This is a genomic window from Streptomyces sp. NPDC005811 (assembly GCF_040630405.1).
Taxonomy (GTDB): domain Bacteria; phylum Actinomycetota; class Actinomycetes; order Streptomycetales; family Streptomycetaceae; genus Streptomyces.
The window spans coordinates 1-113312 of the sequence record NZ_JBEXXK010000014.1; the positions used below are offsets into that span (position 1 = coordinate 1).

112 protein-coding genes and 1 pseudogene (1 of these 113 running past the window's edge) are annotated in these 113312 nt (G+C 72.6%); 71 read left to right on the forward strand and 42 right to left on the reverse strand.

Annotated elements, in window-relative coordinates; all coding sequences use genetic code 11:
- Positions 1-300: 300 nt before the first annotated feature.
- From glnT to ABZ490_RS16670, 9 genes and pseudogenes are all read left to right on the forward strand, one after another.
- The gene (gene glnT, locus ABZ490_RS16630) at positions 301-1662 is read left to right on the forward strand and encodes a type III glutamate--ammonia ligase (protein WP_358989929.1); all 1362 of its coding nucleotides are present in this window, start codon (positions 301-303) and stop codon (positions 1660-1662) included.
- 11 nt (positions 1663-1673) lie between these two features.
- Positions 1674-2531 carry a glutamine amidotransferase gene (locus ABZ490_RS16635; protein WP_358989932.1) on the forward strand — a complete coding sequence of 286 codons (858 nt, stop codon included), beginning with the start codon at positions 1674-1676 and terminating at the stop codon, positions 2529-2531.
- Complete coding sequence (locus ABZ490_RS16640; RefSeq protein ID WP_358989935.1) at positions 2519-3193, forward strand: glutamate synthase; 675 nt, start codon at positions 2519-2521, stop codon at positions 3191-3193. Before ABZ490_RS16635 ends, ABZ490_RS16640 begins: the two co-directional genes overlap by 13 nt.
- 16 nt (positions 3194-3209) lie before the next feature.
- Positions 3210-4529, forward strand: a complete 1320-nt coding sequence (locus ABZ490_RS16645) for an FMN-binding glutamate synthase family protein (protein ID WP_358989938.1) — start codon at positions 3210-3212, stop codon at positions 4527-4529.
- Entirely contained in the window at positions 4526-5617 is a 1092-nt protein-coding gene (locus tag ABZ490_RS16650; RefSeq protein WP_358989941.1) for an FAD-dependent oxidoreductase, read from the forward strand. The genes ABZ490_RS16645 and ABZ490_RS16650 overlap by 4 nt, the downstream gene beginning before the upstream one ends.
- A gap of 9 nt (positions 5618-5626) precedes the next feature.
- Positions 5627-6250, forward strand: coding sequence for an XRE family transcriptional regulator (locus ABZ490_RS16655; protein ID WP_358989944.1), 624 nt, complete (start codon positions 5627-5629; stop codon positions 6248-6250).
- Positions 6251-6366: 116 nt separating this feature from the next.
- Complete coding sequence (locus tag ABZ490_RS16660; protein WP_358989947.1) at positions 6367-6924, forward strand: TetR family transcriptional regulator; 558 nt, start codon at positions 6367-6369, stop codon at positions 6922-6924.
- Positions 6925-7087: 163 nt separating this feature from the next.
- Positions 7088-7189, forward strand: a pseudogene (locus ABZ490_RS16665) (aldo/keto reductase); the annotation flags it as partial.
- Positions 7190-7277: 88 nt separating this feature from the next.
- Complete coding sequence (locus ABZ490_RS16670; protein ID WP_358989950.1) at positions 7278-8294, forward strand: NADPH:quinone reductase; 1017 nt, start codon at positions 7278-7280, stop codon at positions 8292-8294.
- A gap of 39 nt (positions 8295-8333) precedes the next feature.
- On the opposite strand, the gene ABZ490_RS16675 is transcribed toward ABZ490_RS16670, so the two are convergent.
- Together ABZ490_RS16675 and ABZ490_RS16680 are read right to left on the reverse strand one after the other, a co-directional pair.
- Complete coding sequence (locus tag ABZ490_RS16675) at positions 8334-9797, reverse strand: VWA domain-containing protein (RefSeq protein WP_358989952.1); 1464 nt, start codon at positions 9795-9797, stop codon at positions 8334-8336.
- 20 nt (positions 9798-9817) lie between these two features.
- Entirely contained in the window at positions 9818-11014 is a 1197-nt protein-coding gene (locus tag ABZ490_RS16680) for an AAA family ATPase (RefSeq protein ID WP_358990443.1), read from the reverse strand.
- A 292-nt stretch (positions 11015-11306) separates the two neighbouring features.
- Here ABZ490_RS16680 and ABZ490_RS16685 point away from each other — a divergent pair, with 292 nt between their 5' ends.
- The 16 genes from ABZ490_RS16685 to ABZ490_RS16760 all read left to right on the forward strand — a co-directional run bounded on the left by ABZ490_RS16685 (position 11307) and on the right by ABZ490_RS16760 (position 28403).
- A complete protein-coding gene (locus tag ABZ490_RS16685; protein WP_358989955.1) occupies positions 11307-11804 on the forward strand; it encodes a hypothetical protein in 498 nt (165 codons plus the stop codon).
- Between the two features lie 57 nt (positions 11805-11861).
- A complete protein-coding gene (locus ABZ490_RS16690) occupies positions 11862-12995 on the forward strand; it encodes a hypothetical protein (RefSeq protein WP_358989958.1) in 1134 nt (377 codons plus the stop codon).
- A gap of 2 nt (positions 12996-12997) precedes the next feature.
- Positions 12998-13399, forward strand: a complete 402-nt coding sequence (locus ABZ490_RS16695; protein ID WP_358989961.1) for a hypothetical protein — start codon at positions 12998-13000, stop codon at positions 13397-13399.
- 5 nt (positions 13400-13404) lie between these two features.
- Entirely contained in the window at positions 13405-13962 is a 558-nt protein-coding gene (locus ABZ490_RS16700) for a hypothetical protein (RefSeq protein ID WP_358989964.1), read from the forward strand.
- A gap of 34 nt (positions 13963-13996) precedes the next feature.
- Positions 13997-15865: a fatty acyl-AMP ligase gene (locus tag ABZ490_RS16705; protein WP_358989967.1), complete on the forward strand. Its 1869-nt coding sequence runs from the start codon at positions 13997-13999 to the stop codon at positions 15863-15865.
- Positions 15855-16751, forward strand: coding sequence for an acyl-CoA desaturase (locus ABZ490_RS16710; protein WP_358989970.1), 897 nt, complete (start codon positions 15855-15857; stop codon positions 16749-16751). The genes ABZ490_RS16705 and ABZ490_RS16710 overlap by 11 nt, the downstream gene beginning before the upstream one ends.
- Positions 16752-16768: 17 nt before the next feature.
- Positions 16769-17713, forward strand: a complete 945-nt coding sequence (locus ABZ490_RS16715; protein WP_358989973.1) for a fatty acid desaturase — start codon at positions 16769-16771, stop codon at positions 17711-17713.
- A complete protein-coding gene (locus ABZ490_RS16720; RefSeq protein ID WP_358989976.1) occupies positions 17700-17996 on the forward strand; it encodes an acyl carrier protein in 297 nt (98 codons plus the stop codon). The genes ABZ490_RS16715 and ABZ490_RS16720 overlap by 14 nt, the downstream gene beginning before the upstream one ends.
- A gap of 25 nt (positions 17997-18021) precedes the next feature.
- A complete protein-coding gene (locus ABZ490_RS16725; RefSeq protein ID WP_358989979.1) occupies positions 18022-19101 on the forward strand; it encodes a fatty acid desaturase in 1080 nt (359 codons plus the stop codon).
- Positions 19102-19120: 19 nt separating this feature from the next.
- Complete coding sequence (locus ABZ490_RS16730; protein ID WP_358989982.1) at positions 19121-20419, forward strand: cytochrome P450; 1299 nt, start codon at positions 19121-19123, stop codon at positions 20417-20419.
- A 57-nt stretch (positions 20420-20476) separates the two neighbouring features.
- Positions 20477-21250, forward strand: coding sequence for a DUF5995 family protein (locus ABZ490_RS16735; RefSeq protein ID WP_358989984.1), 774 nt, complete (start codon positions 20477-20479; stop codon positions 21248-21250).
- A gap of 144 nt (positions 21251-21394) precedes the next feature.
- Positions 21395-22336: an ABC transporter ATP-binding protein gene (locus ABZ490_RS16740; RefSeq protein ID WP_358989987.1), complete on the forward strand. Its 942-nt coding sequence runs from the start codon at positions 21395-21397 to the stop codon at positions 22334-22336.
- Positions 22333-23748, forward strand: coding sequence for an ABC transporter permease (locus ABZ490_RS16745; protein ID WP_358989990.1), 1416 nt, complete (start codon positions 22333-22335; stop codon positions 23746-23748). Before ABZ490_RS16740 ends, ABZ490_RS16745 begins: the two co-directional genes overlap by 4 nt.
- Positions 23720-26473, forward strand: a complete 2754-nt coding sequence (locus ABZ490_RS16750; RefSeq protein WP_358989993.1) for an alkaline phosphatase family protein — start codon at positions 23720-23722, stop codon at positions 26471-26473. The genes ABZ490_RS16745 and ABZ490_RS16750 overlap by 29 nt, the downstream gene beginning before the upstream one ends.
- A gap of 116 nt (positions 26474-26589) precedes the next feature.
- Entirely contained in the window at positions 26590-27594 is a 1005-nt protein-coding gene (locus ABZ490_RS16755) for a helix-turn-helix domain-containing protein (RefSeq protein WP_358989996.1), read from the forward strand.
- A gap of 395 nt (positions 27595-27989) precedes the next feature.
- The gene (locus tag ABZ490_RS16760; protein WP_358990001.1) at positions 27990-28403 is read left to right on the forward strand and encodes a TIGR03618 family F420-dependent PPOX class oxidoreductase; all 414 of its coding nucleotides are present in this window, start codon (positions 27990-27992) and stop codon (positions 28401-28403) included.
- A gap of 83 nt (positions 28404-28486) precedes the next feature.
- On the opposite strand, the gene secD is transcribed toward ABZ490_RS16760, so the two are convergent.
- The 4 genes from secD to ABZ490_RS16780 form a co-directional block, all read right to left on the reverse strand.
- On the reverse strand, positions 28487-30769 hold the full coding sequence (gene secD / locus ABZ490_RS16765; RefSeq protein WP_358990004.1) for a protein translocase subunit SecD: 2283 nt from the start codon (positions 30767-30769) through the stop codon (positions 28487-28489).
- Positions 30770-30843: 74 nt separating this feature from the next.
- On the reverse strand, positions 30844-31263 hold the full coding sequence (locus ABZ490_RS16770; protein ID WP_358990007.1) for a hypothetical protein: 420 nt from the start codon (positions 31261-31263) through the stop codon (positions 30844-30846).
- A gap of 81 nt (positions 31264-31344) precedes the next feature.
- On the reverse strand, positions 31345-32040 hold the full coding sequence (locus ABZ490_RS16775; protein WP_358990010.1) for a response regulator transcription factor: 696 nt from the start codon (positions 32038-32040) through the stop codon (positions 31345-31347).
- 2 nt (positions 32041-32042) lie between these two features.
- Complete coding sequence (locus tag ABZ490_RS16780; protein ID WP_358990013.1) at positions 32043-33086, reverse strand: HAMP domain-containing sensor histidine kinase; 1044 nt, start codon at positions 33084-33086, stop codon at positions 32043-32045.
- 374 nt (positions 33087-33460) lie between these two features.
- On the opposite strand from ABZ490_RS16780, the gene ABZ490_RS16785 reads away from it, so the two are divergent.
- The 10 genes from ABZ490_RS16785 to ABZ490_RS16830 all read left to right on the forward strand — a co-directional run bounded on the left by ABZ490_RS16785 (position 33461) and on the right by ABZ490_RS16830 (position 42461).
- Complete coding sequence (locus tag ABZ490_RS16785; protein WP_358990016.1) at positions 33461-33790, forward strand: TraR/DksA C4-type zinc finger protein; 330 nt, start codon at positions 33461-33463, stop codon at positions 33788-33790.
- Positions 33791-33902: 112 nt separating this feature from the next.
- The gene (locus ABZ490_RS16790) at positions 33903-34247 is read left to right on the forward strand and encodes a TraR/DksA C4-type zinc finger protein (protein WP_358990019.1); all 345 of its coding nucleotides are present in this window, start codon (positions 33903-33905) and stop codon (positions 34245-34247) included.
- Positions 34244-35089: a rod shape-determining protein gene (locus ABZ490_RS16795; protein WP_358990022.1), complete on the forward strand. Its 846-nt coding sequence runs from the start codon at positions 34244-34246 to the stop codon at positions 35087-35089. Before ABZ490_RS16790 ends, ABZ490_RS16795 begins: the two co-directional genes overlap by 4 nt.
- A 124-nt stretch (positions 35090-35213) precedes the next feature.
- On the forward strand, positions 35214-35888 hold the full coding sequence (locus ABZ490_RS16800; RefSeq protein ID WP_358990025.1) for a hypothetical protein: 675 nt from the start codon (positions 35214-35216) through the stop codon (positions 35886-35888).
- Positions 35889-35940: 52 nt separating this feature from the next.
- Positions 35941-36183, forward strand: a complete 243-nt coding sequence (locus ABZ490_RS16805; RefSeq protein WP_358990028.1) for a PadR family transcriptional regulator — start codon at positions 35941-35943, stop codon at positions 36181-36183.
- Positions 36184-36244: 61 nt separating this feature from the next.
- Positions 36245-36916, forward strand: coding sequence for an SUMF1/EgtB/PvdO family nonheme iron enzyme (locus ABZ490_RS16810; protein WP_358990032.1), 672 nt, complete (start codon positions 36245-36247; stop codon positions 36914-36916).
- A gap of 987 nt (positions 36917-37903) precedes the next feature.
- Positions 37904-38866: a PDR/VanB family oxidoreductase gene (locus tag ABZ490_RS16815; RefSeq protein WP_358990035.1), complete on the forward strand. Its 963-nt coding sequence runs from the start codon at positions 37904-37906 to the stop codon at positions 38864-38866.
- Positions 38867-38903: 37 nt separating this feature from the next.
- Positions 38904-39680 (forward strand): dienelactone hydrolase family protein, encoded by a 777-nt coding sequence (locus tag ABZ490_RS16820; protein WP_358990038.1) that lies wholly within the window; start codon positions 38904-38906, stop codon positions 39678-39680.
- Entirely contained in the window at positions 39680-40630 is a 951-nt protein-coding gene (locus tag ABZ490_RS16825; protein WP_358990041.1) for an MBL fold metallo-hydrolase, read from the forward strand. Before ABZ490_RS16820 ends, ABZ490_RS16825 begins: the two co-directional genes overlap by 1 nt.
- Before the next feature lie 88 nt (positions 40631-40718).
- Positions 40719-42461 (forward strand): DHA2 family efflux MFS transporter permease subunit, encoded by a 1743-nt coding sequence (locus tag ABZ490_RS16830; protein WP_358990044.1) that lies wholly within the window; start codon positions 40719-40721, stop codon positions 42459-42461.
- A 311-nt stretch (positions 42462-42772) separates the two neighbouring features.
- Here ABZ490_RS16830 and ABZ490_RS16835 read toward each other — a convergent pair whose 3' ends face one another.
- Positions 42773-43375: a helix-turn-helix domain-containing protein gene (locus ABZ490_RS16835; protein ID WP_358990047.1), complete on the reverse strand. Its 603-nt coding sequence runs from the start codon at positions 43373-43375 to the stop codon at positions 42773-42775.
- 177 nt (positions 43376-43552) lie between these two features.
- On the opposite strand from ABZ490_RS16835, the gene ABZ490_RS16840 reads away from it, so the two are divergent.
- A complete protein-coding gene (locus ABZ490_RS16840) occupies positions 43553-47233 on the forward strand; it encodes a family 78 glycoside hydrolase catalytic domain (RefSeq protein WP_358990049.1) in 3681 nt (1226 codons plus the stop codon).
- Between the two features lie 67 nt (positions 47234-47300).
- Here ABZ490_RS16840 and ABZ490_RS16845 read toward each other — a convergent pair whose 3' ends face one another.
- Positions 47301-47876 carry an RICIN domain-containing protein gene (locus tag ABZ490_RS16845; protein ID WP_358990052.1) on the reverse strand — a complete coding sequence of 192 codons (576 nt, stop codon included), beginning with the start codon at positions 47874-47876 and terminating at the stop codon, positions 47301-47303.
- A gap of 111 nt (positions 47877-47987) precedes the next feature.
- Positions 47988-50630 carry a LuxR C-terminal-related transcriptional regulator gene (locus tag ABZ490_RS16850; RefSeq protein WP_358990054.1) on the reverse strand — a complete coding sequence of 881 codons (2643 nt, stop codon included), beginning with the start codon at positions 50628-50630 and terminating at the stop codon, positions 47988-47990.
- 169 nt (positions 50631-50799) lie between these two features.
- On the opposite strand from ABZ490_RS16850, the gene ABZ490_RS16855 reads away from it, so the two are divergent.
- The 3 genes from ABZ490_RS16855 (at position 50800) to ABZ490_RS16865 (ending at position 52399) form a co-directional block, all read left to right on the forward strand.
- Positions 50800-51231, forward strand: a complete 432-nt coding sequence (locus ABZ490_RS16855; protein WP_358990057.1) for a glutaredoxin domain-containing protein — start codon at positions 50800-50802, stop codon at positions 51229-51231.
- Between the two features lie 86 nt (positions 51232-51317).
- A complete protein-coding gene (locus tag ABZ490_RS16860) occupies positions 51318-51854 on the forward strand; it encodes a GNAT family N-acetyltransferase (RefSeq protein WP_358990060.1) in 537 nt (178 codons plus the stop codon).
- A complete protein-coding gene (locus tag ABZ490_RS16865) occupies positions 51851-52399 on the forward strand; it encodes a hypothetical protein (protein ID WP_358990063.1) in 549 nt (182 codons plus the stop codon). The genes ABZ490_RS16860 and ABZ490_RS16865 overlap by 4 nt, the downstream gene beginning before the upstream one ends.
- Positions 52400-52417: 18 nt before the next feature.
- Here the strand turns inward: ABZ490_RS16865 and ABZ490_RS16870 are convergent, their stop codons facing one another.
- The 6 genes from ABZ490_RS16870 to ABZ490_RS16895 form a co-directional block, all read right to left on the reverse strand.
- Entirely contained in the window at positions 52418-55696 is a 3279-nt protein-coding gene (locus ABZ490_RS16870; protein WP_358990066.1) for a CHAT domain-containing protein, read from the reverse strand.
- Positions 55693-57222, reverse strand: coding sequence for a CATRA conflict system CASPASE/TPR repeat-associated protein (locus tag ABZ490_RS16875; protein WP_358990069.1), 1530 nt, complete (start codon positions 57220-57222; stop codon positions 55693-55695). Before ABZ490_RS16875 ends, ABZ490_RS16870 begins: the two co-directional genes overlap by 4 nt.
- Positions 57203-57616 (reverse strand): hypothetical protein, encoded by a 414-nt coding sequence (locus ABZ490_RS16880; protein ID WP_358990072.1) that lies wholly within the window; start codon positions 57614-57616, stop codon positions 57203-57205. Before ABZ490_RS16880 ends, ABZ490_RS16875 begins: the two co-directional genes overlap by 20 nt.
- Positions 57617-57788: 172 nt before the next feature.
- Complete coding sequence (locus tag ABZ490_RS16885) at positions 57789-59168, reverse strand: cytochrome P450 (protein ID WP_358990075.1); 1380 nt, start codon at positions 59166-59168, stop codon at positions 57789-57791.
- Between the two features lie 53 nt (positions 59169-59221).
- On the reverse strand, positions 59222-59389 hold the full coding sequence (locus tag ABZ490_RS16890; protein WP_358990445.1) for a helix-turn-helix domain-containing protein: 168 nt from the start codon (positions 59387-59389) through the stop codon (positions 59222-59224).
- A gap of 36 nt (positions 59390-59425) precedes the next feature.
- A complete protein-coding gene (locus ABZ490_RS16895; RefSeq protein ID WP_358990078.1) occupies positions 59426-60472 on the reverse strand; it encodes a cyclase family protein in 1047 nt (348 codons plus the stop codon).
- 176 nt (positions 60473-60648) lie between these two features.
- Here ABZ490_RS16895 and ABZ490_RS16900 point away from each other — a divergent pair, with 176 nt between their 5' ends.
- From ABZ490_RS16900 to ABZ490_RS16925, 6 genes are all read left to right on the forward strand, one after another.
- Complete coding sequence (locus ABZ490_RS16900; protein ID WP_358990081.1) at positions 60649-61047, forward strand: nuclear transport factor 2 family protein; 399 nt, start codon at positions 60649-60651, stop codon at positions 61045-61047.
- Between the two features lie 78 nt (positions 61048-61125).
- Positions 61126-61533, forward strand: a complete 408-nt coding sequence (locus ABZ490_RS16905; RefSeq protein WP_358990084.1) for a nuclear transport factor 2 family protein — start codon at positions 61126-61128, stop codon at positions 61531-61533.
- Between the two features lie 104 nt (positions 61534-61637).
- Positions 61638-62030, forward strand: coding sequence for a carboxymuconolactone decarboxylase family protein (locus ABZ490_RS16910; RefSeq protein WP_358990087.1), 393 nt, complete (start codon positions 61638-61640; stop codon positions 62028-62030).
- Positions 62031-62103: 73 nt separating this feature from the next.
- Positions 62104-62844, forward strand: a complete 741-nt coding sequence (locus tag ABZ490_RS16915) for an SDR family NAD(P)-dependent oxidoreductase (RefSeq protein WP_358990090.1) — start codon at positions 62104-62106, stop codon at positions 62842-62844.
- Between the two features lie 109 nt (positions 62845-62953).
- Positions 62954-63751: a polyprenyl diphosphate synthase gene (uppS, locus tag ABZ490_RS16920; protein ID WP_358990093.1), complete on the forward strand. Its 798-nt coding sequence runs from the start codon at positions 62954-62956 to the stop codon at positions 63749-63751.
- Complete coding sequence (locus tag ABZ490_RS16925) at positions 63748-65178, forward strand: oxygenase MpaB family protein (RefSeq protein WP_358990096.1); 1431 nt, start codon at positions 63748-63750, stop codon at positions 65176-65178. Before uppS ends, ABZ490_RS16925 begins: the two co-directional genes overlap by 4 nt.
- 704 nt (positions 65179-65882) lie before the next feature.
- Here the strand turns inward: ABZ490_RS16925 and ABZ490_RS16930 are convergent.
- A complete protein-coding gene (locus ABZ490_RS16930; protein ID WP_358990099.1) occupies positions 65883-66692 on the reverse strand; it encodes a hypothetical protein in 810 nt (269 codons plus the stop codon).
- Between the two features lie 233 nt (positions 66693-66925).
- Between ABZ490_RS16930 and ABZ490_RS16935 the strand changes: the two genes are divergently transcribed.
- From ABZ490_RS16935 to ABZ490_RS16950, 4 genes are read left to right on the forward strand one after another with little or no spacing between them, the layout of a single operon-like run.
- The gene (locus tag ABZ490_RS16935) at positions 66926-67873 is read left to right on the forward strand and encodes an ATP-binding cassette domain-containing protein (RefSeq protein ID WP_358990101.1); all 948 of its coding nucleotides are present in this window, start codon (positions 66926-66928) and stop codon (positions 67871-67873) included.
- Entirely contained in the window at positions 67870-68709 is an 840-nt protein-coding gene (locus ABZ490_RS16940; RefSeq protein ID WP_358990103.1) for an ABC transporter permease, read from the forward strand. The genes ABZ490_RS16935 and ABZ490_RS16940 overlap by 4 nt, the downstream gene beginning before the upstream one ends.
- A 28-nt stretch (positions 68710-68737) precedes the next feature.
- Entirely contained in the window at positions 68738-70069 is a 1332-nt protein-coding gene (locus ABZ490_RS16945; protein WP_358990448.1) for a sensor histidine kinase, read from the forward strand.
- The gene (locus tag ABZ490_RS16950; RefSeq protein ID WP_358990106.1) at positions 70066-70749 is read left to right on the forward strand and encodes a response regulator transcription factor; all 684 of its coding nucleotides are present in this window, start codon (positions 70066-70068) and stop codon (positions 70747-70749) included. The genes ABZ490_RS16945 and ABZ490_RS16950 overlap by 4 nt, the downstream gene beginning before the upstream one ends.
- Here the strand turns inward: ABZ490_RS16950 and ABZ490_RS16955 are convergent.
- Both ABZ490_RS16955 and ABZ490_RS16960 read right to left on the reverse strand, forming a co-directional pair.
- The gene (locus tag ABZ490_RS16955) at positions 70698-71108 is read right to left on the reverse strand and encodes a hypothetical protein (protein ID WP_358990109.1); all 411 of its coding nucleotides are present in this window, start codon (positions 71106-71108) and stop codon (positions 70698-70700) included. The genes ABZ490_RS16950 and ABZ490_RS16955 overlap by 52 nt on opposite strands.
- Positions 71105-71236 carry a hypothetical protein gene (locus ABZ490_RS16960; protein WP_358990112.1) on the reverse strand — a complete coding sequence of 44 codons (132 nt, stop codon included), beginning with the start codon at positions 71234-71236 and terminating at the stop codon, positions 71105-71107. The genes ABZ490_RS16955 and ABZ490_RS16960 overlap by 4 nt, the downstream gene beginning before the upstream one ends.
- A 68-nt stretch (positions 71237-71304) precedes the next feature.
- Between ABZ490_RS16960 and ABZ490_RS16965 the strand changes: the two genes are divergently transcribed.
- Positions 71305-72423: a substrate-binding domain-containing protein gene (locus ABZ490_RS16965; protein ID WP_358990115.1), complete on the forward strand. Its 1119-nt coding sequence runs from the start codon at positions 71305-71307 to the stop codon at positions 72421-72423.
- Here the strand turns inward: ABZ490_RS16965 and ABZ490_RS16970 are convergent.
- On the reverse strand, positions 72380-72862 hold the full coding sequence (locus ABZ490_RS16970) for a MarR family transcriptional regulator (protein ID WP_358990117.1): 483 nt from the start codon (positions 72860-72862) through the stop codon (positions 72380-72382). The genes ABZ490_RS16965 and ABZ490_RS16970 overlap by 44 nt on opposite strands.
- 252 nt (positions 72863-73114) lie before the next feature.
- Between ABZ490_RS16970 and urtA the strand changes: the two genes are divergently transcribed.
- The 6 genes from urtA to ABZ490_RS17000 all read left to right on the forward strand — a co-directional run bounded on the left by urtA (position 73115) and on the right by ABZ490_RS17000 (position 78631).
- A complete protein-coding gene (gene urtA, locus ABZ490_RS16975) occupies positions 73115-74368 on the forward strand; it encodes an urea ABC transporter substrate-binding protein (RefSeq protein ID WP_358990120.1) in 1254 nt (417 codons plus the stop codon).
- An 86-nt stretch (positions 74369-74454) separates the two neighbouring features.
- Entirely contained in the window at positions 74455-75342 is an 888-nt protein-coding gene (urtB, locus tag ABZ490_RS16980; protein ID WP_358990123.1) for an urea ABC transporter permease subunit UrtB, read from the forward strand.
- Positions 75339-76451 carry an urea ABC transporter permease subunit UrtC gene (gene urtC, locus ABZ490_RS16985; protein WP_358990125.1) on the forward strand — a complete coding sequence of 371 codons (1113 nt, stop codon included), beginning with the start codon at positions 75339-75341 and terminating at the stop codon, positions 76449-76451. Before urtB ends, urtC begins: the two co-directional genes overlap by 4 nt.
- Complete coding sequence (gene urtD, locus ABZ490_RS16990) at positions 76448-77242, forward strand: urea ABC transporter ATP-binding protein UrtD (RefSeq protein ID WP_358990128.1); 795 nt, start codon at positions 76448-76450, stop codon at positions 77240-77242. Before urtC ends, urtD begins: the two co-directional genes overlap by 4 nt.
- A 7-nt stretch (positions 77243-77249) precedes the next feature.
- A complete protein-coding gene (gene urtE, locus ABZ490_RS16995) occupies positions 77250-77942 on the forward strand; it encodes an urea ABC transporter ATP-binding subunit UrtE (RefSeq protein WP_358990131.1) in 693 nt (230 codons plus the stop codon).
- A gap of 62 nt (positions 77943-78004) precedes the next feature.
- Positions 78005-78631: a DJ-1/PfpI family protein gene (locus ABZ490_RS17000; RefSeq protein WP_358990134.1), complete on the forward strand. Its 627-nt coding sequence runs from the start codon at positions 78005-78007 to the stop codon at positions 78629-78631.
- 69 nt (positions 78632-78700) lie between these two features.
- Here the strand turns inward: ABZ490_RS17000 and ABZ490_RS17005 are convergent, their stop codons facing one another.
- The 4 genes from ABZ490_RS17005 to ABZ490_RS17020 form a co-directional block, all read right to left on the reverse strand.
- Entirely contained in the window at positions 78701-80419 is a 1719-nt protein-coding gene (locus ABZ490_RS17005; protein WP_358990136.1) for a putative PEP-binding protein, read from the reverse strand.
- Positions 80419-80688, reverse strand: coding sequence for an HPr family phosphocarrier protein (locus ABZ490_RS17010; protein WP_358990139.1), 270 nt, complete (start codon positions 80686-80688; stop codon positions 80419-80421). Before ABZ490_RS17010 ends, ABZ490_RS17005 begins: the two co-directional genes overlap by 1 nt.
- 79 nt (positions 80689-80767) lie before the next feature.
- Positions 80768-81367, reverse strand: coding sequence for a histidine phosphatase family protein (locus tag ABZ490_RS17015; protein ID WP_358990142.1), 600 nt, complete (start codon positions 81365-81367; stop codon positions 80768-80770).
- Positions 81364-82380: a Gfo/Idh/MocA family oxidoreductase gene (locus tag ABZ490_RS17020; protein WP_358990145.1), complete on the reverse strand. Its 1017-nt coding sequence runs from the start codon at positions 82378-82380 to the stop codon at positions 81364-81366. Before ABZ490_RS17020 ends, ABZ490_RS17015 begins: the two co-directional genes overlap by 4 nt.
- A 395-nt stretch (positions 82381-82775) precedes the next feature.
- Here ABZ490_RS17020 and ABZ490_RS17025 point away from each other — a divergent pair, with 395 nt between their 5' ends.
- The 5 genes from ABZ490_RS17025 (at position 82776) to ABZ490_RS17045 (ending at position 88467) form a co-directional block, all read left to right on the forward strand.
- Positions 82776-84665, forward strand: a complete 1890-nt coding sequence (locus ABZ490_RS17025; protein WP_358990147.1) for a beta-glucoside-specific PTS transporter subunit IIABC — start codon at positions 82776-82778, stop codon at positions 84663-84665.
- Between the two features lie 8 nt (positions 84666-84673).
- Positions 84674-86119 (forward strand): glycoside hydrolase family 1 protein, encoded by a 1446-nt coding sequence (locus ABZ490_RS17030; protein ID WP_358990149.1) that lies wholly within the window; start codon positions 84674-84676, stop codon positions 86117-86119.
- Positions 86120-86197: 78 nt separating this feature from the next.
- Positions 86198-87061, forward strand: a complete 864-nt coding sequence (locus ABZ490_RS17035; protein ID WP_358990152.1) for a PRD domain-containing protein — start codon at positions 86198-86200, stop codon at positions 87059-87061.
- Positions 87048-87335: a PTS transporter subunit EIIB gene (locus ABZ490_RS17040; RefSeq protein ID WP_358990155.1), complete on the forward strand. Its 288-nt coding sequence runs from the start codon at positions 87048-87050 to the stop codon at positions 87333-87335. Before ABZ490_RS17035 ends, ABZ490_RS17040 begins: the two co-directional genes overlap by 14 nt.
- 139 nt (positions 87336-87474) lie before the next feature.
- Complete coding sequence (locus ABZ490_RS17045; protein WP_358990158.1) at positions 87475-88467, forward strand: alpha/beta hydrolase-fold protein; 993 nt, start codon at positions 87475-87477, stop codon at positions 88465-88467.
- Here ABZ490_RS17045 and ABZ490_RS17050 read toward each other — a convergent pair.
- The 5 genes from ABZ490_RS17050 to ABZ490_RS17070 form a co-directional block, all read right to left on the reverse strand.
- Positions 88439-89215 carry a VOC family protein gene (locus ABZ490_RS17050; protein WP_358990161.1) on the reverse strand — a complete coding sequence of 259 codons (777 nt, stop codon included), beginning with the start codon at positions 89213-89215 and terminating at the stop codon, positions 88439-88441. The genes ABZ490_RS17045 and ABZ490_RS17050 overlap by 29 nt on opposite strands.
- Positions 89212-90219, reverse strand: coding sequence for a 3-hydroxyacyl-CoA dehydrogenase NAD-binding domain-containing protein (locus tag ABZ490_RS17055; RefSeq protein ID WP_358990164.1), 1008 nt, complete (start codon positions 90217-90219; stop codon positions 89212-89214). Before ABZ490_RS17055 ends, ABZ490_RS17050 begins: the two co-directional genes overlap by 4 nt.
- A complete protein-coding gene (locus ABZ490_RS17060) occupies positions 90206-91135 on the reverse strand; it encodes a 3-keto-5-aminohexanoate cleavage protein (RefSeq protein WP_358990167.1) in 930 nt (309 codons plus the stop codon). Before ABZ490_RS17060 ends, ABZ490_RS17055 begins: the two co-directional genes overlap by 14 nt.
- An 8-nt stretch (positions 91136-91143) precedes the next feature.
- Positions 91144-92292, reverse strand: coding sequence for a ring-hydroxylating oxygenase subunit alpha (locus ABZ490_RS17065; protein ID WP_358990169.1), 1149 nt, complete (start codon positions 92290-92292; stop codon positions 91144-91146).
- A gap of 128 nt (positions 92293-92420) precedes the next feature.
- Positions 92421-93002, reverse strand: coding sequence for a TetR/AcrR family transcriptional regulator (locus tag ABZ490_RS17070; RefSeq protein WP_358990171.1), 582 nt, complete (start codon positions 93000-93002; stop codon positions 92421-92423).
- A gap of 310 nt (positions 93003-93312) precedes the next feature.
- Here ABZ490_RS17070 and ABZ490_RS17075 point away from each other — a divergent pair, with 310 nt between their 5' ends.
- Positions 93313-93456, forward strand: coding sequence for a hypothetical protein (locus ABZ490_RS17075; protein ID WP_358990174.1), 144 nt, complete (start codon positions 93313-93315; stop codon positions 93454-93456).
- On the opposite strand, the gene ABZ490_RS17080 is transcribed toward ABZ490_RS17075, so the two are convergent.
- From ABZ490_RS17080 to ABZ490_RS17110, 7 genes are all read right to left on the reverse strand, one after another.
- A complete protein-coding gene (locus ABZ490_RS17080; protein ID WP_358990177.1) occupies positions 93451-94587 on the reverse strand; it encodes a serine hydrolase domain-containing protein in 1137 nt (378 codons plus the stop codon). The genes ABZ490_RS17075 and ABZ490_RS17080 overlap by 6 nt on opposite strands.
- The gene (locus ABZ490_RS17085) at positions 94584-95384 is read right to left on the reverse strand and encodes an ATP-binding cassette domain-containing protein (RefSeq protein ID WP_358990180.1); all 801 of its coding nucleotides are present in this window, start codon (positions 95382-95384) and stop codon (positions 94584-94586) included. Before ABZ490_RS17085 ends, ABZ490_RS17080 begins: the two co-directional genes overlap by 4 nt.
- 5 nt (positions 95385-95389) lie before the next feature.
- Entirely contained in the window at positions 95390-96289 is a 900-nt protein-coding gene (locus tag ABZ490_RS17090; protein ID WP_358990183.1) for an ABC transporter permease, read from the reverse strand.
- A 178-nt stretch (positions 96290-96467) separates the two neighbouring features.
- Positions 96468-97508: a sugar ABC transporter substrate-binding protein gene (locus ABZ490_RS17095; protein WP_358990185.1), complete on the reverse strand. Its 1041-nt coding sequence runs from the start codon at positions 97506-97508 to the stop codon at positions 96468-96470.
- A 131-nt stretch (positions 97509-97639) separates the two neighbouring features.
- Entirely contained in the window at positions 97640-98626 is a 987-nt protein-coding gene (locus ABZ490_RS17100; protein WP_358990187.1) for a nitronate monooxygenase, read from the reverse strand.
- Positions 98627-98792: 166 nt separating this feature from the next.
- Positions 98793-99704 carry a LysR substrate-binding domain-containing protein gene (locus ABZ490_RS17105; protein WP_358990190.1) on the reverse strand — a complete coding sequence of 304 codons (912 nt, stop codon included), beginning with the start codon at positions 99702-99704 and terminating at the stop codon, positions 98793-98795.
- A 92-nt stretch (positions 99705-99796) separates the two neighbouring features.
- The gene (locus ABZ490_RS17110) at positions 99797-100051 is read right to left on the reverse strand and encodes a hexameric tyrosine-coordinated heme protein (protein WP_358990192.1); all 255 of its coding nucleotides are present in this window, start codon (positions 100049-100051) and stop codon (positions 99797-99799) included.
- Positions 100052-100102: 51 nt separating this feature from the next.
- On the opposite strand from ABZ490_RS17110, the gene ABZ490_RS17115 reads away from it, so the two are divergent.
- Both ABZ490_RS17115 and ABZ490_RS17120 read left to right on the forward strand, forming a co-directional pair.
- On the forward strand, positions 100103-100585 hold the full coding sequence (locus ABZ490_RS17115; protein WP_358990194.1) for a DUF1622 domain-containing protein: 483 nt from the start codon (positions 100103-100105) through the stop codon (positions 100583-100585).
- Positions 100582-100848: a DUF1622 domain-containing protein gene (locus tag ABZ490_RS17120; protein ID WP_358990197.1), complete on the forward strand. Its 267-nt coding sequence runs from the start codon at positions 100582-100584 to the stop codon at positions 100846-100848. Before ABZ490_RS17115 ends, ABZ490_RS17120 begins: the two co-directional genes overlap by 4 nt.
- A 67-nt stretch (positions 100849-100915) precedes the next feature.
- On the opposite strand, the gene ABZ490_RS17125 is transcribed toward ABZ490_RS17120, so the two are convergent.
- The 4 genes from ABZ490_RS17125 to ABZ490_RS17140 all read right to left on the reverse strand — a co-directional run bounded on the left by ABZ490_RS17125 (position 100916) and on the right by ABZ490_RS17140 (position 104745).
- A complete protein-coding gene (locus ABZ490_RS17125) occupies positions 100916-102298 on the reverse strand; it encodes an MFS transporter (protein WP_358990199.1) in 1383 nt (460 codons plus the stop codon).
- Between the two features lie 166 nt (positions 102299-102464).
- A complete protein-coding gene (locus ABZ490_RS17130) occupies positions 102465-102869 on the reverse strand; it encodes a tautomerase family protein (RefSeq protein WP_358990202.1) in 405 nt (134 codons plus the stop codon).
- Positions 102870-102934: 65 nt separating this feature from the next.
- The gene (locus tag ABZ490_RS17135; protein ID WP_358990204.1) at positions 102935-103738 is read right to left on the reverse strand and encodes an MBL fold metallo-hydrolase; all 804 of its coding nucleotides are present in this window, start codon (positions 103736-103738) and stop codon (positions 102935-102937) included.
- A 155-nt stretch (positions 103739-103893) separates the two neighbouring features.
- Positions 103894-104745, reverse strand: coding sequence for a LysR family transcriptional regulator (locus ABZ490_RS17140; RefSeq protein WP_358990207.1), 852 nt, complete (start codon positions 104743-104745; stop codon positions 103894-103896).
- A 131-nt stretch (positions 104746-104876) separates the two neighbouring features.
- Here ABZ490_RS17140 and ABZ490_RS17145 point away from each other — a divergent pair, with 131 nt between their 5' ends.
- From ABZ490_RS17145 to ABZ490_RS17170, 6 genes are all read left to right on the forward strand, one after another.
- Positions 104877-106064: a YbfB/YjiJ family MFS transporter gene (locus tag ABZ490_RS17145; RefSeq protein WP_358990210.1), complete on the forward strand. Its 1188-nt coding sequence runs from the start codon at positions 104877-104879 to the stop codon at positions 106062-106064.
- A gap of 27 nt (positions 106065-106091) precedes the next feature.
- Positions 106092-107120 carry a nitronate monooxygenase gene (locus ABZ490_RS17150; RefSeq protein ID WP_358990213.1) on the forward strand — a complete coding sequence of 343 codons (1029 nt, stop codon included), beginning with the start codon at positions 106092-106094 and terminating at the stop codon, positions 107118-107120.
- Between the two features lie 92 nt (positions 107121-107212).
- Entirely contained in the window at positions 107213-107854 is a 642-nt protein-coding gene (locus ABZ490_RS17155; RefSeq protein ID WP_358990216.1) for a DsbA family oxidoreductase, read from the forward strand.
- A complete protein-coding gene (locus ABZ490_RS17160) occupies positions 107847-108023 on the forward strand; it encodes a hypothetical protein (RefSeq protein WP_358990218.1) in 177 nt (58 codons plus the stop codon). The genes ABZ490_RS17155 and ABZ490_RS17160 overlap by 8 nt, the downstream gene beginning before the upstream one ends.
- Positions 108020-108883: an SDR family oxidoreductase gene (locus ABZ490_RS17165; RefSeq protein ID WP_358990221.1), complete on the forward strand. Its 864-nt coding sequence runs from the start codon at positions 108020-108022 to the stop codon at positions 108881-108883. The genes ABZ490_RS17160 and ABZ490_RS17165 overlap by 4 nt, the downstream gene beginning before the upstream one ends.
- A 64-nt stretch (positions 108884-108947) precedes the next feature.
- Positions 108948-109604: an NAD(P)H-dependent oxidoreductase gene (locus ABZ490_RS17170; RefSeq protein ID WP_358990224.1), complete on the forward strand. Its 657-nt coding sequence runs from the start codon at positions 108948-108950 to the stop codon at positions 109602-109604.
- 43 nt (positions 109605-109647) lie between these two features.
- Here ABZ490_RS17170 and ABZ490_RS17175 read toward each other — a convergent pair whose 3' ends face one another.
- Positions 109648-110295 (reverse strand): helix-turn-helix domain-containing protein, encoded by a 648-nt coding sequence (locus ABZ490_RS17175; RefSeq protein WP_358990227.1) that lies wholly within the window; start codon positions 110293-110295, stop codon positions 109648-109650.
- A gap of 168 nt (positions 110296-110463) precedes the next feature.
- On the opposite strand from ABZ490_RS17175, the gene ABZ490_RS17180 reads away from it, so the two are divergent.
- Positions 110464-111369, forward strand: coding sequence for a PaaX family transcriptional regulator C-terminal domain-containing protein (locus tag ABZ490_RS17180; RefSeq protein ID WP_358990229.1), 906 nt, complete (start codon positions 110464-110466; stop codon positions 111367-111369).
- A gap of 51 nt (positions 111370-111420) precedes the next feature.
- Here the strand turns inward: ABZ490_RS17180 and ABZ490_RS17185 are convergent, their stop codons facing one another.
- Together ABZ490_RS17185 and boxB are read right to left on the reverse strand one after the other, a co-directional pair.
- Positions 111421-112998 carry a benzoate-CoA ligase family protein gene (locus ABZ490_RS17185; RefSeq protein ID WP_358990232.1) on the reverse strand — a complete coding sequence of 526 codons (1578 nt, stop codon included), beginning with the start codon at positions 112996-112998 and terminating at the stop codon, positions 111421-111423.
- 10 nt (positions 112999-113008) lie between these two features.
- Positions 113009-113312: the 3' end of a benzoyl-CoA 2,3-epoxidase subunit BoxB gene (boxB, locus tag ABZ490_RS17190; RefSeq protein ID WP_358990235.1), read on the reverse strand. It continues 1118 nt past the right edge of the window; only the last 304 of its 1422 coding nucleotides appear in the window; the start codon falls outside the window, past its right edge — the gene reads right to left on this strand; its stop codon occupies positions 113009-113011.

Sequence of the window (113312 nt, forward strand, 5' to 3'; positions counted from 1 at the left end):
GGCGCCGGCGACCTGAGCATGTTCGTCGCCGCCGCCGCAGGCACCCTCCTCTACCTCCTCACCCACCGCCTCAAGCCCCTCTGGACCCGCGAGGCACCGACACCGGTGAGCCCGGTGAACAAGGCGCCCGCCGACCTCTCCTGACGGCACGTCAAGGCCGGCCATCACGTCCCTCGGGGTGTGGTGACCGGCCCTTCGGCTTACCGGGAGCTTCCCGTGCGGACATCACGCCGTAACGAAGCGCCTGTCTACTGGTGTGCAACGATGATTCCTGTCAGTGGACATCTCTCGGGAGGCCCCATGACGACCGGCCGGACAGACCAGCCAGACCGAACAGACCAGGTAGACCAGGTAGACCGGGCAGACCTCGCCGAACTCGTCCGGCGCGACGGCATCGCCTTCGTGCTCGCCGTCTTCGTCGACCTGACCGGCAAGCCGTGCGCCAAGCTCGTCCCCGCCCAGGCCGTCGAGGAACTGCGCGACGAGGGTGTCGGCTTCGCCGGATACGCCGCCGGAGCGCTCGGCCAGCGGCCCAGCGACCCCGACGTCGTCGCCCGGCCCGACGTCACCTCCTACACCCCCCTCCCGTTCGTCAAGCCCGGCCTCGCCCTGGTCCACTGCGACCCGTACGTACGGGGCGAGCCCTGGCCGTACGCCCCGCGCGTGATCCTGCGTTCGCTGCTGGAGCGGGCCGCCGCGCACGGACTCTCGCTCGCCGTCGGCGCGGAGGTCGAGTACTTCCTGGTCAACCGGGACGAACACGGCACGCTCAGCGTCGCCGACCCCCGGGACACCGCCGCCCAGCCCTGCTACGACGCCCACGGGCTGACCCGGATGTACGACCACCTCACCGCCGTCTCCGGCGCGATGAACAGCCTCGGCTGGGGCAACTACGCCAACGACCACGAGGACGGCAACGGACAGTTCGAGCAGAACTTCCGGCACGCCGACGCCCTCACCACCGCCGACCGGGTCATCACACTGCGCTATCTGGTGTCGGTGCTCGCCGAACAGCGCGGCATGACCGCCACGTTCATGCCGAAGCCGTTCACCGACCGCACCGGCACCGGGATGCATCTGCACCTGTCGCTGTGGCGGGGCGACGAGCCCGCCTTCCCGGACCCGGCCGACGCGCGGGGCCTCGGACTCTCCCCGCTCGCCTACTCCTTCGTCGCCGGGATCGTCGAACACGCGCGGGCCCTCCAGGCCGTCATCGCGCCCACCGTCAACTCCTACAAACGCACCGGTGCCGTCTCCACCCGCTCGGGCGCCACCTGGTCGCCGCGCGTGGCGGGCTACGGCGGCAACGACCGCACCCACTTCGTCCGCGTCCCCGACGGCAACCGCGTCGAACTGCGCGGCGGGGACGGCGCCGCCAACCCCTACCTCGCCGCCGCGGCCACCCTGGCCGCGGGACTCGACGGCATCGAGCGCGGCCTCGACCCGGGGGAACCCGGCGCCCCCGGCAAGGGCCCCGAACTCCCGCCCACACTGCTGCACGCCGTGGAGGCCCTGCGGGCCGACGACGTCATCAGCGGCACCCTGGACGCGGCCGGGCCGGGGGTGAGCCAGTACTTCGCCGACCTCAAGCGCGAGGAGTTCTTCGACTGGCACTCCACCGTCGGCGCCTGGGAGCTGGACCGTTACCTGACCGCCTTCTGAAGGGACCGGAGATGTGCGGAATCGTCGGGCTCCATCTACGGGAGCCCTCCCTGGAACCCCGGCTGGGCGAACTGCTCACCGCGATGCTGGGACAGGTCGTCGAGCGGGGCCCGGACTCGGCCGGCGTCGCCGTCTACGGCGACCCACGGCTGACCCCGCCGGGCACGAACGTCGTCTCGCTGCTCGGCACCTCGAAGGCCGAGGTCGAGGCGGCGCTGCCGGGCACGGTGGCCCACGACGCCGACGCCACGACCGTCGTGCACGCGCCGGCCGCGCGGCTCGCCGCCGCGCTGCCGCACGCCAGGGTGATCGGATCCGGCGAGGGGTGCGCCGTGCTCAAGGGCACCGGCGACCCCGTCGAGCTGGCCGACTCCTTCGCCCTGGCCGGCCTGAGCGGCTGGCAGGGCGTCGGGCACACCCGGATGGCCACCGAGTCGGCGGTCACGCCCGAGGGCGCCCACCCCTTCTCGGTCGGACCCGGCCAGTGCCTGGTGCACAACGGCTCGTTCGCCAACCACGCCACCATCCGCCGCGAACTGCGCGCCCAGGGCGTGCGGTTCGACAGCGAGAACGACTCCGAGGTCGGCGCCCGCTTCATCGCCCACCACCTGGAGCAGGGCGCCGGCCTGGAGAAGGCGCTGAAGCTGCTCTGCGAGCGCTTCGACGGCTTCTACACGCTGCTGGTGGCCACCGGTGACTCCTTCGCGGTCGTCCGGGACGCCATCGCGTGCAAGCCGGCCCTGGTCGCGGAGACCGACGCCTGGGTGGCGATGGCCTCCGAGTACCGGGCGCTGGACGTCCTGCCGGGCATCGAGCACGCCCGCATCTTCGAACCCGAGCCGGAAGAGGTGTACGTGTGGCGACGCTGATCGACCTGGCCGAGAGCCCCGTGCGGGAGCTCAACCGGGCCCTGCACACACCGCAGGCGACCGCCTACCGCGTCCTGAACCCCCGCGGCGCGCACGCCGTGGCCTGCGGCATCCGCGAGGACGTCACCGTCGACGTGGAGGGGCATGTCGGCTACTACTGCGCCGGGATGAACCAGCACGCCACGGTCACCGTCCACGGCAACGCGGGCACCGGGGTCGCCGAGAACATGATGTCCGGCACCGTCCGGGTCCGGGGCAACGCCTCCCAGTCGGCCGGCGCCACCGCCCACGGCGGTCTGCTCGTGATCGACGGCGACGCCTCGGCGCGCTGCGGCATCTCGATGAAGGGCGTGGACATCGTCGTCGGCGGAAACGTCGGCCACATGAGTGCGTTCATGGGCCAGGCCGGGCGGCTCGTCGTCTGCGGCGACGCGGGAGACGCGCTGGGGGACTCCCTGTACGAGGCCCGGATCTACGTGCGCGGCACGGTCAAGTCCCTCGGCGCGGACTGCGTGGAGAAGGAGATGCGCGTCGAACACCTCACCGAACTCGCCGAGTTGCTCAAGGCGGCCGAACGGGACGAGGACCCGGCCGGGTTCCGGCGCTACGGATCGGCACGGGAGCTGTACCACTTCAAGGTCGACAACACGGCCGCGTACTGAGGGAGTGAGAACGACCATGGACCCCGCATCCCACGGCCTGCGCGAGTCGGCGACCTTCGACCGCGCCACCATCCACGCCATCCAGCGTGCCGCCGACACCGGCATCTACGACATCCGCGGCTGGGGCGCCAAGCGCCGGCTCCCGCACTTCGACGACCTGCTGCTGCTCGGCGCCTCCATGTCCCGCTATCCGCTGGAGGGCTACCGTGAGCGCTGCGACACCGACGTCGTGCTCGGCACCCGGCACGCCACGAAACCGCTGCGGCTCGCCACCCCCGTCACCATCGCCGGGATGAGCTTCGGCGCGCTGTCCGCCCAGGCCAAGGAGGCGCTCGGCCGGGGCGCCAGCGAGGTGGGCACCTCCACCACCACCGGCGACGGCGGGATGACCCCCGAGGAGCGCGGCCACTCCAAGCACCTCGTCCACCAGTACCTGCCGTCCCGCTACGGCATGAACCCCGACGACCTGCGCGCCGCCGACGCCATCGAGGTCGTCCTCGGGCAGGGCGCCAAGCCCGGCGGCGGAGGCATGCTGCTCGGGCAGAAGGTCACCGAACGGGTCGCCGGCATGCGGACGCTTCCCGTCGGCATCGACCAGCGCAGTGCCTGCCGGCACCCCGACTGGACCGGCCCCGACGACCTCGCCATCAAGATCCTCGAACTGCGCGAGATCACCGACTGGGAGAAGCCGGTCTATGTGAAGGTCGGTGCGACGCGGACGTACTACGACGTGAAGCTGGCCGTCCACGCGGGCGCCGACGTCGTCGTGGTCGACGGCATGCAGGGCGGCACGGCCGCCACCCAGGACGTCTTCATCGAGCACGTCGGCATCCCCACCCTCGCGGCGCTGCCCCAGGCGGTGCGGGCGCTCCAGGAGCTGGGCGTCCACCGCCAGGTGCAGCTGATCGTCTCCGGCGGCATCCGCTCCGGCGCCGACCTCGCCAAGGCCCTCGCCCTCGGGGCGGACGCGGTGGCCATCGGCACGGCGGCGCTGATCGCCCTCGGTGACAACCATCCCCGCCATGACGCCGAGTACCGCGAACTGGGGTCCGCCGCGGGCTACTTCGACGACTACCAGGACGGCCGCGACCCCGCGGGCATCTCCACCCAGGACCCCGACCTGGCCGCCCGGCTCGATCCCGTCGAGGGCGGCCGACGCCTGGCCAACTTCCTTCGGGTGATGACCATGGAGGCCCAGACCCTGGCCCGCGCCTGCGGCAAGGCCCATCTGCTCCACCTCGAACCCGAGGACCTGGTCGCCCTCACCATCGAGTCCGCGGCGATGGCCCGCGTCCCGCTCGCCGGCACCGACTGGATCCCCGGAGCGGGCCGGTGATCGCCGTCGTCGGCGCCGGACTGATGGGCGCCGCCACCGCGTGGCAGCTCGCCCGGCGCGGCCACGAGGTCACCCTGATCGAGGCGTACGACATCGGGCACCGGCGGGGCAGTTCGCACGGCAGCTCCCGCATCTTCCGGTACGCCTACGCCGACCCCTTCTACGTGGGCCTGGCGGGGCGGGCGTACGAGGAGTGGCGCGAGCTGGAGCGGGACAGCTCGACGCCCTTGCTGCGGACGACCGGTGGGCTCGACCTGGGGGAGGGGCGCGATCCGGAGGGGCTGGCCGCCGTCCTCGCGGCGAGCGGAGTGCCGTACGAACTCCTCACCGCAGGCGCCGCCGCCGAACGCTGGCCGCAGATCCGTTTCGACGGCCCGGCGCTCCACCACCCCGGCGCGGGGGTCCTGGACGCCGACGGGACGGTCGCCGCGTGTGTGCGCACGGCGGCCGGGCACGGCGCGCACGTCGTGACCGGCACGCGGGTCGAGGACATCGGGCAGCGCGACGACGGCGGAGTGCTGCTGCGCACGGGGGACGGCCGGGAGTTCGCCGCCGACACGGTGGTGATCGCGGCCGGGGCCTGGCTGCCCGACCTCGGACTCCCCTGCGCGCTGCCCCCGTTGCGCGTGACCCAGCAGCAGGTCTTCCACTTCCGTCGGCGCGACCCCGCCGCGGCCTGGCCGGTCCTGGTCACCAAGGGAGACGGTATGCAGGTCTTCGGCCTGCCCTCCGGCAGCGACGGCGGTCCGGCGCCCGCGATGAAGGTCGCCGAGCACGACCGCGGCACCCCCGCCACGGCCCGCACCCGCAGCGGGCTCGTCGACCCCGGCTCGCGCACCCGGGTGAGCGGCTTCGTCCGCGACCGCCTCCCGGGCCTCGACCCGCACCCGCACGCCGAGGCCACCTGCCTCTACACCACCACCCCCGACGAGGACTTCGTCCTGGACCGCCACGGCCCGCTGGTGATCGTGTCCCCCTGCTCGGGACACGGCGCGAAGTTCGCCCCGCTGATCGGGGCGATGGCCGCGGACCTGGCCACCGGCCGGGCCGAACCCCACCCGCGCTTCCGTCTGGCACGCGGGGGCTAGGATGCGCCGGTGAGCGAGCACGACGAGCAGCCGGCGGGGCCGGCGGACGCCGACGACAAGGCGCTGGAGCGGATCATCGCGACCAGGACCCGTGAATACCGGCAGGCCACCGGGCTCTCGGTCGGGGAGATGGCCCAGCGCATCGGCATCTCCAAGGCCATGCTGTCGAAGATCGAGAACGCCCAGACGGCGTGCAGCCTCACCACCCTGTCCCGTCTGGCGCGCGGCCTCGACGTCCCGGTGACCGCGCTGTTCCGGGGCCTGGACGACGAACGCGAGGCGGTCTTCGTGCCGGCCGGGCACGGGGCCCGCATCGTACGGCGCGGGACCCGGGTCGGCCACGAGTACGCCCAGCTCGGCTCGCTCAGGGGCGCCCACAAACGGATGGACGCCCTCCTGGTCACGCTCACCGAGCAGAGCGAGGTCTTCCCGCTCTTCCAGCACGCGGGCACCGAGATCCTCTACATGCTGGAGGGCGTCATGGTCTACGGCCACGGCAGCTCCAGCCACACCCTCCACCCCGGTGACGCCCTGCAGTTCGACGGTGAGGCCCCGCACGGCCCCGAGCGTCTCGTCGAACTCCCGATCCGCTTCCTGACGGTGACCGCGTTCGGCGACAGCCCGCACCACTGAGTCGCCGACCGGCCGATCCGGCCTGACGACCCGCCATAAACATAACGACGGTTCTTCTTGTAGGGTCTTACCGACCTTACAAGCAGAACCGTCGTTCTTTTTGAGGGAGGGTCGCGATGCCCAGGCTCACCGACGCGCGCAAGGAACTCCGGCGCGCGCAGATCACGGAGGCCGCCGTGCGCTGCTTCGGCCGCAACGGCCTGGAGCGCACCTCGATCGCCGACATCACCGCCGAGTCCGGGCTCTCGGCCGGCTCCATCTACGCCCACTACCGCAACAAGGCCGATCTGATCCAGGCGACCGCCCGCGAGGTGCTCGCCGAGCGCGCCAGGGTCCTCGGCGCGTACGCCGCGAGCGACACCCCGCCCGACCCCGACGACCTGCTCGCCCGGCTGACCGCCGCGATCGACCCCGCCGCCGCCCGGGTCGGCGTGCAGACCTGGGGCGAGGCCACCACCAACCCCGCCGTCCGCGACATCGTCGTCGACATGACCGACCGGATGCGCGGGATGCTCCACGACTGCGTCACCGCGTGGCTCGTCAAGGTCGAACACGCCGAGCCGGCCGGGGCCCGGGAGCGCGCCGCCCCGATCGCCCACCGTGTCATGGCGCTCTACCAGGCCGAACTGCTGTACACCGCCCTCCGGACACCGGCCGAGGAGACACCGTCATGACCACCCCGACCGCCGCGTCGGCCGACCGCACCGTCTTACGCGTCGGCTACGGCGCCCTCCAGCCGGACCGCCTGCACGACCGCCGCGAGGACGACGTCCTGGTGGTCACCAAGGTCGGCGCCGCCCCCAGAACGCCTGCAGTCTCGAGGCGACCGACCAGCCCGCCGCGGCCGAGGCCCTGGGCGTCACGCCCGCCCAGATCGGCCTCGCCCGGCTGCTGCACCACGCCCCGCACGTCCCGCACGTCCCGCTCGTCCCCGGGACCGTCGTGCACACCCAAGTCCCCACCCAAGTTCGCACCCAAGTCCGCACCCAAGTCTGCGCACCCGGATCAGAACGGATCGGAACGAACCATGAAAGCCATCGTCTACCGTGACCACGGCGGCCCCGACGTCCTCCGGCTGGTCGACCGTGACCTGCCCGCGCCCGGCCCGGGAGAGGTACGTGTCCGGGTCGCCGTGTCGGGGGTCAACCCCACCGACTGGAAGGCCCGTTCTCAGCCCGTCCCCCAGGGGTTCCCGGAGGTCACCCCGCACCTCGACGGCGCCGGCACGATCGACGCCGTGGGGGAGGGCGTCGACCGGAGCCGGGTGGGGCAGCGGGTCTGGGTGTTCCTGGCCGCCGCGGGGCGGCCCACCGGCACCGCCGCCGAGTTCACGGTCGTACCCGCCGAACAGGCCGTGCCGCTGCCCGACGGGGCTGGTTTCGACGTCGGTGCCGCACTCGGCGTCCCCGCCCTCACCGCGCACCGCGCGCTCACGGTCGCCGAGGACGGGCCGCGCCGACTGCGGCCCGGGGCGCTCGACGGCAGGGTGGTGCTCGCCGCGGGCGGCGCCGGGGCGGTCGGACACGCGGTGATCCAGCTCGCCCGCTGGGCCGGTGCCACCGTGATCGGCACGGTCAGCGGCCCGGAGAAGGCCCGGCTGGCCACGGCGGCGGGCGCGCACCACGTGGTCAACTACCGCGAGGGCGACCCGGCGGCCGAGATCCGCGGGATCGCCCCGGACGGCGTCGACCTCGTCGCCGAGGTGGCGCTCGGCGCGAACCTCGCCCTGGACCTGGCGGTGCTGCGCACCCGCGGCACGATCGCGACGTACGCCAACGACGGGGGCGGGCCGGTCGAGCTGGACGTGATGCGGACCATGGTGCTGAACGCACGCCTGCAGTTCGTGGTGCTCTACACGGCCGGACCGGAAGCCCGCGAGGCGGCCGTCGAGGACGTGACCGCGGCGGTCCGTGACGGCGCCCTGCCGGTGGGCGAGGCCCACGGTCTGCCCCTGGTCCGCTTCCCGCTCGACCGCACCGCCGACGCGCACCGGGCGCTGGAGAGCGGCACGGTCGGCAAGGTCCTGGTGGACGTCACGTCCTGACCGGGGCAGGCTCCGCCACTCCGCCACTCCGCTGCTCCGCTAGATCGCACGGAAGAGGTCGGCGGCGGCGTGGACGTCGGTGAAGTCCTCGACGGAGCGGAGGTTGTCGCACAGGGCTGCCAGCACCGAGTCGGCGTCGGCCGTGCGCGGTGTGCCGACGGCCACGCCGAAGAGCCGGAAGCCGAGCCGTCGCCTGGCCTCGTTCCAGGTCCGCGTCCACTCCTCGCCGACACCGCAGTCGTCGTCGGTGATCAGCACGATGTCGCCGCGGGTACGGGAGGTGTCGTCGAACTCCGCCTCCAGCAGGTCGGCGGCCGCCGTCAGCGGCGTCTGATAGCTGGTTCCGCCGCCGAGGAAGGTCTCCGCGAAGTCGAGGACCCGGTCGGTGGGGGCGGGCTCGTCGGCGGGGAAGCGGAAGACCCGGACCTTGCCGGGGGCGGAGAAGAGGATGCCGGCGAACTCGCGACCCGAGTGACGGGCCTGGTCGAGCAGGGCCAGCGCGCACGCCTTGGCCCACGCCTCCCGGGTCACTCCGCCGGGCCCTTCCTCGTACATGGAGTGCGAGGTGTCCACGCACACGACGACGGCGCCCCGCCCGGTGGCCTGCTCGCCGCGGCTGTCGTAGAGCATCAGCTCCCCGGCGGCGTACCGCGCGGCGAACACCGCGCGCAGCTCGGGCAGGGCGAGGCCCGCCAGTTCGGAGGGGATGACGCGGGAGAGGTCGTCGCCGAGGGTGACGCCGACGAGTTCCCCGGTGGTGTTCTCCACCTTGCGGGCGCGTTCGCCCTCCGCCATCAGGCGGAAGCGGCCGATCAGTTCGGCCCACCGGGCCAGGCGACCGCTGCGCAGCCGCTCGGCGAGCCGTGCCCGCTGTCCGAAGGGGATCCGTTGCAGTGCGGCGGGGGCGACGCCCCAGGCCCGCATGAGGGTGGCCTCCCCGCGTACGGCCTCCGCGGCCTGCGCCGTCGCGGCGCGGGCGGCGGTACGGAGGCCGGGGGCCGCCGCGGCGAGGGCCTGCGCGGCCCGCCGGCCGGACCGCTCGACGGCCCCCCGTGCGGCTCCGTCCGGGGCCGTCGCCGTGCCGTCGGAGATCTCCGGGGCCTGATCCTGCTGCCCGGCCTGCTCCTGAGCCGGCCGGGAGAGGTCCAGCATGCGGCGCAGCGCCGCGGCCTGGGCGAGGACCGCCATGGCGGCGGCGTAGGGGTCGCCGGCCGTCTCCCGGCGCAGCTCGGTGAAGTGCGGCGCCTCGGTCAGCGCGGTGATGATCCGGTGGTTGACCAGCCGGCCGGGGGCCATCTCGGCCGGCTCGCGCAGGCGCGGGGCGGCCTGGTACGCGGCCAGGAACGTGTCGGTGAGGAGGTCGACGGCGTGCGCGTGGCGCGCGTGCAGCTCCTCGGCCAGGTCGCGCAGCGCGGCCGACTGCTCGTAGGTGTCACGCCAGGTCATCCGGTCGAAGCGGTCGGCGATCACGGCGGAGGTGTGGCGCGCGGGAGGGGTGTCCATGGTTCCCGTTCCGGGGGCGTTCAGAGCTGGGCCTGGACCGTGCTCGCGTCCACGCCGAGGGCCTCGGTCAGGACGCGGGCGCGGACGGCGCGCTGGCGGCCGCTGACGCGGTCGATGGCCGTGGTGGAACGGCCCGCCTTCGCCGCCTCCCGGCGCAGGGTCTCCAGCCGCTTCCCCGCCGTGGCGAGCCTGTGGTGCGCCTTCTTGATGACCCATTCGCTCAGGGCCTCCCGGGACTGCCCCGCCATGGCGTCGAGTTGGGTCTCCAGCTCCTCGATGGTGTCGGCCAGGTCCAGCGCCTCCTTGGCGTCGGGGTTGACCAGGTGCAGCACTTCGCGCTCGACCGTGGGGCGTTGGGCGGGGGTGTCCCACAGCACATGGGTGAGCACCGGTAGATCGGTCTCGCCGACCGTCTCGCGGCCGTCGAGATAGGCGGAGGCCTGGAGCAGGCCGACCGCCTGGCGCCAGCGGCGGTCGGAGGCGACGAGTTCCCTGCGGCGCAGGGCGGCCCGCAGGGTGCACACCGCGTCCACGACGGCGTCGGGGACCTCGACGGCCGGGACGCCCTCGGACACGGCGTGCCGGAGCGCGGCCAGGTCCACGGTGGTGCGGGTCGGTGCCGCCGGGCGGCTGACGGCGGAGCGGACCAGCGCGGCGAAGTTCGAGGGGTCCTCCAGGTAGCCGACCTCGATCCGCACCAGCAGGCGGTCGTAGAGGGCGGCCGCGTCCTGTTCGCCGGGCAGTTCGTTGCTCGCGGTGATGGCGGCGATCAGGGGACAGCGGATCGGTTCGCCGCCGTTCTCGGGATGGTAGATGCGCTCGTTGAGGTAACCCAGGGTCTCGTTCAGCGCCGCGGTGGAGCACTTGAAGATCTCGTCGATGAACGCGACGTGCGCGGTGGTGGCACGGCCCTCGTAGACCTGGCGGTACTCGCCCCGGGCGAGCGCGGCGACGTCGATGGGGCCGAACATCCGTGTCGGAGCGGTGAACTTCGACAGGAGGATCTCCCAGTAGGCCGCCCCCTCGATCCTGCCCGTGAGTTCCCGCGCCAGCTCGGACTTCGCGGTTCCGGGCGGGCCGAGCAGCAACGAGTGCCGGCCGGCCAGGAGGGCGACCACCAGCGTCCGTACGACGTCGGCCCGCTCGTAGAAACGGTCCGCGAGCTCGTCGCCGATCGCCCGCAGCCGCTTGGCGGTGTCCTGTGCTTCCACGCTCAACTCCTTGCTGACGCCGCCCTGTTGGACGGCGAAGACGCTCCTGGCCGACTCGAAGCTATGCCGAAGTGGCCGGTGGATGCGGGCGATGGCGCATATCCGGAACGGTTCCGGGCCGGTTCCGGCCGACGCGGCGAGGATGGCGTGGGCCAGGTCGGTGGGGGCGAGGGTGACGTCGAGGAGAACCTCGCCGAACTCGGCCACGCGGTGCTGCACTTCTACCGGCGGTCGATCCGCATGCTCGGCCGCGACCGACCGAGACTTGGGAGCGCGCTCCCGGAAAGGGCGTTCCGCGATGGGGATGGAGGTCGTCGGCCTGGCGCCGACGGGCGAGCAGGGCCGTCTGTTCGTCAACAACGTGTACTGGTGGCGCCCGTTGGCGGAGTTCCTGCGCAGGGAGTTCCCGGACCTGACCGCCGGGTGCGCCGACTGGGACACCAACGCCGGGGACGGACTGGACGCCGAGGCCGCGCTCCGGCTGGGCGAGGCCGTCGAGCACGCCGTGGCCTGCGGCCGGGTCGCCGCGTACGGGGCACGGCGTGACGTACGCCTGTCCGCGCTGCCGTCCTCGGACTGCGACCTGTGCGAGGGGCGCGGGTACCGCACCGACAAGCTGGGCGTGTACTACGGACTCGACACGCCCCGGGACCCGGTCACGGGCAAGGGCGGCTGCAACAAGTGCGACGGCACCGGGACCGTCGAACCGCTGGAGCGGCAGTACGCGTTCGATGCCGACAACGTCATGAACTTCGCCGTGTTCCTGCGCGCTTCGGGCGGTTTCCGCATCGAGTGACCGGCCCCGGGAGCGCGTCCCGTCAACGCGGCCACCGACCCATGTGAGGATGGGCCGATGGGGTGGCTGAGGAAGCACGGGATACGGTCGGTCGGGCTGCTGGCCGCGGGGAGCGCGGCGTTCGCGCTGACCGCCTGCGGCACGGCCGGCGCCGGCGACGGGGGTTCGGACGACCGTGAGGCGCGGTACAAGCGGGTGATCGAAGAACCTCATCCGCGCCCCGCCGAGGTGATCGAGGCGGCCGGCGCTCCCGCGCGCGTGGTGCGCGCCGACGACGGTTCGCTGCTGCTGACGTACGACGCCGGGAACGTCGAGGACGACGAGGGCCCGGCCGCCTTCGCCTGGCGGATCGTGGGCCCCGACGGCCGTACCGTCGCCGAGCACGCCGAACACACGGACGCGGAGGACACACCGGCCTCGTTCGAGGGGACGGACGGCGGCTTCGTACGGGTGCCGCCGGAGGAGGATCCGGCGGGGTCGTACGTCCTCGACACGGACGGAAAGCGGCACGGCATCGTCGTCGCGGGGACACCTCTGCGGACCCGCCCCGGCGACATCCTGCTCCAGGACACGGAGCCGTTCCTCGTCCACCGCCCCGCCACGCGCACCGTCGCACCCCCGGCCGCGCTGCCCCACGACGCCACCGAGGTCGCTGTCGACGAGCGGGGCACGGTCTGGAGCCTGGACCAGCCTCCGACCGGCACCCCCGGACGTGTCGTACGGCAGCGCGCGGGCCGCACCCTCGGCACCACCGCCGTCCCGAAGCCGTACACGGCGGGCGTCCTGACGGCGCGCGGCGGCACCGCGGCGCTGTCCCTCCTGCGGGGCGAGCGGGTGCGCGGCCTGCTCCTGACCACGGACGACGGCGGACACTGGCGGACGGTCCTCGACGTCGGCATCCCCTGGAAGGAGCTGAAGAACGGCCCCGAGACGCTGGTCCTGGAGTCGCTCGCGGACGGGCGGCTGCTCGTCGGCGAGGAAGGCGGCTCCTACTGGCTCGCCGACGACCGCACCAACAGCGCCTTCCACCGGCTCGGCACACCGGCGGCGTTCACCTCGCTCACCGTCGCCGGCACCACGCTCTACGGCATCGTGGACGCCACGACGCCGACGTACGACCTGGTCGAGGACGAGGGGTTGTGGATCTCCGGCGACAGCGGCCGCACCTGGCGCCCGTACGAGGAGAGCTGACCGTGCGGACGGAGGCCGAAGGGGCCGCCCGGATCGATCCGCAGCTGCTGGTGCACGGGGAGTTCGAGCGGGTGCGGGGGCTGCTGGACGCGGCGACGGACGCCCGGGCCCGTCCGATCGCGGCGGTGTACCGCGCCTCGGCCCTTCTGCATCGGGACGCCACGCCAGGAGTACGCCGCCAGGTGCCGGCCCTGGACGCCGCCCGGTACGGCGAGCGGGAGTTGGCCGCCCGGATCTCCGCGGTGCCCGTGGAGGCGGCGGAGGGCACGGGGTGGGGCGTCGCGTGGGCCACGGCCGGCCGGGTCGATACCCGGTTCCGGTACGCCCTGACCGGCTTGACGGTGCCGTCCGTGGCGACGGCCGTGGGGGACGGCCGTACCGCCGCGGCTGCGCCGACAAGGTGACCGCGGTGGCGGTCGGCACCCTTGACGGTCGTCCGGTCGCCGTCACCGGCGCCGACGACCGGGGGGTGCGGGTGTGGGACGCGGTGACGGGGCGCCGGATCGGCGAGGCTCTGGACGGCATCGCCTGTTCCGCCCGGGCGCTGACGACGGGTGTGGTGGAAGGCCGCGGGATCGTGCTCGTCGGCAGCCACGACGGTACGGCGTGGCGGGCCGACCTGGGCACCGGCCGACCGCTCGGTCCACCGTTGCGCGGCCACACGGACGGGGTGTCCGCCGTGGCGCTGGGCACGATGGCCGGACGGGCGGTCGCCGTCACCGGGAGCCGGTACGCCACGGTGCGGGTGTGGGACGCGGTGACGGGCGAGCCGATCGGCGAGGGACCGGTGTTCCCCGACGAGGTGGGCGCGGTGGCCGTGACGCCGGACGGGCGGCCGGCCGTCGCGTACGGCACGGAACTCGCCGTCCTGGTCCCTCTCGGCCCACGGACGCCCTGTGGTCAAGCGGAAGTTGAAGAAGTTACAGTGTCGGCCTCACGTGATCGGCCGCTGTCTTCTGAAATGTGAGCGCCCCAACCCGGCGTCTCCGGGAAGGGGTTCGGTGGAACAGGAGACCGCGCCCCGGCAGCGGGAGCGACGAGCGCGCCCACCGATTCCGCCGTACACGTTTCCGCCGGCTGCGACCCTCAGCGACGTCCTCGATGCCCGGGCCCGGTCCACGCCTCACCGCCCGGCGTTCCGCTTTCTGCCCGACGGGACGAGCGACCGGGTCGGGACATGGACCTACGCGGAGCTGAAGCGGCACGCCGACGCCGTGGCGGCCCGGTTACGGGCCGGAGGGCACGGCGGCGGCCGGGTGGTGCTGGCCGGTCGGCCCGGACTGCCTTTCGTGGCCGGGCTGTTGGGTGTGTTCCAGGCCGGTGCGACGGCCGTCCCGGCCTTCCCCCCGACCAACCGGCGGGCCGTGACCCGGCTGCGCGCGATCCTGGCCGACTGCGGGCCGGGCGCGATCCTGGCCGACTCCCGGCACGAGCGGCGCTTCGCCGGGACGACGGTCGGCGGGCAGGGGCTTCCCCCCTTGATCCCGTTGGACGACTTACCTCCCGCACCGGCCGCGACCGCTTCCCCCGATCCGGTGCGGCCGGCCGACACGGCTCTCATCCAGTACTCGTCCGGCTCGACCGGCGACCCGAAGGGCGTCGAGCTGACGCACGCCCATCTGATGAGCAACTGCCGTTCCCTCGAACGGCACATCGGCGTGGAGGACGACCGGGTCGGGCTGACCTGGTTGCCGCCGTACCACGACATGGGACTCATCGGGACGATCATGCTGGCGCTCCACGGCGGCTGGCCGCTGCTGATGATGACGCCGGAGCACTTCGTCCAGCAGCCGGCCCGCTGGCTCCGGGCGATCACCGAGCACCGGGTGACCATCACCGTCGCGCCGAACTTCGCCTTCCAGCTCTGCGCGGACACCGTGGACGACGAGGACCTGGCCGGCGTGGACCTGTCGTCGCTCCGGCAGGTCTTCTGCGGCTCCGAGCCGATCGCGCTCGACACGCTCGACGCCTTCCGGAAGCGGTACGTGTCCCTGGGCTACCGGGAGAAGACCCTGATCCCGTGCTACGGGCTGGCGGAGGCCACGCTTCTCGTGACGGCCAAGGAGCCCGGGACGGACCTCCGCGTGGAGTGGGTGGACCGCGAGGCGCTGTCCCGTGGCCGGGCGGTCACCCGGGACGCGCCCCCGCGCGAGGCCGCGCCGCACCCGGAGGGCGACGCGGTGCCCGTCGTCGGGTGCGGAGCCCCGGCGGAGGGCCATGAACTCCTGGTCGTCGATCCCGACTCCGGCCGGACACGGGCCGACGGCGTCGTCGGGGAGATCTGGGTCCACGGGCCGCATGTCGCCGTCGGCTACCACGGCAGACCCGGGCCGACCGCCGCGGTGTTCGGCGCGACACCCGCCGACCGCGCGGAGCGGCACGGCGGCCCGTCGAGGACGTATCTGCGGACCGGCGATCTCGGCTATCTGCGCGACGGCGAACTCTTCGTCACCGGCCGGATCAGCGGACTGCTCGTGGTGGCCGGCCGCAATCTGTACCCCCAGGACGTCGAGCGTACGGTGGACCGCGCCGACCCGTCCGTCCACCGTTCCGTGGTCTTCGCGGTGCCGGGCACGCCCGAGGAACAGGTCGTGGTGGTCGCCGAAGTGCGGGACAGGCGCCCGACCCGGGCCGAACTCGACGCCCTGCGCGGCAGGTTGCTGGCGGCGGTGGCCGCCGAGCACGGCGTCCGGCCGGCCGGCGTGCACCTGGTGCGGATCGGCACCATCCCTCTGACCACCAGCGGGAAGATCCGCCGGGCGGCGGCCCGTTCGGCGTATCCGGAGCACACCCTGGGCAGCGTCCTCGTAGCGTCCGACGCCGTACCTTCCGACGCCTCCGGAGACGGGGAGCCGCACCATGACCACTGAAGCCCCGCCCGAGGACCGCCGTGTGCGGGCGCTCGCCCGGACCACGGTCGGCGGATCCACGGCCGGTTGCGCGGCCGCGGTCCTCTTCACCGTCCACCACGGCTGGTCGTGGCTGCACTTCGGCCTGTTCGCCGGCATGTACCTCGTCACCTCGCTCGGCGTCGAGGGCGGGCTGCACCGGTTCTTCTCGCACCGCTCGTTCTCCGCCGGCCCGGTGCTGACCTACCTGTGGGGCATCGCGGGCAGCATGGCGGCGCAGGGGCCGATCCTGTTCTGGGTGTCCGTGCACCGCAAGCACCACGCCTTCGCCGACCGGGACGGCGATCCGCACTCGCCACGCCCGCGGGGGGAGGGACGGCTGGCGGTACTGCGCGGCCTGTGGCACGGCCATGTCGGCTGGCTGTTCACCGTCCGGCGGGAGGGCTGGGCGAAGTTCGTCCCCGACCTGCTGCGCAATCGCCATGTCCACAGCGTCGACCGCCACTACCTGGCCTGGGTCGCCCTGGGGCTGGTCCTGCCGGCCGGTGTGGGCTGGGCGGTGACCGGCCGCCCCGTCGACGCGCTCGGTGGACTCCTGTGGGGCGGATTCGCCCGCATGTTCGTCCTCGACCACGTGACGTGGACGGTCAACTCCCTGGGCCACACCTGGGGCCGCCGCCCGTACGCCACCCGCGACTCCAGCCGGAACCTCGCCGCGCTCGCGCCGGTCTCGGTGGGCGGGTCCTGGCACAACAACCACCACTCCCAGCCGGCGCTGGCACACAACCGGCACCGGTTCTGGCAGCTCGACCTCACCGGCGGGGTGATCAGCCTCCTGGACCGGGCGGGACTGGTGTCGGACGTCCGCTACCCGGCGCGCACGGGCGCGGCCCGGGAAGACCGGTAGCAGAGGGAGAGGGAACCATGGCGGCTGTCAGCGCCCCGGAGGGCATCGTCCGGCTCGACCCGAGAAGCCTGCGGATCAAGAGATTCTCGGCGCTGACCACCATGGTCCTGCCGCTCCTCGGCACCGTCGCCGCCGGATACCTGCTGGCCACCGGGCGGTTCACGGCGACCGATCTGATCCTGTTCGGCGTGTTCTACTGTGTGCACCTCGGCGGCGTCACCATCGGGCTGCACCGCTACCTCGCCCACAAGGCGTTCAGGACCTCGCCCTGGTTCCAGGACGTCCTGATGGCCGCCGGGTCGATGGCCGCGCAGGGCCCGCTGCTGTTCTGGGTGGCGACCCACCGGCGGCACCACAAGTACGCCGACCGCGAGGGCGACCCGCACTCGCCCAACCTCCACGGCACCGGCCTCAAGGCCCGGATGCGCGGCCTGTGGTACGCGCACCTGCCGTGGATGCTCAGCGACGAGTCCTCGAAGTGGTCCGTGTACGCGCCGGACATCCTGCGCGAGCGACGCCTGATCCTGCACCACCGCCTCTATCCGGTGTGGGTGACGGCGGGGCTCGTCCTGCCGGCCGCGATCGGCCTCGCCGTCGGGCACACGGCCCGGTCGGCCTTCTCCGGGCTCGTCTTCGGCGGCCTCGCCCGCATCTTCGTCGCCAACCAGGCCGCGTGGTGCGTCGGTTCGCTCTGCCACGCCTTCGGCAGCAGGCCGTTCGACAACGGGGACAGGAGCACCAACAACTGGTGGGTCGCCGTCCTCACCTTCGGCGAGGGCCTCCAGAACAACCACCACGCGTTCCCCGGCTCCTACCGCCACGCCACCCGGTGGTGGGAGCCCGACCTCAGCGGCTGGCTGCTGACCGCCCTCGGCCGGCTGCACATCGTATGGAACCTGCACGAGCCCTCAGCCGCGCGGATAGCCCGGAAACGACAGGAGCCCCACCGTGTTTCGCCGTGACAAGAACGCCCGCACCTCCGACGGCCCGGTCACCGAGGAGGCCATCCGCGCCTGGATGGTCGACTACCTGGTGGACAAGCTGTCCGTGGACCCCTCCGCCGTCGACACGAGCCAGGCCTTCGAGGACTACGGGCTCGACTCCCGCGCCGGGATCCAGATGTGCGGAAAGCTGGAGAAGTTCGTCGAACTCCGCCTGTCGCCCGCCCTGTTGTACGAGCACTCCTCCATCGACGCCGTCGCCGCCCATCTCGGCCGGCGGCTCGCCGAGGAGCACGGCCACTGAGAGCGACGGCGAGAGCGAGGACGTCATGGCGGCACGCGGCATTCCGACCGGTCCGGACCGGCGCTTCGAGGAGTTCCTCGAGAAGTCACGGGCGCTGGAGGGGCGGCACCTGACCGAGTCGATCCCGCGCGAGTACTTCACCCCGCGCACGGCCCGCGGACTGCTCGGGTTCGCCGTGAGCCTCGCCCTCTACGCGGGGGCGATCACCGGAGTCGTGTTCTCCCCGTCCTGGCTGCTCGACGTCCCGCTGTGGTTCACGGCCGGCCTCGGCGGCTGGGGCCTGCACTGCATCGCGCACGACTGCGGCCACGGCTCCTTCTCCCGGTCGCGACGCCTCAACACCGCCGTGGGAAGCGTCGCGCTGCTCCCGCTGGTCTACCCGTACCATTCCTGGCGCCATGTGCACAATCTGCATCACTCGTACACCAACAACCTCGAACTCGACACCGACTGGCGGCCGTTGCCCCCGGACGCCTACCGACGCCTCTCGCCCTTCGCCAAGGCCGTCTACGCGGGCACCCGCACCTGGGCCTTCTGGGGCGGGACGGTCCGCTACTGGTTCGTGTCGGGCTTCCGGCCCGGCTACTTCCCCAAGCGGTCGATGCGCCGCGAGGTGTGGCGGTCCATCGCCTTCACCGCGCCCGTCGCCGTCGCCGGCCTGACCTCGCTCGTGGTGTTCACCGGCGTACGAGGCCTCCTGGCCTACTTCGTGCTGCCCTGGCTGATGACCCATCTGTGGTTCAGCGCCACGACCCTCATGCACCACAGCGCCGCCGACGTCCCCTTCCTGACCTCGCAGCACTGGACCCGCAACGCCGCGCGGCTGCTCCTCACCACGGACTACGCGTATCCGAGGCTGCTGTCGTTCCTGACCCACAACATCTCCGTCCACACCGCGCACCACGTGGCCCCGGCGATCCCGTTCTACAACCTCCCCAAGGCACAGCTCGCGCTGAAGAGCGCCCATCCGGGCATGGTCCGCGAGGAGCGGCTCAGGCTCGGCGGGCTGTGGCGCATCCTGCGCAGCCTGCATCTGTACGACACGGAAGCGGGCTTCTACACCGACTTCGAGGCGGCGAGGCAAGCGCCGGGAACGACCAAGTGACGTCCATGGAGGCATGGTCATGCCAGCGACCGATCATCAGCTGACCGAGCCGGTCACGGGACCTGCCGAACCGGTCAGGGGACCCGCCGAGCCGGAGATGGGCCCCGCCGAGGCCCTCGCCGAGCTGTTCACCCCGGCCGGAAAGCACCACCCCTACCCCCTCTACGACGCCCTGTGGGGACTCGGCCCGGTGATCCCCCTGGGCCCCGCCGGCACGCTCGTCCTCGGCTACGACGAGATCTGCACCGCCCTGCGCGACCCCCGTTTCCTCGTCACCGACGCCGCCGTGCACCGGACGACCGGCATGAACGACCACTCCTCGTGGCAGTGCTTCACCAAGATCATGATGTTCAGCAACTCGCCCGACCACGAGCGCATGCGACGCTTCGCCGGCTGGGCCTACGCGCCCCGCCTGGTCGCCGAACGCCGTCGGCTCGCGGTCGGGGCGGCGGAGCGCTGGACCGCCCACCTCGCCACCCTCGACGGCGGCGGTCCCGACGGCGGCGGCCCCGTCGACCTGGTCGAGGCCTTCGCCACCCGCGTCCCGATCACCGTCACCGGGGACCTGCTCGGCATCCCCGAGGCCGACCGCATGGAGCTGCGCGGCGCCGTCACCGCGACCACGACGGCCTTCGAGCCCGTCTTCGACCGCGACGAACTGCTGCCCGCCGACGCGGGGATGGACGTCCTGGTCGACTACCTCGCCGACCTCGTACGGGACCGCCGACGCCGCCCGGCAGACGACCTGATCAGCGTGATGGTGCGGGACCGGGACGCCGCCGGAGCGCTGAGCGAGGACGAACTCGTCGCCAGCCTGGTCATGTTCCTCATCGCCGGTGTGCAGAGCCCCAGCGACCTGATCGGCAACGCGGTACGCCTCGCCCTGCACCACCCCGCCGAGGGCCGCAGGATGACCACGGACGAGGAGCACACCGCCGCCTTCATCACCGAGACCCTGCGGATCGACCCGCCGAACCACGTCCTGACGCGGTCCGCCGCGACCGACATCGACCTGCACGGCCACCGCGTCGCCGCCGGCAGCAGGGCCCTGCTGGTCCTCGCCGCCGCCAACCGCGACCCCCGCCGGTTCACCGACCCGGCGGCCTTCGACACCGCCCGCGAGGACAACCGGCCGCTCTCCTTCGGCCTCGGCCCGCACTACTGCCTGGGCGCCGCCTTCGCCAGGATGCAGGTCGAGGCCGCCGTGCCCGTCCTCCTGCGCCGCTTCCCGCGCATGACCCTCGCGGCCCCGCCCACCCACCGGGACCAACTCGTGACCCGCGGCTTCGCCCGCATGGAGGTGGTGCTCGGCTCCTAGACGACCGGGTTCATCGCAGCAGGGCTCGAACGAACTGACCACGAGGGGGAGTTGGCCATGAAGGCCGAGAACATCGACGAGGTCGTGGACGGGCTGGCCGGGATCGTGCGGGAGGCCCGCCGCGCGGGGGACCGCATCGGGTACTTCGCGGCCCTGTACCGACAGGTGACCGTCGAGGTCCGTACGGGCATCCACGCCGGGCTGTTCGAGGACGGCGCCCGGATGGACCGCTTCGACACGCTCTTCGGCAACCGCTACTTCGACGCGTACGACGCCTGGCGCCGCGACCGCAGCGGACCGCGCTGCTGGCGCCGGACGTTCGGCCTGCTCACCGACGCCGACACCGTCATCGTCCAGCACCTGCTGCTCGGCGTGAACGCGCACATCAACCTCGACCTCGCCGTCGCGGCCGCCCGCACCGCCCCGGGCGAGGACATCCACGCGCTGCGGCACGACTTCCTGCTCATCAACGACATCCTGGGGCGGGTGGTGCTCGCCGTGCAGGACTCGGTCGACGACCTGTCGCCGTTCCTGTCGCTGCTGGACCAGGTCGGGGCCCGCACCGACGAACGCATCCTCGACTTCAGCGTCCGCCGGTCCCGCGAGGAGGCCTGGCACAACGCCGTTCTGCTGGCCGGTCAGGACGCGGCGGAGCAGGCGGCCACCATCGAGCGGCTCGACGTCAGGGCGGCCGTGCTCGCCCGGCTGATAGCCCGCCCGGGCGGGCTCGTCCGGCCGGCCCTGGAGCTGATCCGGCGAACGGAGAGCGACGACGTGTCCGCCGTCATCCAGCATCTCGACCGTGCCATGCAGCGGCCCTCCGGCGGGTGAGGGAGCGGCGAGCACGCCGGTTTACTCGCCGCAGACTCACTTGCCGATGCTTTGACGATCCGTTCCTGGCACGTTCAACCCGCCGTCCGTGCCCGTGTCGTGTGCCGCCCCTAAGTTCCTTCACTGTTGCGAAGGAAGGGACTCATGGACACACTTCCCGCGGTCCGGGCCCGAGGCATCACCAAGTGCTTCGGCGAGGTGGTCGCCCTCGACGGCGTCGAACTGGAGGTGGCACAGGGGCGGATCCACGGTCTGGCAGGGCCGAACGGCGCCGGCAAGACCACGTTGCTCGGGCTCCTGCTGGGCCTCGCCCTCCCCGACAGCGGCCGTCTGGAGATCCTGGGCGCGCCGGTCGAGAAGGCGCTCGCCGGTCCCGACGGGGTCGCGGGCTTCGTGGACGGGCCCGGTCTCTACCCGTCGCTGACCGCCCGGCAGAACCTCGCCGCGCTGGCCGGCCTCCGCGGCCAGGACGCGCGGACGGCGGGGATCGACGACGTGCTCGACCAGGTCGGGCTCACCGATGTCGCCGACGACAGGACCCGCGGCTTCTCCCTCGGCATGCGCCAACGGCTGGGGCTCGCCGCCGCGTTGCTCACCAGGCCCCGGCTGCTCGTCCTCGACGAACCCGCCAACGGACTCGACCCGGTCGGCACCCGCCATGTGCGCCGTGTCCTCACCCGGCTCGCCGCCGAGGGCACGAGCGTGGTCCTCTCCACCCACCGGATGGACGACCTCGACGCCCTGTGCAGCGAGGTCACCATCCTCGCCACCGGACGGGTCGTCTTCTCCGGCCCGTTGAACGAGCTGGCCGCCGGGAACCGTGAACTCGACCACCGGCTGCGGACGTCCGACCCGGAGACGGCGAGGAAGCTGGCCGCCGAGGCGCCCGGGATCCGGGTCGTCGAGGACACCGGGGTACGCCACGATCCCGAGGTGGCCGTCGTCCGCGGGTCGGTGCCCGCGCTCGACGAACTCGTCGCGACCGTCGTGCGGTCGGGCATCGCGGTGCGTGAACTCACCCCCGTCGTACCGCCCCTCGAGGCCGCCTTCCTCGCCCTCACCGAGCAGCAGGAGACCGGCGGATGACCGCGCCCAGCGCCAGCGCCACCGCCAGCGCGTCCGCCGTTCCCGCACCGGCCGCCGCCCGCCGTGTCCCGGTGGCCCGCTGCTACCGCTTCGAACTCGTCAAGCTGTTCTCGCAATGGCGGATCCGGCTGCTGGTCCTCGCCTGCTGGATCGGGCCGGGACTCTTCGTGGCCGGGGTGAGCGTGCAGAGCACGCTGCCCACCGACACCCTCTTCGGCCGCTGGATGCACGCCACGGCGTGGGCCGGACCGCTGGTGATGCTCGGCTTCGCCGGCACCTGGGCGCTGCCGCTCCTGGCGTCGGTCGTCGCCGGTGACGTGTTCGCCTCCGAGGACCGGCTCGGCACCTGGCGCCATCTGCTGGTCGCGGTCCGCTCGCCCGGGCGGATCTTCCTGGCGAAGACGCTGGCCAGTCTCACCGTCGTCCTGCTGCTGGTGGCCGGGCTGGCCTGTTCCAGCACGGCCGGCGGGCTGCTGACGGTCGGTTCCCATCCGCTGGTCGGCCTCGACGGCCGGCTGCTGGCACCGGGGGACGCCGCCGCACGGGTGCTGCTCGCCTGGGCCTGCGCCCTCGCCCCGACCCTGGCCCTCGCCGCGATCGGACTGCTCGGATCGGTCGCGCTGGGCCGGTCCCCGACGGGCCTGCTGCTGCCCCCGCTCCTCGCCCTCGCCACATCGGTCGCCCAGATGCTGCCGCTGCCCGTCGCGGTGCGCCTCGCCCTGCCCGGCTACGCCTTCGTCTCGTGGAACGGCCTGTTCACCAGCCCGCAGCAGCTGCGCCCGCTCCTGATCGCCGTCGCGGTCAGCCTGGCGTGGGCGCTCCTGGCGACCCTGCTGGCCCGTCTGCTGTTCCTGCGGCGCGACTTCACCAACCCGGCCTACGACGGTGCCGGGCGTCGCGCGCTCACCCTCGGGCTGCTGCCGCTCGCCGGACTGACCGCCCTCACCGTCACGGCGGTCGCCCTGGCGACCCCTTCGGCCGGTTCCGGCATCGAGCAGGACAAGGTCCAGCGGTCCCTCGCCACGGCTTTCGCCCACCTCTACCGCCTGCAGACGGCTCAGCTCCACCGTCCCGCCGTGACCGAGGACCGGTTGCGGGCCACGGCTGCCTGCACCAAGAGCGACGGGCAGGGCGCCCAGGAGGGCGCGGGCAACGACTGGCGGTGCGTCGTCACCTGGCATCTGCCCGGCGTCCCGGTCGCGGGGACGGCCGTCTACCAGCTCGACATCGGCTCGGACGGGCGGTTCGTGGCGGACGGCGACGGGCCGAAGGAAGTGAACGGCTATTTCCTGGTGCGTACTTCGACCGGAGACGCCCCGAACCCCCTGTGGCAGTTCGACGGCGTCGTCGAGCTGCTGGACACCACCTCGAAGGGACAGTTCCATGCAGGTAACACGGCAGCGCCGGGTTGACGAGAAGGAGCGGGTCACCCTCTTCGGCAGACGTGTCGGACGCCGGACCACGCTGGTCACGGCGGGCATCGCCGTCGCCCTGGGGGTCACCGGCACCGCGGTCGCCTCGACGTACCAGTTCGGCACCCAGCACGTCGGCCAGGTCACGGCCCGCGGCCAGGTCGTCTCCGCCGACCAGTACATCAAGCCCTACGGCACCCGCACCGTCATCGACGACGGCAAGATCATGTCGTCGACGGTCGGCCCGGACGGCACGCACCTCGCGGCCTCGATCGCCGACGGCGACGCCTCCCTCGTCATCATGGACCTGGCGACCGGTCGGGTGCAGCAGAAGATCGGCACCAACGCGGCCGACGACCTGCGCATCGGCAGCGGCTCGGTCGGCCAGGAGGGCCCCACGTACTCGCCCGACGGCAAGCAGCTGTGGCTGGGCCAGGCGGGCGGCTACACCAGGTTCACCGTGAACGCGGACGGCACGCTCGCCGACCCGACCACCGTCCCGATCGCCGACCAGGGCTCCCGACAGGCCCTGGTGGGCGCGGCGGTGTTCTCGGCGGACGGCTCCACCGTGTACGCGGCCGTCAACGGCCAGAACCGGGTCGTCGCCCTCGACGCGGCGACCGGCGCCGTCCGGCGGAGCTGGACCGTGGGCACCGCCCCGCGCGGCATCGCCCTGGTCGGCGGCCGGCTCTACGTCAGCAACGAGGGCGGCCGCGCCGCCACAGCGGGCGACACCACGATCAACTCCTACGGCACCGACGTACCGGCGAACCCCGACACCGGCGCCAGCACCACCGGCACGGTCAGCGTCATCGACCCGGCGGACCCGTCCGCCGCCGTCGGCACCATCGCCGTGGGACTGCACCCGACCGCGGTGTACGCGGCGAAGGGCGCGGTGTTCGTCACCGACACCGCCGACAACAGCGTGTCGGTCATCGACCCCCGCAAGGGCAAGGTCGTCCAGACCATCGCCACCCAGCCGTGGCCGCAGGCGTCGGTCGGCTACGAGCCGGACGCCGTGACCCTCACCGACGACGGCCGGCTGCTGGTGACCCTCGGCCGCGCCAACGCCGTCGCCGTCTACCGCTACACCTCCGCGCAGCAGCCGGCCCGCTCCATCGGCCTGCTCCCCACGGACTACTTCCCCTCCGGGATCACCACCGTCGGCAAGGAGGTGATTGTCTCGAACACCCGGGGCGTCGACGCCCTCCGCCCCGACAGCGCCGGCCACAACACCCACGACACGACGTCGAGCCTGACCCGGTTCACCCTGCCGGACGACAGCGTGATCAGGTCCGCCACGGCCAAGGTGTTCCGGCAGAACGGCTGGACCGGCGACTCCGTCCGGACGTCCCAGGGCCGCGGCCACGCCAGGGCGGTACCGGTCCCGGCGCGGCTCGGCGACCCCTCGACGATCAAGCACGTCTTCCTGCTCGTCAAGGAGAACCGGACCTACGACCAGGTGTTCGGCGACCTCCCGCAGGGCGACGGGAACGCGTCGCTGACCCAGTTCGGCGACAACGTGACGCCTAACCAGCATGCGCTGGCACAGCAGTTCGGGCTGTACGACAACTTCTACGACATCGGCACGAACTCCGCCGAGGGCCACAACTGGCTGATGCAGTCGGACAATCCGGAGTACACCGAGTCCTCGGCCGGTGAGTACACGCGCAGTTACGACACCGAGAACGACGTCCTCGGGCACCAGAAGTCCGGGTTCATCTGGACGGGTGCCGAGGCGGCCGGGAAGTCCGTCAAGGACTTCGGCGAGTTCCAGTCGCTGGAGACCAAGCCGGCCGACGCCACCTGGCAGAACCTGTACTGCGACAGCAAGAACATGGCCGCGACCGGCGCCGGCACCGCGTACCCGATCAGGACGGGCTCGGCGATCCCCTCCCTCAACGACGTGTCGGTGCAGGGCTTCCCGCTGTTCGACCTCGGTGTCCCGGACATCTACAAAGAGCAGATCTGGAAGCAGGACTTCGAGAAGAACGGCCCCGCGAACCTGAACATGTTCTGGTTCTCCAACGACCACACCGGCGGCCCGGCCAACGCGGCAGCCGAGGTTGCCGACAACGACCTCGCGGTCGGCAGGATGGTCGACGAGATCTCGCACAGCAGGTACTGGAAGGACTCCGCGATCTTCGTGGTCGAGGACGACTCCCAGGCCGGACTCGACCACGTCGACGGCCACCGTGCCCCGGTCCAGGTCATCAGCCCGTACGCCCGGCACGGCACCGTCGACAGCCGCTACTACTCGCAGATCACGATGGTCCGCACCATCGAGCAGATCCTCGGGATCCACCCGATGAACCAGCTGGACAGCGCCGCCACCCCCATGTACGGGGCGTTCACGCGGAAGGCGGACGACACGCCGTTCACGGCGGTGCCCAACCGGACCTCGCTGACCCTCGGGGTGAGTCCCCAGCCCTCCTGCGGCGCGGACACCCCGGCGGCACAGAACACCGAGGCGGCCCCCGCGCCGACGTCCGTCACCGTGCCGGCGGCGCGGCGCAAGCTCGCGGCACAGTGGAAGACCTGGGCCTCGCACCAGCGGCTGACCGGCCCGAACGCGGTGCCCGACTACGCGAACCCGACCCAGATGAACCGCTACACCTGGTACCAGACCCACGACTGGACCAAGCCGTACCCCGGCGACACCAAGGTCTACGCGCCCGACGACGTACCGGGCGCCTACCTGCCGTCCCCGGAGTCCGACGGCTGAGCGGCACCGGGCGACGCCATCGAGCCGGTGACGCGGGATGCCCGCTGCGTCGGGTGATCTCCGCGTGCGAGGATGGGGAAGGGAACGCCGGGCGGGAACAGCGGAGTTGGGGCGGGATGATCGGGACGGTGTTCCGGACGGGGGACGTACCTTCCTCGGACCGGTTCGACCACTGGCGGGACATGGTCGGCCGGATGCGGTCGCCCAGCGACATCACCAGTGCGCACGCGGCCGACTTCTGGGCCCGGAGCCGGGTGATGGAACTGGGGTCCGTGACGGTGTGGCCGACGTCGTTCCTGCCGACCCGCTACCGGCGCAGCCCGCGACTGGTGCGCGAGTCCGACCCCGAGCTGTACCACCTCACGCTGCTGATCGACGGCGGCCTGGCCCTCGACCACGCGGGCCGGACCGCCTCGTTCGGCCCGCGCGATCTGCATCTGACCGACAGCTCGCTGCCGTACGACCTCCGCCCGTACGGCACCCGGTCGGCGGACGGCACCCGGCCGTGTGCCGTGAGGGGCGTGGGCGTCGACCTTCCCAAGGCGCTCCTTCCCCTGCCGCCGCACCGGATGCGGGAGTTACTGGGCCGGGGACTGCCGGGGCGGGAGGGCTTCGGTGCCCTCCTGGCGGACTTCCTCGTCGGCCTGGAGCGGCAGGCCGACACCCTCCCGCCGTCGGACGCGCCGCGCCTGGGCGGGGTCGTACTGGACCTGTTCTCCGCCTGGTGTGCCCAACTGCTGGACACCGAACCCGACTTGACGCCGGAGTCCCGCCAGCAGGTCCTGGCGCGGCACATCCAGGCGTTCATCCGGCAGAACCTGCACGACCCGGACCTCACACCCCCGGTCATCGCCGCCGCCCACCACATCTCCCTGAGCTATCTGCACCGCATCTTCCCGCAGCAGACCCAGGGCGAGACCGTCGCGGCCTGGATCCGCGGGCGGCGACTGGAGGGCGCCGCCCGCGACCTGGCGAACCCCTCGGCGCACACCCTGCCGATCCACGCCGTCGCCGCCCGCTGGGGCATCTCCCGCGCCTCCGACTTCACCCGCGCCTTCCGCGCCGCGTACGGGCTCTCGCCCAAGGAGTACCGACACCGGGCACTGACGCGGGGACAGTAGGAGCGGGCCGCTCCTCGATCAGTGACCGGCGCCGAACGTCCTGGGCCACCCGGACTGCTCACGCACCTGCGGCAGCGCGTGCACCGGTACGCCGAAGCGGGCGGCGCCGTTGTAGTCGTCGGGGTGGGCACGGGTGACGATGGGACGGTCCAGCGGCTTGCGACCTCACCCCGGTGTTCTCCTCCCGCACCGGCAGCGTCGACCGCCTGGTCAAGGAGTGGTACGGGCCCGTCTGCCGGCAACGGGGGGCGAACAGGTGCGCGTTGGTTTCCCCGAACCCGCCCATTTCGGCAAGTTCTTCGGCCGCCGCACCGGCGTCACCCCGGGCGCCTTCCGGCAGACGCACCGGCGGCTGGGGGAAGATGGGCACGCCACCGGCTCTACGAAGGACCACCATGACGAGCGACGCCACCCCGCCCGAGGCGGACGATGACCGTTTCTGGCAGGAACGCCGGATCTGCTTCCTGACCACGCACCGGCCGGACGGCACTCCGCATCTCGTCCCCGTGGGGGTCACCTTCGATCCGGAGGCCGGCATCGCCCGCGTCATCAGCAGCGCAGGCAGCAGGAAGGTCCGCAACGTCCGGGCGGCCGGCCCCGGCGCGAGGGCCGCGGTCGGCCAGGTCGAGGGGCGCCGCTGGTCCACCCTCGAAGGCACCGCGCTGGTCAAGGACGACCCGGAGTCCGTCGCCGAGGCCGTACGGCGCTACGCCGAACGCTACCGGCAGCCCCGCCCCAACCCCGAGCGCGTGGTCATCGAGATCACCGTGACCCGTGTGATGGGCACGGTACGACCGCCCGGCTGGTGACGGACGCGCCCCCGGCCGGGCGGGCCCCTGGAGGCAGACGCTCCCGGGCGCCGGCCTCCTCCTGCGGGCACCTTGTGCGACGGTCATTGCGTCCTCCTCGCGGACCCGAGGACGGTGAGGGGAGCCGCGGTGAAGACGGAGGAGTAGGTCCCGACCGCCAGGCCGACGAGCAGGGCGAGGGCGAAGTCGGTGAGGGTGCCGTCCGCCAGGACGGCCAGGGCGACGAGGACGAGAGCCGCGCCCGTGCCCGTGTTGACGGTGCGGGGGAGCGTCTGCAGGATCGCCCGGTTCGTCAACCGCGGCAGCGGCATCGCGCGGCCCCGGGCGAGGAGTTCGCGGATGCGGTCGAACAGGACGACGGTGTCGTTGACCGAGTACCCGATGACGGTCAGCAGCGCGGCCAGGAAGAGGCCGTCGATCGGCTTGCCCAGCCAGGCGAAGACACCGACGAGGATCACCACGTCGTGGACCAGCGCACCGACCGCCGCGGTGGCGAACCTCCACCGGAAGCGCACCGCCAGATAGAGCAACTGGGCACCCAGGGCGAGGCCGAGCGCGACGAGGGCGTTGCGGCGCAGTTCCTCGCCCAGGCTCGGGCCGATCAGCTCGTCGCGGACCTTCTCCGTCCCCCCGCCGAGACCGCTCACCGTGTCGGTCACCGTGGCCTCCTGGGCATCGGTCAGCTCCTCCGCGCGCACCGTGAGGGAACCGTCGCCGGAGGACTGCACGATCGCGTGCGGGAAGCCGGCCCGGTCGAGGGCCGCACGGGCCCGGTCGGGGTCGACGGGAGCGGTCGTGGAGTACTCGATCAGCCGGCCTCCCGTGAAGTCGATGCCGAAGTCGAGACCGCGCACCAGGATGCCCGAGGCGGCGACGGCGAGGAGCACGGCCGAGCCGGCCAGCCAGCGGCGCGGACGGCGCATCAGGAACGGGTCGCGGCGCAGCAGCCGGTCCCGGACGCGCCCGGGGTCCGCGATGCCGGTGAGACGCGGCCGGCGGAAGACCGCGGGACGGTCGAGCGCGTACTCGGCGAGCACCCGGGTGACGACCAGGGCGCTGACCATGGAGGCCAGGACGCCGATGCCGAGGGTGATGCCGAAGCCGCGCACCGGCCCGGAGGCGAGGACGAACAGGAGTCCGGCGGCGATCAGCGTGGTGATGTTGGAGTCGGCGATCGCGCCCAGCGCGCCCCGGAACCCGGCCGTCAGCGCCGAGCGAGGGCTGGGCCGGTTCCGGGCGGCGTGCTCCTCGCGGGCCCGTTCGAAGACGAGGACGTTGGCGTCCACGGCCATGCCGATGGCCAGCACGAACCCGGCGAGACCGGGCAGCGTCAGGGTGGCGCCGACGGCGGCCAGGGCGGCGTACGAGATGAGGCCGTAGCAGGCCAGCGCCACGGTCGCGAGCAGGCCCATGAGCCGGTAGACGACGATGATGAACAGCGCGGTCAGCGCGGTTCCGATCACCGCGGCCCGGGCCGCCGCGGCGATGGCCGCGTCACCGAGGGTGGCGCCGACGGTGCGCTGCTCGACCGTCTCGACCGGTACGGGGAGAGCGCCACCGGAGATGAGCAGGGCCAGCTCGCGGGCCTCGGCGTCGTCGAAGGAGCCGGTGATCTGCGTGGTGCCGCCCGGGATGCCCGCACCGCAGGCCACGGACGGGTCGACCTGCGGGGAGGAGACGATCTTGCCGTCGAGCACGATGGCCACCCGGCGCTGCGGGTCGCCGGCCGGATGGCACGCGGCCTCCGCCGTGACCTGCGCCCACCGGGTACGGCCGCTGTCGGTGAAGTCCACGGTGACGTGCCAACCGGTCCCGCTCTGCTGGTCGAAGCGGGCGGCGGCGCCTTCGACGTCCTGCCCGGTCAGGGCGGCGGCCGCCTTCAGCCGCAGGGGTTGTCCGGCCGCGTCCGTCAGGATGCGCTCCTTGGCGGGATCAGCGGGATCAGCGGGATCGGAGGGGTCGGCCGACGGTGTCAGGGTGTCGGCGGGGCCGAGGACGGGGTGGACGGTGAGCTGCGCGGTGCGGCCCAGGACGGCGGCGGCCGTCTCCGGGTCCTGGAGACCGGGCAGTTCGACGAGGATGCGGTGGTCGCCGGAGCGGACGAGGGTCGGTTCGGCGACGCCCAGCGCGTCGATCCGGCCGCGCAGTACCTCGACGGTGCGGTCGGTGGCGTCGGGGCCGGCGTCGACGGTGTCGGTGGAGCGGGTCTCCAGCAGGATCTGGGTGCCACCGCGCAGGTCGAGCCCGAGGCGGACCGGCGTGGTGAGGGCGATGGCCAGCGATCCGACGATCACGGCGAGGGCGAGCAGCGCACGGGTGCGCGAGGACTTCTTGCGGTGGTTCCGGTTCTTCCGGCGTTGCAACACGGGCCTCCGGCAGGCATGCCGCGGCGGCGGCAATGGTGGCGGCCGCGACGGGAGAGAGAGGGGGATGAGTTGTCTCAGATGCCTGGGGGCGGGGGAGGGGCCCGGCCGTGGTCGTACGCGGACCGGTCGTGGAAGACGGGGGTGCACGCGGGCAGCGCGGACGGGCCCGTGCCGGCGGCCGGGGCGGCGGTGACCCGGCGGGGCACGTCGGCGCGGTGGTCCGGCGGGTGCGGGCGCTCGCCGAGATGGCCGTACGGGGACCTGGCCTGAGCCGCGTTCGGGCCGGCGCACGGATCGTCCGCGCGCGGACCGCCGTCCGCCTGCCACGAGACGCCCGCGACGGCGGAGTTCGGCCGGGGCGCGGGTGTGGATGCGGCTGCGGTGGCGGCCGGGACCATCGCCAGCAGGACGGCGAGGAGCGTGGTGAACGCGGTGAGCGCCGCGGCGAGCCGGTGACCGGCGGCGGTCGGGACGGCGCGGGATGCCGGGCGCATGCACCGTCCCTTTCTCGACGTTCGGATGCTTGACGTTCGGATTTCTTGGTGATGCGGAGAGGCCGATGACCGGCCAGGCCGTCAGGCCTCGATGAGACCGGCGCGGATCGCGTAGCGGGTCAGCTCCAGCCGGTCGTGCAGGCCGAGTTTGTGCAGGAGGTTGGCCCGGTGGCGGTGCACGGTCTTGACGCTGATGAACAGCATCTCGGCGATCTCCTTGGAGGAGTGCCCCTCGGCGACCAGCTTGAGGACCTCCTCCTCGCGCGGCGTGAGCAGATGATCGGCGTTCTCCTCGCCGTGCCGGACACGGTCCAGATAATTGCGGATCAGGGCGGTGACCGCGCCGGGGTAGAGGAACGGCTCGTTGCGCATCGCGGACCGGCAGGCGGCGACCAGGTCGCGGTCGGCCACCGACTTCAGCACATAGCCGCAGGCCCCGGCCTTGAGCGCCTGGAACAGGTACTGCTCGTTGTCGTGCATGGTCAGCATCAGGATTCGCAGGCCCGGCTTGAGCGCCGCCAGTTCGCGGGTGGCCTGGAGTCCGGTCAGCCGCGGCATCGCGATGTCGAGGACGGCCAGGTCGACCTCCGCGCTCCGGGCCTGCTCGATGGCCTCGGCCCCGTCCCCGGCCTCCGCGACGACCCGCAGGTCGGGCTCGCGGTCGAGGATCAGGCGTACACCGCGCCGTACGAGGGCGTGGTCGTCGGCGAGCAGGATCCGGATCGGCTTCGACGCCGCCGAAGCCGTGGCGCGTTCGGGAGGGATGTCGTCGGACATGGTCAGAGCTGCTTCCTGGGGACGGGGGTGATCAGACGGATCCGGGTGCCGGTGCCGGTGCCGGTGCCGGTCGCAATGCCGGTGCCGAATCCAGGGGCACCGCCGATGGCGATGGCGATGGCGTCGGCGGTGGCGGGTGTCGAGGGGGTGATGTCCAGGGTGGCCCCGGCGAGCAGGGCGCGTTCCCGCATCCCGCGGATCCCGGCGCCCTCGCAGGCGGCCTCGATGCCGCGGCCGTCGTCGGCGATCTCCAGCACCACCGCCCCGCCGGCCCGGCGCAGGCTCACCTCCACCCGCTGCGCGTCCGCGTGGCGGGCCGCGTTGGTCAGGCTCTCCTGAGCCACCCGGTACAGCACCAGCTCGCCCTCCTCGCCCAGCGCGGGCAGATCGGCGTCGAAACGGCGTACGACATGCAGGCCCGTGTGGGTCGCGAAGTCCTGGGTGAGCGAGGTCAGGGCGCTGACCAGACCCAGGTCCTCCAGGACCCCGGGCCGCAGTCGGCGCACCAGGCGCCGGACCTCGTCCAGGCTCTCCCGGGTGATCTCCTGGGCCTGCCTGAGGTCCTCGCGCAGCGGCCCCGGAGCGTCGTCCGCGGCCCGCTTGAGCACCAGCAGGATCGCCGTCATGCTCTGCCCGACCTCGTCGTGCAGCTCCTGGGCGATACGACGCCGCTCCGCCTCCTGGGCCAGCAGCGCCCGGGCGCTGGAGGTGGCGCGTTCGTGCTCCAGCCGGTCGAGCATGGCGTTGAAGGTCAAGATCAGTTCGGACACCTCACCGCCACCCCCGGCGCCGGGAACGGGCAGCCGCTGCCCCGGCCGCAGCAGGTCGACGGTGGTCATCAGCCGGGTCAGCCGTCCCAGCGGGGCCAGGCCCCACCGCAGCAGGGTGCCGGTGGCGACCAGCATGACGGCCAGACCGCCGACCAGGATGACCGCCTCGGTCAGCAGCACCGGCACCGAGACGGTCACCGGCGCCCACAGCAGCAGCGCGGTGGCGGCGCCCAGCACCAGGGCGTTGAGCCCGAAGATCCGCCAGAACAGCGACACGGGAAAGCTCCTCCTTCAGGGACCCGGCCCCGACCGGCCCTCCGCGCGACCCGCACACGGGCGCGGGCCGCAGGACACGGACGGGACCGATCCTTCTCCAGCCTCCTCCGCCCCGGTGGTCGCGGTCGATGGGGCCCAACACCCATTTCCCGAGTCGATCACCACTCATCCGCCGCCCCGCGCGCGCTCGGCGTGTGGGTACCGCCGTACCGGACGAATGGGGTCCGCGCCCGATGGGTTTCCGGCGCGGAACCGAGCAGAGTCGAACCCGACCGAGCCGTCCGGTGCGGCCGGTGCCCCACGTCGTCAGGACCGCGGGCCCGGCGCACCGGTCGGCCACAGCCGCGCCCGTCGCGCCCGAGAAAGGAACCGTCGTGCCGCTCGACACCTCCCGGACCGATTCCCGCCCGCTCTCGCCCGCCGCGCAGGACGCCCGTCGGCGTCTCGAACACGCGCGCAGCAGCCGGGTGGCCCAGCTGCGGGCCCTCGACGAGGCCGACCGGATCGCCAAGGACCACGTGATGTCCGCCCAGGCGGAGGCGATCCAGCAGGTCCTCAAGGAGATCGACGCGGCGTTCGCCCGCATCGACGACGGCTCCTACGGCACCTGCCAGGGATGCTCAAAGCCCGTTCCCGCCGAACGCCTGGAGATCCTCCCGTACACCCGGCACTGCGTCGCCTGCCAGCGCCGCGCCGCCGCCTGAACCGCCACAGCCCCGCCCCCCGTCTCCCGCCCCGACGTCTCCCGTCCTCTGTCTTCCTCCGTTGTCTTCCTTCGTCCGTCGTCTTCCGTCCTGCACACAAGGGGTGAAGTGAGTGGTGAACCACCAGACCGTCGGCGACCGCGCCGCACACCTGTCGCCCGAGGACCTCGCCGCGCTGCAGGAGAACCTGCACGAACAGCTCCTGTTCCGCCGGGAACAGCTGCGGCAGATCGCGGCAGCGCCCCGCTCCGCCGCGCAGACCGAGGTACAGGTCAAACTCGCCGCGTCGGCGCGCATGGTCCTCAACGACGTCGAGGCGGCGCTGCGGCGCATCACCGAGGGCCGTTACGGCACCTGCCATCTGTGCCGGCGGGCCGTCGACCGTGAACGCCTGATGATCGTGCCGCAGGCCCGCTACTGCGCGCGCTGCCAGCAGGTGCGGGAGGCCGGAGGATGACCGCCGTCCGCCGCCCCCGCACCGGCTCCCGCGCCGGACACCGGCCCTGGCCGCTGTGCCGGCAGTGCAGCGGCCTCGCCCTCGACATGGGCAGCGACCGGACCCGCGCCTGGATCGCCGGCCGCCCCACGATCCTCGACGTGCCCACGGTCACCTTCCCGGGTGCCGGGGCGCTGCACCCGATCCAGCGCGGCGCCATCATCGACGTCCCCGGGACGGCCCGGATGCTCGACCGGCTGCTCGGCCACCGTCTGCCCCGGCACCCGCGCCCGCTGGTGGTGGTCACCACGCCGGTCCTGGACGGCCCCACGTACCGGGACCGGGCCCGTACGGCCGTCCAGGTGCTGCGGCCGCGGGCGGTGCTGACCGTCCCCACCGCCCGCGCCGTCGCCCTGGCCGCGGACGCCGACCTCAGCCGTCCGCAGCTCGTGGTCGACATCGGCGCCCATCTCACCGAAGTGGTCCTCCTCGTCGACGGCACGGTCTTCGACGCCCGCCGCACCGCGTGGGGCACCACCGACCTCACCACCGACCTCACCGGCGCCGAGGCACCGGCGGACCTCTGCGAGGCCGTCACCTCCATGATCACCTCGATGCTCCGGCAGGACCGCACCGCCCGCACGGCCGACGCCCTCGGCCGGGGTGCCCTCCTGGCGGGCGGCGGTGCCCTGCGCCCCGACCTCGTCGCGCGCCTCGGCGCCGTCCTGCACGCACCCGTGCGGGCCGTCCCCGCACCGCACACCGCCGCCCTCCGCGGCGCCGCCAAGATCCTGCGCGCCGCGCACACCCACCCGTCGACCCGGGGCACCGCACCACCCGGGCCCGCCCCGCGGCCCCGCTGAACCCCGTCCCCTCCCGCCCCACGGCCGGTGCCGCTCCACCGGCCGTGGGGCACCCCTGTTCGCGCACCCCTGTTCGCGCCCCCCGCTCCGACACCGCCCGCTCGCCCCCGAAGGGAGAACCACCGTGTCCGGCGAGATACCCCCCGCGCAGCCTCCTCCCCCTCACCTTCCCTCCCCGCCCCAGTCCTCCGGCACCTGGTACAAGCCGACGCATCCCCTGTCGCTGTGGCGTCGCCGCCACAACCTCCTGCGCCGACGCACCGACCGTCTCCGGGACCGGATCACCGTCGCCCTGCTGCTCCTCGTTCCCCTGCTGGGCCTGGCCGCCACGTTCACCGTCGGCGACGCCGCCTACCGGCACTACCGCGCGACCGCCGAGCACCAGCGACAGACCCGCCACCCCACCACCGCCGTGCTCGTCCACGACACCCCGCGCCATCCGGAACCCGGTTCGGCGGAGGCCGAGAAGGCCCGCTACCCGGTCACGGTCCACGTCACCGACCGGCACGGCCGCACCGTGACCGCGAGGACCGACGTGCCGCCGGGGCTGACCGCGGGCAGCACCGTCGATGTCTGGGCCGACCTCGACGGAACGGTCACCGAACCGCCCATGACCACCGCCGAGATCCGCAGCCGCACTATGGGCTGGGCCATGATCGCCTTCCTGGCCGTCGCCGTCGCCGGGGCTGCCGTCCACGGCGTCACCCTGCGCCTTCTGCTCCGCCGCGACCTCGCCGACTGGGAGACGGAATGGACCGAGACGGCACCACGCTGGACCATCTCGCATGGAGCCCCCTGACTCGCAGGGAGCCCACTGACCGGCGGCACGGACACGGGCCGCTCGATGAAGGGTGTGCCGGCTGACGGGGCTTCCGTCGGGCACGATCTATCCCCTCCTCGCCCGGCTGGAGCACGTCGGCCGGGTGGACAGTGGCTGGGAAGACCCCGCCGTTCACGAGGACACGGGCCGTCCGCGCCGCCGCCTCTACCGGATCACCCCGGACGGGGCCGAGCAGGCCCGGGCCGCCCTCGTGCGCGCCTACCGGTCCCGCGGAGCGGCCCTGCCCGAGTGGGTCGCCCGTCCCATCGGTTGACGCGCCCGGCCGTCCGGAGTCACCGTCTCGCACCGGCGGGCCTCGTCAGGATGTCATGATCATGGACGTGACAGCAGCGAACGAGATGATCACCATCCCGCCGGGGCGGGTGACCCTGTCGGACCGGCGGACGCAGCGCAGCTGGTCGGTCGGGCTCGCGTCCTACCGGCTCGCCGCCCTCCCGGTCACCCAGGCGTTGTACGCGCAGGTCACGGGCCGCAGACCGAGTGCCGCCCAGGGGGACCACCTGCCCGTCGAGTCCGTGTCCTGGTGGGACGCGGCGCGGTTCTGTACCACCCTGTCCCTTCGCGAAGGGCTCACGCCCGCCTACCACTTCGACGAGGACGGTGAGAGCGTCGAGTGGGACGCGTCCGCCGACGGGTACCGGCTGCCGACCGAAGCCGAGTGGGAGCACGCCTGCCGTGCCGGTACGACCGGGCCGCGGTACGCGCCGCCCGACGAGATCGCCTGGTACCGCGGCAACTCGCAGGAGCGCCTCCACGCCGTCGGCGGCAGACGTCCCAACCCCTGGGGTCTGCACGACATGATCGGCAACGTCTGGGACTGGTGCTGGGACGTCTACGACGCCGAGGTCTACGGCACCTACCGGGTGCTCCGCGGCGGCGGCTGGTTCGACGAGCACTGGAGCTGCCGGGCCTCGGCGCGCCGTCGCAGCCACCCGGCCTTCCGGGTCGACGACGTGGGGTTCCGCCTCGCGCGCTCCCTCGTATGACGAACCGTGCGAGGGGGACGGTGCCGAGGACGTCGTCGGCGGCTTCTCCCACCGCTACGACACCCCACGGCTCGTCGAGCGTCGGCAAGGGCGGCGAGATCGCCTCCAAACCGGCGCGACGAGCAGGAGATGTTCGTCCTGTGCTTGCGCATCCTTCGGTCCGCCCTGGTCTTCGTGAACACCCCTGATGCTCCAGGACATCCTCGGCGAACCGGAGTACGGGGAGGTCAACCTCGACCTTGCCGGGGCATGCGTGGATCGCGTCGGCGTCCTGCATGGCGTGCCCCGGACGCGTGGCTGCCCCGGGCCTGCTCCTGAGCTACCGTGCCGGCCTCCCCGCCGAGGACCGCCAGGCCCGCGGGAAGGGCCTGTGCGCGTCGAGCGGGATGTGCGAGAGCGAACCCGGCATGGGCGTGCAGGGGGCTGTCGCTCCACAGCCGGATGGCGACCTCCAGTTTCACCGTGAGCACACCGAGCACCTTCTCCTCCGGCGTGGCCGCGGCGAGCACACTGGAAGACAGATTCATGAAATCGGCTCGTGTCATGTGTGCCGAAAGACGTACCGGGATGTCCGTCCGGCCGTCGGTGCGACGGGGTCTCGCCGGTCAGGCGCCGGGCCATGGCCCGAGTGCCCGAGGTCGAGGCGCCGACCGGTTTCAGGGGGGCACTTCTTCGCACCGTTGCCTGTGCACGTGCACTCTGGGCGGCCGGTGCCGGAGCGTCTTGCCGTATCCCCGGGCGGTACGTCCGGTGTCCCTTTTCGCCCGGCCTGTGACTGTCCTGAAAGTGCCGTCACCTCTCCTCCCGAGGTAACGAATCGGTAAACCACTGGTCTGTGTATCCGCTAGGGTTCACCACGGAAACGCCGTCCGTTGCCTTGCCTTCCGTCGTGCGCGCTCCTGACCTGACCAGTTCAGCGTCACCTGCGCCCCGGAACAGCCGACGGCGTGGATGACGCTCCGTCGCCTGTGAAAGCGGGAACAGAGCTTGAGCAACCTCCCCCTTCGTGAATACGAGACTTCACTCGTCGTCGCGGAACGGACCGAAGCCGCCCAGGACGTCGTGACACTGACGTTGCGCCGTCCCGAAGGCAGTCTGCTGCCCGCGTGGCATCCCGGCGCGCACATCGACCTGCTGCTCGACGGCGGGCTCGTGCGCACCTACTCGCTGTGCGGTGACCCCGGCGACCGCACCGCGTGGCGTATCGGCGTCCTGCGGACCGCGGACAGCCGCGGCGGATCGGCCTACGTCCACGACAAGCTGCACGCCGGCTGCCGCGTGCGGGTGCGGGGCCCGCGCAACCACTTCGACTTCAGGCCGGCCCGGCGCTATCTCTTCGTGGCCGGCGGCATCGGCATCACACCGATCCTGCCGATGGCGGCCGCCGCACAGGCCGCGGGTGCGGACTGGCGGCTGCTGTACGGCGGTCGGTCCCGTTCCTCGATGGCCTTCCTCGGTGAACTCGCCGCGTACGGCGACGCGGTGGCGGTACACCCGCAGGACCAGTACGGCCTGCTGGATCTCGATGCCTTCCTCGGCGGGCCCGGCGAGGAGACCCTGGTGTACTGCTGCGGCCCCGAACCGCTGCTGGCCGCGGTGGAACAGCGGTGCCGGAGCTGGCCCGCCGGAGTACTGCGGGTCGAGCGGTTCCGGGCGCCGGAGCAGGAACGGGTCTGTGAGGACGGCCCCTTCGAGGTGGTCTGCTCGCAGTCCGGCGTCACCGTCCAGGTGCCGCCGGGGGCAAGCGTGCTGGAGGCCGTGCGGGCGGCCGGCGTCGACGCCCTGTCCTCGTGCTCCGAGGGCATCTGCGGCACCTGCGAGACCGAGGTCCTGGAAGGCGTGCCCGACCACCGCGACCTCGTGCTCGGCGAGGAGGAGCGGGCCTCGGGCGAGACCATGATGATCTGCGTCTCCGGCGCCCGCACCCCACGACTGGTCCTCGAGCTGTGACCCGGCCGTCCCGCTGTGCGCGCCCTGGAGGACAACGGTGAGCGTTGCCGAAGAAACCATCGACCTCAGCCCGCTGAGCGGCCCCACCGGCGGTTCCCGGCGGCTGGCCGGGCATCTCGCCCGCCCGGCCGGCGAGGGGCCCTGGCCGGGCGTGGTGGTCGTCCACGAGGCCCTCGGCGTGGACGAGGTGATGCTGCGTCAGACCCGGCGGCTCGCCGGGGCCGGGTACCTCGCCCTCATGCCGGACCTGTTCACCCAGGGCGGCGCGCGCCGCTGTCTGGTGGCCACCATGCGGGCCGCGATGTCGGGGAAGGGGCGCGCCTACCAGGACATCGCAGCGGCCCGCCGGCACCTCGCCGGGCACCCCGACTGCACCGGAGCGGTAGGCGTCATCGGCTTCTGCATGGGCGGCTCGTTCGCCCTGATGACCGCCGGCCGCGGCATGTTCGACGCGGCCTCCGCCAACTACGGCCTGCTCCCCAAGGACCTGAACGCCGTTCTGGCCGGCGCCTGCCCCGTCGTGGGCAGCTACGGCGGCCGCGACCGCATGCTGCAGGGTTCCGCCACCCGGCTCGCCACGGCGCTGGACCGGCTCGGCGTCGTCCACGACGTCAAGGAGTACCCGGACGCCGGCCACTCCTTCCTCAACGATGCCGAAGTCGGCCCCCGGGCCCTGCGCCCGCTGATGCGCGTCACCGGCATGGGACCGCACCCCGCATCCGCCGCCGACGCCTGGCAGCGCATCGAATCCTTCTTCCACACCCACCTCACGACTCCTACCCGTACGAACACCCCCCACGAGAAAGCAGAGTGATGAGCACCGCCGAAACCCAGCAGGGCCCTGAGCAGACCGCCGAGGCGACCGGGGCGGGGAAGGGCTGGCACGTCGACGACCGCTGCCTGAACTGCAACATCGCCCGCCAGTACGCCCCCGGCCTGATCGCCTACGCCCCCGGCGGCACCTACGGCGGCGTCTCCAAGGTCGTGCGCCAGCCGGAGACGGAGGAGGAGGTACGGCAGATGTACCGGGCCGCGCACGCCTGCCCCACCCGCTCCGTGCACCCGCCCGCCGGTGAATGGGCGCCCGACTCCGACCCGTACCCGCTGCCTCTGGACGAGGACGGCATCGTGCTGCTGTGCGGGCACGCCTCCCCGCAGACCTACGGCGCGACCTCCTACCTCCTGCGCCGCCCCGACGGCACAGCCATGATGATCGACACCCCGCGCTGGCGGCCCGCGCTCGCCCGTCGCTACGAGCAGAAGGTCGGCACGATCACCGACGTGCTGCTCACCCACCTCGACCACGTGGCGCACGGCCGCAAGTACGCCGACGCCTTCGGCGCCCGGCTGTGGATCCACGAGGGCGACCTGCACTCCCGCCCGGACGCCGACTCCGTCATCCGCGGCCAGGACCCGGTGGAGATCGGACCGGGCGTGATCGCCCACCCGTTCCCGGGACACACCGAGGGCAGCACGCTGTTCGTCGCGGACGACAGGTTCTGCTTCACCGGGGACGCCTTCTTCTGGTCGACCGCCGAGCAGGACCTGGAGGTCGCCGACAGCGTCGTCTACGACTCGATCAGGACGCTCGCCGCGTCCGTGCAGCGTGGCGCGCAGGAGCTGACCTTCGAGTGGGTGCTGCCCGGCCACGGCAGCTACCACCACCTGCCCGCCGAGGAGATGCGGGCGCGGATGCGGGCCCTGGGCCGACGGGCCGAGACCTATCCCGAACAGGAAGTCGACTACGGCAAGGTCCGCTACTGACCGCCGCACCCGCTCACTGACTCCCACCCACTCCGCAGGCCCGGGGCGCGCCCCTGCCCCGGGCCTGCGGCCTGCCCGAGCGGAACCCATGACCGAGACTCTCCCCGCGCCGCCCCGGGCACCTGCCGGCCCTCGCGCGGCACTGGCCGCCCTCTCCCTGAGCCTGTTCATGATCGTCGTGGACGTGTCCATCGTGGCCGTGGCGGTCCCCGCCATGGTCAGCGGCCTCGGGGCCGACCTCACCTCCGTCGTCTGGGTGACCAGCGCCTACCTCCTCGCCCACGCCGTGCCGATGCTGTTCACCAGCCGCCTCGGCGACCGCTACGGGCCCCGACGCGTCCTTGTCGCCGGACTCGCCGTGTTCACCGCCGCCTCGCTCGGCTCCGCACTGTCCGCCGGCGTCGGGATGCTGATCGCCGCCCGCGCGATCCAGGGCCTGGGCGCGGCACTGCTCACCCCGCAGACCCTCACCCTGATCACTCACCTGTACCCGGGCGGCGAACGCGGCCGGGCCATGGGCGTCCTCGGCGGGGTGTCCGGTCTGGCGACCGTCGCGGGCCCGCTCCTCGGCGGTGTCCTGGTCGACGGCCTCGGCTGGCAGGGCATCTTCTACGTCAACGTCCTCGTCGGCAGCGCGGCCCTCGCCCTGAGCCTGCGCGTGATACCGGACGTGCGCCCCGGCCACACCCACCGCTTCGACCTGCCCGGCATCCTGCTGTCCGGTACCGGACTCTTCCTGATCGTCTTCGCCGTCCAGAACGGCCGCACCCACCGCTGGGGAGCACTGATCGGCCCGGTCACCGTGACCCAGACCATCACCGCCGGCCTGCTCCTGCTGGCGGCCTTCGTCCTCTCGCAGGGCAGGACCCGCACCGAGCCTCTGGTACCGCTGGCCCTGTTCAAAGACCGCGGCTTCTCCACCGGCACACTCGTCACGACGGTCCTCGGCTTCGCCCTGACCGGCATGTTCCTGCCCCTGGTCGTCCACCTGCAGTCCGCGCTCACCCTGACGCCCACCCGGGCGGGACTGCTGACCGCACCCATGGCACTCGTCTCGGGCCTCATGGCCCCCTTCGCCGGCCGTCTCTCCGACCGCGTCAGCGGCAGAATCCTGCTGGCCGCCGGCCTGGCAGCGATGGCCTCCGGCCTCACCCTGACCGCGCTGCGCACCGGCTCCGGCACCCCCGCCTGGCAGCTGCTGCCCGGCCTGCTGCTGACCGGACTGGGGATGGGCCTCGTCCTCGTCCCCGTCAACACCGTGGCCATGACAAGCGTCCCCGCCGAGCTGCGCAGCACCGCCTCCGGAGTCTTCTTCACCGCCCGCCAGCTCGGCTCCGTCCTCGGCAGCGCGGCCGTCGGCGCCCTCGTCCAGGCTCGCATCGAGACCCGCGTGACCCAGGAAACAGCCACCGCCGCACAGCAGCTGCCCGCCCCCTACAGAACAGACTTCGCCGCCGGCCTGCGCGGCGCCGCCGAAACGGGGCAGACAGGCGGCACACACCTGCCGCTGCCCCCGGGCCTTCCCGGCGACCTCCTGCCCCGCGCCCAGGACCTCGCCTCACACGCCATGCAGACCGGACTCGCCCGCGCCGCGGCAGACGCCCTCATCCTGGTGATCGCCGTGCTGATCCTCGGCATACCGGCAACCGTCGGGGTACCGGCGCGCAGACCCCGCACCCCGCGCACCCCGAAGGAGACCGCGCGGACCTACGAGTCTCTGCGGCGCCCGCCCCGCCCGGCCGTCGCCGGCTTCCCCGACACCGACGAGCCAGGCAACCGGGACGCGGTTGCCGACCGGACACACGGGCTCGGCCCGGACCCCGGCCCATGACCAGGCCCACCTGAGGGTGCCGACGAATGACGACAGGCGCCGTACGCGTCCGATGAACCCGGACTTTCCGGGGCCTGTCGGTGGCTCGGGTCCCATCATGATCCGATGCCGGATGATGACAGGGTTTACCGACAGCAAGGGTCGAATACGACCGCCACAACGGGGAGCGGCATGGCCAACCCTCGTCTACAAGCGGGTGTCGACCGACCAGCAGTCGACCGACCCCCGCCTCGTAGCCGCACGCACCACACCCCGCTCGGGTCGGCCGAGACGCCACGTGGGCCCAGCCGACCTGATCCAAACGACAGGACCTAGCCGGCCCGCCCCTCGAACAGCAGTCGCATGAAATCCCCGAGCGGCCCCACGATGTCCAGCTCCTGGTCGAGGACCCACTGCAACTGGAGTCCGCTCAGCACCGCGTGGAACAGGAGCGCGGCGCTCTCCGGACTGACGCCCCCGCGGAGCGCGGCGCGGGACTCCTCGTCGGGAAAGCCGTCGGCGAACTGGGCGCGGCTGCGCTCGTAGCGCTCCACGAAGTGCGCGTGCGCCGGATGGTCCGGCCGTGAGGCGGCGGCCGCGAGCTCCATCCACAGGCGCATCAGCTCGGGGGCCTGCTGGTGGTGGCGGATCAGCTCGCCGAGATAGGGCCCGAGCTGTTCGGGACCCCGGACCCGGGCCAGCCCCTGCCGCCACTCCTCCGCGTCCCGCTCGGCCAGCACCTCGGCGAGGAGTTCGTCCTTGTTGCGGAAGTGGTGCAGGAGCCCCGCGTGGGTCATGCCGGCGCGCTCCGCGATGTCGCGCAGGGATGCCTTGGCGTAACCGTGCTCGGCGAAGCTGTCGCGCGCCGCCCGGACGATCTCCGCCCTGCGGGCCGGTGTCCTGGCGTACGGTCCCCGCGCTCTGCCCTCGCCCACGCTGCGCTCACCCTCCTCGACGAAACGGCCCCGCTCACGGACGGCAAGCCCGGCAGAACCCGTACCGAACCATTGTGCTCCGCCCGGCCGATTCGTAAGCTAACCACTTGGAAGGTATTGAAACGTTTCAGCCTCATTGGGTTCTCTCTGCCTTCCGCTCACGAAAGGAACCATCCCGTGGACGAGGTCTACAGAAGCGGGCCGACCCGTCGGCACCTGCTCGGCATCATGACGGCGGCGGCAGCGGGAGCCGCCCTCCCGCTCTCCGCCGCGACGGACGCCCGGGCGTCGGGCGCACCCACCGCCGCACCGGCACGGCTGCGGGTCAACCTCCGTACCGCACCGCTGGGCACCGAGACCGCACCGGCCTTCACCTGGGTGTCCCCGGTCGCCCGGCAGTCCGCCTACGAGATCCGGGTCGGCACCGGCCCCGGCCGGGCGGATGTCTGGCGCAGCGGCCGGGTGACCGGCTCCGGCAGCACCGAAGTCCCGTACGGCGGCAGGGCGCTGCGGTCGCGGCGGGCGTACCACTGGCAGGTGCGGACCTGGGACGAGAAGGGCGTCCCCGGCCCCTGGAGCGAGTCCGCCGTCTGGGAGACCGGTCTGCTGAAGGGCGAGAAGGACTGGTCGGACGCGCGGTGGATCGGCGGACGGCAGCCGCAGGACCACGACTGGGAGGACCTGACCGCGACCGTCGTCTTCCGCGGCGGCGCGGACGCCACCAGCGGTCTGTCCCTCCTGCTGCGCGCCGAACCCATCGGCAAGACCTGGGGCGAGGGCCTGAACTGGACCGTCCGCCGGTCCGGCGACGACATGCAGCTGGTCATGAGGACCAGCCACTACGCCGGCAACACCTGGGTCGACGACGGCACCTCCGAGCCCGACTGGGGCGTGAACCACTACGACCCCCAGAGCGAGACCAACCCCACCACCGCCGGCACCCGCAGCGTCCCCGTCGCCACGGTCGCGCTGCCCGCCTCGGCCGGCCTGACCAAGGACACCTGGGCCACCCGCGACCACACCGTCCAGGTCAGGGCCCGGGGACTGACCGTCACCACCACCGTCAACGGCGTCGAGGTCGACAGCCGCAACCTCACAGGCGACCAGATCCGCCGTCGCGGCAGCTTCGGTTTCGCGGGCGGCACCGACGCCACGATCCGCTCCGTCAGGGTGACCGGCACCGGCGCCCCCGACTTCTCCGCCGACCTCACCACCGGCGCCAACCCCTTCGAGGCCGGCATCGGCACCCTCGCCGGACTGACCTTCCCGCCCAGAAACCCCTACATCCCGGCCAAGAACGCGATCCTCCCCCTCGCCAACCCGGCCCCCGTGCTCCGCCGGGCCTTCACGCTGCCCCGGGGCCGCCGCATCGACGGGGCCCGGCTGTACCTCAGCGCCGCCGGAAACGTGACCTTCACCGTCAACGGCGACCCGCTCACCGTCGACGGCGGGCCCGCGGACCGCGACCGCACCAACGTGCCCCGCCTGCTGACCGACCAGAGCACCTACGACCGTACGGTCCTCTACGACACCTTCGACGTCACCGCACTGCTGCGGGCCGGCCGCGAGAACGTCGTCGCCGCCGAACTCGGCCGCGGCTGGTACGGCGTGACGACCCCGCAGGAGTGGTACTGGCAGCTCGCCCCCTACAGCGGCGCCCCCCGCCTGCGCGCCAAGCTCGTCGTGACGTACACCGACGGCTCCGCCACCACCCTCGTCACCGACGACGACTGGCTCACCGCGGACGGACCCACGACCTTCGACTCGGTGTACTCGGGCGAGAAGTACGACGCCCGCCGCGCCGAGGAGCTGGGGGAGTGGCGCTCGGCCGGCCACCGCCCCGGCCGTGACTGGCGCCCGGCCACCGTGCTGATCCCGCCGGGCAGTTGCGCCGGCCCCGCCCCGAAGTACCACGGAGCGCTGCCCGCCACGACCGTCCCCGACGGCTTCAAGGCCGCCGCCGTGCGCGCGCACGAGGCGGAGCCGGTGCTGGTCAATCAGGTGCTGCGCCCGGTGGCGCTCACCGAGACGGCGCCCGGATCCGGCATCTGGGTCCTGGACTACGGCCAGATCGTCACCGGACTGGTCCGGCTCTCCCTCACCGGCGTGCGCCCCGACAGGGCGGGGCTGACCCTGCGCATCCGCGGCGGCAACCGCATCACCGGCGGCGACGGCACCGCCGCCTCCCCGCTCTCCGTCGAGGAGGAGAACTTCCAGCACGACGCCAACCTCCAGACGCACTACTACACCCTGGGCAGCAGGCCGGCGCAGACCTGGGAACAGCAGTTCAGCCACTTCGGCTTCCGCTACCTGGAGGTCATGAACCTCGAGGCCGTCCTCGGCCGGGCCCCCGACCTGAAGCGGGACGCGGCCGTCCTCACCGTCGGTGTCGCCCGCTCCGGCTTCGCCCGCACCGGCACCTTCACCACCGACAACGCCCTGCTCAACCGCCTTCAGGCCAACCTGGAATGGGCCGAGCGGAACAACCTCGTCCAGAAGCCCACCGACACCCCCTCCCGGGAGAAGAACGGCTGGACCGGGGACGCCATGGCCAGCTCCGAGTCGGAGTCCCTCACCTGGGACGTCAACGCGCTGCTCACCACCTACCTGCGCCACTTCCCCGACACCCAGATCTCCACCGGCCAGCTGCCGATGATCGTCCCCGTCGCCAAGGGCGGCTACGGCTACGACCACACCCCCGGCTGGAGCGCCGCGTGGAAGGCCGTACCGGCCTGGGACTCGGCGTACTTCGTCATCCCGAGGGAGCTGTACGCCTACTACGGCAACAGCAGCCTCTTCGAGGAGCTGTACGACCACCAGGACACCCTGCTCCGGTCCTACGAGACCCTGTTCACCGCCGCGAACGACTACACGTTCGAGGCCTCCCTGGGCGCCTACTCCGGTGCCGAGGCCCCCGGCAGCAACGCCGTCATCAGCCTCGCCTTCTACATCCACTTCTGCGACTACATGGACGAGGTGGGCCGTCTCCTGGGCCGCACCGGACGGGCCGCCCACTACGCCCGCCTGGCACGCACCCTGCGCAGGGCCTTCATCGCCAACTTCTGGGACGCCTCCCAGGGTCACTTCACCCGGGGCAGCATCTCCAGCGAGAACACCCTGGCCCTCGCCTTCGACCTGGTCCCCGGCTCGGACCTGCCCCCCGACGACCCCCGCCACCTGCCCGGCAGCCGGCCCCTCGCCGAGAACGAGAAGGCCCTGGCGCAGCTGCTCGCCGACCGCATCACGGCCGCCGACCGGCACCTCCAGAACGACATGTACGGCTCGCGCTACGAGTTCAACATCCTCAGCCGGTACGGCTACACGGACCTCGCGCTCCAGGCCGTCACCCAGACCGGCACCCCCGGCTACGTCTACCAGATCGCCAAGGGCGCGACCTCGCTGTGGGAGCAGTGGACCGACCGGCTCTCGGTCGACCACCACTACCGCTCCAACGTGGCCACCTGGTTCTACCAGGGCCTGGCCGGCATCATGCCGACCTCGACGGCCTACGCGTCGCTGCGGATCCGCCCGTACGTCCCCACGGTCGCCGTCAACAGCCGGGTACCGAACGACACCGCGGACACCGACCTGTCACCCGCGACCCTCGACCATGTCAGCGCGTCGATCGACACCGTACGCGGCACGGTGTCGTCGCGGTGGCGGCGCCGCGCGGACGGCAGGATCGACCTCGCGGTCACCGTCCCCGGCAACACCGAGGCCGAGATCTGGGTCCCCACCCGGGACCGGCCCGTCACCGCGCCCCGGGGGGTCACCCACGTCCGCGACGACACCTCGGGAGGCGCCGCCTACAAGGTCTACCGGGCGTACGCGGGCTCGTACCGCTTCAACGCCGACTGACCCCCCGCGCCCCTTCGAGGCGCCGACGGGGGCGGGCTCGGCCCCATGCCCGCCCCCCGGGCGTCCGTCAGACGTCGACGATCCGCCAGCGCTCCTCGTCCGCGTTCTTCCACTGCCGGGTGACGACCTGGTAGTCCTGGGACGGCAGCTCGTAGGCGTCGAGGTAGCGGCTGTTGCTGGCCTCCTGGATCGTGAAGGTGCCGTTGGTGGACGGCAGGATGATCCAGGCCTGGGTCGCGTCGTTCTCGGCGGTGCGGGTGACGACTTGGAAGTCGTTGCCGGACCCCTGGTAGGCGTCGAGATAGCGGCCGTTGCTCTGCTGCTGGATCGTCGAGAGGCCGTTGCTGAGGTCGGTCAGGATCCAGTGCTGGGTGCTGTTGTTCTGGAACGGCCGGGTGACGACCCGGAAGTCCAGGCTCTCGATCTCGTGCGCGTCCAGGAACCGGTTCGTGTCCGCCTGGGTGATGGTGACGACGCGCTGGGACACGATCGTCGGCGCGGCGGGCGCCGCCTGGGCGAGGCCGGCCGGGGCCAGCAGCGCGGTGGCGGCCAGCGCCGACGCCAGGGCGGCGCCGCGCAGGACTCTGCGCCCCCGGTCCCCCCGTCGTGGCCCCCGCGCCCCCGTCTCCTCCGTCCTTGACACTTCTTCCGTCCTTGACTCTTCCATCCCCGTGTCTCTCTCCCGTGGTCGTGGTCCGTGCGGTCACCAACGAGACTGCCGGTCCCGTCGGCGCACGGCTTGAGTAACCGTTACTCAGCCGTGCGGCCGGACGGCGAGCGGCTCCGCTCCCAGCGTCCGGGCGAGTTCGCGGCGGGTCGTGACGCCGAGCTTGGCGTAGGCCCGGTGGAGGTGGTTGTCGACCGTGCGCACCGAGAGGGTGAGGGCACGGGCGATGTCGACGCTGGCGTTGCCGACGGCCGCGAGCAGGGCCACCTCGCGCTCGCGGGCGGTGAGCGGCGCGGCGGCGCCGGCGGTGGTGAGCAGCGGGGTGCGCGCGCCTTCGCAGCGCGCCGCCGCCGTGGCGGCCCTGCGCGCGGCCGCCGCGGCCCGCCGGGGTTCCCGGGCCCGGTGCCAGGCGGCAGTGGCGGCGGTGGCCGCCTCGGCGGCGAGCAGGTCGGCACCGACGGCCTCGCACGCGTCGGCGGCCCGCAGCAGCGGGTCGGGCCGGTCCGCCGCGAGCGCCTGGGCCAACAGCGCCCGGGCGGGCACGAGTTCCCCGTCGCAGACGCGCGCCAGCTCGCCCAGCCGGTCCGCGACCCGGCGGGCCCCGCCGAGCCGGGCCACATCCGTCAGCAGCAGCGCCTCCCCGGTGACATGGCCGGTGGCGCGCGCGGCGCGGGCGGCGGCGAGCAGCACCGAGCGGGCCTCGCCCAGCCGCCCCGCCGCCGCCAGCAGCCACGCCTCCCCGAGGCGCTCCTCGCCGGCCGACAGCAGGCCCGGCTCGGGCGTCGGCAGCGCACGGTGCTCCGCCAGCGCCGCCTGTGCCGCCTCGGGCTCGCCCTGCACGGCCGCGCAGGCGGCGAGACCGGCCAGGACCAGGCGCAGCGCCATGGCGTGGTCGAAGGTGCGGGCCAGCGCCGCCGCCTCGGCCCACCAGCGGCGCGCGGTCGCCGGCCGGCCCGCCAGCCACTCCGTACGGCCCAGCAGGACCGCCAGCCACACCCGCACCACCGAGTCGGCGGCGACGAGTTCGGCGTACGCCGCCTCACCCGCCCGGCGCGCCTCGGCCGGGCGGCCCGCCTCGGTGAGCGCGAGGACGAGCGGGATGCGCTGGAAGGCGGGATGCGAGGCCAGGGCGCGCTCGTCGACCCGGCGGTGCCCGGCATGGGCGCGCTCCGCCCAGTCCACGGCCTCATGGGTGCGGCCCACCAGGGCCAGCCCGGCGGGCTTCATCCAGGCGCCGCGCAGCCAGGCGTCGACGTCGGAGGCGTCCGCCACGTCCGTCTCCAGGTCCTCCAGCAGGGCCAGCCCCTGAGCGGGCAGCCCGGCGGCGATCCGGAGGAAACCCTCGTTGATCGTGAGTTTGCGGCGGTCCGCCGGGCGCGTGATCCGCGCCAGGGCGGCGTCGTTGGCCGCCAGCGCCTCGGCGACGGGGGCGTTGCTCCACAACAGGTTCGTCGTACGGACCAGGGCGACCGCCAGCGTCTCGTGCTCGCCGACGGCGAGCCGGTCGGCGCGGGCGAGCACGGTCTCGGCCTCCGCCCAGCGGCCCATCTCGAAGTACGCGTCGCCGAGCATCGAGCGGGTCGCGGTGGTGTGGCGCTCCTCGGGCACGGCCCGGAGGAGCGCCACGGCCCGGGCATAGTCGTGGGCGTGCCGGGCGAGCACCGCGGCCTGGGTGAGCAGGGCGGGGTCGGCGGTACCGGTGGCGGCCAGCCGCCAGGTGGCGATCCGTAAGGGGTCGCCGCGGCGGCGGGCGCCCCGGGCCTCGGTGCGGGCCGCCTGCTCCAGCAGCAGGGACCGGCGGCGCAGCACCGGCAGCCCCGCGCGCAGCACCTCGCCGTACAACGGGTGGGCCAGGGACACGGACGTGCGCCTGCGCTCCTGCACCACGCGGATCAGCCCGGCCCGTTCCAGGGCCGCCACCGCGTGCGGCGCGGCGACGGCCTCGGCATCGGCGAGCGGCAGCGGCTCGCACAGCGCCAGCAGCTCCAGGACGGGCCGTCCCGCGGGCGCGGCGCCGGCCAGCCGCGCGCCGATCACCTCGGCCAGCCGCGCGGTACCGGGCAGCCGGCCCTCGCGCAGCTGCCAGATCTCCCCGTCCTCGGTGAGCTCCCCGGCGGCCAGGGCGCCGAGGACCAGCTCGCGCAGATACAGCACATTGCCGCCGCTGGCCGCCGACAGCTCGTGCACCGTGTGCCGGGCGACGGGCCTGCCGAGCGCGGCCACGAGCAGGTCGCCGGTCCGCCCGGGGTCCAGCACGGCCAGATCGACCCGGCGCACCGCGTCCCCGCCGGTGAGCGCCGCCACGGCCTCACCGTACGGCTCACCGGTGCGGACCGTGCCGATCAGCCGGACCGCGCCCGCGTCCATCAGCTGCCGCAGCAACACCGCCGAGGCCGGGTCCAGCAGATGCAGGTCGTCGACGAGCAGCACCCGCTGCGGCGCCCCGCGGCCCGTGGCGAGCCGAGCGGCGACCGCGGCGAACCCCGCGACCGGGTCCCGCAGATCCACCCCGGCGGGCAGCAGATGCGCGATCGCCCCCAGCGGCACGGCCCCGGCCGCGGCGGTCGCGGTGGCCCGGCCCACCCGGGACCCGTCGGCCGCGGCCCGCTCCAGACACTCCTCGGCCAGTCGCGACTTCCCGACCCCCGCCGCCCCGTACACGAGGAAGCCCCGGCACTTCCCGTCCTTCGACGCCGCGGCGAACTCCGCCAGCTCCCGCTCGCGTCCCACCAACGGCCAACGTCCGACCTGATACCGCACCACGGCTCCCCCCGGAACGACATGACACGCGCGAACTCCCCGTCCAGCCAGCCTAGGAAGCCACCGCCCGCCCGCCGAACCGGCGCTCCGGGCGGCCCGCTCGGGCAGGCCCGGACGCCCACCGGTAGCCTGGGCCGTCATGATGCGCGCCTGGATCCTGCCGATACTGCTGGTGGTCTGCGGCTCGGCCGGTGCGACCGGACTGCTCCTCGGCGGACGGCCCGTCCCCGCCATGGTCTTCCTGCTGGCGTTCGCGCTCTTCGCCGGTCTGAACTCGCCCCTGGTCTTCCCCCGCTCGATCGGTGCGGCGGAGGCGCGCGAGCGCAGCGCGGTCGACCACCGCCCCGTCGTCTACTGGCGGCCGGGCTGCGCGTACTGCCTGCGCCTGCGCCTCCGACTGGGCCGCAGGGCCCGCCGGTTGCACTGGGTCGACATCTGGCGCGACCCGGCCGGAGCGGCGGAGGTGAGGGCGGCGAACGACGGGAACGAGACCGTCCCGACCGTCGTCGTCGCGGGCCGCCCCCACACCAACCCCGATCCCGCATGGGTACGCGAGCAGCTCACCTCTTAGGCGTGACCGGAGTCGGAGCCGATCGCATCGATTTTCTCAAGACGCGCCCCGGTTGATCCAGCATCAGCGAAAGCAGGTTGCCCGCCGTGATCGGACTCGGACCCGTCGACTGGCCACCCGCCCCGATACGGACCGAACGGCTGCTGCTCCGCGCGTCCGAGGCCCGGGACCGCGCGGCGTTCGTCGAGTTGTTCGCCTCGCCGGAGGTGGGCACCTACATCGGTGGCCCCCGGCCGCGTGCGGAACTCGAACGCGTGGTGCCCGAGGTGCCGGGGCGGCGCCCCGGCTGTTTCGTGGTCGATCTCGACGGGGCGATGATCGGCATGGTCACGCTCGACCGGCGCGACGCGGACCGTCCGGGGCATGTCCGGCCGGCGGGCGGCGAGGCCGAACTCGGTTACCTGTTCCTGCCCGAGGCATGGGGACGCGGGTACGCCGTCGAGGCGTGCGCACGGGCGCTCGACTGGTTCGCCGGTGTTCTCCCCGGCGAGCCGGTGGTGCTCCGTACCCGGACCGCCAACGACCGCGCGATGCGGCTCGCGGCGAAGCTGGGGTTCACGGAGGTCGCGCGGTTCGAGGAGTACGGCGCCGAGCAGTGGTGCGGCCACCGGAGGACGGCGTGACGCGGGAGGGCGGGACGGGGCGCCGTCCGGCCGTCGGGTACGGGGCGGCGGCCGGCGGTGTGGCCGTGCTGGTCGCCGCGGGGATCCTCCTTCCGGGGCCGCTGCGGCCGCCGGACGTCACGTACGCGTCGTCGGCCGGAACCCCGGGGGAGCGGCGGGGCGTTCCCGGTGACGCCCTCCAGAGGACGTTCGGGCTCGTGGTGCCGGACGGGGCGGCGCAGGCCTCCTATCTCCTGGTGCCGGGAGACGGCGACGCGGAGAGCGGACAGGACCTCTATCTGCGCTTCCGGACGACGCCCGAGGGCGTGAAGGAGTTCGTCGCCTCCCTGGGACGGAACACCGGGGACCTGAAGGCCGGAACGACTTTCGTGGACCAGGACGACCTCGACTCGGTCGGTCTGCCGTGGAGGCTCGCGGGCGAGGGCCGCCTGGCCGGTCTCCAGGCGGATCTCCCGGAGAAGGACGACACCGTGGGGACGGCTCTCCTGACCGTCGACGAGACCGACGGGGCCGCGCCTTTGGTCTTCGTCCATGTGACCGTGTAGGGCCACGGGCACCGGGCGTCAGGGGCCCACGTGCACGTAGGGCGCCCAGAGGGCCGCGGCGTCCGGGCGGGCGCGGCGGAGTGTGGTCACCACGTGGTGGAGTGCGCGCGCGGAACCGTCGGCGTGCGGGCCCTCGGCATCGGTGATCCGGCCGTAGAAGGCGTCGGCGAGGTCGGGAGCGCGGCGGTCGCTCACGGCCCACTGCGCGGCGATGACATGCCGGAACCCGGCCATCTGGAGTGCCCCGGCCAGATGGGCCGCCTCGTCGGGCAGGTCGATGTCGCCGATGGCCGTCTCACAGGCGGAGAGGTACGCGAGGTCGGCCTCGGCCGCGCCGAGGTCGGCGATCTCGGCAGCCGTGACCGCGCCCTCCCGCCCGTCGCCGGTGTCCCGGCAGCGGAGCAGGGCGCCGCCCTCGGCGGACGGCACCTGCTCGGCGTGGCCGATGAAATGCAGCCAGCGGGAGGTGCGCAGGGCGGCGAGCACGGCCTGCGGGGTCGCCCCGTCGCCCGGCAGGAGCTCCGCCCCGGGCAGATGGGCGAGGACCCGCCGGGCCTCGTCGTCGGCGTGCCGCAGCAGCCGGTCCTGCTCACCCGGGCGGGGGACACAGACGATGAGCGGGGGAGCGGCCTGTCGTTCCGGTGCGGCGGGTTCGTCGGCGGTGGCCGCGGCGCCGGAAGCACGGGACTCCACCAGCGTCCGCAGGGTGACCGTGTACGAGGAGACCCAGCGGTCCGGCAGCCACGTCCCGTCGGGGAGACGGGCCGCGTGCAGGGGGAGGAACGCGGCCTGGCCCGTCGGGCACCACCACAGCCGGGGCAGCCGGTGCGCGAGGGAGCCGGCCGTCGCGCCGGCCTGCCCGATGCCGGGAAGCGAGTCGAGGGCGCCGAGGACCGGCGCGGCCACCCGGGTGCCGAGTTCGGCCAGGACGTCGTCGACGAGCGGATGCGCCGCTGCGGGATCGTCCTCGGCGAGAGCGGCGGCGCGGTCGAGCCCGCGGGCGAGTTCGCCGGCGTACTCCGGGGACAGTCCGGGCAGCGGGACCACGGTGATCCCGCCGGGGAGCACGATCAGGGCGTCGCTGCGGGTACGGGCGCAGTTGACGATGACGACCGGCCCCTCGGCGCCCGCCCGCAGCAGTTCCGCGGTGTGCGGCCCGGTCAGGAACGGCAGGCCCGTCTCCTGCCGGACGGTCCTGACCAGCGCGTCCCACTCCCGCTCCGCCGCGCGCCGCGGATCGGGTTCGAAGGCCGACGGGTCGTCGATGCCGGTCACGCCGTCCTCGGGACGGTCCAGCGCCTGCCGTGCCCGGTCCAGGCGGGCCAGGAGCTGCGGGCGGTGCACACGCAGCCGGCGGCGCTCGGCCCGCCGGTCGAGGGCCTGGCGCAGCAGCACGCCCCGCCCCTGTTCGAGCAGTTCGAGGGCGAGGTCCGGGTCGCCGGTGTCCAGCGCGGCGGCCGCGGCCTCGCCGCCGATTCCGGCGAGGGCGGAAAGGATGTGCTCACGGTCGGTTCGCGGCAGTCCGTGCCAGGCGGCGGCGGGCAGGAGTTCCAGGGCCGCGCGGAACCGGGGCAGCGCGCGGTCCGGACGGTTCAGGGCGGCCTGGGCCCGCCCGGCGCCCAGCGCGGCGAGCACCCGGTCGAACGGGGGCGCCGCGGTGATCCCGGCGGCCCGTTCGTACAGAGCGGCCGCCTGTTCGAGGTCCGTGCGCCCGCCCGTCAGGGTGTGCAGTGCGCCGAGGACGCCCGCGTGGGCGGTGAGAGGGCGGATCAGGTCCCGCTCGGGAACGCCGGACGCCACCAGCTTCCGCAGGGCCCGGGCCTGGGCGCGCTCGCCGCGGCGCAGCACCGCCTCGTCCCGCTCGGACTCGCCCTGCTGGCGCAGCAGCAGGGCCTCCAGCTCGATCAGCCGCACGCCGAGGCGACGGGCGTGGCCGGGCGTCCTCCGCAGTGCGCCGACGAGCCGACGGGCGGCCGCCAGATCCTCGGGCTCGCGGCGGTGCCGGTGGCGGAGCGTGTGGGCGGCGGCGAGGAGGAAGGACGTCTCGGCGTGGTCGGAGCCCGACGGGTCCAGCAGGGCCAGTGCCCGCCGGTGGTCGTCGATGGCCTGCCCGATGTGGGCGTCGTCGCGGGTACGGCTGTAGAGGTCGACGAGGGATACGGCCCGTACCGGCAGCAGTCCGGGCAGCAGGGCCGGCTCCTCCGCCTCGGCCAGCCGTACGGCCTCCGTCTCCTGGGCGAGAGCGGCCCGCAGGTCGGCGAGGGAGTCCTCGGCGGAGTAACGGGCGTGCAGGGCGAGGGCGGTGGCGGTGAGCAGCGGGATGCGGTGGACGGCGGACGGAGGTGCCACGCCGGAGTCCGCCGTTGCCGTGGCGGACGTGCGCAGGGCCTCGGCCAGGTGGTCCGGGTCGCCGGTGGCCTCCCACAGGCTCGTCAGGACCGTGGAGAGGACGGCCCGGTGCAGCAGGCCTTCGGCGTCCCCCGCAGGAAACGCGGCCACGGCACGGCGGGCCGCGTCGAGGATCTCGGCGGAGGTCTCCGGATCGGCGGCCCACCCGGGGTCGGTGCGCAGGGCCCGGACCAGCAGGCCGAGGCCGCGTCCGTGCTCGGGGTCTCCCGGGGCGGTGGCCGCCACCGCCAGCCGGATCAGGACGAGGGCGCCGGCGAGCGCGCCGCCGGTGCCCGTACCGTTCCCGGCCGCCCGGACCGGGGCCGCGGCGCACCGCCTCCAGAAGGCGGGCCCGTTGCTCAGGTCGGACGCCGGTACTCCGGCGACCGCGGCCCGCAGCGAGGCCAGCACCGGTGGCGGGACGCTTCCCGGATGGTCCTGGAAGAGCAGGGTGAAGTAGGCGCACGCACGCGCCAGTTCGCCGTCCGCGTCCGGACCGTCGAGGAGCTCGCACCGGAACCAGTGGAAGGTTCCCAGCAGATGCACGTCCGGTTCGTGCATGCGCCAGCCGGGCGGCCCGGGTCGCGGGGCCACCGCCACGGCGGCGGCCTCCCGTGCCTCCGCTTCCGCCCGCGGATCCAGCAGACCACCGGGGTCGTCGGTGCCGGCGCCGTCGTCATCGGAGGCGGCGTCCGTGCGGGGAGCGGTGTGGAGGTCGATACGGCGGCGCAGCGGGAGGGCCTGCGGCGAGGCCTGCCGGCCTGCGGGGACGTCGTCCGACGGCACGGGCACCGGAGGCCGCGGGCCCCGCCGGATCCCGAAGCGGGCGGCCATCCGGCGCAACCGCCCCACCGAGGCGGGGGACGAAGGGTTCTGCGGACTGCTGATGAGGGCACGTCCTCTCGTCATGCGCGGCGGCGCGACCGGGTACGGAAGCGGTCCGCGAGGAGGGTGAGAACGACGGCCGCGACCGCCGCTGCGAGCGCGGGCAACGGCCTCGTCGCGTGACCGGCCAGTTGATATCCGGCGGCCACCGCGAGCCATCCGGTACCGGCCGCGGCGGCGGCGAGCCCGGCCCGGTCGACGCCCGTGGACCGGGCGAACGGATCGTCGGCGCCGGACCAGCGCACCACCGTTCCGGGCAGGGCCACGGCCAGCCCGAAGAGCAGCACGATGACCGGGGCCTGGAGCCGCGCCGGCAGCGGGACCTGGAACCCGAAGGCCTGGACGGCGGTGAGCGCCATCAGCACACCGCCGATCACCGCCCCCTGGACCTGGAGGAGTTGCTGGCGCCGGCCGGTGAGGCGCTGGGTGACCAGGCCGTCGGTGACCCGCGCGATCTCGTCGGCCCGCTGCCGCACCACCTCCAGGTGGGCGGCGGTGTCGTCGAGCGCGGCCAGCAGCAGCTCCGCCGCGACCCGGTCGCCCTCGCCCAGCGATCCCGTGCCGGTGCCCGTGACCCCGGCCATCGCCGCCGTCGACGCCTCCACTCCCCGGCGCATGACGCGGATCCTGCCGAGGGCGTCGATCAGCCCGGCGGAGCCGCCCTGGATCCAGGCCAGTTCCGTGGACGCGCGGACCAGGGCGCCGACGGGCAGGGTGCCGCCGAGCACCGCGGGGTGCAGGGCCGTCATCCGTTCCACGGCCTGCTCCACCCGGGTGCGCGCGGTGGCCAGCGGGGCGCGGGCGGCGGCGTACACGGCCTCCTGATGCCGTACGGCGGCGGCGTGCAGGAGGTAGCGGGTGAGGGGCACCAGACGCCCGGTTCCGTCGGACCAGGTCCACGCGTCGAGCGGTTCCCGCCCGCCGTCCGGGGCCAGCGCGAGCAGCCGCCGTTCGGCGGTGTGCCCGTCGGCCCCGATCTCCCGCAGGGCCGGACCGGCGTCGCCGAGGGGCCGGTGGACGGGCCCGGACACCGCGGCGACGGCACCCGCGGGCAACTCCGCGCGCAGGACGGCGACCGCGTCGTCGGCGTCGGCGGGAACCAGCGGGGCGTGCGGGCTCACGCCCCGGTACACCCGGACGGCCTGGAGGACACCGGAGACCGCCGCGTCCTGAGGCACCGCGGGGACGGCGGCCCGCCACGCGGAGTCGGCGTCCGCCCAGGCACGGTCGCCGCCACAGGTGAGCACCACCGCCACGCCGACCATCTCGTGCACGGCGTACAGCACGGCCTGGTGGTCGCCCGAGCGCGCGCTGTCCTCGGCCGCGGCCAGCACCCGTACGGCGGAGCCGGTCTCGGAGAGCACGGCCGCCAGGTCGGCGGGCGGATCCGCCGGCACCCCGGCCAGGGCGGGGGCGTCCATGCCGAACCGGTCGCGGCAGGCGGCCCAGACCGCCCTGAGGTGGTCGTCCGCCGGGCTGCCCGGCGTGCACCGCGCCGAGGCGTAGAAGACGTGCACCACCAGGTCGCGCTCACGCGGACCGGCCCGCATCCGTTCCCCCTCCCTGGCGGGGCGTGCGGTGAGCGGGGTCCCCGGAGGCGGGTGTCGGTGTCGCGGCGCCCGGCGCCGGATCACCGGTGAGGGCCGTCAGGGTGGCGGCGATGTCCTGGACCAGGACGTGTGCGCTCTCCTGGACGGAGGCGGGGGCCGCCACGGCGGGCTCGGAGAGCCGCCGGGCCCGCAGGTCCGCGCACAGGTCCTCCAACTCGCCCGCCCACCCCCGGACCTGAACGGCATCGGGTACGTGGCCGGCACGGACGCCGGACCGGGCGCGGTCCAGGACGTCTGCGACGCGCCGCCACCGATCCTCGGCACACTCGGCCCCCAGGACCTCCGCGACCTCGGCTTCCAACTGCCGCAGCGCGCTGATGACATCGCGATCCACTCGGCCCCCCGTCCTCCCGCCGCGGACCGGGCCCCGGAGCCTCGCGGCCCTGAGCCCCTTCACGGCTCACCATGATTCGCCCACGACGTCCTACCCATACGGCGAACGGCCGAAAATCCCCCAAACCTCGGCAAGGGCCGGTGAGTACCGCCTCGCTCGGCGTCCTACCGGTTCATCGCCGGACGGTGACGCGCAGGGGCGCCCGGAAGGACAGCAGACCGAGCATCGGCGGCTCATCGCCTCCGGCGCCTCCTGCCCCTCCAGGCACGTCGTCGCATCCCGCCTCGGGCAGGCGTCCGGCCGCCGCGCGCAGGGCGATCGCGGCCTCCGTGCGGGCCAGGGACGCTCCCGGGCAGCGATGGCGGCCGGCCCCGAACGCCAGATGGTGACGGATGTTGGGCCGGTGCGGGCACATCCGTGCCGGGTCGGCGAAGACCTCCGGGTCGGATCCGCTGCCGAGGAGCATCAGCAGCAGCGGCGCTCCCGCGGGGAGGCTCACCCCGCCCAGCTCGACCGGTCGGGCGGTGACGCGGCGCCAGGTGGTGACGGGCGGTTCACGGCGCAGCACCTCCTCCGTCCACGCCTCGGCCAGCCCCTTCTTCTGGGGCAGGAGCCGCCAGAGGCCCGCCTCGCCGAGCCCGCGCCGCAACACCGTGGCGATGAGCTGGCCGGTCGTGGACTGACCCGCGATGAACACGAAGAAGCACGCGGCCACGGCGGTACGGACGTCCAGCGGCCCGCCGTCGGGCAGGCGGTGGCGGGCCAGCGCCCCGACGAGCGAGTCGGGCGGATGGCCGCCCTCGCGCACCGTGGCGGTCAGCCACCGGTGGAACTCACCGGCGAGCTCGGCCAGTTCGAGCTGCCGCTCGGGCGTGGGGCGGCCCCAGAACAGTTCCAGCGACGCGTCGCTCCAGCGGATCAGCGTCGCCGGGGCGATCCCCTGGATGCCGAGCAGCTCCATCAGCACCCGGCAGGGCAGCACCTGCGCGAAGGAGCCGAACAGATCGCAGCGGCCGGTGGCGTCGAGCTCGGACCGCACGGAGTCCAGCAGGTCGTCGGCGATGCGCTCGATCGCCGGTACGGTCGCGGCGACGCGTTCCGCGTGGAAGAACCGGGTCACCAGGCGGCGTAGCCCCGCATGGCTCGGACCCCCGTTGTTGGCGAGAGCGGGCGGGAGCGCGAAGCCGGCCCGGGCGAGTGCGCGCAGCGCCCCGACCGGCAATGGGGTGACCGCGTGCAGGGCGTTGTCCGGGTGGAACCCGGCCGGGTCGAGCAGCACCCGACGGATGTCGTCGTAGCGGCTGACCAGCCACAGCCCGGTGGCCGGGTCATGGTGCACGGGTGCCTCGGAGCGCAGGGCGTCCAGCCAGGGGTACGGGTCCCGGACGAACCCGTCGCCGAACAGGTCGAGCAGGCCGAGCGCGTCACCGGGAGCGAGCGGTCCGCCAGGAGCCGACGGGTCACCGGGGCCGGGCGCCCCGCGACGGGACCCCGCGTCGGCCCAGGTGATCGCGTCGCCCGCCGCGCTGCCGTCCAGAGCCGGGGAATTCACGGGCCGGACGCTAACACGCCGGAGCGCGGCCCCCGGCGCGGCTGTGCGCAGGGTCACTCGATCACCAGGGGGGTCATCACCCCGGCCTGGATCTCGATCAGCAGGTTCTCCTTCGAGTCGATGGAGGAGTACGGCGCTCCCTTGGCGATTCCGACCGCCCGGCCCAGGTCGCTGACGGTGGTCGCCGCGTATCCCTGGCGGGGGCCGGCGCGGGAACCGATCCCGGGCCGGCCCCCGCCGCGACGTCCGTCCGTCGTTCAGACGGTGGCCACCGGGGTGAGCGGACTGCCCTGGGTCCCCGGCAGGTTGAGCGGGGGAGCGGTGAGCAGGAAGCGGGTGCGGCGGTGTTCGCGCAGCCAGGCGGCGAGGTCGTGCAGGTACCACATCTCGCCCATCGGGACGCCCAGCTTGAACAGGCACAGGTGGTGCAGCGGCAGCAGGGTGTGCGGGCCCTGGGCCTGGGTCACACCGACGCCCTCGATCGCGTAGTTGTCCGAGGCGATGGCGGAGATCTGCGACTCGGCGATCCAGTTCAGCAGGTCCGGGTCGTCCGCGTCGAGGTAGGCGGCGGTCCGGTGGATGGCGACCGGGTCCGGGTTCTTCTCCCAGGCGAGGATCTGGGTGGCGAAGCCGGTGTGGACGAGGAGGATGTCCCCGGGCTCCACGACGATGTCGTCCGCCGCCATGATGTCCTGGAGCTGCTTGAAGTTGACCGCCTGGAATTCCGTGCCGAGGTGGTGCACGATGTCGATGAGGACACCGCGGCCCTGCACCCCGTGCTCGGCCATCTTCTCCAGACCCAGGTGGCGGGCGAATCCGAGGCTGCCGCTGCCGTCGCCCTTGGCGTCCGGCCGGGGCCCGACGATGTCGGCGCCGGGCCGGAAGCCGTTGTAGTAGACGGCCTCCGCCACCCCGTCGCCGTCGGCGTCGAACTCGGCGCCCTGGTGGGCGAGGGAGTCCCACTGGGTGGAGTACTGGAGCCAGAGGGTCACCACGTCGTCGGACCAGACGTCGATGAGGTCGGGCGAGAAGTGCTCGCTGGCCTTGATGTTGTAGAAGACGTCCTGCTGGTGCTGGAGGTCCTCGGTGGGCCGGAGGATCGGCGGATAGCGGCGCTGGTTCAACGACGTGCCGCCCGGATAGTCCAGCGGCAGGCTCAGACTGAACGAGATGCCGTGCTCGACCTCCCGCACTCCTTGGAGGACCTTCTCGGGGGTCAGGAGGTTGATCCGCCCCAGCTCGTCGTCCTCGCCGAAGTCGCCCCAGGTGGAGCCCGGCGGCCGCTGCTTCCAACGCTTGCTCACGATAAAACGCCTCCTCGGATCACGGTCCCCGTTGACAGCTCCCGCATGCTATGAAGAATGGACCGATCGGTCAACAAGTCTGATTGCCTGGTTCGAAAGCTTTCTCTCGCCTTGTTCTCGGTAATAGACTGACTGGTCGAAACAGCTGTTCCATGTCTATCCCGCGGAGGGATGCAATGAGCGAATCCACACAGGCGTGGGTCGCGGCGGGCGTGCGTGCCGTGATCGGGGCGCACACACAGGCCCAGGACGCCGGCCGCACCGACGAGATCGTCGCGCTGTACACGCCCGACGCGGTGCTGGAGCTTCCCGGAACCGACCCCCTCCAGGGGCACGACGCGCTGCGCGCCGCCTTCAAGGGGTGGGAGCCCACCCTGCCGCAACTGCATCTGGTGACCAACACGGTCGTCACCTCCACCGGGCCCGACGAGGCGACGGCGGTGAGCGACGTGCTCTTCCTCCAGCGCGGCGAGGCCGGCTGGGCCCCGCAGGTCGTGGGCCGCTACGACGACGCGTTCCGACGGGTCGACGGGGCCTGGCTGCTGCGGCGCAGGACGACGACGTACCAGGTCTAGCGAACGACCCGCGGCCCCCGTGGTCCGTGGGCCGTGGTCCGTGGCCCCAACCTCCACCCCCTTCGACCTTGGAGTGAGATGAGTACGACCTCTGCCGACGCCGAGGCGTCGGTCGCCGCCGCTGTGCAGTCCGCCGTCGCCGCCTACGCACAGGCGCTGGACGCCGGCCGCCCTGACGCCATCGCCGGCCTCTTCGTGCCCGACGGCGTCGCCGAGATAGCGGGCGTGGCCACCTTCGAGGGCCGCGACGCGATCCGGGAGGGATACGCGGCCTTCGCACCGACCCTGCCGCAGCTGCACCTGACCGCCAACACGGTGGTCACCTCGTCGACGGAGGAGCAGGCCACCGCGGTCAGCGACCTGGCGTTCCTCCAGCGGGGCGAGTCCGGCTGGGCGGTGGCGCTGGTCGGCCGGTACGACGACACGCTGAGCCTGCACGACGGGGTGTGGAGGTTCCGGCGCCGCGTCACGACCTTCCGGCCCTGAGGGCGCCTGGAACCATTGATTGTACTGACCGGCTGGTCCAATTTTCGCAGGGATGCGAAACAGCATGCGAAACAGCATGCGAAGCCGCACGACTGGAGTCCGTCATGAGTGACAAGAGTGCCGAGGAAGCCACCGATCTGCGGGCCGCGGGCTGGAAGGCCATGCGGGCCGCCCTGCCCGGTGTGTTCCCCGAGGGCGACATCGATCTGCGGGACGGCCGGCTCGGCGAGGACCTCGTCGACATCGGCCTCACCAGCGTGTGGGGGGCGCTGTGGGGGCGCGAGGGCCTCGCCCCGCGCGACCGCAGTCTGGTCACGCTCGGCATTCTCATCGCCCTCGGGGCGGAGACCGAGCTGAAGACCCACGTCCGTATCGCGCGGTCGAACGGACTGACGCAGGACGAGATCGCCGAGGTCGTCTACCACTCCAGCGGCTACGCCGGGTTCCCACGGGCCCTCGCCGCCCGTGCCGCCGCCCGCGAGGCGCTGGAGCGCTGACCGCCGTCCCGGCCGGGACGCACACCCACCCGTCCCGACCCCACACCGAACCGAGCACACGAGGAGTACAGGCATGTCATTGCAGGGAAAGGCCGCGGTCGTCACCGGCGGCGCGCGGGGGATCGGGCACGGGATCGCGACCGTGCTCGCGGCCAAGGGAGCCGCCGTGGCGGTCTGGGACCTCGACACCGAGGGCGCCGAGAAGACCGCCGCGGAGATCCGGGCCGCGGGCGGGACGGCCGTCGCGGTGGGCGGTGACGCCGCCGACGCCGAGGCCGTCGCCCGCTCCGCCGCGCGCACCCGGGAGGCGCTCGGGCCGGTCGCCATCCTCGTCAACAACGCCGGGATCACCGCCTACGAGCCGTTCACCGGCATCAGCGAGTCCGCCTGGGACCGCATGATCGCGATCAACCTCAAGGGCCCCTTCCTGGTCACCCGGGAACTGGTCCCCGACATGGTCGAGGCGGGCTGGGGGCGGATCGTCAACATCTCCTCGTCGTCGGCCCAGACCGGCGCACCGGCCATGGCGCACTACGCGGCCTCCAAGGGCGGCGTCATCGGCCTCACCAGGGCCCTGGCGGTCGAGTACATCGAGAAGGGGATCACCGTCAACCACGTCCCGCCGGGGTTCATCGACACGCCCCTGGTGCGTCAGGGCCCCATCGACGTCGAGGCGGCCGCCGCCACGATGCCCATGAAGCGCGCCGGCACGCCCGAGGACGTGGCGCACGCGGTGGCCTACCTCGCGTCCGAGGAGGCGGGCTATGTGACCGGCCAGACGTTCAGCGTCAACGGCGGACGCTACCTCGTCTGACCGGGTGAATATGCGCCTCGGGCCCGCCGCGCCGGCGCCGTGAACTGACACGCTGCACCACAGCGTGGCTGCTCGACGGGGGGCGCCGGCGGGGCGGAGGGGTGGGGGCATGACGGTCGGGCACAGCGTGGACGATCCCTCGGAAGACCCGCATCCCGCCGTACGACCCACCGGTGGCGCCCCGCCGCGCAAGGTGCCCCGGCATGTCGCCTGCGTGATGGACGGCAACGGACGATGGGCGGCGCAGCGCTCGCTGCCGCGCACCTCGGGCCACCGTGCCGCCGAGACGACCGTCATCGACGTCATCGAGGCGGCACGGGCCGCGGGCGTCGAATGGCTGAGCCTGTACGCCTTCTCCACGGAGAACTGGGGGCGGCCCAGCACCGAGGTCGACTACCTGATGCACCTGGTCCGCCGAGTCGTCCGCAAACACGCGCCGCTGCTGCACGCGCGCGGCATCCGCTGCCGCTTCCTCGGCGCGAGCGACCCACGGATCCCTCCGGCGCTGGCGCGCGACGTCGCCGACCTCATGACGCTGACCGGCGACAACAGCGGTATGACGCTGACGGTCGCGTTCGACCACGGCGGACGCAGGGACATCGTCGAGGCCGCGCGGTCACTGATCCGCGCGGGCGTCCCCGCCGAGGCCGTGACCGAGGAGAGCTTCGCCGCGCATCTGCCCTTCCCCGACACCCCGGACGTGGACCTGGTCATCCGGACCTCCGGTGAGCAGCGCATCTCCAACTTCATGCTCTGGCAGGTCGCCTACGCCGAGTGGGTCTTCCCGCCGGTGCTGTGGCCCGACTTCCGCGCCCCGCACTTCCTCGCCTGCCTGCGCACCTACCGGCACCGCGACCGTCGCTTCGGCGGCGTGGTGCCGCAGCAGAACGGAGCCTTTCGCCCATGACCGTTCCCGAGGAGACCCTGTTCGGCAAGGGATCAGCATTCCGGGAGTTCCTCGACGACCCGCGCTGGGCACTGGCCGTGATCCGGGCGACCGTCCTGGAGGCCGCGCATCCTCAGGTCGGTGCCGCCCTGATCGAGAACTCCACCTTCGTCGCCCACCCCTGGCGGCGCCTGCGCAACACCCTGCGCAGTCTCCAGCGCATGTTCGGCGACGACGACGAGGTACGGAACCGGGAGGCCGCGCGCCTCAACCGGCTGCACGCCCGGCTCAACGGCACCGACCCGCGGGGACGGCCGTACGACGCGATGGACCCGGCCGTGCGCGCCTGGGTGGTGGCGACCCTGTTCGAGAGCACCGTCACGATGTGCCGCCTGGGCGGACAGCCCCTGGAACAGGAGGTGATGGAGCGCCTCTACACCGAATTCCGCGCGTACCTGGCCCTCATGGAGGACGGGGAAGGCCAACTCCCCTCCGAACTCTCGGAGTTCTGGGTCTACTACGACAGGGTCGTGGCGCGGGAGCTGGAGAACACGGAGGCGATGAGGATCATCCTCTACAAGCTCTTCGACCATCTGCCCGCACCACCCGTCCTGGGAGGCCTGCCCACCTTGTGGGCCGCCGGTCGCGCCCTCACCGGCCCGGTCATCGGGGCGATCACCGTGGCGTCGCTCCCGGAGCCCTTCCGCAGGCGGGCCGGGCTGCCGGAGATGCCCGGGGCCCAGACCCTGATGCAGGGCGCCTACCTGGCCGTCGGCCTGGTCCGCTTCCTGCCCGACGGCTGGCTCCGCGCGGACGCCGTCGCCGACCTGCTCGCGCTCTCACCCGACAGCGACGACCCCCGGGCGCGCACCCTCACCGCCCTGCACCACCGGATGCGAAGGGCCGGAGCCCTGATCCGGCTGATCACCCCCCTCCCTTTCATCCCCGAGCCCGCCACGCCGGACTCCACGCACCGCAGCGCCGAGGAGTTCTTCCACGAGGTCCTGGACCAGACCGGCGACGGCTACCTCGACTGGCCCGACCTGGCCGCCATGGCCCGCGAACTGTCCACCCGCCTCGACCTGGACGAGCCCGAGGAGACCAGGCTCTACAACGCCCACGCCGACTGGTGGCGCGAACTCCAGCGAGCTCTCGACACGGACGGCGACGGCCGCGTCAGCGCCCACGAGTACGCCGCCGCCGTCCCCGCGCTGGCCGGTCCCGCGCTCATCAGGGTCGCCGAAGTACTGTTCGACGTCGCCGACACGGACGGCGACCAGTGCATCGACGCCGACGAATACCGGGCCCTGTTCCGGACGGGCTTCCACCGCGACACCCACCGCACCGACGGCGCGTACACGCGCAGCGCCTTCGTCAACGACTTCCTCTCCTTCATGTCCGGGCGCCTGCGTTCGAGCCCCTACGACCCGGTGATCGCGCAGGCATGAGCGTCGGTGGGCCCTCGCCGGCACCGGGAACGGACTCCGTGAACGAGGTCAGGCGCTGATCCGGCCGTGCACGAGGACGGGAAGGTAGCCGGCCGGCCGGTCGGCGGGGATGCGTACCTCGAACGTGTTCTTCCACGTCCACACCGGCACGACGTAGTGGTCGGCCTCCTTCCTGATGGCCCCGTTGACGGCGACGATGTGCTCGCCCTCGGGGTCCGGGCGGCCCCAGAGAGGGGCGGGCGCGCGCGTTGGCGGCGTCGACCGTCCCCTGGGGAGCGGCGGAGTCGATCGGTGTGATGGTGGAGCCGGGCGCGCCGGCGACGTCCAGCAGCACGGTGGGCAGGTCGACGGCGAAGCCCGCGACCTCGCCGAGCCGCCAGCCCTTGTTCCTCAGATCGATGCTCAGCTCCGCGTCGAGCTTGCCCGCGCGATCTCCCGCGAGAACAGTGCCTGGGCGTCGTACATCTCCGGCGAACGGAGCTTCAGCAGTTTGCCCAGGCTCCGCGACAGCACGAAGTCCAGGTCGAACAGGGGCTCGTAGGGGACCGCCGTGTGGGCCGCTTTGGCGTCCCGCTGCTCCAGACGCTTTTCAGGAGGACACGCAGCAGTTCCACGAACCTCGCCCGGTCCGGCCCGGTGAACGCAAAACGGAACAGTCGCTTTATCGCCATGGCTATTGGGATTATTAGGCTGTTTGGGTATTTTTATGGGTTTGTTCTGCTTCGACTCATTTTGATCTTCTGGGAGATGTTTCTGTCTCCCGGGAAAAGAAACGTGGCTCCGATGATCGCCGCGGTCCAGGTCAGGGTGACGGGCGACAGGCCAAGGCCCAGGCCGCCGCGGGTGTGGCCGAGTGCCATCCAGTCGGCGAGGGAGGCGCCGAGGGGGCGGGTGATGACGTAGGCGGTCCAGAAGGCGGTCACCGCGTTCAGGGAACCGAAGCGGTGGGCCAGCGCGGGGACGCAGATGCCGGCGCCGAAGAGGACGACCGACCCCAGGTAGCCGAGGCCGGTCGTGGCGGTCAGGTCGCCCGCCGCGGTTCCGAGGGCGAAGGTCGTGAGTACGGCCGCCCAGTAGAAGGCCTCGCGGCGGCGGGTCTCGATGGTGTGGACGGACAGGGTCCGCTCGCTCGCGTACCAGAGCACGAAGACCGTGGCGAGTGCGGCGAGGAAGGCCGGGGCGGACACCGCGTACGGCACGCCGAGGCCGACGTGCAGGACGTCGGCGGCCATCGTGCCGAACACGCTGACCATGACGACGGCGGTCCAGTAGGCCCAGGCGACATACCGGCGCAGAGCGAACTGGACGGCCAGGGAGGCCGCCAGCGCGAGGCCGCCGAGCCCGACGGCCGGGACCGGGCCGAGCGTACGGGCCAGCAGGTCCGACGCCGTCTCCCCCATGCCGGTGGTCAGCACCTTGATGATCCAGAAGGAGACGGTCACCTCCGGCACCTTGTTCGCCATCCGGTGTACGGGCAACGGGGGACGGTCGTCGAGGACGTGCTCTGCGGTCATGATCCGCACGATGGCACGCCGGGCCTGAACACAACCTGAACGGCCGACCGGGGGAGCGGGAGACCGGGGGCCCGGGAACGGTGGCGCGTAGTACCGCGGTACGACCCGACGGGCGCGGATCAGTCCGCGGTACCACCGAATCGGGACGTTTCGTCTACTAGCGTTGCCGGTGAGGCGTCAGGGGCGGCCGAAGGGCGCCGGTGCCCGACAGGACCCGACAGGAAGGGACACGGATGATCGACGCACGGCGGCTGACCAAGAGGTACGGCGAGAAGACGGCCGTCGACGGGCTGGACTTCACCGTCCGGCCCGGCACGGTGACCGGCTTCCTCGGGCCCAACGGCGCGGGGAAGTCGACGACCATGCGCATGATCGTCGGCCTGGACGCTCCGACGAGCGGGTCGGTGACGGTCAACGGGCAGCACTACGCCCGGCACCGGGCGCCGCTCCAGGAGGTCGGCGCCCTCCTGGAGGCGAAGTCGGTCCACCCGGGCCGCTCGGCCCGCAACCATCTGACGGCGCTCGCCCTGACCCACGGGATTCCCCGGCGCCGGGTCGACGAGGTCATCGACCTGGCGGGGATCGGCAGCGTGGCCGGGAAGCGGGCCGGCGCCTTCTCCCTGGGCATGGGCCAGCGGCTGGGCATCGCCGCCGCCCTGCTGGGCGACCCCCAGACGGTGATGCTGGACGAGCCGGTCAACGGCCTCGACCCGGAGGGCGTGCTCTGGATCCGCACCCTGCTCAAGGCCCTCGCCGACGACGGGCGGACCGTGTTCGTGTCCTCCCACCTGATGAGCGAGATGGCTCTCGTCGCCGACCATCTCATCATCGTGGGGCGGGGCCGGCTCCTGGCCGACACGACCGTGCGCGACCTCGTCCGCGAGGCGGGCGGCGACACGGTGACGGTGGCCACCCAGGACCCGGCGCGGCTGCGGGACGTGCTGGCCGGTCCCGGTGTCGACATCACGGGTCACGCGGGTTCGGAAGAGCTTCAGGTGGCCGGCCTGAGCGCCCGCGAGATCGGCCTGAAGGCGGCCGAGCACGGCATCGCGCTGTTCGAGCTGACCACGCGCACGGTCTCGTTGGAGGAGGCGTTCATGAATCTGACCAGGGATGCCGTGGAGTACCACGGCTCCGCGACCGGCATCGACACGTCCGCGACCGACGGGAGGGCGGCATGAGCACCCTCACCGCGCCCGCCGAGGCGACCCCGGGCACCCCCGCCCGCCCCGCCCACCGGGTGACCGGACGGCGCGTGCTCGCCTCGGAGTGGGCCAAGCTGTGGTCGCTGCGCTCGACCTGGATCACGCTGGGCCTCGGCCTGCTCTTCCTCGTCGCCTTCGGTCTCATCGCGGCGAACCACTACAGGTCCGGCATCGGTTCGGGACGCCAGGAACGCGACTTCGCCACCGCGACGGCCGTGAGCCTCTCCCTCTTCGGCACCAACTTCGCCCAGCTGGCGCTCGGCGTGCTCGGCGTCCTGGTCACGGCGGGTGAATACTCCACGGGAACGATCCGCTCGACGCTCACCGCCGTGCCGCGCCGACTGCCCGTGCTCTGGTCCAAGGCGGCCGTGTTCGGGCTGGTCGCGCTCGTGGTGGGCACCCTCGGCGCGTTCGTCGCCTTCGCCCTCGGCAGCGGCATCGTCTCCGGCACCCCCGCCGCGCTGAGCCCGACCCACACGGGAGTCGTACGCAGCCTGCTGGGCGCCGGGCTCTACCTCGGCCTGGTCGGCGTCATCGGCACTGCCCTGGGCGCCCTGCTGCGGTCGGTGGCCGGAGGCATCGCGGTGCTGGTCGCCGCCCTGATGCTGATCCCGGGCCTGGTGTCCCTGCTGCCCAGCTCCTGGCAGGACGACATCGGTCCCTACCTGCCGGGCAACGCGGGCGAGTCCATGTTCGCCCTGACCCACGACAGCACCACCCTGTCGCCCACCGCCGGGCTCCTGGTCTTCCTCGGCTGGACGGCGCTCGCGCTGGCGGGGGCGGCGTACCGGCTGGTGCGCAGCGACGTCTGACGGCCTGCACCATGGGCGGGTGACCACCTTGACGACGACCACCTACGCCGGGGATGCCGGCGGCACGGGACCGCTGCTCGCCCGGCTCGCCCGGACCGGAGGGCGACTGCGCCAGGCGGACCGTGACCATCCGTGGGTGCTGGACACCGCGGTGGCGGCGCTGGTCTTCCTCATGTTCTGCCTGCCCGACCTGCTGCACCACCGCGGTGTCGGCGCCGGCACCGGTGCCAGGGACGGGGACGGTGCGGGGGACGGCGACGGCCCGCGCCGGATCCCGTTCGCCTTCACCCAGCTCCCCCCGGCCGCCGTGCTCGCCCTCCAGGCCGGTCTGGTGCTGCCGCTGCTGTGGCGGCGGCGCCGGCCCCTGACCGTCTTCCTCGCCATCGCCGCCGTCTTCGTCCTGCAATGGTCACTCGGTGCCGCGCTGCGCGCGGACGTGGCCCTGTTCGTCGCCCTGTACAGCCTGGCCCTGCACGGGCAGCTGCGCCGGCTCCCGTGGGCCTGCGCCGTCATGGCGGGCGGGATGGTGCTGGTCGCCGTCCGCGTATCGCCGGCCGTGTCGGTCTGGGACGCGCTGTTCTTCCTGCTCGGCACGGCCACCGCGGCCCTGGCCGTCGGCCTCGTGGTGCGGACCCGGCGGGCCCGGCTCGCCGGGCTGCGGGAGCGGGCGGCGCGGCTGGAGACGGAACGCGACCAGCGCATCAGACTCGCGACCGCCACGGAACGCGCCCGGGTGGCCCGCGAGATGCACGACATCGTCGGCCACAACCTGTCCGTCATCATCACCCTCGCCGACGCCGGCGCGTACGCCACGGACCTCGCCCCCGAGCGCGGCAAGGAGGCCCTGCACCTCATCGGGGACACCGGCCGCACGGCCCTCGGCGAGCTGCGCCGGGTGCTCGGTGTCCTGCGCGAGGCGTCGGACGGCGCCCGTCAGCCGCCCGAACTCAGCCCGCAGCCCGGCCTCGGGGACATCGAGTCGCTGTGCGACGGTGTACGCGGCGCCGGGCTGGAGATCGTCTACCGGACCGTCGGCGAGGTGGACGCCCTGGACCGGGGGAGGCAGTTGACGGTCTACCGCATCGTCCAGGAAGCCCTGACGAACACCCTGAAACACTCCGGGGCGGGCACCCGGGTCACCCTGTGCGTGGTCGTCGAGGACGACCGGCTCGTCATCCGGATACGCGACAACGGCCCGGCCGGACATCCCGGACCGGGCAACGAGGAAGGACACGGACTGGTGGGCATGCGTGAACGGGCGGCGCTGTACGGAGGGACCGTGACCGCCGGACCCGCGTCCGACGGGGGCTGGACCGTGGAGGCCGTCCTCGACCTGGGGCCCGGGGCAGGTGCCCGGTGACGACCGTGCTCGTCGTCGACGACCAGGAGCTCCAGCGCTACGGCTTCCGGGTGCTGCTCGACTCCCTCCCCGAGACGGAGGTGGTCGGCGAGGCCGCGAACGGCACCGAGGCCGTCCGCAGGACCGCCGAACTCCGTCCCGACGTGGTCCTGATGGACGTACGGATGCCCGGCATGGACGGCATCGAGGCCACCCGCCGGATCACCGCCTCGGGCGGCCGCTCCCGCGTCCTCGTGCTGACCACCTTCGATCTCGACGAATACGTGCACGCCGCCCTCCGGGCGGGAGCGAGCGGTTTTCTCCTCAAGGACGCGCGCCCGGAGGAACTCCTCGCCGGGATCCGCGCGGTCGCCTGCGGCGACGCGGTGATCGCGCCCGCCCTGACCCGCCGTCTCCTGGACGAGTACGCCCGCTACGCGCCCACCGGACGGGGGGACGCGGGCGAGGACCCGCGCCTGGCCTCCCTCACCGAACGCGAGCGGGAGATCCTCGTGGCCATCGGCAAGGGCTGGACCAACGGCGAGATCGCCGCCCGCTTCGTCGTCGCCGAGTCGACCGTGAAGACGCATGTGGGCCGTGTGCTCGCCAAGATCGGCGCCCGGGACCGCGTCCAGGCGGTGATCTTCGCCTACGACCGCGGGCTCGCCCGCCCGGGGGCGGACGCGGGACTCGACCCGTGAAACGAGCCCGGCCTCCCGGTGCCCTGGCCCGTCAGGTGCGCGGGGCCGCGCCGACGACCCGGCTCGCCGCCGTCCAGCAACGCCGCGGGCACGAACACGCCCAGCAGCCGTCCCCGCCAGGCGGCGGGCAGCGCGACCCGGCACAGGATGCCCACCGGGGTCGGCAGGACGACACCGGCCAGCGCGAAGCCACCGTGGACCGCGCTCCCGGCCGCGGTGATGAGCAGCGGGACGGTGAGCGGGCTCAGCAGGGTGGAGGCGAGGACGAGGCCCACCATGGCCGGCTGCTCGCCGTCACCTCTCCCGGTCCCCACGGTGGCTCCGGCCGCGACCGGCATCGCCACGACGAGGGGGATCACCGGGAGCGGGACCGCCAGATGCAGGACGGGCTCGGCACCAGGGAGAGCAGCAGCGGCGTGATGCCCGGTGACAGGCCGGTCCCGGGGCCCAGCGGCACCGTGTGGGCGCGACGCAGCCACAGGCCCATCCCTACGAATCGGTTTCGATCCCGCCCGGTGTCTGGGGCGGTGATCGCCGCCGGGCCATCATGGGGGCATGCGCCGGCCGCTCCGCCTGTACACCCCCGAGTGGTTCACGGCCGACGACTCGACCCTGAACGTCGCGCTCGTGTACCCGATGCAGGGGCCCGCCGGGATCTTCGGTCCCGCCTGTGAGGCGTGCGCCCGGCTGGCCGCCGAGGAGATCAACAAGGCCGGCGGAGTGCTCGGCAGGGAACTGCGGCTGCTGGAGGTCGACGGCGGAGCCGACCCGCGGAGCGTGGCCGACGAGGTCGAGGCCCTGGTCGCCACCGGCGTGGTGCACGGCGTGACGGGCTGGCACATCTCCTCGGTCCGCCAGGCGATGGCGCCGCGCGTCGCCCACCGGGTGCCGTACGTGTACACCGCCCTGTACGAGGGCGGGGAGCGCACGGACGGTGTCTTCCTGGCCGGTGAGACCCCCGACTGGCAACTGCTGCCCGCCATGCGCCTGCTCGCGGAGGCACGGCGGGTACGCCGCTGGTTCGTCGTCGGCAACAACTACGTCTGGCCCCGGCACACCGCCCGGGCCGCCCGCCGCTATGCCCGCGCGGCGCGGGGCGGACGGGTCTGCGGCGAGGCGTATCTGCCCCTGGGCGCCGAGGACTTCACCGATGTGCTGCGGCGCATCGAGCACACGGACGCGGACGGTGTGCTGATGCTGCTGGTGGGCAGCGACGCGGTCCGCTTCAACCGGGCCTTCGCCGCCTGCGGCCTCGACCGGCGGTGTCTGAGGCTGAGCACGCTGATGGACGAGAACATGCTGGTGGCGAGCGGTCCGGAGACGACCGGCGACCTGTTCAGCACGGCCGGCTTCTTCGCCTCGCTCGCCACCCAGGACACCCTGGACTTCCAGGGCCGTTACGCCGACCGCTTCGGCTTCGGGGCGCCGGCCCCCGGCAGTCTCGGCGAGTCCTGCTACGAGGGGGTGCTGCTGCTCGCCTCGCTCATCGAACGGGCCCGCACCCTGGACGTCTCAGCGATCTCCGCCACCGCCGAGACGGTCTCCTACGAGGGTCCGCGCGGCCTGCTCCACCTCCGGGACCGGCATGTCCGCCAGCGCATCTACCTCGCGGAGGCGGACGGGCTCGACTTCAACGTGCTCGCCCAACTGCCTTCCCCGTACGACCTGAGGTGACCTGGACCGGGCCGTCGGTGTCGCGGCCCTCCAGCGCGTCGGCCAGTCGTGCGAGCAGGCCGTCCAGCTCCTCGTCGGGGAGCGCCCGTGCCAGGTCGACCCAGTCGGCGCGCACTTCACGCGCCAGCAGCTGCCACCGCTGCCTGCCCCGCGGTGTGAGGTCGGCCAGGACACGGCGCCGGTCGGCCGGGTCGACGCGACGGTGGACCAGGTTCTGGTCGACGAGCTGATCCACCAGCTTGGTGAGGCTCGGCGCCGGCAGGAACGCATGGTCGGCGAGGGCCGTCATATGGTGGCCCTGTCCGTCGGAGAGCAGGTCGAGCACCCGCCACGCCTCCACCGAGCAGTCGAACTCGTCGAGGACGGACTGTACGCGGCGCACGGCGAGACGTTCGGCCCGCGTGAGCAGGTGCAGCAGATCCTGGGGCCGTCTCGCCATCGCGCTCCTCCACTCTTCGCCCGCCGACTGCCGCTCCTGCCCGAGCCTACCGTCGATCACCGGGCCCGCGGCAAGGGAATCAGGAAAGCCAACCTTCCCACGGAAAGCATTAATTGCTCGCCTCGCCCGAATTTTTACTTCCCCTGGAAACTGTTCTTCAATTGCTCGGAAACGCAGGTGAAACAGTTTCCTCGCAGGCTGTGTCCGCCGTCACCTACTTCTCATCGCCCCTTCGGGGCAAGGAGGTTGTGCATGTCCGGGTTCAGCATCAGCAGACGCGGTCTCCTGGCCGGCGTCTCGGCCGTCGGCGCGTCCGCAGCCCTCAGCGCGTGCGGCGCCAAGACGGGCGACAGCACCTCCACCGGCTCCGGCGCCAAGGCCGACACCTCCGGCGACACGGTCCGGGTCGGCCTGCTGAACTCGCTCTCGGGCACCATGGCGATCAGTGAAGTGACCGTCCACAACGCGCTGTTGCTCGCCGTGAAGGAGATCAACGCGTCGGGCGGAGTGCTGGGCAAGAAGCTCAAGGCCGTCAGCCAGGACGGCGCCTCCGACTGGCCCACCTTCGCCGAGAAGGCGGAGAGCCTCATCAAGGACGACCAGGTCGTCGCCACCTTCGGGTGCTGGACCTCGGCCAGCCGAAAGGCCGTCAAACCCGTCTTCGAGCGGTACAAGTCCCTGCTGTTCTACCCCGTGCAGTACGAGGGCCTGGAACAGTCGCCCTACATTTTCTACATCGGCGCGACCACCAACCAGCAGATCGTCCCGGCTCTCGACTATCTCAAGAAGCAGGGGCTCACCAAGCTCTATCTGGTCGGCAGCGACTATGTCTTCCCGCGGACCGCCAACAAAATCATCAAGGCGTACGCGAAGGCCAACGGCATGGAGGTCGTGGGCGAGGACTACGCGCCCCTGGGGTCCACGGAGTTCGGCACCATCGTCAACAAGGTCAAGGACGCCGGCGCCGACGCGGTGTTCAACACCCTCAACGGCGACTCCAACGTGGCCTTCTTCAAGGAGTACAAGTCCGCGGGCCTGACCGCCAAGAGCCTGCCGGTGCTCTCCGTCTCCATCGCCGAGGAGGAGGTCAAGAGCATCGGAACGCAGTACCTGGAAGGCCAGTTGACGGCCTGGAACTACTACGAGACCACCGCGGGCGCGGCGAACAGCACGTTCGTGGCGGCCTACCAGGCCGAGTACGGCAAGGACAAGCCGACCTCCGACCCGATGGAGGCCGCCTACATCTCCGTCCTCCTGTGGAAGGAGATGGTCGAGAAGGCCGGCTCCTTCGACGTGGCGAAGGTCAGGGCCGCCTCCGACGGCATCGCACTCGACGCCCCCGAGGGCAAGGTCACCGTGGACGGCGCCACCCAGCACGTCTACAAGACCGCCCGGATCGGCAAGGTCGGCTCCGACGGCCTGATCACCGAGGTCTGGAACTCCGGCAAGCCGATCAAGCCCGACCCCTACCTCAAGGGCTACTCCTGGGCCTCCGGCCTCTCCTGATCCAGGCCGCACGCGCACGGACCCGGCTCCGCGCGAGCCGGGTCCCGCCCCACGCCCGCACCCCGTTCCCGACCCGGAGCCGCCTCATGACGGTCGTCCTCAACCAGTCCTTCACCGGCATCAGCATCGGTGCCGTCCTGCTGCTCATCGCGCTCGGCCTGACCCTGACCTTCGGCCAGATGGGCGTCATCAACATGGCGCACGGCGAGTTCATCATGGCCGGCGCCTACACGACGTACGTCCTCCAGAAGTCCATCAGCGGCGCGGGCCTCTCCCTGCTGGTCGCGCTGCCCGTCGCCTTCCTGGTCGCCGGAGCCATGGGCGCCCTGCTGGAATGGCTGCTCATCCGCCGCCTCTACACCCGCCCGCTGGACACGCTGCTCGTGACCTGGGGTGTCTCGCTGATGCTCCAGCAACTCGCCCGCGACATCTTCGGCGCCCCCAACGTGCAGACCACCGCGCCCGACGTCCTCACCGGCAACATCTCCCTGGGCGGCGGCGTCACCTTCGCCGACAACCGGCTGTTCATCCTCGGCCTCGCCCTGCTGAGCGTCCTCGCCCTCACCCTCGTCCTGAAGCTCACCCCGCTGGGCCGCCGGATCCGCGCCGTCGTCCAGAACCGCGACCTCGCCGAGGTCTCGGGCATCGCCACCGGCCAGGTCGACCGCATCACGTTCTTCATCGGCTCGGGCCTCGCCGGTGTGGCCGGTGTCGCCCTCACCCTGGTCGGACCGATCGGACCCACGATGGGCACCAACTACATCGTCGACGCCTTCCTCGTCGTCGTGGTGGGCGGCATCGGGCAGCTCAAGGGCAGCGTCATCACCGCCTTCGCGCTCGGTGTGCTCCAGGCGGTCCTCGAATACTCGACGACCGTCAGCGTCGCCAAGGTCGTCGTGCTCGTGGCGATCGTCGCGTTCCTCCAGTGGCGACCCCAGGGCCTGTACACCCTGCGCACCCGGAGCCTGGCATGACGACGACCATCACCCCCACCGCGGTGACCTCACCGCCCCCGACCTTCCTCGACCGGTTCCGCGTCCCCGCCGGGTTCGTGCTGGGCGCCGTCCTCCTGCTCGGTGTCGCACCCCTGGCGCTGTCCGACTTCCGCCTCAACCTCCTCGCCAAGTACCTGTGTTACGCGATCGTCGCGGTCGGCGTCAGCCTCGCCTGGGGCCGCGGCGGGCTCATGGTGCTCGGCCAGGGCGTCTTCTTCGGCCTCGGCGGCTACGCCATGGCCATGCACCTCAAGCTCGCAGACGCCGCCGCGACCGGCGAGACCCTGCCCGACTTCATGCAGCTCTACGGCACCGGCGACACCCTGCCCTGGTGGTGGAAGCCGTTCGCGAACCCGGCGTTCGCGCTCGCCATGACCGTGCTGCTGCCGATGGCGGTCGCGGCCGTCCTCGGGTTCTTCGTCTTCCGCCGCCGGGTGAAGGGCGCGTACTTCGCGATCCTCAGCCAGGCACTGGCGGCCGCCCTGTCCATCTGGCTGATCGGCCAGCAGGCCACCACCGGCGGCACGAACGGCCTCACCGACATCCAGGGCTTCTTCGGCTACTCGCTCGACGACCCCGTCAACCAGCGCACGGTGTACTTCCTCATCGCCGCCGTCCTGCTGCTCCTCATGGTCGGCGTCCGCCAGCTGTTCGTCAGCCGCTACGGCGAACTCCTCGTCGCCGTACGGGACTCCGAGGAACGGGTGCGCTTCCTCGGCTACGACCCGGCCAACGTCAAGCTCGTCGCCTACGTCCTCGCGGCCGGAGCGGCCGGGCTGGCCGGGGCCCTGTTCGTCCCCGCCGTGGGGATCATCTCCCCGGCCCTGATCGGGATCGTGCCGTCGATCGGCTTCGTCATCGGCGCGGCCGTCGGAGGCAGGGCCTCACTGGTCGGCGCGGTGCTCGGCGCGATCGCGGTGGCCTGGGCGCAGAGCACCCTCTCGGACGCCTTCCCCGCCGCGTGGACGTACCTCCAGGGCCTGCTGTTCGTGGTGGCGGTCGGCTTCCTGCCCGGCGGTCTGGCCTCCCTCGGCGCCGTGCTCCGCAAGCGACGCCTCCGCATGACCCGGACGGGAGAGACGGCATGAACGGCGCAGGACTGACCGTCCGCGATCTGCGGGTCACCTTCGACGGCTTCACCGCCGTCGACGGCGTCGACCTCGACATCCACCCCGGCGACCTGCGCTTCCTCATCGGCCCGAACGGCGCAGGCAAGACCACCCTGGTCGACGCCGTCACCGGCCTGGTGAGGGCGACGGGCTCCGTCCGCTTCGACGGCCAGGACCTGCTGGGCCGGCCCGTGCAGAAGATCGCCCGTGCGGGCATCGGCCGTACGTTCCAGACGGCCACGGTCTTCGAGGAACTGACCGTCCTGCAGAACCTCGACATCGCGGCGGGCGCCGGGCGGAACGTGTGGACGATGCTCCGCCGCCGCAAGGACCTCCCCGAGCCGGTCGTGCGTGCCCTGGAGACCACCGGACTCACCGACCTGCGCGAGCGCCCCGCCGGAGTGCTCGCCCACGGACAGAAGCAGTGGCTGGAGATCGGCATGCTGCTCGTCCAGGACGTCAGGCTGCTGCTGCTCGACGAACCCGTCGCGGGCATGAGCCACGACGAACGCGAGGCCACCGGCGCACTGCTCCAGCGGATCAGCGCGGACCGCACCGTCGTCGTCATCGAGCACGACATGGACTTCATGCGCTCCTTCGCCCGCAGCGTCAGCGTCCTGCACGCGGGCAAGGTCCTCAGCGAGGGCACCGTCGCCGAGGTACAGGCCGACACCAAGGTCCAGGAGGTCTACCTCGGCCGCGCCGCGGAACAGGGGCCCGCGACCGATCCCGTTCCCGCCACTCCCGTGGCCGTCGCCGAGGAGGCGTGAGCCAGAGATGCTCGAGATCAGTTCCGTCCGGGCCGGCTACGACCGCACCACGGTCCTGCACGGCGTCACCGTCTCGGTCCCGAAGGACGGCGTCGCCACCGTCCTCGGACACAACGGCGCCGGCAAGAGCACACTGCTGCGCACCGCCATGGGCCTGATCAAGGCCAGGAGCGGCACCGTCCGGCTCGACGGCGAGGACATCACCCACCTCGCCCCGCACCGGAGGGTCGCCCGGGGCATGGCCTACGTCCCCCAGGGCCAGCAGTCCTTCCCCCACCTCACCACCGCCGAGAACCTCCGACTCGTCGCCGACGGCCGCCCCGACGGGAAGGCGGCGACCGCCGAGGCGCTGGACTTCTTCCCGGTCCTGCGCGAGCTCTCCGGCCGCCGCGCCGGTCTGCTCTCCGGCGGCCAGCGCCAGCAACTCGCCCTCGCCCGCGCCCTGATCACCCGCCCCCGGCTCCTCCTGCTCGACGAGCCGACGGAAGGCATCCAGCCGTCGGTCGTGGCCGAGATCGAGGAGACGATCCTCGCCCTCACCCGGCGCGGCGGACTCTCCGTGCTCCTCGTCGAACAGCACGTCGGCTTCGCGATGCGCGCCGCCCAGTGGTACCACGTCCTGGAGGCCGGACGGGTGACGTCCTCGGGCGAGGGCGGAACGGCCGCGGAACAGACCGTCCGGGCGGCGCTCAGCGTGTGACCACCCGTGACCGAGCTACTGTGGCGACCGTGGAGCTCGTCGGAAAAGGTGGTTCGGCACAGGTGACAGACAGAAGTCCGCTGCGCGTCCACATCGTCACGTTCGACGGTGTGGAGGAACTGGACGTCTTCGGCCCGCTCGAGGTGCTGTCCGTGGCAGCCCGGGCCCATCCGGTCACGGTGAAGCTGGTGACGGGAGGAGCGGCGGCCGAAGTGACCTACGGCTACGGGACGAAGGTGCCGGCGGCGGCCTGGTCCCCGCAGGACGCCGATGTGATCATCGTGCCCGGCGGAGGTTTCGACCGGCGGGACGGGGCCGGAGTGTGGGCGGAGATCGACAAGGGCGACCTGCCGTCCGCACTGCGTTCCGCCCATGATGCCGGAGCGACCGTGCTCGGCGTCTGTACCGGGGTCATCCTGCTGTCCGCCGCCGGTCTCACCTCGGGCCGCACCTGTACGACCCATCACCTCGCCAAGCGCTACCTCGCCGAACAGGGGGTCAAGGTCATGGACGAGCGTGTCGTCGACGACGGTGACCTGATCACGGCCGGCGGCGTCTCGTCCGGCATCGACGGCGCCCTCTGGCTGCTGGAACGCGAGTTGGGCAGGGCCGCCGCCACCTACGTCGAGACGATCGTGGAGTTCGAGCGCCGGGGTGACGTGTTCAGAACGGCCGACTCCTGCCCGTGATCCCGCAGGAGGCGATCGTGCTGAACCTCCCTGCCGGGGGAGCCGGGGGAGCCGGGGTCGCCCGTTCGCCTAGTGGAGCCGGAGCCGGGTCACCACCTCCGGATCCATGAGCGCGAGGGCGGCCTCGCGGGCCCGCGGGGCGCTCGGCGCGGCCAGGGCCGCTTCCGCGATCGCCCTGCAACGGGCCGAGGAGTGACGGCGCAGGGCGTGCCGCACCGCGGGCAGCGCGGGCGCCGACATCGACAGGCTCGTGACGCCCAGCCCGGTGAGTGCCAGGGCCATCAGGGGGTCGGAGGCCGATTCGCCGCACACCCCGACCGGCTTGCCCGCGGCATCCCCGGCCCGGGCGACTATCGCCACGAGGTCCAGCACGGCCGGCTGCCACGGGTCCAGCAGGTCGTGCAGGCCGCCCCGCAGACGGTCGGCCGCCATCGTGTACTGGGCGAGGTCGTTCGTGCCGAGCGAGACGAAGTCGACCTCGGCGAGGAGGGAAGCGGCCCGGAGCGCGGCCGCCGGGACCTCGATCATCACCCCGACGGTCTCCACGCCGTGCGCGCGTGCCAGCCGGGCGAAGGTCCGGGCCTCCTCCGCGGTGGAGATCATCGGGGCCATCACCCGCACCCGGCCGCGATCGGCCGGTGCCAGCGCCCGCGTGGCCGCGCCGAGCGCGGCGAGCTGCTCCTCCAGCAGTTCCGGCATCGTACGGACGAGCCGATGGCCGCGGACGCCCAGCGCCGGGTTCTCCTCGGGTTCCTGGACGGCGAACGCGAGGGGTTTGTCCGCGCCGGCGTCGAGGGTGCGCACCGTCGTCACGGCCCCCCTCGCCGCCGCGAAGGCACGCGCGTACACCGGGGTCTGCCGGTCGCGCGACGGCGCCTCCACCGCGTCGAGGAAGAGCACCTCCGTACGGAAGAGCCCCACGCCCTCGGCCGCCGAGGGGCCGAGCTGCTCGATGTCCTCGACGGTGCCGACGTTGGCGAGCAGGGCGACCGGACGGCCGTCCGAGGTCGCGCCCGCGGCGGTGTCCTCGGCCAGCGCCCGCTCGGTCAGCGCCCGTGCGCGCAGGGAGTCGACCAGGGTGTCGTCCGGGTCGGCCGTGACCGTGCCGGCCGCGGCGTCGACGGCGACGACCGTCCCCTCGGGGATCAGGGTCACCCCGGCCGCCCGGACGACGCACGGGATGCCGAGCTGCCGGGCGATGATGGCCGTGTGCCCGGTCGGCCCGCCCGACTCCGTGACCAGGGCGGCCACCTTCGTCAGATCGAGCGAGGCGGTGTCGGCGGGGGAGAGGTCGACGGCGCAGACGACGGACCGCTCGCGCAGCGGGGGCAGGCCGGGAGCGGGGAGCCCGAGGACCCGGGCGACCGCGTGGTCGCGCACGCTCCTCAGGTCGGTCGACCGCTCGGCGAAGAGGCCCCCGGCCGCCGTGAGCAGCGCGACGACCTCGGCGACGGCCCCGTCCACGGCGGCGGCCGGGCCCTGCCCCCGGTCGATCCCGGCGCGGATCCGGTCGGCCAGCTCCGGGTCGGCCGCCATGTCCGACGTGGAGCGCAGCACGTCGCCGAGCGCTCCCGGCGCGTCGGCGGCCCGCCGGACGAATTCGTCCGCCACCTCGGCCAGCGCCCGCAGGGCGGTGTCCAGGGCGGGTCCGGCGTCCGCCGGGTCGCTGAGCCGCAGGGCGTCCGGCGGGATCACGGGCGCGGGCCGGACCACGACGAGCGGGGCGACGGCGGCCGAGCGGCCGACCCCGAGCCCGGCCGTCGTTCGGGGCTGGTTCGCGGTGGTCATCACTGTCCGTCGAGTTCGGTGGCGAGCAGGGCGGCGAGCCGGTCGAGCTCCGGCCCGGCCGTGTCGTCGTCGGAGGCCAGGACGACCTCCTCGCCCTCCTTGAGTCCCAGGCTCATCAGCATGAGGGTGCTGCTGACCGAGACCGGGTCCCCGCCGGTCCTGCGGAGGGTGATCCGATGTCCGCTCTTCGCCGCCGCACGGGCGAAGGCGGCGGCCGGCCGGGCGTGCAGGCCCTGCGAACACAAAACGGTGGCGTGGCGTTCCGGCATGTCCCGCTCCTTGGGGAGATCGTCGATGCGGGCCGTTGATTTCACGGCTCCGAGGGGGAAGGGAAAGGTGGGCGAGCGTCTAGCGATCGAGTACGGGGGGCTGGAATCCCACGGCGACCGTCTCGGCGCGCGAGCCGGTGATCTCGACGATCGACACGCTGGAATTGCCGAGCGGTACGACGCCGGTGGTCCCGACGAGGGTCAGATAGGTGACGAGCGTGATGCCGTGACCGACGACGAGGACCTCACCCTCCGGGTGGGCCCGTGCGATCCGTCCGAAGGCGTCGGAGACCCGGGCGAGGTATTCCGCGGCCGGTTCCCCGCCGGGGAGTCCGGGATGCCTGCCGGCGATCACCTCCGCAAAGAACGCGTGCGGCTCGACCCGGTCGAACAGCTCGCTCTCGGGGCGGCCGTCCAGTGCGCCGAACGGATACTCCCGCAGCCCGTCGTCCGCCCGCAGCCGGACGCCGTCGTGGTGGCGCAGGATCTCCCGCGCGGTGGCCATCGTCCGCCCGGACGGACTCGCCCAGGCCGCGGTGAACCGCACCCCGGAGAGGTGCCGGGCGGTGGCGCGCAGTCCGGGCAGACCGTCCGGCGCCAGCGGCGAGTCGCACCAGCCCTGGAGCCGGCCGGCCGCGTTGTACTCGGTGCGCGCGTGCCGCACGAGGTGCAGCCTCATCGCCGCCCCGCGGACGCCGGTTCCGGTTCCGCGGCGGCGAGCACCCCGGCGCGGATCTCGTCCAGGGCGCGCATCACGGCCACGCTCTCGTCGAGCGGCGCGAGCGGGCTCTCCGGCACGCCCGCCCGCAGGCACCGCTCCACCTCCAGGGCCTGGAAGTGCAGGCCGCGCCCGGCGGTCGCCGGGGGGTCGTAGCGCCGTACGAGCCTGCCGGGGCGGCCGGCGTCGTACACGGTGAAGCCCGTCGAGGTGAACCAGTAGGGGTCCAGCTCGATCCAGCCCTCCGTGCCGATCACGGCGGCACTGTTGGGGCCGGGCGTGTCCATGCCCGTGAGGGTGGTGGAGGTGGTGCCCCCGGCGTGCCGCATCAGCACCGACGCGCTCGTGTCGACGCCGGACGGTGTGGCGGAGCCCGTGACGGTGATGCGGTGCGGGGGGCCCAGCAGGTGGAAGGCGCACGAGATCCCGTACACCCCGAGGTCCGCGACGGCCCCGCCGCCGAGCGCCGGGTCGTAGTGCCGGCCGGTCGGTGAGTCGTCCAGCTTCTGGAAGTGGTGGGTGACGACGCCGGTGAGCTCCCCGACCGCGCCGCGCGCCAGTTCGGCGCGCAGCTCGGCGAAGGTCGGCAGGAAGCGGGTCCACATCGCCTCCATCAGGAACACCGACCGGCTCCGGGCCGCGGCGACCAGCCGCTCCGCCGACGGGGCGTCGGCCGTGAACGACTTCTCCACGAGCACCGCCCGGCCCGCCTCGATCGCGAGCAGCGCGTGCTCGGAGTGGAACGGCTGCGGCGTGGCGACGTACACGGCGTCCACGTCCGGGTCCGCCACGAGTGCCTCGTACGACCCGTGGGAGCGGGCGATCCCGGTCTCCCGCGCGAACCGCGCCGCACGGTCGCCGTCGCGGGCGGCCACCGCCGCCACGCGCAGACCGGCGGCGGCCAGTTCGGCCGCGAAGACTCGGGCGATCCTGCCCGCCCCGAGGATCCCCCACTGGACGTCATGCGTGCGCAAAAGCCCACTCTCCCTTGCCTTCGGGCCGCCTCCGGCGACCGCGACGCACATAAAAAAAGACCCGGGAGCGAGCGCCTCACGACAGCTCGTCCCAGGTCTTGCCCGGCTCACGCCGGTCACAATCCGTGCGCCGAACCGTAGCCGCGACGCCGCCCGGGAGTCAACGGCCACAAAAGTCGGTCCGACGTCTGGACACCGCCAAAACCGGCGGTCTACTGTCTCGCCCCAAGACACCTCCAGGTGTCCAGGAAAAGCTGGGATTGTTACTGGACCACAGGCAAAACCCAAGCTGAGACCCGTTGTTCCCCGGAAGGGGAAACGGTCGCGGCTTGGGTTTTTTTGTTGCCCGACACTCGGGTGAACGGGTCCGGAACAGCGGGGCTCGAGGAGGAGCCGTGGCAACAGGCAAGTACACAACGATCGCCGAAGACGTCCTGCGGGGTGTCGGTGGCAAGGACAACGTCAGATCCCTCGCCCACTGCGCGACCCGGCTGCGTTTCGTTCTCGTCGACCCGGCCAAGGCCGACAAGGCCGCGGTCGAGTCCACGAAGGGGGTCATCACCGTCGTCGAGGCCGGCGGCCAGTTCCAGGTCGTCATCGGCAACACGGTGGGACAGGTCTACGAGGAGGTCCTCGCCCAGGGCGTGGACGGCGGCGGAGCCAGCGCCTCCGGAGGCCTCCTCGCGCGGACCATCGACCTCGTCACCAGCATCTTCACCCCGTTCCTGTGGACCCTGGCCGCCGTCGGCCTGCTCAAGGCATTCCTCGCGGTCGCGGTGAAGATCAGCCCCGGCTTCGGCGCCACCTCGACCTATGCGATCTGGTTCGCGACCGCCGACGCCGCCTTCCAGTTCCTGCCGATCCTGCTGGCCGTCACCGCGGCCAAGCGGTTCAAGGCAAACCCGTTCACGGCGGTCGCCATCGCCGGCGCCCTGGTCTACTCCGCCACCATCGCCGTCATCCCCGGCCCGGACGGCACCCCCGTCACCCTCCAGGCCTTCGACGCGGCGGGCGGCAAGGTGACCTTCCTCGGCATCCCCGTCGTGATGGTCAGCTACCTGTCCGCCGTCATCCCGACCATCCTCGCGGTGTACTGCCAGTCGCACGTGGAACGCCTGGTCGAGCGGGTGATGCCGTCCGTCGTGCGCAACTTCGTCACCCCGCTGATCACGCTCGCCGTCGTCGTGCCCGTCTCCTTCCTCGCCATCGGCCCCGCCTCGACCTGGGTCGGCGACCTCCTCGCCTCCGGCGTCGACCGGCTCTGGGGTCTGGCGCCGTGGGCGGCCGGCGGTGTGCTCGGCGGCCTGTGGCAGGTCTTCGTCCTCTTCGGCGTCCACTGGGCCTTCGTCCCGATCATGACCCAGCAGCTCGCGGCCACCGGCCACTCGGAGCTGGTGGCAGCGCTGTTCGCGCCGGTGCTGGCCCAGGCGGCGGCCGCCTTCGCGGTCTTCCTCAGGACGCGCAACCGGGACCTGAAGGGGGTGGCCGGTCCGGCCGCAGTCTCCGCCTTCCTGGCGGGCATCACCGAGCCGGCGATCTACGGCGTCACCCTGCGGCTCAAGCGCCCGTTCGTCTTCGCCTGCGTCGGCGGCGCGGTCGGCGGTGCCGTCGCGGCGGCCGGCGGCTCGGCGACCACCGGTTTCGTCGTGCCCGGCGCCATCACCGTGACCGCCACCCTGGACGTCGGCAACTTCGCCCTCCAGCTGATCGGCTGCGCGGTCGGCATGGCGATCGCCTTCGTCCTGACGCTCGTCCTCGGCTTCAAGGACCTGCCGGCGGCGGGCGCACCGGCCGACGCCACCGAGCCGGCGGACGGCGGCGCCCCGGCCGACGGGACGGCGGCGACGCTCCGGACCCCGGTCGCGGGCAAGGTGGTCCCGCTCGACGAGGTCCCCGACCAGGTGTTCGCCTCCGGGGCGATGGGCCAGGGCCTCGCGGTCGTCCCCAGCGAGGGCAAGGTGTACGCCCCCGTCTCGGGCACGCTCGTGAGCGCCATGCCGCACGCCTTCGGCATCCGCACCGACAGCGGGGTGGAGGTGCTGGTGCACATCGGCCTCAACACGGTCGAACTCCAGGGCCGCGGTTTCACCCCCGCCGTCACCCAGGGCCAGCGTGTGCACGCCGGTGACCTGCTGACCGACGTCGACCTCCAGGTGATCACGGACGCGGGCTACAACCCGATCACCGTGCTGATCGTGACCGACCCCGGCGACCACAGCGCGGTCGTCCCCACCGCCACCGGCGAGGTCTCCCCCCGCCACGCCGCACTCGACCTCATCGGCTGAGGAGAACCATGACCGACCCGACGACCATCCCCCGCCCCTTCCCCACGGACTTCCTCTGGGGCGGCGCGACGGCCGCCAACCAGATCGAGGGCGCCCACGACGTCGGCGGCAAGGGCGTCTCCATCCAGGACGTCCTGCCCAGGGGCCTCGCCGGCCCGCGCACCCAGCACCCCACGCCCGACAACCTCAAGCTGGAGGCCGTCGACTTCTACCACCGCTACGCCGAGGACATCGCCCTCTTCGCCGAGATGGGATTCTCCGTCTTCCGCTTCTCCATCGCCTGGAGCCGGATCTTCCCCCACGGCGACGACGCCCTCCCGAGCGAAGAGGGGCTCGCCTTCTACGACCGGGTCCTCGACGAACTCGAGAAGCACGGGATCGAGCCCCTCGTCACCATCTCCCACTACGAGACGCCGCTCGCCCTCGCGGAGAAGTACAACGGCTGGGCGAGCCGCGAGCTGATCGGCTGCTACGAGCGGTACGTGCGCGTCCTCTTCGACCGCTACGGCCGTCGCGTGAAGTACTGGCTCACCTTCAACGAGATCAACTCGGTGCTGCACGCCCCCTTCATGAGCGGCGCCATCGCGACCCCGAAGGAGGAACTGCCCCGGCGCGAACTCTTCCAGGCCATCCACCACGAACTCGTCGCCAGCGCGCTGGCCACCAAGATCGCCCACGAGACGGTGCCGGGCGTCCAGGTCGGCTGCATGGTCCTCGCCATGCCCCTCTACCCGCTCACCCCCGACCCCGCCGACGCCCTCGCCGTGATGCACGCGGACCACGCCAACCTGATGTTCGGCGACGTCCATGTGCGCGGCGCCTACCCCGGCTACGCGCTGCGCCATCTGCGCGAGAACGGCATCGAGCTCGACATCACCGACGAGGACCGCGAACTCCTCACCCACACCGTCGACTTCGTGTCCTTCAGTTACTACATGAGCGTCTGCGAGACCGCCGACCCCGAGCGCCGCGAGGCGGGCGAGGGCAACATCATGGGCGGCGTCCCGAACCCGACGCTGAAGGCCAGCGAGTGGGGGTGGCAGATCGACCCCACCGGACTGCGCATCGTCCTGAACCAGTTCTGGGACCGGTGGCAGAAGCCCCTGTTCATCGTGGAGAACGGCCTCGGGGCCAAGGACGAACTCGTCGTCGTGGACGGCCGGCCGACCGTGCGGGACGACTACCGCATCGCCTACCTCAACGACCACCTGCTCCAGGTCGGCGAGGCGATCGCCGACGGCGTGCACGTCCTCGGGTACACCACGTGGGGCTGTATCGACCTGGTCAGCGCCAGCACCGCCCAGCTGAGCAAGCGGTACGGCTTCATCTACGTCGACCGCGACGACGACGGCACGGGCACCCTCGCCCGGCACCGCAAGGAGTCCTTCGACTGGTACACCGACGTCATCCGCAGCCAGGGCGCCACCCTGACGCGGGGCGACGGGAGATCGTAGTCCCCGCCACGCCCACGGCACGGCCCGGGGGCCCGGTTATGCTGCCCCTGGGCCTGGCCAGTAAGGACTCACGCAACGATGCGCGTCAAGAAGATCTTCAACAACAACGTCGTGCTCGGCGTCGACGAGCACGGCACCGAGACGGTGTACCTCGGGCGCGGACTGGGATTCCAGGTCAAGCCCGGCGACGCCGTGGACGCCGGCCGGGTCGAGCGCCAGTTCGTGGCCCAGGCGATGCCCGCCGAGCGCCTCGCCGCCCTGGCGGCCGAGATCCCGCTCGACGAGATCGAGGTGATGGAGGAGGTCGTCGCCGCCGCGCGGGCCAGGCTCGGTGAGAAGATCAGCGAACACGTCCTGCTGCCCCTGGCCGACCATGTGCATTTCGCGCTCGCCCGGGCCCGCGCCGGAGCCTCCATCGAGTACCCGCTGAAGTGGGAGATCGAGAACCTGTACCCGGCGGAGGCCGAGATGGGCGCGCTGGCCCTGGACATCATCGAGCGGCGCCTCGGTGTCCGCATGGACGAGACCGAGGCCCTGCCGCTCGCCCTCCACTTCGTCAACGCCCAGATCGGCTCCGGTGACCTCGCGGCGACCGTGCAGATGACCCAGTGGCTCAGGGTCGCGCTGGAGATGATCGGTGAGACCTTCGGCGTCACCATCGACCAGCGCTCCCTCTCCGCGGCACGGTTCATCACCCATCTGCGGTACCTCTTCCTGCGGGCCCGCGACGGCAAGCAGTCCCCCGAGGTCGCCGACCAGATCGGCGAGGCCGTCAAGAGCGCCAGGCCGCTCGAGTACGCCTGCGCGGAGCGGCTGGCGCTCCGTATGGAGGAACTGTTCGACTGGCAGGTCGGCCGCGAGGAGATCCTCTATCTCGCGCTGCACGTCAGCCGACTGACGACGCGCACCGACACGCCGGAGGACACCCATGTCGGCGGCTAGCGACCCGTCCGCGGAGTCCGTGGAGTCCGTCGCGGCCGCGATCCTGCGGGCCGTCGGCGGCCGGGAGAACGTCACCGGGCTGACGCACTGCTTCGTCCGTCTCCGCTTCCGGCTGAGCGACCCGTCGGCCGCCGACCTGGACGCCCTCGGCGCGCACCCCCTGGTCGCCTTCGTCGTCTGGCAGGCGGACGAACTCCATGTGGCGCCGCGGCGTGACCTCTTCGCGCTGTACGCGCTCCTGCGGGACACCCGGGGCGACACCACCGCCTCCTGACGGCGTCCGACCCCTCCCACCCCCTCACCTCACCCGAGCCGGGGCGGCTTCGCCATGCCCGCGGACGCCTTCTTCCCTTCCGGGCACGGCCTCCCCCTTCCCCGCACGGAAACCTCCGCACGGAAACGGAGTACCTCCCATGCAACGACCCCAGCTCGTGCGAACGGCCCTCGCGCTGGCGTGCGGCCTGCTGCTCGCGGCACCCGCACAGCCCGCCGCCGCGTCCGGGACGCCGTACGAGGAGACGAACTCGCCGGGCGGCTCCGCCCGGTGCGCCCTGCCCGCCGGACGCACCACGCTCACCCTGCTCTCGGACGGTCGGGAACGCACCGTCCTGGTCTACCTGCCCCGGCGCTCGCAGGGCCGCGGACACCTGCCGACGGTGCTGAACCTGCACGGCAGCCAGAGCACGGCGGCCGAGCAGCTCGACCGCAGCGGGCTGGAACGGACCGCCGACCGCGAGGGCTTCCTGGTCGTGGCACCGCAGGGCGCGCTCGACGCGGCGCCCGGGTACCGGTGGAACGTCCCGTACGTCACCGCCCCGGGCGGCCCCGACGACGAGCGGTTCCTCGACGACACCGTCGACGCGCTGACCCGGAACGGATGCACCGACGCGCGGAAGATGTACGCGACCGGTTACTCCGGCGGTGCCCGCATGGTGTCGCAGTACGCCTGCGACCGCCCGGACCGGCTCGCGGCCGTCGCCGCGGTGGCGGGACTGCGCGCCGGGGCGCCCATGCAGGACGCCGACGGCACCTTCGCACCCGACCCCGACACCTGCCAGCCCGGCCGCGGAGTGCCGGTCCTGTCCTTCTCGGGCACCGCCGACCCGGTCAACCCCTACCACGGCGGGGGCGCGGCGTACTGGGGCTACGGCGCCGAGGCGGCCGAGCGGCGGTGGGCGGCGCTCGACGGCTGCCGGCAGGCCCCCCGCACGACCACGGTCACCGCACACGTGACGCGCAGGACGTACGGCGCCTGCCGCGGGGGCGACGACGTCGTGTCGTACGTCGTCGACGGCGGCGGGCACACCTGGCCGGGTTCGACGGCCGAGTGGCCTGCCGCGCTGGGCGGTGTGACCCAGGAGATCGACGCCGGCCGGATCATGTGGGACTTCTTCCGCCGCGCGTGAAACCAGGTGCCGCCCCCAGGCGCCGAGCTGGTCCGCCGAGGAGACCGACTCCGGTGATTCCCGGAGTGGCGGCGGCGTGCACACGGATCGACCCGCTCGGCCAGACCAGCTCCAGGAAGCCGTCGCGCTCGCTGCCCCGGGCACCGAGGACGTCCTCGAACAGGCGTCGCGAGAGCGCCGTCCGGGTGGATCCGAGGTGGGTGGGGCCCAGTCGCACCGGGTCTCCGGGGGGCGTGTCCCGGAGCGAGGCCCACCAGAAGGGGTCCGTCGCGCCCGCGACGCTCGGCAGGGCCGAGGGATCCCGGTCGGCGCTGCCGACGAGTTCGTGGGGGTCCGGGTAGGACCGGTCGGACTGCGCGAGCTGGATGACCGTGCCGTGGACGGAATCCGGCAGGACGAACGCCTCGCGCCACGGAGGATGCTCGTAGCTCTCGCCCACCACGGTCATCCCGAGGGAACGGACACGGCTCACGGTCTTCGCCAGGTCGGGGACGGTGAAGGTGAGGTGATGAGGGCCCTCGCCCCGGGCGGAGAGGAAGCGGGTCAGGAATCCGGGGCCGACGGGCTCCAGCAGTTCCAGCCGGCCGCCGCCGTCGACCGTGCCGACGTACAGCAGCAGGTAGCGGAATTCCGCGAGAGCCTCCCCGCACACGGGCACCGCCCCCAGCTCGCGACGCCACCGGGTCGCCCAGCCCAGGGCGTCGTGCACCGCGAACGAGGTGTGATCGATGTCGAACGGGGCGTTCACGTGTCGTCCTCGGTCCGCCGCGAAGCGGACGCGGAGGCGGCAGGGTGACCGTGCGTGGCTGCGACGACCGCCGTGAGGAGCGAGTCGCGTCGGGCGGCGAGACCCCTGATGCCGTCCGGGTCCCCGGCCGAGGACAGGCCTTCGACCAGTCGGGCCACGGTGGCCTCGTCGAGGCGGGGGCGGCCGAGGTCGTCCCACCAGCGGTTGAAGCTGTCGCCGTAGCGTGCGCAGAACGTGGCGAGACCGCCGTCGTCGCCTCCCAGGTGGAACAGTTCCGTGGGCCCCATGACGGCCCACCGCAGTCCCGGGCCGGACGACACCGCGGTGTCGATGTCCCGCACCGTCGCGACCCCCTCGTTCACGAGGTGGATGGCCTCCCGCCAGAGCGCGGCCTGGAGGCGGTTGGCGACATGACCCGGAACCTCACGCCTGACCTCGATCGTCACCTTGCCGACCGACTCGTAGAACCGTCGGGCCCGTTCGACCACACCCGGGCCGGTGCGTTCGTTGCCCATCACCTCGACGAGGGGGATCAGATGGGGAGGGTTGAACGGATGACCGAGGACGAACCGCGTCGGCCGCCGCCACCCTCCTTGCAGTTCGCCGAGGGTCAGGCCGGAGGCGGACGAGGCCACCACCGTGTCCGCGCCGAGGGCCGGTTCGATGATCCGGTACAGCTCGTGCTTGAGGGCGATCCGCTCGGGGATGCTCTCCTGGACGAACTCCGCGCCCTCCACCGCGGCGCGTGGGTCGTCGCAGACGACCAGTTCCGCCTCGGCTGCTTCGGTCCTCGCCAGACCGAGGGCGGTGAGCACGGGCCAGGCCGCTTCGACCGTCTCCTTCACCCGGGCCTCCGTGGCCGGGTCCGGGTCGTGGACGGCCACGGACTTCCCGGCGGCCAGGAAGAGGGCGGTCCAGCTGCGGCCGATCAACCCGCCGCCCAGGACCGCCACCCGCCCGCCGGAGGCGCTCCGCGGCCGGTCGCCGGGATCAGAAACGGACATGGTCGCCGCCCTTCAGTCCAAGACGTGCCCGAGCCTGGGCCGGAGTGGCCAGCTCGTGTCCCAGGGACTCGACGAGGCCCCGGATCTTCGTCACCTGGGCGGCGTTGGAGGGGGCGAGTTCGCCCCGCCCGATGAAGAGACTGTCCTCCAGGCCGACGCGCAGGTTGCCGCCGAGCAGGGCGGCCTGGGTCGCGAACGGCATCTGGTGACGCCCGGCGGCCAGGACGGACCACTCGTGGTCGTCGCCGAAGAGCGTGTCCGCGATGGTGTGCATGTGGTGCAGGTTGGCGAGGTCCGCGCCGGCTCCGCCCAGCACGCCGAAGACCAGCTGCACGAAGAACGGCGGCTCGACCCAGCCCTGGTCGATCAGCCAGGCCAGGTTGTAGAGGTGGCCGAGGTCGTAGCACTCGAACTCGAACTTCGTGCCGTGGCCGTGCCCCAGTTCCTTCACGATGTACTCGAGATCGGCGAAGGTGTTCTTGAACACGAAGTCCCGTGTCGACTCCAGGAACTCCGGCTCCCACGGGTGTTTCCACCGGGAGTGCTTCTCCAGCATGGGGAAGATGCCGAAGTTCAGCGAGCCGACGTTGAGCGAGGCCATTTCGGGGGAGGTCGCGACGGCCGCGCGCAGTCGTTCCTCGCGGGTCATTCCGAGTCCGCCGCCCGTGGAGACGTTGAGGACCGCGTCGCAGGCGTCCGCGATCCTCGGCATGAACGCCTGGAACAGTTCCGGCCTCGGATCCGGTTTCCCGGTCTCGGGATCGCGGGCGTGCAGGTGAATGACGGCGGCACCGGCCTGAGCCGCCTCGATGGCGCTCGCCGCGATCTCCTCGGGCGTCACCGGGAGATGCGGTGACATCGTCGGGGTGTGGATACCGCCCGTGGGGGCGCACGTCACGATGACAGGTTTCGCCATGGCGTCCCTCAGCCCCCCGCCCCGTCGGCCAGCTTTCCGTACGCGTCGAGGAGAAGGCCGTGGAAGTGATGCACCCCGTGCTCGGAGAGGCCCGATCCGGAGGGGTCGTAGACGATACGGCCCTGGTCGAAGGCCGGTGTCCGCATGCCACGTTGAACGCTCTCGACGAGGGCGATGTCCTGCTGTTGCAGCACGTCCTCGATGTACGTGACGGACTGGACCTCGGCGTCGCTGAGTTCGGGCGTCTCGAAGTAGAAGTCCCAGGTCTCCAAGGTGTGTTCGGGTCCCGCGGGCAGGATCTGCAACACCATGAAGTTTCCGCGCCCGGGGTAGCGCAGGAGGCAGGTGTTGGGCCAGAGCCACCACACCGCATGCTGGCGGACCGTCGCGCCCGAGACGTCGTAGACGGAGTTCGCGCGCTGCCCCGCCTCGCCGAAGTGGCTGGACCAGATGCCGTGCGTCCTGACCTCGTAGGTGCTCATGTCGACCAGGTCGACGAACTCCTTGTGTGCGATGTGGCAGTGGTAGCACTCCAGGAAGTTGTCGACGACGTTCTTCCAGTTGCTCCGCAGCTCGAAGGTCAGACGCCTGGCGTGCGTCAGTTCTGCCACGTCCGGGGCCCAGTGGGCGATGTCCGCCGCCAGATCCGGGGCCTGCCGGGCGAGGGGCGCCGCGGCCGGGTCCAGATTGACGTACACGAAGCCGCCGAACTCCTCCACCTGGACCTGGTCCAGGCAGATCTCCGACTTGTCGAAGCCCTCCATGGCATCGGCCCGGCGGGCCGCTCGCAGTCCTCCGCCGAGGTCGTAGGTCCAGGCGTGGTAGGGGCAGACGATGTTCCGGGTGGTCCCGGATCCCGAGAGGAGTTCGTGGGCGCGGTGCTTGCAGACGTTGTAGAAGGCGCGCAGGCCTCCCTCGCGGTCACGGACCACCGCGACGGGCATTCCCGCGACGGTCGCCGCGACATAGCTGCCCGGGGATCTGAGTTTCTCGACATGGCAGATCCACTGCCAGGTGCGGGCGAAGACGCCCTTGAGGTCGGCGTCGAACCATTGGGGATCCACGTACGCCGCTGAGCGGAGCGACATGGAGAGGGCGGGGTTCGTGTGGAAACCCGCGGAGATGCTGCGTACGTCATCCATCGTGACGGGAATCATGGGCGTCACGCTACGCCCGACTGGACGATCGTTCAATACCTTCCTCGAACGATCGTTCAATCGTGCACGTGGATGTGCACATGACAAGAGCACTCATGGGGCGGACGGGATCAGGGGCCGCCCGGGAGTCAGGGTGCGAGCGCGATCTCCTCGCACCGGGCCACCGCGCGGCGCAGGGAAGGCCGGTCCAGGCCGAGCAGCGCGGTCAGCCACATGCCGTTCTGTACGACGTCCACGTCGGCCGCGCGCCGGTTGCACTCGCCCCGGCCGAGATGCGGTCGGGCGGCCTGGATCAGCGCGGCGAGACCCGCCCGGTAGCGCTTCTGCGCCGCCGTGTTGATCTGGGCGAAGTCCTCGTGGGCCTGGGCGAGCGACCACAGCTGCAGGCGCAGCGACAGGTACTCCGTGGTCAGGAACTCCGGCGCCGCGACGCGCCGCAGCGCCGCACGCAACTGCCGTTCGGGCGAGGCCCCCGGGGTGAACTCGACCAGAGCGACATCCTGCTCCTCGATACGGCGCAGGGCGGCGCGGATGAGGCTGGTCTTGTCGTCGAAGTAGTAGTTGACCAGCCCCAGGGCGACGCCCGCCTCACGCGCGACGGCGCGCATGCTCACACCGGAGATGCCGTGCTGCGAGAGCAGGCGGAGAACCGCGTCCAGGATGCGCTCCTGCCGGTCTTTTCCAGGAGCGTCGACAGGGAGGCCAGCCATCCGGCCAGCATAGTCGGACCGGAGGCATACCCGGATCGCCCCGTGCGGCAGGCTTGAGCCGAACCCGTCCTGACGGACCGGCTCGGACCGCTGCGCCCGGCCGCGGTCGTGTCGGCCGACGAGGACACCGTGACCAGGGGCGGGCCGGGCGCCGCGGCCTGTTCCTCACCGGGGTCCTGCCGTTCGAGGAGGAGCCGGAGATCACGACCGTCAGCCGGGTCGCCCAGGCGGGGACCGGCCTCTCGGTGCGGCAGGGGGACCAGGTCACGGTGCATTTCGTCGCCGGGGAGCGGACGGCCGGAACATGCCCATGACCGGTCCGGTCGGCTACGACGCGGACACCGACCGGCGCCTCGAGGGCGCGAAGGACTGCAAGGTCACCCTGCAACTCGGTATGAACGACACCGCCGGGTTCCGCTCCGAGGACAATAGGGGGACGCGCCCGGGCTCATAGGGCGGCGGCGACCGCGGACAGCAGGCGCCACAGCCGGGTGTGCGGTGTCGGATCGAGGACCGCCCGGGTGGTGAGGAAGGCGAACGCGACGCCCGACTCGGGGTGTGCGAAGGCGAGATGCCCACCCAGGCCGTCCGCGCCGAAGGAACCGGGCCCTAGCATGGGCTGGCGCGGGCAGGACAACCCGAACACCGTGCCGAACCGGGTGGGCTGGTCGACCAGTACCGCGTCCGGACCGTGGGCCAGCTCGCGCCGTACCGTGTCCACCGTGCGGGACGAGATCGACCGCAGCGGTCCGTCGACGACGGACGAGTAGAGGCGGGCCAGCGACCGGGCGTCGAACACGCCGTTGGCAGCCGGGATCTCCGGCGCCCACAGCGCCGGATCCGCGAACAGGTCCGCCGAGATCCCGGGGTTGTGGAAGGCGGCGCGCGTCGCGCTGCCCTCCGTGGCGTCGGCGGCCGCCAGGCACGCGCCGATGCCCGGGGTGGGGGAGCCGGGCCGGTAGGGGACGACCCGGGCGGCGTGCTCCCCGGGCAGGCCGATCCACGCCTGGAGGGTGCCGTCGGGATCGAACCGCTCACGCAGCAGGCTCCCCACCGTACGCCCGGCCGCCCGTCGGACCACCTCGCCCACCAGATAGCCCAGCGTCAACGGGTGATAGCCGTGCCGTCCCCCGGGCGTCCACGCGGGCGCCTGTGCGGCCAGACGTCCGGCACAGCCGTCCCAGTCGGCGAGGTCGGCCACCGTGACGGGCTGCTCGAACGCGCTCAATCCCGCCTGGTGCGAGGCGAGTTCGCGCACCAGGACGCCGCTCTTGCCGGCGGCGGCGAACTCCGGCCAGTAGGCCGACACCGGAGCGTCGAGGTCGACCTCTCCGGTGTCCACCAGGCTCGCGAGCACCAGGCCCATCACCCCCTTGGTCACCGAGTAGCCGACATGCAGGGCGTCGCGCGGATAGGGCGCCCCGCTGTCGTCCCGCTCCCCGCCCCACAGGTCCACGACCGGGCGGCCGTACCGGAAGACGGCCACGGAGGCACCGAGGTCGTCGCCGCACCGGAGATTGCTCTCGAAGGCCTCCCGCACGCCCGCGAACTCCGGCTCCGTGTGGCCGTACACCTCGCCGGTCACGCCTGCCCACGCTCCAGTTCCTGCATCGCCGTGCCGCCCGCCATCAGATCGACGACCTCGGCGGCCGCCTTCTCGCCGCGCGCGAAGGAGGCGACGAGACGACCGTGCGCGATCACGGCGAAATGGTCGCCCACCCGCAGGGCGTGATGCGCCTGGTGGGTGATCAGGACGACCCCGACCCCGCGGTCCCTGGCCTTCTCCACCGCCTGCAGCACGATCTCGGCCTCGCGGACACCGAGCGCCGACGTGGGCTCGTCCAGGATCAGCACCCGTGCGCCGAAGTGCAGGGCGCGGGCGATGACCAGGGCCTGGCGCTCGCCGCCCGACATCGTGCCCACCAGCTGCTCGGCGTCCCGGATCCGGCGGATGCCCAGCTCCCGTATCTCCTCCAGCGCGATCCGGGCGGCGGTGGCGGAGTCGAACCGGCGCAGCGGGCCCCGGCCCTTGGTCGGCTCCGCGCCGAGGAAGAAGTTGCGGGCGACGCTCATCAGCGGCACGGTGCCCGCGCCCTGGTGCACGGTCGCGATGCCGCGGTCCAGGGCGGCGCGGGGGCCACCGAGCGCGACGGGCTCCCCGTCGATCAGCAGGGTGCCCTCGGTGGGCGTGTGGACCCCGGAGAGGATCTTGATCAGGGTGGACTTGCCGGCGCCGTTGTGGCCGAGGAGACAGAGCACCTCCCCGGGACGGACGGTCAGCGAGACGTCCGCCACCGCGGTCACCCCGGTGAACCGCTTGGTGACGTCCCTCAGTTCGATGAGGGGACGGGCCGTGGGCGTCGTGGTCGTCGTGTTCGTCATCAGGGTCACCTGCCACCGAGTGCGAGCTTGCGGAAGTAGTTGTTGGCCATCACGGCGACCAGCAGCAGTCCGCCCAGGAACAGCTGCGCGTAGTCGGTGTTCCAGCCGGTGTAGAAGATGCCGAGGCTGACGATCCCGTAGGTCGCCGTGCCCAGCAGGACGCCGACCGCCGAGCCGTAACCGCCCTGGAGCAGGACGCCGCCGATGACGGCCGCGATGACTCCGTTGAAGATGAAGCTGCTGCCCCGGGTGACGTCGCCGCCGCCGTACGACACCGTCTGGAGCACGCCGACGAGCGCGGCGCCCGCCGACGTGGCCATGAACAGTCCGACCTTGACGCGTGCGGTCGGCACACCGGCGTCACGCGCGACGTCCGGGGCGCCGCCGGTGGCGTGGATCCAGCTTCCGGTACGGGTGCGGGTCAGCACCCACCAGGCGAGCACGGTGATGGCCAGCCACCAGACGATGGACACCTGGAACTGGCCCGCCTTGGAGCCGAACACGGCCCGCACGCCCGCTTCGGGCGCCAGCGTGACCGCCGTACTCCCGGACAGCGCGCGGCTGATGCCCAGGGCACCGCCGCCGACCACCAGGGAGCTGCCCAGCGTGACGATGAAGGAGGGGAGCCTGGTACGGGTGGCCACCAGGCCGTTGACGAGTCCGACCAGCAGTCCGAAGCCCAGGGCCAGCGGGATCGAGACCCACTGCGGCATCGTGTACGTACCGCTGCCGATGGCGACGATCACCGAGGTGGCGCCGACGGTGGAGCCGATCGACAGATCGAACTCCCCGGCGATGAGCAGCAGGGCCACGGGCGTGGCCACCACACCGAGTTCGGCGGCCGTGTCCAGCCAGCTCGCGGTGCCGGCGACGCTGGTGAAGCCCGCTCCGGCGGCGGTCACCACGAAGAAGAGGTACACCGCGGCGGCGCCGACGAGCGCGCCGAACTCGGGACGGCGTACCGTCCGGGCGAACAGGGACGGGGCGGGCGGCTCGGCGGCCTTGTCCGGCAGCGCGGGGCCGCCGGAGCAGCTTGGTTGAGAGACATGCGATTCCTCTGCCTGTACGGGGTCGGGGTGCGGGTCAGGAGGCGCCGCGGATGCCCTGGTACCGCTGGTTGATCTCGAGCACGGAGGCCGCGTCGGACTGGTCGACGACCCGCGGACCCGTGAGCACGGCGTCGGCCGGCGCGAGCCCGTACAGCGCGTACTGCTTGGCGGCGAGCACGCCGTAGTAGGTCTGGAGGTAGGGCTGCTGGTCGATGGCGTACGCGATCTTGCCGGCCTTGACGTCCTGAAGGGCCTTGGTGGACAGGTCGCCGCTGCCGATGGTGATCTTCCGGCCGAGGTTGTCCGCGGCGGTGAGCGCGTTCTCGGCGATGGCCGCACCGGTGGTGAAGACCCCGTCGACGCCCTGGTCGGCCTGGAGGGCGCCCGCGATGGTCTGTGTCACCTTGGTGGGGTTGGTGGAGTCCTGGTAGGGGAGGCGCAGTGAGGTCGCCGTGCCCCCGCCCTTCTTGATCGCGTCGATGTAGCCCTGGCAGAGCTGCTCCAGCGCGGGATTGCCCGGTACGGAGTTGACGCACAGTCCCTTCTGCACACCGCGCGAGACCATCTCGGCGCCCGCCCGGGCGCCGGCGATCGAGGGGTCGAGGCCGACGAAGGTCAGGGCGCCGAGCTGCTTCCAGTCCGTCTGGCCGGAGTTGATGACGACGACCGGGATGCCGGCCTTGATCGCCGCCTTGATCTCCGGGTTCTGCGCCTCCGGGAAGAAGTCGCCGACGACGATCGCGTCGGGCTTCTTCGCGATGGCTGCCTGCATGAGCTTGGCGAGCGTGGGTCCTGAGGCGTCCGTCGACGTCGGGCTGAGGTACTCGGTCCTGACGTTCAGTTCTCTGCCTGCCGCGTCGGATCCGCTCTTCATGGCGCCGAAGAACGGGTCGCTCAGCGGGCCGGACACGACCACGACGGAGACCCTCTTGCCGGTCGCCTCGGCGGAGCCGTCGCCGCTGTCGGCGTCGGTGCGCTTGGAGCAGCCTGCGGTGACCGTGGCGGCGACGGCCACGCCGGCGATCACGGCGAGACGGGTGGTGCGGGTGGTGCGGGTGGTGCGGGAGCGGGACATCGAGGTCTCCTCGGGATGATCTGGGGTACGGGGCTCCGCCGGTGTCAGGGCACGACGGAACCCCGGGTCTGAGGGAAGGGGCGAGTGCGGCGGGGAGGGGCACCCGCCCCGGCCTGGGGGGAAGCGCCGGCTCAGCCGGTCAGCGCGGCGGTCTCCGGCGCGAAACGGCCCAGGCGCTCGGCCGCCTCACGGGCCATACGGCGTACGACGTCGCCCGCGGGCAGGATCTCGCGGACCTGCCCGACCGCCTCTCCGACGATCATGTTCGCGACGTCGAAGTCCTGCTCCGCCACCGCCTGATGGAACTCCGCGACGGCCTCGGGCATATGGGCGACCAGGTCCGCCTCACGGCCGTGCCAGCGGTCCACGAACGGGTTGCGCAGCAGGCGCCCGTCGAACTCGGACGGCCAGGGGTATTGGCGCACGATGTCGTAGACCCGGGTGCGGACCGTGTCGTCGCCGCCGGCCGCCACGGCGCGGCGGTGGGCGAGGGGGGAGACGGCAGCCTCCTCGGTCGCCCAGAAGCGGGTTCCGGCGAGGACGCCGTCCGCCCCGAGGGCGAGCGCCGCGGCGAGTCCACGGCCGTCGGCCACGCCGCCCGCGGCGACCAGCAGCGTGTCGGGGGCCCGGGCGGCGATCAGGTCCGCGATGTCGGGGACGAGGGTGAAGGTCGAGCGCGATCCGACGCCGTGTCCGCCGGCCTCGCCCCCTTGCCCGACGACGACGTCGGCTCGCGCGTCGATGGCCTGGCGGGCCTGGTCGAGGGTGTGCACCTGGCACAGCAGGGGCACACCGGCGGCGCGGATCCGGTCGGCGAAGGGCGTCGGGTCGCCGAAGGACAGCATGACCGCGGCGGGTTCGTGCGCCAGGGCGAGGTCGAGGAGTCCGGGACGGCGCGCCAGGCTCCAGGTGATGAAGCCGCAGCCCACCCGGGTGCCGTGCACCGCGCCGAGTTCGCGCTCCAGCCACTCCCTGTCGCCGTAGCCACCCCCGATCATGCCGAGGCCGCCGGCCGTGGCCACCGCGGTGGCGAGCCGGCCTCCGGACACCACGTCCATGGGAGCGAGCACGACGGGGTGCTCGATACCGAAAGCCTGGGTGAGACGGGTTTTCAACAAGGCGAAGTCCCCTTTGTCCGGGCGACCGCCCGCGTGTACGTCCGGCGGGCGGTGCGGCGTTAGGAGGACAGTAGGTTCGCCGAGGATTCCGATCCAACGATTGCTTGCGATGGGAGCCATCGCTGAGGGAGAACCGCCGGGTGACCGGCAGATGGCGCCCGGCCGACTAGCCGGTGGCGGCCGAGGAGCCGCCGACCATGCGCAGCACCGGCGGGGTCTGGTCGACGGCCTGTGCGTGGCCGAGGAAACGCGTCAGGGCCGCGGAGGGCGGTACGTCGGCCCGCCGGACGAACACGGTCTCGCAGCGTGCCTCGTCCTCCGGCAGCTCGTGGACCCGGAGCTGGTCCCGCCCGCCGTACTGCTCGATCGCGACCGACGACAGCAGGCTGATGCCCATCCCCGCGCTGACGCAGCCGAGGATTCCCTCCACCGTTCCCAGCTCCGTGCAGCGCACGCCGATCGCGCCGCGGGCGTGCAGGATGCTCTCCAGCCGGCGGCGGTAGGCGCAGCCCGTGCGGAAGACGAGGATCTTCGGATCGCGCAGCACGCTCTCCAGGTCGGTCACCCGGCGCGCGGTGACGAGCACCAGGCGTTCGACGAAGACGGAGGTCTCGACCAGGTCCGGCTGCTGCACCGGCCCGGCGACCAGGGCGGCGTCGAGGCGGTATTCGAGGACGTCCCGGACGAGCTGCTCGGTGGGCCCGGTGACCAGGGAGAAATCGACCCGGGGGCATTCCTCGGTGAAGGCGGCCATGACACCGGGCAGCCGCATGCCGGCCGTGGTCTCCATCGCGCCGATCCGCAGCGGTCCGCACGGGTCGCTCTCGTCCCCGATGACGTGGAGCGCCTCGTCGACGAGCCTGCTGATGCGTTCGGCGTAGGGCAGCAACTGCTCGCCGACGTTCGTCAGTGCGACGCCCCGCGCATGCCTGCGGAACAGGGCGGCGCCGAGCTCCTTCTCCAGGGCGTGCACGCGGGCGCTGACGTTCGACTGCACGGTGTGCAGTTCCTGCGCCGCCTTGGTGATGCCGTTCGTGCGTGCGACGGCCAGGAATATCCGCAGGTCGGAAACTTCCATGTCGACCTCTCTGAGGGCCCGGGGTGGCTGGGAGCATACCCGCGTCGCCGAGATCCCCGCCGACGCCCGCTGGAGTGCCGGCGGGGATCGGGTCACTTGCGCCAGTAGTCGTTGGCGGCGGCGATGGTCTGGAATTCGATGGCCACGACCTGGGCCGCCTCGATCAGGCTTTCCGGGGTGGTGGCGTAGTTGGGCCGGCCGCCCTTGAGGACGTCCAGGTCGGGCTGGATGTTGTGAACGGTATGGCGGGCCAGGGTCAGCGCCAGGGCCCGTCCTTCCTCCGGAGTACTGGTGATCAGGGAATTCCCGGGAACGAGGATCAACCCCTCGTCAGGTACGCGGTTCATGGCGTCACCGTACACCCGGGTTCCATAAAAACTTTGCTTCACGCGCATATGATGTCGAATATCGGCAGAGTCGCCGATGGGCGGCAGGAAGCGAGAACGTGCATGTTCGCCTGGGAATTCGTGCCGGATTCGACACTGCGGGACACGGTCGACGTCCTGGCGGCGCGTCTGGTGGAGTTCGCCGGCGCGATCGTCATCTTCGTCGGCGCGCTGATCGCATTCCTTCGCTTCGTCATCGATACCTTCACGGCGGCCCGTTACTCGAAAGATCGGAAAGATACTCCGGTCGAGGACTTCAACCGCATTCGTCTCGGCCTGGGCCGCTATCTCGCCCTCGGCCTGGAGTTCCAGCTCGCCGGGGACATCCTGCGCACCGCGGTGGCCCCGACGTTCACCCAGATCGGCCAGCTCGCCGCCATCGCCGCGATCCGGACCGCGCTGAACTACTTCCTCGGCAAGGAGATCAAGGAACAGCGCCAGGAGGTGGAGCGGACCGCCGGCGCCGGGGCGAGTCCGTCGGGCGGGACGCCGTGACGGCCGCCCTGGGGCAGCTCGCGGGGCAGCTCGCCCTCCTGATCACGGCGATGGGGCTGGTGGCCGCGGTCCTCACCGTCGTCCGGCTGCACCGGGTGCAGCCGGCGGTGGCGTTGCTGTCGGACTTCCTGCTGGGAGCGGGCCTGATCCGGCTGGCCGGACACCCGACCTGGGCGTCGCTCGCGGTGGCCGCCGCCACGGCCGCCGTGCGCATCCTCCTCAACATGAGTCTGCGGGCAGGCCTTGGCGGCAACCGCAGCTGACATGCCGGAGCGGGGTTCCGCCACGTCCGGTGCGTGGCGGAACCCCGGGGTGCTCGTCCGGATCCGATCAGCTGGTGGGGGCGGGCGCGCGGGAGTCCGTCCGCTCGGGGGTGTCGAGCTGGTCCCAGACGGCGCGGACGAACCGGTTGTCCCTGCCTCCGCGCAGCAGGGTCAGGCTGACCACCGCGGACACGGCCGCCACGACGACGGGGTAGGCGAGGCCGGCGAGTGTGTTGCCCGTCGACGTGGTGAGCGAGAGCGCGATGAGCGGCATGAACCCGCCGAAGACCCCGGCGCCCAGGTGGTAGGAGACCGACAGGCCGGTGTAGCGGATACGGGGCGGGTACAGCTCGGTGAGGTAGGCGGCCGTCGGGGCGTACACCATGGCGCTGAACACGATCTGGAGCGTCACCGCGACGACGACCTGTGCCCAGGAGTGGTCGGCGGCGGCCGCGCGGATCCATGCGTACAGCGGCAGGAAGGAGGCGGCGGACAGCACGAGGCCCGCGACGACGACGGGCTGGCGGCCGTAGCGGTCGGAGAGCCGGCCGAACAGGAGGTAGGAGGGGGTGCCGAGGACGAGCGCCACCGCCATGCAGAGGTTGGTGGTCAGGAAGTCGACCTTCAGCACGCTCTGCAGGAAGTACAGGGCGTAGAACTGGCTGGTGTACCAGACGGCTCCCAGTCCGGCGGTCAGGCCGAACAGGGTGAGCAGGACGAGGCGGAGCGAGCGGGGGTTGCCGAGGGTCTCGCGGACGGGCGCCCGGGAGAGGGTGCCCTGGGCCTGCATGCGGGTGAACACGGGGGATTCGTGGAGCCTCAGCCGCATGCGCAGGGACAGCAGGACGAGGACGGAGGAGAGCAGGAAGGGGATGCGCCAGCCCCAGGAGGTGAAGGTGTCCTCGCCGAGCAGGACCCGGCAGGCGACGACGACACCGAGGGACAGCAGCAGTCCGAGGGTGGCCGTGGTCTGCAGGAAGCTGGTGTACGTGCCCTTGCGGCCGGCGGGGGAGTGTTCGGCGACATAGGTGGCGGCGCCGCCGTACTCACCGCCCACCGCGAAGCCCTGGAGCAGGCGCAGCAGCACCAGGAGGACGGGAGCCGCCGTGCCGATGGTGTCGTACCGGGGGAGGCAGCCGATGAGGGTGGTGGCGGCGCCCATCACGACGAGGGTGGTGAGGAAGGTCTTCTTGCGGCCGACGCGGTCGCCCAGCCGGCCGAAGAACACCGCCCCGAGGGGGCGCACCACGAAGCCGGTGCCGAAGGCCGCCACGCTCACCAGCAGGGCGAGGTTGGACTCGCCGGTGGGGAAGAAGAGGCCGGAGAAGACGACGGCGAGGCTGCCGTAGACGAAGAAGTCGTACCACTCGATGAGCGTGCCGGTGCTGGACGCGGTGATGATGCGGCGCAGTTCCCGTGGGGTGGTCTGCGAGGGCTGGGGACTGGACAAGGGCGATCCTTCCCGATGCCGGAGCGGCGTTAGAGGGACAGTAGGTTCGCCGGGATTTCAGATCCAACGATTGGTTGTGATGGGAGCCATCGCCTCCGGAGAACGAACGCGACGGCGCCCCGTCCCTGCGGGGGGACGGGGCGCCGTCGGGGAGACGGAAGGTGCGTCAGCGGCCCGGTACGGGCAGGAGGCCCTCCGTGTACTGGGCGCGCCCGAAGCCGAAGGACCAGTCCTGGTGGGTGTTCTCCATGATGCTGATGAAGACGTCCTCACCACGGATGCCGAGGGGTTCCAACTGCTTGGCGACGGCCCGGAAGACGCTCTGCTTGACCTCCGAGGTCCGTCCCGTCTGGGTGAAGATCTGGATCATCACGAGTCCGTCGGTGCGTTCGAAGCCGAGGCCGGCGTCGAGGGCGATGACGTGATCCGCGTCGTGCTCGGTGATGACCTGGAACCTGTCCCGCTCCGGGATCTCCAGGACGTCCACGAGCGCCCGGTGGGCCGCGTCGGCGATCGCCCTGATCTCCTCGGGACGGCGTCCGCGGATGAGGTCGATCCGTACGAATGGCATGCGTGTGGCTCCTTGCTCGGTGGTGAGGTCGGTCGATGACGGTCGTGAGCGGCGGCGGGGGCGGCTCAGCGAGGCAGCGGCACCCAGGTCCCATGGGGTGCGGCGCGCAGCAGGGAGGACAGGCCGGCCTCGTGGAAGGCCAGCTCGATCTCCGGCAGTCCTTCGGAGAAGTGGGCCCAGCCGTCGTAGTGGGCCGGGACCACCGTACCCGCGCCCAGGACGGCTGTCGCGGCGGCGGTGCCGCGGCCGTCCAGGGACAGGGGCCGTCCGTCGAACTTCGCCGGGACGCGGGCGGCTCCCGCGTGCAGGACGGCCACGTCGATGCCGGACACCCGGCGGGAGATCTCCGCGACCGCGCGGATCGAGGCGTTGTCACCGCTGAGGTACACGGTGGGCAGCCCCTGCCCGGACAGCACGAAGCCGGTGACCTCGCAGTTGACGTTGCCGTCGGCGTCGCGCTCGCCGTCCTCGGGGCCGTGGACGGCCGGCACCGCCCGCACGGTCAGCTCACCGCCGCCGTCGCCGCGCGGCACGGAGCGGGTGGCCCAGGGCGGGAGACCGACGGCCGGTGAGCCGAGCCGACGGGCGGCCGAGGGACCGGTGAGGATCAGCGGCGCCCTCTTCGCGAACGCACGGCCCCGCTCGTCGAGGTTGTCCGGATGCGCGTCATGGCTGACGAGGACGAGATCGACCTCGCCCACGCCCGCCTCGTCGACGGCCGGCCCGGCCGTCTTGGTCAGGTACCCGTGCGGTCCGGCCTCGTCGAAGGTCGGATCACTGACGATGCGCAGACCGCCGAGGTCGATCACGGCCGTGGGTCCGCCGAGCACGGTGACCGCGCACTCCTGCCTGGGCAATCCTGTGCTCATCGTGGGCCTCGCTGCATGGTTCCGATGGTCTCGCTCACGAACGCAAACGCTAGTCAGCGTCCCGGCCCCTGAGAAATGCCTGTGCTGAGGCATCCATGCCTGCTGGACATGGATGCCGGACATGGATGCCGCTCACCTCGACCGGACGGGCGGTGTCACTCCGCTCCGTGCGATACGGCGGCGTCAAGGAACCGGCGGATCAGCGTCCGCTGGGCGTCGGGCAGATGGACGAGGCTGACGGGGATCGGCGGCGCGTCGGTGAGCGGGAGGTAGCGGACGGCGGGGTGCTGGGTGCGGCGCTGCGCGACCTCGGGGACGATGCCGATCCCACGGTTCGCGGCCACCGTCTCCAGCCATTCGTCGTAGTTGGCCGTCTCGATGATCTGCGTCGGGCGCTGGTCCACGGGCCATGACCAGGGCCCCGTGGTGCCGCTGACCGTGTTGACGACGAGGGGCCAGTACCGCACGTCCGCCCAGTCCAGATGACCGAAGCGGGTCAGATCGCAGCGCTCGGAGCATACGGCGATGCGCGGCTCGTCGTACAGATGCGTGATCCGCGCCTCCTTCGGCGCGTCGAACTCACCCCTCACCAGGGCGATGTCGACGGTGCGCCGGCGCAGCGCCTGGAGCGGATCGTCGGTGCGGGTCAGGGCGACCGAGGCCCCGGTGCTCTCCTCGAATCGGCTGATGGTCCGCTGCGCCCAGGGATCGGGCAGCAGCCAGCTGAAGCCGAGCCGGAGGGCGACCCGCTGGCCCACGACGGCCAGGGCCTGGTCCATGGTCGCGAGGACCCGCTCCGCCTGGACGAGGAACTCGGCGCCGGTGTCCGTGAGTTCGACGTGCCGCGAGGACCGGTCGAGCAGGCGGACACTCAGCTGGCCCTCCAACTGCGCGATCGTCCGGCTCAGCGCCGGCTGCGTGATCAGCAGTTCCTCGGCGGCCCGGGAGAACGAACGATGGCGGGCCACGGAAGCGAAGGCCCGCAGGTGACGGAGTTCGACGTCCATGCCCTTCGCGCCCCTCACCCGCGTCCATGCCCGCTGTGCATAGCAGCAGCCTAATCGGCATTTCACCGCCGTGAACCCGCTGCCTAGCGTGAGAGACCGCCGCCGGAGCCACAGAGGAAGGTGATCGAGCCGTGCAGCCGTCAGCCGAGCCCAGGCCGGGTGGGGAGCGTCCCTGGACCGTGGTCGCCCAAGGGGCGGCCGCGCCGGCCGCGGGCATGGGCATCGGCCGGTTCGTCCACACGCCGATCCTCCCGCTCATGCACACCCAGGCCGGACTCTCCGCGGGGCTGGGGGCGAGCCTGGCCACGGCCAACTTCGCCGGCTACCTCGCGGGCGCCCTGGCCGCCATCGCCATCCCCGCGATCGTGGGATCGGCGGCCGTCCTCCGCAGCTGTCTCGTCGCCCTGGTCGTCACGCTCGCGCTGATGCCGGTCACCCACGACGGCACCTCCTGGATCGTGCTGCGCCTCGGGGCCGGCGCCGCCAGCGCGCTGATCTTCGTGATCGCCGGCAGCGCCGTGCTCGGCCGACTGCGTGCGCACGGCCACCATCTGACCGGCTGGGCCTTCGGCGGGGTCGGTGCCGGCATCGCCCTGTCCGGCCTGGCGGTCCTCGCCGTGCAGACGGCCGCCTCCTGGCGGGCGGCCTGGTGGATCTGCGCCGTCCTCGCGAGCGCGCTCACCGCGCTCGCCTGGCCCCTCACCCCGGAGCCCGCACCCCGGCGGGGCCGGGACGGCGCGCCCGCCGAACGGCCGCGCACCCGCCGCTGGTTCCTCGCCCTGCTGGCCAGTTACACCTTCGAGGGCATCGGCTACATCATCGCCGGCACCTTTCTGGTCGCCGCCGTCCGGCAGAGCGCCGAGGGCTGGATCGGCAGCGGCGTCTGGATCGTGGTCGGGCTCGCCGCCCTGCCCTCGTGCGCGCTGTGGGGCGGACTCGCCCGGCGCTGGTCGCGGCCCGTTCTGCTGCTCGGCTCGCTGACCCTCCAGGCGGTCGGCATCGCGCTGCCGGCGCTGCACGGCGGGTCCACCCCCGCGCTGGTGTCCGCCCTGCTGTTCGGCGCCACCTTCATGGGCGTCAGCACGACGGCCCTGGCCATCGGCACGCATCTTCAAGTGCCCCGAGCCGTCGCCCTGTTGACCGCCGGATACGGCGCCGGGCAGATCCTCGGCCCGCTGCTCGCCGCCCCGCTGCTGCGCCACGGCTACCGGCAGGCGCTCCTGCTGGGCAGCGCGATGGTCGTCGTGGCCGCCCTCGCGGCCGCCGCCGTCTGCGTCCGCTTCCCGCACCACCTCGGTGCCGTGACCCCGGCGCCCTGACGCCCTCGCCCTCCAGGAGGAACGGCCATGAGCAGCCTGCTGTCCGCGCTCGGAGCGGACCTTCCGATCGTCGCGGCGCCCATGGCCGGGGGACCGAGCACCCCGGCCCTGGTCACCGCGGTCGCCCGTGCGGGAGGCCTGGGCTTTCTGGCCGGCGGGTACAAGAGCGCCCAGGCGCTCGCCGGGCGGATCCACTCCACCCGTGCGGAGGACGTCGCGTTCGGCGTCAACCTGTTCGTCCCGAACCCGGTCCCGGTCCCCCTCGAGGCGTACCGGCGGTACGCGCAGGCGATGCGGGCGGAGGCCGACCGTTACGGGCTGACCCTGCCCGAGGACCCGATCGAGGACGACGACCACTGGCGGGACAAGATCGACCTGCTGACCTCCGCACCCGTCCCCTGGGTCTCCTTCACCTTCGGCATCCCGGACCACGCGGTCGTGCGCGCTCTCCGCAGGGCCGGCAGCACCGTGCTCCAGACCGTCACCTCGGCGGACGAGGCACGTCGGGCGGCGGATGCGGGCGTGGACGCGCTGATCGTGCAGGCGGCCGCCGCCGGTGGACACTCGGCCACGCTCACCCCGCAACGACCGCCGGACCCGGTCCGGCTGCCCGACCTGATCGCCGCGGTCCGCCGCGTGGTCACCCTGCCCGTCATCGCCGCCGGAGGCATCGGCACCGCCGACGACGTGGCGGCCGCGCTGCGCGCCGGCGCGGCAGCCGCCATGGTCGGGACGGTCCTGCTGCGCACGCGCGAGAGCGGGGCGTCCGCCCCGCACCGCAGGGCTCTGGCCGATCCGGACTTCGGCACCACCGTGGTCACCCGTGCCTTCACCGGCAGGCCCGCCCGCGCCCTGCGCAACCGCTTCACCGACGCGTACGACGGCCTCGCCCCGGCCGGCTATCCCGCGCTGCACCACCTCACCGGCCCCCTCCGCATGGCCGCCACCGCGGCCGGTGACCCGCACCGGATCCACCTCTGGGCGGGAACCGGACACCGTCGGGCGAGGGCGGAGCCCGCCGCGAACACCCTGGAGCGACTCGCCCGCCGACTCTGAACTCCGCACCCGTCCATAAGTTGAGGGCACTCTCAAGTTAAGTGTTACAGTCTCATCTTGAGGTGCTGCTCAACTTATTGGAGGTGGCCGCGATGGCCTTGACGATCGACGTGTGGGCGGACGTTCTCTGTCCCTGGTGCTACATCGGCGAACAGCGCCTGGACAAGGCGATCGAGCGGTCTCCGCGCGCCGGTGACATCGAGCTGAGGGTGCACACCTTCCAGCTCGACCCGACCGCTCCCACCACGGTCGCCCCGACCCTGGACTACCTCTCCGGGAAGTACGGGGTGGGCGCGGCACAGGCCCGCGCCATGGAGGAGGGCATGGCCCGGAAGGCCGCGGACGAGGGGCTGCGCTACGCGGTCGACCGGCCGGCGCGCAACACGCTGGACCTGCTGCGGCTGGTCCATCTCGGCAAGGAGCACGGCGTCGGCTGGGAGTACCTCCGCGCGATGCAGGCGGAGGTGTTCGCCGGAAACGACGACGCCTTCGAGCAGGGCACCCTGCTCCGGATCGGCGAGGACCTCGGCGTCCCCGGCGACGAGATCCGCGAGGTCCTCGCCACCGACCGTTACACCGACGCCGTGCGGGCCGACCACGACCGGGCCGTGAGCCTGGGCGCCCGGGGCGTGCCGTTCACCGTGCTCGGCGAGCGCCTGGGGATCCCCGGCGCCGTGAGCACCGGCGAGTACGCCCGGGCCATCGACGAGGCGTGGGAGCGGGCCGGTGGCTGAGACGACCCCCGAGCCGGTGGCGCCGCTGCGCTTCGTCCAGGGCGAAGCCGACGGCCACTGCGATCCGGTGAGCGGCGTGTGCGCGGTGCCGGGCGCCGTCCCGACCGGGCCGGCCGACGACGACGTACCCACGGAACACGTACCCACGGAACAGGAACCACAGCGATGATTCTCGTCACGGGCGCCACCGGCAACCTCGCCGCCGCGGCCATCGACCACCTGCTCACCCGGGTCGGACCCGACCGCGTCGTCGCCCTCGCGCGGAGCGAGGCGAAGGCGGCACCGCTGCGCGCCAGAGCCGTCGCCGTGCGGCTGGGGGACTACGGCGACCCGGCCGCCCTCGCCCACGCGATGGACGGCGTCCGCAAGGTGCTGCTCGTCTCCTCCAACGACCACGGCAACCTGCTGACGCACCACCAGAACGTCATCCGGGCCGCGGAGAAGGCGGGTGTCGAGCACGTGGTCTACACGGGCACGGCGGTGAGGGACTCGGATGCCTCACCGATGAGCCCGATGCTGACCGCGCTCCTGCGCACCGAGGACCACCTCCGGAGCAGCGGCCTCACGCACACCGTCCTCCGCAACACCATGTACACGGACGCGCTGCCCGTCTTCCTCGGCGCGGACGTCCTCGAACGCGGCATCGACCTGCCCGCGGGGGACGGCCGGATCCCGTTCGCGCTGCGCCGGGAGATGGGCGAGGCCGCGGCCAACGTCCTTCTCCAGGACGGGCACGAGGGGAAGACCTACGAACTCACGGCACCTGAGGCCCACACGATCGAGGACGTCGCCCGCGTGCTGTCCGAGCGCTCCGGCAAGCCGGTCCCGTACACGAGCCCGGAGCCGCAGGAGTTCACGGACGGCCTGCGCGCCGCCGGCGTCCCGGAACCCGGCGCGGCGCTCCTCTCGGCGTTCGTCACCGACATGCGCGAGGGCCGGTACGACATCGTCACGCGGGACCTCGAAGACCTGCTGGGGAGGAAGCCCGCGTCGCTGGACGCGAGCCTCCGCGAGGTCTACCGGCTCTGACCGCCCTCACGGACCCCTGTCCCCGGCTCCCCGTTCCTCCCCACCTCTTGCTCCTGGAGTTTCCATGGCCACTCTGCTGCACATCGACTCGTCGGTCCTGCCCGTTTCCGCGTCGGCGTCGCGCTCCCTCGCGGAGCTCTTCCGCGCGACCTGGCTGGAGCAGCACCCGGAGGGCACGGTCGTCCACCGCGACCTCGCCGTGCACCCCGTGTCCCACCTCACCGCCGCCGCCCACCACGCCGGCTACCTCGACCCCGCCCGGCACGACGGGGAGCAGGCCGCGGCCTTCGCCGAGCGCAAGGAGCTGATCGAGGAGCTCGAAGCCGCGGACGCCGTCCTGATCGGCGCCCCGATGTACAACCTCTCGGTGCCCTCCACGCTCAAGGCCTGGATCGACAACGTGGTCCTGATCGGGCGCACCGCCCTGGGCGCGGCCACCCTTCAGGGCAAGCACGTCACGGTCGTCACCAGCCGCGGCGGCGCCTACGGCCCGGGCACGCCCCGGGAGGGCTACGACTACGTGCAGAACTACCTCGAAGGCGTCTTCGGGATGATGCTCGGCATGGAGATCGAGTTCATCGTCCCCGAGCTGACCGGCGCCCCGGTCGACCCGGCCATGGCCGAGCTGCTGCCCCTGTACGAGGCGTCCCGCAGCCGTACCCGCGAAGAGGCCACGGCCCTGGCCGAGCGACTGGCCGCACGCCTCGGCGAGGCCGCGTGAGCAGCGGCCGGCGTCAGCACCTCCGTGCCGGTCGGTCCGGGCGTCACATCGGCCCGGACTCGCCCAGTTCCCTCATGAACGTGTCCACCTGACGGGGCGACAGCGGCTGCACGGGCAACGGGTGCGCGGCTTCCGCGCGCAGCCCGTCCAGGAGGAATCCGATGCTGCGCCGCCAGGCCTCCGGCGCCGCCTGCGCGGTGTGCCGGACGAGCATCGCCGTGGACCACCAGACGAAGAGCATGTCCTCGCGGGTGAAGTCGGCCCGCAGCGCACCCGCCCGCTGCGCCCGCTCGATGATCTGCCGCTCCCGCTCCTCGGTCACCCGGCACACCACCGCCAGCTGTTCGGCCGCGTACCGGCGGGAGATCACGTCGTTCAGCGCGGGATCGGACGCCTGGATCCGGCAGACGTCCTCGACATAGCCGGCGAAGCCCTCCCACGGGTCCTCGTGGGCCAGCGCCTTCTCCACCACCTTGTCCAGGGTGTCCTTGGCGAGATCCGGCATGACCGCGTCGATCAGCGCCTCACGGGAGCCGAACCGGTTGTACAGCGTGCCCGTGCTCACCCCGGCCCGCTGGGCGATCTCCTCCAGCGGGGCGTGCAGCCCCTTCTCCCGGAAGACCTCGACGGCCGCCGCCTTGAGCTTCTCGATGTTGCGACGCGCGTCCGCACGCAGGCCGGCTTTCGCCACGGAACCCTCCTCACAACTTGACGCTGTCGCCAAGTTTAGTGGTCCCGCACGGGGCGGGCTCCGACGTCCGCCCTGCCCCGCCGCCGGGCGCCCGGATACGCTGAGGGGCTGATCCAGCGTGATCGCGCGAGGTGACGGACCGGCCGGCGGCGAGGGAAGTGAAGGACCATGGTGGAGGGCGCGGCGCGCGAACGGGCGCGGAAGGCACGGGGCGGTCGGGGCACGGCGGCCGGCGCGCGCCCGGTGGTCAGCCGGCGCCGCGAGATCTCTCATGTCAGCGCGCGGTCCCTGCTGATGACCGTGCTGGGCGAGTACGTCCTGCCCCAGGGCCGCCCGGTGTGGACGTCGGCGCTCGTGGAGGCGCTGGCGATGTTCGGGGTGGAGGAGAAGTCGGCCCGTCAGGCGCTCGCCCGGTCCTCGGCGGAGGGCTGGCTGGCCCCGGAGCGGGTGGGCCGCCGGGTGCGCTGGGCGCTGACCCCTCCGGGGCGTCGGCTGCTGACCGAAGGCGCCCGCCGCATCTACGACTTCGGCAGCGACGAGCGGGTCTGGGACGGCACCTGGCTGGTGGTCCTGGTCTCGGTCCCGGAGACCAAGCGGGATCTGCGCCACCAGGTGCGCACCAGACTCACCTGGGCCGGTTTCGGCTCGCCCGAGCCCGGTGTGTGGATCACGCCCCACGCCGACCGTGAGGCGGAGGCGCTCGGCGTCCTGACGGAACTCGGCCTCGCCGACGGCGCGATGTCCTTCACCGCCCGGTACGGGGCCGTGGGCAGCGAGGCGGCCATGGTGGCCCGCGCCTGGGACCTCAGCGAGGTCGAGGACCGCTACGAGGCGTTCATCGACGAGTTCACCGGTCTGCACCCGGCCCCGGCGGACGTCCTGCGCGCGCAGACCCTGCTGGTGCACGAGTGGCGCCGTTTCCCCTTCCTCGACCCGCGCCTGCCGGCGAAACTGCTGCCCGCGGGCTGGAGTGGCGCCAAGGCGGCCGACCTCTTCCACACCCGGCACGCCGAATGGGGCCCGACGGCGCTGGAGCGGTGGAGCGAGCTGACCGGGCGGCACGACGGGACCTGAGCGGGCGCCGCCCGGACTCTGCCGCCCCGGATTCCCTGGGCGAGGAGGACGTCAGCCCGCAGGCGGGTCCGCCCAGGAACCGTCGCGGACCAGGGCGCGGAGCACGTTGCGGCGGATCTTGCCGGTGGGCGTGCGGGGCAGTTCGGCCAGCTTGATCACGCCGCGCGGCCGTTTGAAGGCGGCGAGGCCCTCCCGGCACCAGGTGACCAGGGCCTCCGGATCGACCTCACGGCCCGGCCGCGGCACCACACAGGCGACCGGCTTGTCGAGGCCGTCGGCGTCGGGCGCGCCGACCACGGCGGCCTCCGCCACGTCCGGATGGGCGAGCAGACGTTCCTCGACCTCGGCCGGGGAGACCCAGATGCCGCCGGCCTTGAGCAGGTCGTCGGTGCGCCCCAGGCAGGTGTAGGTGCCGTCGGCGTTGCGGACGTAGGTGTCGCCGGTGCGCACCCGGTCGCCGAGGAAGACCCGACGGCTGGTCTCGGCCCGGCACCAGTAGCCGGTGGCGGCGGACTCGCCCCGGACGTACAGCTCACCGGGTGTGCCGTCCCCCTCGATCACCCGGCCCTCGGCATCGCGCAACTCCACGGCATACCCCGGAACAGGTTCGCCGGAGGAGCCCGGGTGGACCCGGCCCGGGCGATTGGAGACGAAGATGTGCAGCATTTCGGTGGACCCGATCCCGTCGAGCACCTCCACGCCGAACCGCCGCAGCATCTGCTCGTACATCCGCGCGGGCAGCGCCTCACCGGCCGACACACCCAGTCGTACGGTGGCGAAGGCGTCGTCCGGGATGTCGGCGCCCGCGAGGAGGGGACCGTAGAAGCTGGGTGTGCCGAACAGGACGCTGGCCCGGTCACCGGCCGCCCGCTTCGCGAAGAGCGCGGGCGACGGTCTGGCGGGTTCCAGCAGCGCCGTGCCACCGGAGGCCAGCGGGAAGAACATCGAGTTGCCGATGCCGTACGCGAAGAAGAGCTTGGCGACCGACAGACAGCGGTCCTCGGGCCCGATGCCCAGGACCCGCTGCCCGTAGTTCGCGGCGACGGTCCTGATGTCGATGTGCCGGTGCATGGCCGCCTTGGGCGTGCCCGTGGTGCCCGAGGTGTACAGCCACAGGGCGGGCGAGTCCGGCCAGGTCGCGTACGGCCGGTCGTCGGTGCCCGCGTCCAGCAGCGCCCGCCAGCCGCGGCCCCGCACCCGGACCGGCAGTCCCGTGCGGTCGTCCCCGGTCAGGACGGCGTGTTCCACCTCCGGCGCCTCCTGGAGCGCCGCGCGGACGACCGGGGCGAACTCGGCCGAGCCCAGCACGACGCGGCAGCGCGAGTCGGCCACCAGCCTGCCCAGCTCGCCCCCGGTGAGCATGGTCGAGGCGGGCACCGCGACGGCACCGATGCGGAAGGCGGCGAGGATGCCGGTGAACAGCTCCACGTCGTCCACCATGCACATCAGGACGCGTTCCTCCGGCCGCACGCCCAGGGCGCGAAGTCCCGCCGCCACCCGGCGGACCTCGCCGGACAGTTCCTCGTACGTCAGCGTCCTGGTCGGGGTGACGAGGGCGGTGCGGGCGCCGCGGCCCTCCCGCAGGTGCCGGTCGACCAGGTGGTCCGTCGCGTTGAACACCTCGGGCATCGGGTTCACCTCACACCAGGCGGACGTACGCGTAGTCGAGCGGCTTGCCGTTGATCCCGTTGACCGGGGGCGCGACCCAGTGGGCGACCTTGCCCCGCTCGTGGACGGGCTGCATGAGCGAGCGTACGAACGCCAGGTCCTCGGCGGTGGGCAGCCAGTGGCGGCGCGACGCCTCCCAGGTCTGCTCGTCGACGACGGTGCCGTCCGGGGTGATGTGGTGACCCGAGGCGAGACCGACCCGGCGGTTGAAGCCCGGGTGCGGGAGCCTCAGCCGGAAGTCGATCCCGTGGCCGTCCAGGATGCGGTTCCAGCGC

Bases quoted from the DNA above. Each gene is read 5' to 3' on its own strand.
- ABZ490_RS17140 (WP_358990207.1), bottom strand. From the start codon at position 104,745: ATGGACGTCGAACTCCGTCACCTGCGGGCCTTCGCTTCCGTGGCCCGC.
- ABZ490_RS16830 (WP_358990044.1), top strand. From the start codon at position 40,719: ATGACCGAGACTCTCCCCGCGCCGCCCCGGGCACCTGCCGGCCCTCGC.
- ABZ490_RS16735 (WP_358989984.1), top strand. From the start codon at position 20,477: ATGAAGGCCGAGAACATCGACGAGGTCGTGGACGGGCTGGCCGGGATC.
- urtA (WP_358990120.1), top strand. From the start codon at position 73,115: ATGTCCGGGTTCAGCATCAGCAGACGCGGTCTCCTGGCCGGCGTCTCG.
- ABZ490_RS16900 (WP_358990081.1), top strand. From the start codon at position 60,649: ATGAGCGAATCCACACAGGCGTGGGTCGCGGCGGGCGTGCGTGCCGTG.
- ABZ490_RS17040 (WP_358990155.1), top strand. From the start codon at position 87,048: ATGTCGGCGGCTAGCGACCCGTCCGCGGAGTCCGTGGAGTCCGTCGCG.
- ABZ490_RS17110 (WP_358990192.1), bottom strand. From the start codon at position 100,051: ATGAACCGCGTACCTGACGAGGGGTTGATCCTCGTTCCCGGGAATTCC.
- ABZ490_RS17010 (WP_358990139.1), bottom strand. From the start codon at position 80,688: ATGCCGGAACGCCACGCCACCGTTTTGTGTTCGCAGGGCCTGCACGCC.
- ABZ490_RS16725 (WP_358989979.1), top strand. From the start codon at position 18,022: ATGGCGGCACGCGGCATTCCGACCGGTCCGGACCGGCGCTTCGAGGAG.
- ABZ490_RS16810 (WP_358990032.1), top strand. From the start codon at position 36,245: ATGGACGTGACAGCAGCGAACGAGATGATCACCATCCCGCCGGGGCGG.
- ABZ490_RS17005 (WP_358990136.1), bottom strand. From the start codon at position 80,419: ATGACCACCGCGAACCAGCCCCGAACGACGGCCGGGCTCGGGGTCGGC.
- ABZ490_RS16755 (WP_358989996.1), top strand. From the start codon at position 26,590: ATGATCGGGACGGTGTTCCGGACGGGGGACGTACCTTCCTCGGACCGG.
- ABZ490_RS17055 (WP_358990164.1), bottom strand. From the start codon at position 90,219: ATGTCCGTTTCTGATCCCGGCGACCGGCCGCGGAGCGCCTCCGGCGGG.
- ABZ490_RS17185 (WP_358990232.1), bottom strand. From the start codon at position 112,998: ATGCCCGAGGTGTTCAACGCGACGGACCACCTGGTCGACCGGCACCTG.
- urtD (WP_358990128.1), top strand. From the start codon at position 76,448: ATGAACGGCGCAGGACTGACCGTCCGCGATCTGCGGGTCACCTTCGAC.
- ABZ490_RS17030 (WP_358990149.1), top strand. From the start codon at position 84,674: ATGACCGACCCGACGACCATCCCCCGCCCCTTCCCCACGGACTTCCTC.
- ABZ490_RS16935 (WP_358990101.1), top strand. From the start codon at position 66,926: ATGATCGACGCACGGCGGCTGACCAAGAGGTACGGCGAGAAGACGGCC.
- ABZ490_RS16940 (WP_358990103.1), top strand. From the start codon at position 67,870: ATGAGCACCCTCACCGCGCCCGCCGAGGCGACCCCGGGCACCCCCGCC.
- ABZ490_RS16660 (WP_358989947.1), top strand. From the start codon at position 6,367: ATGCCCAGGCTCACCGACGCGCGCAAGGAACTCCGGCGCGCGCAGATC.
- ABZ490_RS16930 (WP_358990099.1), bottom strand. From the start codon at position 66,692: ATGACCGCAGAGCACGTCCTCGACGACCGTCCCCCGTTGCCCGTACAC.
- ABZ490_RS17115 (WP_358990194.1), top strand. From the start codon at position 100,103: ATGTCGAATATCGGCAGAGTCGCCGATGGGCGGCAGGAAGCGAGAACG.
- ABZ490_RS16745 (WP_358989990.1), top strand. From the start codon at position 22,333: ATGACCGCGCCCAGCGCCAGCGCCACCGCCAGCGCGTCCGCCGTTCCC.
- ABZ490_RS17135 (WP_358990204.1), bottom strand. From the start codon at position 103,738: ATGAGCACAGGATTGCCCAGGCAGGAGTGCGCGGTCACCGTGCTCGGC.
- ABZ490_RS16795 (WP_358990022.1), top strand. From the start codon at position 34,244: ATGACCGCCGTCCGCCGCCCCCGCACCGGCTCCCGCGCCGGACACCGG.
- ABZ490_RS16635 (WP_358989932.1), top strand. From the start codon at position 1,674: ATGTGCGGAATCGTCGGGCTCCATCTACGGGAGCCCTCCCTGGAACCC.
- ABZ490_RS16690 (WP_358989958.1), top strand. From the start codon at position 11,862: ATGGGGTGGCTGAGGAAGCACGGGATACGGTCGGTCGGGCTGCTGGCC.
- ABZ490_RS16970 (WP_358990117.1), bottom strand. From the start codon at position 72,862: ATGGCGAGACGGCCCCAGGATCTGCTGCACCTGCTCACGCGGGCCGAA.
- urtE (WP_358990131.1), top strand. From the start codon at position 77,250: ATGCTCGAGATCAGTTCCGTCCGGGCCGGCTACGACCGCACCACGGTC.
- ABZ490_RS17180 (WP_358990229.1), top strand. From the start codon at position 110,464: ATGGTGGAGGGCGCGGCGCGCGAACGGGCGCGGAAGGCACGGGGCGGT.
- ABZ490_RS16685 (WP_358989955.1), top strand. From the start codon at position 11,307: ATGGGGATGGAGGTCGTCGGCCTGGCGCCGACGGGCGAGCAGGGCCGT.
- ABZ490_RS17075 (WP_358990174.1), top strand. From the start codon at position 93,313: ATGACCGGTCCGGTCGGCTACGACGCGGACACCGACCGGCGCCTCGAG.
- ABZ490_RS16715 (WP_358989973.1), top strand. From the start codon at position 16,769: ATGGCGGCTGTCAGCGCCCCGGAGGGCATCGTCCGGCTCGACCCGAGA.
- ABZ490_RS16965 (WP_358990115.1), top strand. From the start codon at position 71,305: ATGCGCCGGCCGCTCCGCCTGTACACCCCCGAGTGGTTCACGGCCGAC.
- ABZ490_RS16760 (WP_358990001.1), top strand. From the start codon at position 27,990: ATGACGAGCGACGCCACCCCGCCCGAGGCGGACGATGACCGTTTCTGG.
- urtB (WP_358990123.1), top strand. From the start codon at position 74,455: ATGACGGTCGTCCTCAACCAGTCCTTCACCGGCATCAGCATCGGTGCC.
- ABZ490_RS17130 (WP_358990202.1), bottom strand. From the start codon at position 102,869: ATGCCATTCGTACGGATCGACCTCATCCGCGGACGCCGTCCCGAGGAG.
- ABZ490_RS16770 (WP_358990007.1), bottom strand. From the start codon at position 31,263: ATGCGCCCGGCATCCCGCGCCGTCCCGACCGCCGCCGGTCACCGGCTC.
- ABZ490_RS17150 (WP_358990213.1), top strand. From the start codon at position 106,092: ATGAGCAGCCTGCTGTCCGCGCTCGGAGCGGACCTTCCGATCGTCGCG.
- ABZ490_RS17165 (WP_358990221.1), top strand. From the start codon at position 108,020: ATGATTCTCGTCACGGGCGCCACCGGCAACCTCGCCGCCGCGGCCATC.
- ABZ490_RS17045 (WP_358990158.1), top strand. From the start codon at position 87,475: ATGCAACGACCCCAGCTCGTGCGAACGGCCCTCGCGCTGGCGTGCGGC.
- ABZ490_RS16750 (WP_358989993.1), top strand. From the start codon at position 23,720: ATGCAGGTAACACGGCAGCGCCGGGTTGACGAGAAGGAGCGGGTCACC.
- ABZ490_RS16960 (WP_358990112.1), bottom strand. From the start codon at position 71,236: ATGGGCCTGTGGCTGCGTCGCGCCCACACGGTGCCGCTGGGCCCCGGG.
- glnT (WP_358989929.1), top strand. From the start codon at position 301: ATGACGACCGGCCGGACAGACCAGCCAGACCGAACAGACCAGGTAGAC.
- ABZ490_RS16870 (WP_358990066.1), bottom strand. From the start codon at position 55,696: ATGACGAGAGGACGTGCCCTCATCAGCAGTCCGCAGAACCCTTCGTCC.
- ABZ490_RS16925 (WP_358990096.1), top strand. From the start codon at position 63,748: ATGACCGTTCCCGAGGAGACCCTGTTCGGCAAGGGATCAGCATTCCGG.
- ABZ490_RS16670 (WP_358989950.1), top strand. From the start codon at position 7,278: ATGAAAGCCATCGTCTACCGTGACCACGGCGGCCCCGACGTCCTCCGG.
- ABZ490_RS16875 (WP_358990069.1), bottom strand. From the start codon at position 57,222: ATGCGGGCCGGTCCGCGTGAGCGCGACCTGGTGGTGCACGTCTTCTAC.
- ABZ490_RS17065 (WP_358990169.1), bottom strand. From the start codon at position 92,292: ATGATTCCCGTCACGATGGATGACGTACGCAGCATCTCCGCGGGTTTC.
- ABZ490_RS17095 (WP_358990185.1), bottom strand. From the start codon at position 97,508: ATGTCCCGCTCCCGCACCACCCGCACCACCCGCACCACCCGTCTCGCC.
- ABZ490_RS17015 (WP_358990142.1), bottom strand. From the start codon at position 81,367: ATGAGGCTGCACCTCGTGCGGCACGCGCGCACCGAGTACAACGCGGCC.
- ABZ490_RS16645 (WP_358989938.1), top strand. From the start codon at position 3,210: ATGGACCCCGCATCCCACGGCCTGCGCGAGTCGGCGACCTTCGACCGC.
- ABZ490_RS16910 (WP_358990087.1), top strand. From the start codon at position 61,638: ATGAGTGACAAGAGTGCCGAGGAAGCCACCGATCTGCGGGCCGCGGGC.
- ABZ490_RS16710 (WP_358989970.1), top strand. From the start codon at position 15,855: ATGACCACTGAAGCCCCGCCCGAGGACCGCCGTGTGCGGGCGCTCGCC.
- ABZ490_RS16825 (WP_358990041.1), top strand. From the start codon at position 39,680: ATGAGCACCGCCGAAACCCAGCAGGGCCCTGAGCAGACCGCCGAGGCG.
- ABZ490_RS16730 (WP_358989982.1), top strand. From the start codon at position 19,121: ATGCCAGCGACCGATCATCAGCTGACCGAGCCGGTCACGGGACCTGCC.
- ABZ490_RS17035 (WP_358990152.1), top strand. From the start codon at position 86,198: ATGCGCGTCAAGAAGATCTTCAACAACAACGTCGTGCTCGGCGTCGAC.
- ABZ490_RS17155 (WP_358990216.1), top strand. From the start codon at position 107,213: ATGGCCTTGACGATCGACGTGTGGGCGGACGTTCTCTGTCCCTGGTGC.
- ABZ490_RS16855 (WP_358990057.1), top strand. From the start codon at position 50,800: ATGATGCGCGCCTGGATCCTGCCGATACTGCTGGTGGTCTGCGGCTCG.
- ABZ490_RS16915 (WP_358990090.1), top strand. From the start codon at position 62,104: ATGTCATTGCAGGGAAAGGCCGCGGTCGTCACCGGCGGCGCGCGGGGG.
- urtC (WP_358990125.1), top strand. From the start codon at position 75,339: ATGACGACGACCATCACCCCCACCGCGGTGACCTCACCGCCCCCGACC.
- ABZ490_RS16775 (WP_358990010.1), bottom strand. From the start codon at position 32,040: ATGTCCGACGACATCCCTCCCGAACGCGCCACGGCTTCGGCGGCGTCG.
- ABZ490_RS16905 (WP_358990084.1), top strand. From the start codon at position 61,126: ATGAGTACGACCTCTGCCGACGCCGAGGCGTCGGTCGCCGCCGCTGTG.
- ABZ490_RS16740 (WP_358989987.1), top strand. From the start codon at position 21,395: ATGGACACACTTCCCGCGGTCCGGGCCCGAGGCATCACCAAGTGCTTC.
- ABZ490_RS16675 (WP_358989952.1), bottom strand. From the start codon at position 9,797: ATGGACACCCCTCCCGCGCGCCACACCTCCGCCGTGATCGCCGACCGC.
- ABZ490_RS17105 (WP_358990190.1), bottom strand. From the start codon at position 99,704: ATGGAAGTTTCCGACCTGCGGATATTCCTGGCCGTCGCACGCACGAAC.
- ABZ490_RS17170 (WP_358990224.1), top strand. From the start codon at position 108,948: ATGGCCACTCTGCTGCACATCGACTCGTCGGTCCTGCCCGTTTCCGCG.
- ABZ490_RS17085 (WP_358990180.1), bottom strand. From the start codon at position 95,384: ATGACGAACACGACGACCACGACGCCCACGGCCCGTCCCCTCATCGAA.
- ABZ490_RS17070 (WP_358990171.1), bottom strand. From the start codon at position 93,002: ATGGCTGGCCTCCCTGTCGACGCTCCTGGAAAAGACCGGCAGGAGCGC.
- uppS (WP_358990093.1), top strand. From the start codon at position 62,954: ATGACGGTCGGGCACAGCGTGGACGATCCCTCGGAAGACCCGCATCCC.
- ABZ490_RS17060 (WP_358990167.1), bottom strand. From the start codon at position 91,135: ATGGCGAAACCTGTCATCGTGACGTGCGCCCCCACGGGCGGTATCCAC.